This window comes from Neobacillus niacini (assembly GCF_019749295.1).
GTDB lineage: Bacteria > Bacillota > Bacilli > Bacillales > Cytobacillaceae > Neobacillus > Neobacillus niacini_D.
Window position 1 is genome coordinate 1 of sequence record NZ_JACWFG010000015.1, and the last position, 115,343, is coordinate 115,343.

Annotated in this window: 107 protein-coding genes, 4 pseudogenes and 1 riboswitch (1 of these 112 running past the window's edge); of the genes and pseudogenes, 82 read left to right on the plus strand and 29 right to left on the minus strand. The window is 38.2% G+C overall.

All coding sequences use genetic code 11. The features are described from left to right. Positions 1-311: pseudogene (locus H0184_RS19945) on the plus strand (hypothetical protein); the annotation flags it as partial. A gap of 83 nt (positions 312-394) precedes the next feature. Here H0184_RS19945 and H0184_RS19950 read toward each other — a convergent pair. The 4 genes and pseudogenes from H0184_RS19950 to H0184_RS19965 form a co-directional block, all read right to left on the minus strand. Continuing rightward, the gene (locus tag H0184_RS19950; protein ID WP_221827791.1) at positions 395-748 is read right to left on the minus strand and encodes a c-type cytochrome; all 354 of its coding nucleotides are present in this window, start codon (positions 746-748) and stop codon (positions 395-397) included. Between the two features lie 16 nt (positions 749-764). Beyond that, entirely contained in the window at positions 765-1,040 is a 276-nt protein-coding gene (locus H0184_RS19955) for a hypothetical protein (protein ID WP_221827792.1), read from the minus strand. A gap of 93 nt (positions 1,041-1,133) precedes the next feature. Beyond that, positions 1,134-1,346: a hypothetical protein gene (locus H0184_RS19960; protein ID WP_221827793.1), complete on the minus strand. Its 213-nt coding sequence runs from the start codon at positions 1,344-1,346 to the stop codon at positions 1,134-1,136. A 155-nt stretch (positions 1,347-1,501) separates the two neighbouring features. Continuing rightward, positions 1,502-2,654 (minus strand): annotated as a pseudogene (locus tag H0184_RS19965) (SLC13 family permease). A gap of 187 nt (positions 2,655-2,841) precedes the next feature. Here H0184_RS19965 and H0184_RS19970 point away from each other — a divergent pair. The 6 genes from H0184_RS19970 to H0184_RS19995 all read left to right on the plus strand — a co-directional run bounded on the left by H0184_RS19970 (position 2,842) and on the right by H0184_RS19995 (position 8,826). After that, entirely contained in the window at positions 2,842-3,345 is a 504-nt protein-coding gene (locus H0184_RS19970; RefSeq protein ID WP_221827794.1) for a DinB family protein, read from the plus strand. A 239-nt stretch (positions 3,346-3,584) separates the two neighbouring features. Next, complete coding sequence (locus H0184_RS19975; RefSeq protein ID WP_221827923.1) at positions 3,585-3,965, plus strand: hypothetical protein; 381 nt, start codon at positions 3,585-3,587, stop codon at positions 3,963-3,965. Beyond that, a complete protein-coding gene (locus H0184_RS19980) occupies positions 3,955-4,431 on the plus strand; it encodes an endolytic transglycosylase MltG (protein WP_221827795.1) in 477 nt (158 codons plus the stop codon). The genes H0184_RS19975 and H0184_RS19980 overlap by 11 nt, the downstream gene beginning before the upstream one ends. A gap of 126 nt (positions 4,432-4,557) precedes the next feature. Beyond that, positions 4,558-6,096: a DUF4145 domain-containing protein gene (locus H0184_RS19985; RefSeq protein WP_260631691.1), complete on the plus strand. Its 1,539-nt coding sequence runs from the start codon at positions 4,558-4,560 to the stop codon at positions 6,094-6,096. Positions 6,097-6,257: 161 nt separating this feature from the next. Beyond that, positions 6,258-7,604 carry a multi antimicrobial extrusion protein MatE gene (locus tag H0184_RS19990; RefSeq protein WP_260631692.1) on the plus strand — a complete coding sequence of 449 codons (1,347 nt, stop codon included), beginning with the start codon at positions 6,258-6,260 and terminating at the stop codon, positions 7,602-7,604. Between the two features lie 133 nt (positions 7,605-7,737). Continuing rightward, positions 7,738-8,826: a hypothetical protein gene (locus H0184_RS19995; protein WP_221827796.1), complete on the plus strand. Its 1,089-nt coding sequence runs from the start codon at positions 7,738-7,740 to the stop codon at positions 8,824-8,826. Positions 8,827-9,206: 380 nt separating this feature from the next. On the opposite strand, the gene H0184_RS20000 is transcribed toward H0184_RS19995, so the two are convergent. After that, positions 9,207-10,025 carry a S1C family serine protease gene (locus H0184_RS20000; protein WP_313771802.1) on the minus strand — a complete coding sequence of 273 codons (819 nt, stop codon included), beginning with the start codon at positions 10,023-10,025 and terminating at the stop codon, positions 9,207-9,209. Positions 10,026-10,138: 113 nt separating this feature from the next. Between H0184_RS20000 and H0184_RS20005 the strand changes: the two genes are divergently transcribed. Further along, complete coding sequence (locus tag H0184_RS20005) at positions 10,139-11,056, plus strand: ketopantoate reductase family protein (RefSeq protein WP_221827797.1); 918 nt, start codon at positions 10,139-10,141, stop codon at positions 11,054-11,056. A 343-nt stretch (positions 11,057-11,399) separates the two neighbouring features. After that, a complete protein-coding gene (locus H0184_RS20010; RefSeq protein WP_221827927.1) occupies positions 11,400-12,626 on the plus strand; it encodes an MFS transporter in 1,227 nt (408 codons plus the stop codon). A gap of 61 nt (positions 12,627-12,687) precedes the next feature. Here the strand turns inward: H0184_RS20010 and H0184_RS20015 are convergent, their stop codons facing one another. Together H0184_RS20015 and H0184_RS20020 are read right to left on the minus strand one after the other, a co-directional pair. Further along, positions 12,688-14,025, minus strand: a complete 1,338-nt coding sequence (locus H0184_RS20015) for an FAD-dependent oxidoreductase (RefSeq protein WP_221827798.1) — start codon at positions 14,023-14,025, stop codon at positions 12,688-12,690. A gap of 73 nt (positions 14,026-14,098) precedes the next feature. Next, complete coding sequence (locus tag H0184_RS20020) at positions 14,099-14,494, minus strand: hypothetical protein (protein WP_221827799.1); 396 nt, start codon at positions 14,492-14,494, stop codon at positions 14,099-14,101. A 224-nt stretch (positions 14,495-14,718) separates the two neighbouring features. Between H0184_RS20020 and desA the strand changes: the two genes are divergently transcribed. The 3 genes from desA (at position 14,719) to H0184_RS20035 (ending at position 16,933) form a co-directional block, all read left to right on the plus strand. After that, positions 14,719-15,753 carry a Delta(5) desaturase DesA gene (desA, locus tag H0184_RS20025; RefSeq protein ID WP_221827800.1) on the plus strand — a complete coding sequence of 345 codons (1,035 nt, stop codon included), beginning with the start codon at positions 14,719-14,721 and terminating at the stop codon, positions 15,751-15,753. A gap of 84 nt (positions 15,754-15,837) precedes the next feature. Next, positions 15,838-16,341, plus strand: a complete 504-nt coding sequence (locus tag H0184_RS20030; RefSeq protein ID WP_221827801.1) for a response regulator — start codon at positions 15,838-15,840, stop codon at positions 16,339-16,341. 91 nt (positions 16,342-16,432) lie between these two features. After that, positions 16,433-16,933, plus strand: a complete 501-nt coding sequence (locus H0184_RS20035) for a VOC family protein (protein ID WP_221827802.1) — start codon at positions 16,433-16,435, stop codon at positions 16,931-16,933. A gap of 1 nt (position 16,934) precedes the next feature. Here H0184_RS20035 and H0184_RS20040 read toward each other — a convergent pair whose 3' ends face one another. Continuing rightward, a complete protein-coding gene (locus H0184_RS20040) occupies positions 16,935-17,303 on the minus strand; it encodes an SET domain-containing protein (RefSeq protein WP_221827803.1) in 369 nt (122 codons plus the stop codon). A 97-nt stretch (positions 17,304-17,400) separates the two neighbouring features. Between H0184_RS20040 and H0184_RS20045 the strand changes: the two genes are divergently transcribed. Beyond that, positions 17,401-18,255, plus strand: a complete 855-nt coding sequence (locus H0184_RS20045; RefSeq protein WP_221827804.1) for a dimethylarginine dimethylaminohydrolase family protein — start codon at positions 17,401-17,403, stop codon at positions 18,253-18,255. 51 nt (positions 18,256-18,306) lie between these two features. On the opposite strand, the gene H0184_RS20050 is transcribed toward H0184_RS20045, so the two are convergent. From H0184_RS20050 to H0184_RS20060, 3 genes are all read right to left on the minus strand, one after another. Continuing rightward, positions 18,307-18,501 carry an alpha/beta-type small acid-soluble spore protein gene (locus H0184_RS20050; RefSeq protein ID WP_221827805.1) on the minus strand — a complete coding sequence of 65 codons (195 nt, stop codon included), beginning with the start codon at positions 18,499-18,501 and terminating at the stop codon, positions 18,307-18,309. A gap of 88 nt (positions 18,502-18,589) precedes the next feature. After that, complete coding sequence (locus H0184_RS20055; protein ID WP_221827806.1) at positions 18,590-19,717, minus strand: CAP domain-containing protein; 1,128 nt, start codon at positions 19,715-19,717, stop codon at positions 18,590-18,592. Positions 19,718-19,945: 228 nt separating this feature from the next. After that, complete coding sequence (locus H0184_RS20060; RefSeq protein WP_221827929.1) at positions 19,946-21,553, minus strand: ribonuclease J; 1,608 nt, start codon at positions 21,551-21,553, stop codon at positions 19,946-19,948. Positions 21,554-21,834: 281 nt separating this feature from the next. Between H0184_RS20060 and H0184_RS20065 the strand changes: the two genes are divergently transcribed. The 12 genes and pseudogenes from H0184_RS20065 (at position 21,835) to H0184_RS20120 (ending at position 35,750) form a co-directional block, all read left to right on the plus strand. Next, positions 21,835-22,041 carry a YezD family protein gene (locus H0184_RS20065; protein ID WP_396953610.1) on the plus strand — a complete coding sequence of 69 codons (207 nt, stop codon included), beginning with the start codon at positions 21,835-21,837 and terminating at the stop codon, positions 22,039-22,041. A gap of 123 nt (positions 22,042-22,164) precedes the next feature. Then, a pseudogene (locus tag H0184_RS20070) lies at positions 22,165-23,222 on the plus strand (sulfate ABC transporter substrate-binding protein). Between the two features lie 20 nt (positions 23,223-23,242). Next, positions 23,243-24,079, plus strand: coding sequence for a sulfate ABC transporter permease subunit CysT (gene cysT, locus H0184_RS20075; RefSeq protein WP_313771804.1), 837 nt, complete (start codon positions 23,243-23,245; stop codon positions 24,077-24,079). Positions 24,080-24,094: 15 nt separating this feature from the next. Then, positions 24,095-24,949 (plus strand): sulfate ABC transporter permease subunit CysW, encoded by an 855-nt coding sequence (gene cysW, locus H0184_RS20080; protein WP_221827807.1) that lies wholly within the window; start codon positions 24,095-24,097, stop codon positions 24,947-24,949. Positions 24,950-25,001: 52 nt separating this feature from the next. Next, entirely contained in the window at positions 25,002-26,075 is a 1,074-nt protein-coding gene (locus H0184_RS20085; RefSeq protein WP_221827808.1) for a sulfate/molybdate ABC transporter ATP-binding protein, read from the plus strand. A gap of 175 nt (positions 26,076-26,250) precedes the next feature. Next, on the plus strand, positions 26,251-27,444 hold the full coding sequence (locus tag H0184_RS20090) for a MalY/PatB family protein (RefSeq protein ID WP_221827809.1): 1,194 nt from the start codon (positions 26,251-26,253) through the stop codon (positions 27,442-27,444). 190 nt (positions 27,445-27,634) lie between these two features. Further along, positions 27,635-28,417 (plus strand): NAD-dependent protein deacylase, encoded by a 783-nt coding sequence (locus tag H0184_RS20095; RefSeq protein WP_221827810.1) that lies wholly within the window; start codon positions 27,635-27,637, stop codon positions 28,415-28,417. Positions 28,418-28,582: 165 nt separating this feature from the next. Beyond that, complete coding sequence (locus H0184_RS20100; RefSeq protein ID WP_221827811.1) at positions 28,583-29,899, plus strand: FAD-binding oxidoreductase; 1,317 nt, start codon at positions 28,583-28,585, stop codon at positions 29,897-29,899. A gap of 1 nt (position 29,900) precedes the next feature. Then, a complete protein-coding gene (locus tag H0184_RS20105; RefSeq protein ID WP_221827812.1) occupies positions 29,901-31,262 on the plus strand; it encodes a (Fe-S)-binding protein in 1,362 nt (453 codons plus the stop codon). Continuing rightward, positions 31,243-32,694 carry an FAD-linked oxidase C-terminal domain-containing protein gene (locus tag H0184_RS20110; protein WP_221827813.1) on the plus strand — a complete coding sequence of 484 codons (1,452 nt, stop codon included), beginning with the start codon at positions 31,243-31,245 and terminating at the stop codon, positions 32,692-32,694. The genes H0184_RS20105 and H0184_RS20110 overlap by 20 nt, the downstream gene beginning before the upstream one ends. Before the next feature lie 44 nt (positions 32,695-32,738). Then, the gene (locus H0184_RS20115) at positions 32,739-34,916 is read left to right on the plus strand and encodes a malate synthase G (protein ID WP_221827814.1); all 2,178 of its coding nucleotides are present in this window, start codon (positions 32,739-32,741) and stop codon (positions 34,914-34,916) included. 66 nt (positions 34,917-34,982) lie between these two features. Then, positions 34,983-35,750: an IclR family transcriptional regulator gene (locus H0184_RS20120; protein ID WP_221827815.1), complete on the plus strand. Its 768-nt coding sequence runs from the start codon at positions 34,983-34,985 to the stop codon at positions 35,748-35,750. Between the two features lie 40 nt (positions 35,751-35,790). On the opposite strand, the gene H0184_RS20125 is transcribed toward H0184_RS20120, so the two are convergent. Beyond that, positions 35,791-36,780 carry an NADPH:quinone oxidoreductase family protein gene (locus H0184_RS20125; protein WP_221827816.1) on the minus strand — a complete coding sequence of 330 codons (990 nt, stop codon included), beginning with the start codon at positions 36,778-36,780 and terminating at the stop codon, positions 35,791-35,793. Between the two features lie 238 nt (positions 36,781-37,018). On the opposite strand from H0184_RS20125, the gene H0184_RS20130 reads away from it, so the two are divergent. The 8 genes from H0184_RS20130 to H0184_RS20165 all read left to right on the plus strand — a co-directional run bounded on the left by H0184_RS20130 (position 37,019) and on the right by H0184_RS20165 (position 47,282). Further along, entirely contained in the window at positions 37,019-38,203 is a 1,185-nt protein-coding gene (locus H0184_RS20130) for an MFS transporter (protein WP_221827817.1), read from the plus strand. A gap of 124 nt (positions 38,204-38,327) precedes the next feature. Further along, a complete protein-coding gene (locus H0184_RS20135; protein ID WP_221827818.1) occupies positions 38,328-39,248 on the plus strand; it encodes a DUF1002 domain-containing protein in 921 nt (306 codons plus the stop codon). Positions 39,249-39,527: 279 nt separating this feature from the next. Continuing rightward, positions 39,528-40,670: a cell division protein FtsZ gene (ftsZ, locus tag H0184_RS20140; protein ID WP_221827819.1), complete on the plus strand. Its 1,143-nt coding sequence runs from the start codon at positions 39,528-39,530 to the stop codon at positions 40,668-40,670. A gap of 163 nt (positions 40,671-40,833) precedes the next feature. After that, positions 40,834-41,817 (plus strand): proline dehydrogenase family protein, encoded by a 984-nt coding sequence (locus H0184_RS20145; protein ID WP_221827820.1) that lies wholly within the window; start codon positions 40,834-40,836, stop codon positions 41,815-41,817. A 149-nt stretch (positions 41,818-41,966) separates the two neighbouring features. Continuing rightward, positions 41,967-42,959, plus strand: a complete 993-nt coding sequence (locus tag H0184_RS20150) for a TAXI family TRAP transporter solute-binding subunit (protein WP_221827821.1) — start codon at positions 41,967-41,969, stop codon at positions 42,957-42,959. Between the two features lie 78 nt (positions 42,960-43,037). Beyond that, positions 43,038-43,559, plus strand: coding sequence for a DUF1850 domain-containing protein (locus H0184_RS20155; RefSeq protein WP_221827822.1), 522 nt, complete (start codon positions 43,038-43,040; stop codon positions 43,557-43,559). Continuing rightward, positions 43,546-45,498, plus strand: coding sequence for a TRAP transporter permease (locus H0184_RS20160; protein ID WP_221827823.1), 1,953 nt, complete (start codon positions 43,546-43,548; stop codon positions 45,496-45,498). The genes H0184_RS20155 and H0184_RS20160 overlap by 14 nt, the downstream gene beginning before the upstream one ends. Before the next feature lie 254 nt (positions 45,499-45,752). Further along, entirely contained in the window at positions 45,753-47,282 is a 1,530-nt protein-coding gene (locus H0184_RS20165; protein ID WP_221827824.1) for a DHA2 family efflux MFS transporter permease subunit, read from the plus strand. 139 nt (positions 47,283-47,421) lie between these two features. On the opposite strand, the gene H0184_RS20170 is transcribed toward H0184_RS20165, so the two are convergent. Further along, the gene (locus tag H0184_RS20170) at positions 47,422-47,832 is read right to left on the minus strand and encodes a CHRD domain-containing protein (protein WP_221827936.1); all 411 of its coding nucleotides are present in this window, start codon (positions 47,830-47,832) and stop codon (positions 47,422-47,424) included. A 263-nt stretch (positions 47,833-48,095) separates the two neighbouring features. Here H0184_RS20170 and H0184_RS20175 point away from each other — a divergent pair, with 263 nt between their 5' ends. The 4 genes from H0184_RS20175 to H0184_RS20190 all read left to right on the plus strand — a co-directional run bounded on the left by H0184_RS20175 (position 48,096) and on the right by H0184_RS20190 (position 52,360). Next, on the plus strand, positions 48,096-49,223 hold the full coding sequence (locus tag H0184_RS20175) for an acyltransferase family protein (protein WP_221827825.1): 1,128 nt from the start codon (positions 48,096-48,098) through the stop codon (positions 49,221-49,223). Between the two features lie 203 nt (positions 49,224-49,426). After that, positions 49,427-49,990 (plus strand): DNA-3-methyladenine glycosylase I, encoded by a 564-nt coding sequence (locus tag H0184_RS20180; RefSeq protein ID WP_221827826.1) that lies wholly within the window; start codon positions 49,427-49,429, stop codon positions 49,988-49,990. 259 nt (positions 49,991-50,249) lie between these two features. Further along, positions 50,250-51,296, plus strand: a complete 1,047-nt coding sequence (locus tag H0184_RS20185; protein WP_221827827.1) for a VanW family protein — start codon at positions 50,250-50,252, stop codon at positions 51,294-51,296. A gap of 230 nt (positions 51,297-51,526) precedes the next feature. Then, positions 51,527-52,360: an SDR family oxidoreductase gene (locus H0184_RS20190; protein ID WP_221827938.1), complete on the plus strand. Its 834-nt coding sequence runs from the start codon at positions 51,527-51,529 to the stop codon at positions 52,358-52,360. A gap of 54 nt (positions 52,361-52,414) precedes the next feature. Here H0184_RS20190 and H0184_RS20195 read toward each other — a convergent pair whose 3' ends face one another. The 4 genes from H0184_RS20195 to rluF form a co-directional block, all read right to left on the minus strand. After that, positions 52,415-54,115 carry a YwaF family protein gene (locus H0184_RS20195; RefSeq protein ID WP_221827828.1) on the minus strand — a complete coding sequence of 567 codons (1,701 nt, stop codon included), beginning with the start codon at positions 54,113-54,115 and terminating at the stop codon, positions 52,415-52,417. Between the two features lie 189 nt (positions 54,116-54,304). After that, complete coding sequence (locus H0184_RS20200; protein WP_221827829.1) at positions 54,305-54,754, minus strand: YndM family protein; 450 nt, start codon at positions 54,752-54,754, stop codon at positions 54,305-54,307. Between the two features lie 152 nt (positions 54,755-54,906). After that, entirely contained in the window at positions 54,907-56,712 is a 1,806-nt protein-coding gene (gene pepF, locus H0184_RS20205; protein ID WP_221827830.1) for an oligoendopeptidase F, read from the minus strand. Positions 56,713-56,837: 125 nt separating this feature from the next. Then, positions 56,838-57,554, minus strand: coding sequence for a 23S rRNA pseudouridine(2604) synthase RluF (rluF, locus tag H0184_RS20210; protein WP_221827831.1), 717 nt, complete (start codon positions 57,552-57,554; stop codon positions 56,838-56,840). A gap of 192 nt (positions 57,555-57,746) precedes the next feature. On the opposite strand from rluF, the gene H0184_RS20215 reads away from it, so the two are divergent. Continuing rightward, positions 57,747-58,616 (plus strand): cation diffusion facilitator family transporter, encoded by an 870-nt coding sequence (locus H0184_RS20215; protein WP_221827832.1) that lies wholly within the window; start codon positions 57,747-57,749, stop codon positions 58,614-58,616. Between the two features lie 59 nt (positions 58,617-58,675). Here the strand turns inward: H0184_RS20215 and H0184_RS20220 are convergent, their stop codons facing one another. Both H0184_RS20220 and H0184_RS20225 read right to left on the minus strand, forming a co-directional pair. Next, entirely contained in the window at positions 58,676-59,041 is a 366-nt protein-coding gene (locus H0184_RS20220) for a hypothetical protein (RefSeq protein WP_221827833.1), read from the minus strand. 147 nt (positions 59,042-59,188) lie between these two features. Then, complete coding sequence (locus H0184_RS20225; protein WP_221827834.1) at positions 59,189-60,112, minus strand: TetR/AcrR family transcriptional regulator; 924 nt, start codon at positions 60,110-60,112, stop codon at positions 59,189-59,191. Positions 60,113-60,298: 186 nt separating this feature from the next. Between H0184_RS20225 and H0184_RS20230 the strand changes: the two genes are divergently transcribed. From H0184_RS20230 to H0184_RS20280, 11 genes are all read left to right on the plus strand, one after another. Then, the gene (locus tag H0184_RS20230; RefSeq protein ID WP_221827835.1) at positions 60,299-61,828 is read left to right on the plus strand and encodes a DHA2 family efflux MFS transporter permease subunit; all 1,530 of its coding nucleotides are present in this window, start codon (positions 60,299-60,301) and stop codon (positions 61,826-61,828) included. A 124-nt stretch (positions 61,829-61,952) separates the two neighbouring features. Beyond that, complete coding sequence (locus H0184_RS20235; RefSeq protein ID WP_221827836.1) at positions 61,953-62,426, plus strand: branched-chain amino acid aminotransferase; 474 nt, start codon at positions 61,953-61,955, stop codon at positions 62,424-62,426. Between the two features lie 187 nt (positions 62,427-62,613). Continuing rightward, positions 62,614-63,291, plus strand: coding sequence for an NAD-dependent epimerase/dehydratase family protein (locus H0184_RS20240; RefSeq protein ID WP_221827837.1), 678 nt, complete (start codon positions 62,614-62,616; stop codon positions 63,289-63,291). 515 nt (positions 63,292-63,806) lie between these two features. Then, complete coding sequence (locus tag H0184_RS20245; RefSeq protein ID WP_260631694.1) at positions 63,807-65,171, plus strand: NAD(P)-dependent oxidoreductase; 1,365 nt, start codon at positions 63,807-63,809, stop codon at positions 65,169-65,171. Between the two features lie 78 nt (positions 65,172-65,249). Continuing rightward, positions 65,250-66,536 carry an NAD-dependent dihydropyrimidine dehydrogenase subunit PreA gene (gene preA, locus H0184_RS20250; protein ID WP_221827838.1) on the plus strand — a complete coding sequence of 429 codons (1,287 nt, stop codon included), beginning with the start codon at positions 65,250-65,252 and terminating at the stop codon, positions 66,534-66,536. A 15-nt stretch (positions 66,537-66,551) separates the two neighbouring features. Next, complete coding sequence (gene hydA / locus H0184_RS20255; protein ID WP_221827839.1) at positions 66,552-67,970, plus strand: dihydropyrimidinase; 1,419 nt, start codon at positions 66,552-66,554, stop codon at positions 67,968-67,970. Positions 67,971-68,132: 162 nt separating this feature from the next. Further along, positions 68,133-69,602, plus strand: coding sequence for an NCS1 family transporter (locus tag H0184_RS20260; protein WP_221827840.1), 1,470 nt, complete (start codon positions 68,133-68,135; stop codon positions 69,600-69,602). A gap of 29 nt (positions 69,603-69,631) precedes the next feature. Next, positions 69,632-69,850 (plus strand): hypothetical protein, encoded by a 219-nt coding sequence (locus tag H0184_RS20265; protein WP_221827841.1) that lies wholly within the window; start codon positions 69,632-69,634, stop codon positions 69,848-69,850. Between the two features lie 81 nt (positions 69,851-69,931). After that, positions 69,932-71,197 carry a PucR family transcriptional regulator gene (locus tag H0184_RS20270; protein ID WP_221827842.1) on the plus strand — a complete coding sequence of 422 codons (1,266 nt, stop codon included), beginning with the start codon at positions 69,932-69,934 and terminating at the stop codon, positions 71,195-71,197. Positions 71,198-71,336: 139 nt separating this feature from the next. Next, positions 71,337-72,803, plus strand: coding sequence for a CoA-acylating methylmalonate-semialdehyde dehydrogenase (locus H0184_RS20275; RefSeq protein WP_221827843.1), 1,467 nt, complete (start codon positions 71,337-71,339; stop codon positions 72,801-72,803). Positions 72,804-72,820: 17 nt separating this feature from the next. Then, positions 72,821-74,176, plus strand: a complete 1,356-nt coding sequence (locus H0184_RS20280) for an aspartate aminotransferase family protein (RefSeq protein ID WP_221827844.1) — start codon at positions 72,821-72,823, stop codon at positions 74,174-74,176. A 122-nt stretch (positions 74,177-74,298) separates the two neighbouring features. Here the strand turns inward: H0184_RS20280 and H0184_RS27775 are convergent. Beyond that, positions 74,299-74,622: pseudogene (locus tag H0184_RS27775) on the minus strand (helix-turn-helix domain-containing protein); the annotation flags it as partial. A 356-nt stretch (positions 74,623-74,978) separates the two neighbouring features. Here H0184_RS27775 and H0184_RS20290 point away from each other — a divergent pair. The 7 genes from H0184_RS20290 (at position 74,979) to H0184_RS20320 (ending at position 83,210) form a co-directional block, all read left to right on the plus strand. After that, entirely contained in the window at positions 74,979-75,347 is a 369-nt protein-coding gene (locus H0184_RS20290) for a heterocycloanthracin/sonorensin family bacteriocin (protein WP_221827846.1), read from the plus strand. Positions 75,348-75,517: 170 nt separating this feature from the next. Further along, positions 75,518-77,440, plus strand: coding sequence for a putative thiazole-containing bacteriocin maturation protein (locus tag H0184_RS20295; RefSeq protein ID WP_221827847.1), 1,923 nt, complete (start codon positions 75,518-75,520; stop codon positions 77,438-77,440). Then, complete coding sequence (locus H0184_RS20300; RefSeq protein ID WP_221827848.1) at positions 77,437-79,383, plus strand: TOMM precursor leader peptide-binding protein; 1,947 nt, start codon at positions 77,437-77,439, stop codon at positions 79,381-79,383. The genes H0184_RS20295 and H0184_RS20300 overlap by 4 nt, the downstream gene beginning before the upstream one ends. Positions 79,384-79,407: 24 nt before the next feature. Then, positions 79,408-80,982 carry a SagB family peptide dehydrogenase gene (locus tag H0184_RS20305; protein ID WP_221827849.1) on the plus strand — a complete coding sequence of 525 codons (1,575 nt, stop codon included), beginning with the start codon at positions 79,408-79,410 and terminating at the stop codon, positions 80,980-80,982. 227 nt (positions 80,983-81,209) lie between these two features. Continuing rightward, the gene (locus tag H0184_RS20310) at positions 81,210-81,644 is read left to right on the plus strand and encodes a hypothetical protein (protein ID WP_221827850.1); all 435 of its coding nucleotides are present in this window, start codon (positions 81,210-81,212) and stop codon (positions 81,642-81,644) included. 84 nt (positions 81,645-81,728) lie between these two features. Continuing rightward, entirely contained in the window at positions 81,729-82,682 is a 954-nt protein-coding gene (locus H0184_RS20315; protein WP_221827851.1) for an MBL fold metallo-hydrolase, read from the plus strand. 240 nt (positions 82,683-82,922) lie between these two features. Further along, positions 82,923-83,210: a hypothetical protein gene (locus H0184_RS20320; RefSeq protein ID WP_221827852.1), complete on the plus strand. Its 288-nt coding sequence runs from the start codon at positions 82,923-82,925 to the stop codon at positions 83,208-83,210. A 97-nt stretch (positions 83,211-83,307) separates the two neighbouring features. Here H0184_RS20320 and H0184_RS20325 read toward each other — a convergent pair whose 3' ends face one another. Beyond that, a complete protein-coding gene (locus H0184_RS20325; RefSeq protein ID WP_221827853.1) occupies positions 83,308-83,856 on the minus strand; it encodes a MerR family transcriptional regulator in 549 nt (182 codons plus the stop codon). 293 nt (positions 83,857-84,149) lie between these two features. Here H0184_RS20325 and H0184_RS20330 point away from each other — a divergent pair, with 293 nt between their 5' ends. After that, positions 84,150-87,320 (plus strand): ATP-binding cassette domain-containing protein, encoded by a 3,171-nt coding sequence (locus H0184_RS20330; RefSeq protein ID WP_221827854.1) that lies wholly within the window; start codon positions 84,150-84,152, stop codon positions 87,318-87,320. A 346-nt stretch (positions 87,321-87,666) separates the two neighbouring features. Here the strand turns inward: H0184_RS20330 and H0184_RS20335 are convergent, their stop codons facing one another. Next, complete coding sequence (locus tag H0184_RS20335; RefSeq protein ID WP_221827855.1) at positions 87,667-87,831, minus strand: hypothetical protein; 165 nt, start codon at positions 87,829-87,831, stop codon at positions 87,667-87,669. Between the two features lie 541 nt (positions 87,832-88,372). Here H0184_RS20335 and ftsZ (H0184_RS20340) point away from each other — a divergent pair. Beyond that, complete coding sequence (gene ftsZ / locus H0184_RS20340; RefSeq protein WP_221827856.1) at positions 88,373-89,542, plus strand: cell division protein FtsZ; 1,170 nt, start codon at positions 88,373-88,375, stop codon at positions 89,540-89,542. A 348-nt stretch (positions 89,543-89,890) separates the two neighbouring features. Here the strand turns inward: ftsZ (H0184_RS20340) and H0184_RS20345 are convergent, their stop codons facing one another. Next, entirely contained in the window at positions 89,891-90,130 is a 240-nt protein-coding gene (locus tag H0184_RS20345) for a hypothetical protein (protein WP_221827857.1), read from the minus strand. A gap of 280 nt (positions 90,131-90,410) precedes the next feature. Here H0184_RS20345 and H0184_RS20350 point away from each other — a divergent pair, with 280 nt between their 5' ends. Both H0184_RS20350 and H0184_RS28120 read left to right on the plus strand, forming a co-directional pair. Beyond that, a complete protein-coding gene (locus H0184_RS20350) occupies positions 90,411-91,313 on the plus strand; it encodes a TIGR01777 family oxidoreductase (RefSeq protein WP_221827858.1) in 903 nt (300 codons plus the stop codon). Positions 91,314-91,384: 71 nt separating this feature from the next. Continuing rightward, entirely contained in the window at positions 91,385-91,531 is a 147-nt protein-coding gene (locus H0184_RS28120; protein WP_221827859.1) for a putative holin-like toxin, read from the plus strand. 220 nt (positions 91,532-91,751) lie between these two features. Here the strand turns inward: H0184_RS28120 and H0184_RS20360 are convergent, their stop codons facing one another. After that, a complete protein-coding gene (locus H0184_RS20360) occupies positions 91,752-92,135 on the minus strand; it encodes a helix-turn-helix domain-containing protein (protein WP_221827860.1) in 384 nt (127 codons plus the stop codon). Between the two features lie 70 nt (positions 92,136-92,205). On the opposite strand from H0184_RS20360, the gene H0184_RS20365 reads away from it, so the two are divergent. Both H0184_RS20365 and H0184_RS20370 read left to right on the plus strand, forming a co-directional pair. Then, complete coding sequence (locus H0184_RS20365; protein WP_221827861.1) at positions 92,206-92,385, plus strand: hypothetical protein; 180 nt, start codon at positions 92,206-92,208, stop codon at positions 92,383-92,385. Then, entirely contained in the window at positions 92,358-92,654 is a 297-nt protein-coding gene (locus H0184_RS20370) for a hypothetical protein (protein WP_221827862.1), read from the plus strand. Before H0184_RS20365 ends, H0184_RS20370 begins: the two co-directional genes overlap by 28 nt. 69 nt (positions 92,655-92,723) lie before the next feature. On the opposite strand, the gene H0184_RS20375 is transcribed toward H0184_RS20370, so the two are convergent. Then, entirely contained in the window at positions 92,724-93,449 is a 726-nt protein-coding gene (locus tag H0184_RS20375; protein ID WP_221827863.1) for a hypothetical protein, read from the minus strand. Between the two features lie 538 nt (positions 93,450-93,987). On the opposite strand from H0184_RS20375, the gene H0184_RS20380 reads away from it, so the two are divergent. The 8 genes from H0184_RS20380 (at position 93,988) to H0184_RS20410 (ending at position 101,428) form a co-directional block, all read left to right on the plus strand. Beyond that, the gene (locus H0184_RS20380; protein ID WP_221827864.1) at positions 93,988-95,067 is read left to right on the plus strand and encodes an NAD(P)H-dependent flavin oxidoreductase; all 1,080 of its coding nucleotides are present in this window, start codon (positions 93,988-93,990) and stop codon (positions 95,065-95,067) included. Positions 95,068-95,261: 194 nt separating this feature from the next. Then, a riboswitch (purine riboswitch) is annotated at positions 95,262-95,364 on the plus strand. A 173-nt stretch (positions 95,365-95,537) separates the two neighbouring features. Next, on the plus strand, positions 95,538-96,410 hold the full coding sequence (locus tag H0184_RS20385; protein ID WP_221827865.1) for a 5'-methylthioadenosine/S-adenosylhomocysteine nucleosidase: 873 nt from the start codon (positions 95,538-95,540) through the stop codon (positions 96,408-96,410). 110 nt (positions 96,411-96,520) lie between these two features. Then, positions 96,521-97,744, plus strand: coding sequence for a translocation protein TolB (locus H0184_RS20390; protein ID WP_221827866.1), 1,224 nt, complete (start codon positions 96,521-96,523; stop codon positions 97,742-97,744). Positions 97,745-97,824: 80 nt separating this feature from the next. Next, entirely contained in the window at positions 97,825-97,956 is a 132-nt protein-coding gene (locus tag H0184_RS27785) for a hypothetical protein (RefSeq protein ID WP_260631695.1), read from the plus strand. Positions 97,957-98,162: 206 nt separating this feature from the next. After that, positions 98,163-99,227: an undecaprenyldiphospho-muramoylpentapeptide beta-N-acetylglucosaminyltransferase gene (locus H0184_RS20395; protein ID WP_221827867.1), complete on the plus strand. Its 1,065-nt coding sequence runs from the start codon at positions 98,163-98,165 to the stop codon at positions 99,225-99,227. A 182-nt stretch (positions 99,228-99,409) separates the two neighbouring features. Further along, positions 99,410-99,988, plus strand: coding sequence for a copper resistance CopC family protein (locus H0184_RS20400; protein WP_221827868.1), 579 nt, complete (start codon positions 99,410-99,412; stop codon positions 99,986-99,988). A 37-nt stretch (positions 99,989-100,025) separates the two neighbouring features. Further along, entirely contained in the window at positions 100,026-100,658 is a 633-nt protein-coding gene (locus H0184_RS20405; protein ID WP_221827942.1) for a YcnI family copper-binding membrane protein, read from the plus strand. Between the two features lie 185 nt (positions 100,659-100,843). After that, positions 100,844-101,428: a cupin domain-containing protein gene (locus H0184_RS20410; RefSeq protein ID WP_221827869.1), complete on the plus strand. Its 585-nt coding sequence runs from the start codon at positions 100,844-100,846 to the stop codon at positions 101,426-101,428. Between the two features lie 19 nt (positions 101,429-101,447). Here H0184_RS20410 and H0184_RS20415 read toward each other — a convergent pair whose 3' ends face one another. Then, positions 101,448-101,660 (minus strand): hypothetical protein, encoded by a 213-nt coding sequence (locus H0184_RS20415; RefSeq protein WP_221827870.1) that lies wholly within the window; start codon positions 101,658-101,660, stop codon positions 101,448-101,450. A gap of 179 nt (positions 101,661-101,839) precedes the next feature. Between H0184_RS20415 and H0184_RS20420 the strand changes: the two genes are divergently transcribed. Continuing rightward, complete coding sequence (locus H0184_RS20420; RefSeq protein WP_221827871.1) at positions 101,840-102,133, plus strand: RNA polymerase alpha subunit C-terminal domain-containing protein; 294 nt, start codon at positions 101,840-101,842, stop codon at positions 102,131-102,133. A 107-nt stretch (positions 102,134-102,240) separates the two neighbouring features. On the opposite strand, the gene H0184_RS20425 is transcribed toward H0184_RS20420, so the two are convergent. After that, a complete protein-coding gene (locus tag H0184_RS20425) occupies positions 102,241-102,753 on the minus strand; it encodes a GNAT family N-acetyltransferase (RefSeq protein WP_221827872.1) in 513 nt (170 codons plus the stop codon). Between the two features lie 65 nt (positions 102,754-102,818). Then, on the minus strand, positions 102,819-103,796 hold the full coding sequence (locus H0184_RS20430) for an NAD(P)-dependent alcohol dehydrogenase (protein WP_221827873.1): 978 nt from the start codon (positions 103,794-103,796) through the stop codon (positions 102,819-102,821). 161 nt (positions 103,797-103,957) lie between these two features. On the opposite strand from H0184_RS20430, the gene H0184_RS20435 reads away from it, so the two are divergent. The 7 genes from H0184_RS20435 to H0184_RS20465 all read left to right on the plus strand — a co-directional run bounded on the left by H0184_RS20435 (position 103,958) and on the right by H0184_RS20465 (position 109,795). Continuing rightward, entirely contained in the window at positions 103,958-104,365 is a 408-nt protein-coding gene (locus H0184_RS20435; protein ID WP_221827874.1) for a RidA family protein, read from the plus strand. 50 nt (positions 104,366-104,415) lie between these two features. Beyond that, positions 104,416-104,865, plus strand: coding sequence for a GNAT family N-acetyltransferase (locus H0184_RS20440; protein ID WP_221827875.1), 450 nt, complete (start codon positions 104,416-104,418; stop codon positions 104,863-104,865). Between the two features lie 154 nt (positions 104,866-105,019). Then, positions 105,020-105,169 carry a hypothetical protein gene (locus H0184_RS20445; protein WP_221827876.1) on the plus strand — a complete coding sequence of 50 codons (150 nt, stop codon included), beginning with the start codon at positions 105,020-105,022 and terminating at the stop codon, positions 105,167-105,169. Positions 105,170-105,336: 167 nt separating this feature from the next. Continuing rightward, positions 105,337-105,579, plus strand: coding sequence for a hypothetical protein (locus H0184_RS20450; RefSeq protein WP_221827877.1), 243 nt, complete (start codon positions 105,337-105,339; stop codon positions 105,577-105,579). A gap of 807 nt (positions 105,580-106,386) precedes the next feature. Next, on the plus strand, positions 106,387-107,283 hold the full coding sequence (locus H0184_RS20455) for an AAA family ATPase (RefSeq protein ID WP_396953611.1): 897 nt from the start codon (positions 106,387-106,389) through the stop codon (positions 107,281-107,283). Then, positions 107,283-108,482, plus strand: coding sequence for a DUF58 domain-containing protein (locus H0184_RS20460; protein WP_221827879.1), 1,200 nt, complete (start codon positions 107,283-107,285; stop codon positions 108,480-108,482). Before H0184_RS20455 ends, H0184_RS20460 begins: the two co-directional genes overlap by 1 nt. Next, on the plus strand, positions 108,479-109,795 hold the full coding sequence (locus tag H0184_RS20465) for a coiled-coil domain-containing protein (protein ID WP_221827880.1): 1,317 nt from the start codon (positions 108,479-108,481) through the stop codon (positions 109,793-109,795). Before H0184_RS20460 ends, H0184_RS20465 begins: the two co-directional genes overlap by 4 nt. 1 nt (position 109,796) lies before the next feature. Here the strand turns inward: H0184_RS20465 and H0184_RS20470 are convergent, their stop codons facing one another. Continuing rightward, positions 109,797-110,213 (minus strand): ribosomal maturation YjgA family protein, encoded by a 417-nt coding sequence (locus H0184_RS20470; RefSeq protein WP_221827881.1) that lies wholly within the window; start codon positions 110,211-110,213, stop codon positions 109,797-109,799. A gap of 101 nt (positions 110,214-110,314) precedes the next feature. On the opposite strand from H0184_RS20470, the gene H0184_RS20475 reads away from it, so the two are divergent. The 4 genes from H0184_RS20475 to H0184_RS20490 all read left to right on the plus strand — a co-directional run. Continuing rightward, complete coding sequence (locus tag H0184_RS20475) at positions 110,315-110,830, plus strand: GNAT family N-acetyltransferase (protein ID WP_221827945.1); 516 nt, start codon at positions 110,315-110,317, stop codon at positions 110,828-110,830. A gap of 175 nt (positions 110,831-111,005) precedes the next feature. Next, the gene (locus tag H0184_RS20480; protein ID WP_221827882.1) at positions 111,006-112,493 is read left to right on the plus strand and encodes a TIGR02677 family protein; all 1,488 of its coding nucleotides are present in this window, start codon (positions 111,006-111,008) and stop codon (positions 112,491-112,493) included. A gap of 4 nt (positions 112,494-112,497) precedes the next feature. Further along, entirely contained in the window at positions 112,498-113,658 is a 1,161-nt protein-coding gene (locus H0184_RS20485; RefSeq protein WP_221827883.1) for a TIGR02678 family protein, read from the plus strand. Next, positions 113,655-115,343 carry the start of a TIGR02680 family protein gene (locus tag H0184_RS20490; RefSeq protein ID WP_313771805.1) on the plus strand. The gene runs 2,424 nt beyond the window's last position, so 1,689 of the gene's 4,113 nt are visible here — the first part of the coding sequence; its start codon is at positions 113,655-113,657; the stop codon falls past the right edge of the window. Before H0184_RS20485 ends, H0184_RS20490 begins: the two co-directional genes overlap by 4 nt.

A 115,343-nucleotide genomic window follows, 5' to 3' on the forward strand; every position in this document is an offset into this window, starting at 1 on the left:
AATTAAATAATCATACAAAGAGACTTGAAGAAGGACAAAAAGTACTAAATAATCATACAGAGAGACTTGAAGAAGGACAAAAGGAATTAAATAATCATACAAAAAGACTTGAAGAAGGACAAAAAGTACTAAATAATCATACAGAGAGACTTGAAGAAGGACAAAAAGTATTAATTACTGGGCAACATCTTTTAACGACTCGAATGGAAAATGTAGAAAGAAGTCAAGATGAATTAAAAGATTTGATTAAGCATACTACAACCTTAATGACAGAAAATTTCACCTACATTAGAAAGGACATGAAATATTGATTGCTATTCATGACAAAACCCTATCTTTTTTTAAGATAGGGTTTTATTTTGACGATAATATTGAGATGGGCTAAACCAACACATTACTTTTTCTGTGCTAACCATTCTGCAACAATCTTTGCTTCTTCTGGGGTAATAACCCCGCCGGGCATGGCACCTTTCCCATTATTAATAATATTTTCGATATCGTTTTGGGCATACTTTGAACCAATTTTATTTAAATTAGGACCTGCGCCACCTTTTAGATTTTCACCATGACAGGTCATACAAGCAGTACTTGCGATTTCTTCGGCTTTTTGAGCAGAGACTGTTTCTCCCTCTGTAGTTTCACCACCCGCTTTTGCTGTATGTTCGGTTCCTTCGTAATAAAAGAGTAAAAATACAAGAAGTCCCGCCAATAGAATATTGAGTCCAGTAGTAGCCCATAATTTTTTCATGTCAAATCCTCCATGGTTATTTATGAAATATCTCTAGAAGAGAAGACCAATTGAATGCGATTGTCCAGATGAGGCTGTTAAGGATTAAACCAGTAATAAGCATATCCCAGTTGTGTTTTTTATTTTCCCAGCAAGCAAGAATAATCGCTATTCCTATTGGTATCCCAATAAAGGGCAGCCAGGGAAAAGTCTCAAAGGTTTTGAATAAATAAATGGCTACACAAGCTGTTAACAAAATTGATAATAAAAGCTCGCTTAACATGGATATTTCTGTTTTTATATGACTGGTCATGATATTCCCTCCTGCCATAATCTTTTTACATCAAAGGCTTATACCGTACCCCTTTTTTTATTAAAATCAAGAACAAGTCCATCATCATGCTTGCTAAGGGGTTTCATCATGAAGGAATCGTTTGTTATCTTGGTTTTTAAAGTCATTATTGCTTTCATTTTCATTCGGATTACCGTCATTTCGAACAGGACGGAAATTAACATCATTTTCTTGATTTAAGGAATCTCTTTTTTCTGCAGTGTTACATCCTGTTAAAAAACCTATTGAAAGGAAAAAAAGTATGATTAGCTTCCATATGGTTCTCATATGATTACTCCTCGCATCATTTTGTTGGGAATATTTTTACTATGCACGTACTAGTATTTATTAGTCGAAAATTGATCATGTAAATATTTACAATAAAAAAACCATTTGCATTCCTACCGGAAAGTAAATGGTCTAATAATTAAAAAAAGGAAGGATTAGAATATATTAAGGATTTTTAAAATTACATATGGGAACAAGGTAAAAAAAACTAAAAAAGAAAAGTTATATAAGCTGAACTTTAGTAAATATTTTTTACCATCGGTTGGATAGGATTGGATATACAATTTATAGGAAATCACACTTGCCATCGAAGCAATAATGGTACCAAGTCCACCGATATTAACCCCCAATAATAAAGGTTTCCAATTGGTTGTGAATTCTGCCAAAAGGATAGAGGCAGGGACATTGCTGATAAATTGACTTATTAGAATCGAGTAGAAATAGACGGAATCAGCGTCCTTTAAACTTTCACTTACTATCGTATGCACGGTGTTAGTGTTCGAGATATTTCCTACAAAGATGAAAAAACAAATAAAAGTTAATAGCAGGAAATAATCAATATTTAACAATAGCTTACAATCTTTAATGGCAGCTGTCATTAAAGTAATGATTAACGCAGCCTGGTAAGGAATGACGCCGAAAATAGATGCAATGATAACGATTAAAACGATGCCCCAAACCATTGCACTCTTTGGATCGTTAAATCTGTACCGGAGAAATTTCTACCTTCAATTCCTTTTTAGCCAATCTGTGGATGAAGATATATATCGAAATGATACCAAGAACAGCGAGTAAAAGAACGGTCATGAAAAAGGGCTTCGGTGTTAGTCCATAAAATGAATATATAAACAGATTTTGCGGATTTCCCATGGGCGTTAGACTGCTGCCGATATTTGCAGCTATCGTTTGCAGGATTATCGTTTCCATCATGGGCATTTTCATTTTTCTGCTTATCACGAGGGTCAGGGGTACAAATGTAAGTAATGCCACATCGTTTGTAAGTATCATCGAGCTAAAAAAACATAACAGTATGAGAATCGCTGATACCGATTTACTATTATTGCATTTATTTAAAATTGAAATCGCGATTTTATCTAATACTTTTAGTTCCTCGAAAGCCTTGATAGCAAGCATTAGATTAAACAAACTAATCAATACGGGGAAATTTAGATACTCTAATTTAGGAGAATAAGATATACAGCTTCCAGCTGCTAGAACAAGAGAGATGGTAAAAACCATGTCCTTTTTTAGAAAGCTAAAATCAAGCTTCGTTCTTTTTTTATGTTGAACTAATACAGTTTCTTTCACAAGACACCACCGATAATCTATGTTTACTAGACTTATTTTACAACGTTAAGATTCTATCATGGTGAAAGCGATTTGGAAATAATAAATTACCTCATTTATTGTTTTTGTGGGAAATTTTGTATTACGCGTAAAAATGGTATATTATGCTACTGTAGTCAAAAAAACAAATGGTAATGGAGGAAATACAATGTATACAGCTATCTCTCATTTTATTAATGAATGGAATCAAGAAGCAGCTTCTACCCAAAAGGTATTGGATACCTTAACAGATGAGTCATTACAGCAAAGAGTTTCGCCGGAAGACCGCACATTAGGGGAAATTGCCTGGCATATTGTTGCGAGTACACCTGGTATGTTAATGGAGTTTGGTGTTACAGTAAAAAATTCATTAAACGAAGCTGATCTTCCATCCTCTGCTAGGGAAATAGCTGAGACCTTCCGGAGTGTAAGTGCAGAAACCAGTGAAGCTATAAGTGAACAGTGGAATGATCAATCGCTAAGTGAAACGAAAAATGTATTTGGAATGGATCTGCCAAGAGCTGTAATGCTTAATATGCTTAACAAGCATATCATTCATCACCGTGGACAGATGACCGTTCTTATGCGTCAAGCTGGATTAAAGGTACCGGGTGTGTATGGACCTTCACGAGAAGAATGGAGTCAAATGGGGATGGATGCAAACTCTTTATAGAGAAAAGAACTTTATATGTTAAAGCCGTTATACACAATTGTGTTTGCGGCTTTTCTTTTTAGGTAAATATTTAATTTTTACCAAAAAACATGCAATTTAGGGCTCGATATGATTACCTGCATTTTGACAAATTTCTCAGACTTTTGATGTATTTTGTAGAATAAAATCGAAATTTATTTATTTTGGATGTATAATAGATTCTTGTGTTGTTCTATTAAAAAGAAGGAGGTTGTATTTTGATGGAATGGACTTTACTCGGATTGTTTCTGCTCTCCGCATTATTGCTCGTATTTTCAATTGTTAAGTCAGTTCGTGATTCAAAAGTAGAAAAAAAGCAAATTGATTTAGTACACGTATCGATGATGAAAGAAATCAATAGTATTCAAGACTCAATCCGCGATATTGAGCTTGATATAGAAGTGGTAACAAAAGAAGCTGGGATTCAACTTTCTGCAGAAGAGAAGCTTTTTATGCGTGAAGTAATAGACTTATATAGACGTAACTACTCGATTGAAAGCATCGCTGAGAAAAAAGAAGTACCAGTAACTGAAATTGAACAGCTGCTAACACCTTACCTGAAAATAAAGGATGAAGGGGGACAAGTTGCCAATGCGAATTAATTTATTGAGCAGCTTTGCAGCAGGAATACTCCTAGCGACAACCATTTGTGGTGTTGTTTATCTTACAGATGATACCACTGTTGAAAAAGCAACAGCAAAATCTTCCGATAAAGTTCAGCTGACTGCGTCACAGATGAAGGAAAAACTTGAATCTGATGGATATGTCGTACAAACGAAGGAAGAACTTGAAAAGACTTTGCAAGCAGCAAAGAATACTGAAAAAAAGCCTGCTGATTCAAAAGAACAAGAAAAGGCTGTAACCCAAGTCGTAGTTAATGTTGCGGATGGGATGACCAGTATCGACGTCGCAAACGTACTATTTCAAGCAAAATTAATCCCGGACGCTTTCAAATTCACTCAGGATATTGAAGCTAGGGGGCTGCAAAACGCTTTACGACCAGGTTCATTTACAGTCAATAGCGAGATGTCATACGACCAAATCATTGGAACTATTTTTACAAATTAAATTTAGACAATCATTAAGCCGTTCTCAATTTGAGACGGCTTTTTTAATAGATAAATATACTAGTATATTCCAAAAATGCATCTGTATGATAAAATTATTCTATTAATAAGTCGAAGGAGCATAAAAATGGAAAAGCAATCCTACTTCTATCAATTTATTGAGCCAATATCCAAAGAACTGGCTCTAGTTGCAAGAGAACTAGAAAATAGTATTTTTTCGAGCCCAAGAACCATGCTGACACATGCTCGTGTCTTCGTGGAAAATATCTTGCAGCAGGTTATTCAAGTGGAGAAATTGCCTAATGATCCACGTGCTAATTTAAAGGATCAACTTGATATGCTTAGCGATAAAGGATATTTACTTAAAGAAATTCAAGATGCCCTGCATTTAATTAGGCAAAGTGGAAATCAAGCTGCCCATGATTCGCGAATGTTCCGTTTTTCTGAGGCCCTGTTATCCTGGGAGGCATTATACAAAATCGTTAAATGGTATGTAGAGGTTTATGGCCCAGTAGATATCACCGTTCCGGTTTATCAAGATCCATCACCTTTGATGGAAAAAAGATATGATATGTCTGAGCTGGAAATCAGACTTAAGTCACTCGAAGAGCTTCTTTCTAATTCTGTTCAAAAGCTAACCACTGAATCAGCACTTACAGAAACAGCGGTTAGTGTTGAAACCCATCCAGAAATAAACGAGGAAGTAAATCCAGGGTTCACTTCTATTCGAACACTAACGTTTAATGGCAGACAACTAGAGATTCCATACTTCCTGCGGGATGCTTTCTTACTTCCACAAAGATTTGAAAAGTCCGAAACGTTCCTAATTAGATTAGGAGCAGAGCAGCAAGCTCGGATTATGAGTGAGCTCCCAAGTAATCTGGCGGGACTTCACAAACATGTAAAACGCTATAGTGAAAAAAATGATGAAATACTGTTTGAAGAGTTAAGAACGTTAATTGAGGAAGAAAAAATTAGAAGGAAACTTTCGCTCGAACGGCCAGGGGAATTGTTTTTCTTTTATAAGGATGACCATATTGTCGTTACAGAGGAGCTATCAAAGGTTGTGCTGACATCTTCAGAATTCACAGGAATTCCGAGCTTATTAAGACAATTAAATGAGGATCAAATTGAATGTGTTGGACAGCTTCCAAAGGAGCTTGTAATTCTGGCAAAATACGAAAATGTTGGTATTGGAACTGTTGAAAAGCTTTTTGAACAGCTGAAGAAAAAAACTTATGAAAAAGCCGTCATAACAGAGATTGAGGACTCTAATAAAACAAGTTATAAAAAGTGGGAATCTTTGTATATTAATGTGAAGATTGGAAGAGGCAACACGGTTATTCGTGGTGAAAGTGTACCTGCGCTTTGGAAAGAAGGTTTAAATTGGATTGAGGATCACCACCTTCCTCTTCATCAACTGGTAGAAGAAGGTGTTATCCTTGGTGCTACGGATAATGGTAAACGCTTTGCAGTAGCGCTAGAACCTTTTCACAAGGATAAGAGGCCATTTACCCAAATGCATACCTATCAATCTAAACTCACCGAGACCACCTATTACCTTGAAACCAAAATTAATCCTAAGTCCGGACTTGAAACACTAGCAAAGCTGCTTACTCGTTTAGGAGTAGAAGTTAAGATTCCATTATTAGAAGAAAATTTATAATCATCGATAACACTGACATTCTAAAAAAGAGTGTCAGTGTTTTTTAATATTTCTAAAAATTGAGTATACCAATGAAACGATAAGAGTTATAATAAATTGGAATAAATTTAGAGTATCGAAATAAATTTAATAAGATATTCTAACTAAAAGGTGTGGAGAGAATGAAAAAAACAGTAGAAGATGTGAATATGAAATCCTTGTTCATCTTCTTTATTCCTTTAGGATTATCTGCAAGTCTTGTGACAATTTCCCATATTATTATCAATAGTACGTTAGTTAGAGCGGAAAATTCGGAATTTATTTTAGCCAGTTATGCGATTGCCATGAGCTTGTTTGTCATTACGGAACGGCTGGGAAATTTACTTCGGCAAACTTGTTCTTCATTAGTGAGAGATAAAGCTTCGTATAAATTAATGTCACATTTTGCCTTTTACCTAATAGTTTGTTTAATGCTGGTTGCAATTTCCGTTGCCTATACACCTGCTGGAGATTTTATTTTTGCAAAAATTTTCGGTGCTAAAGCGAATATGGTGGATGATATTAAGCGTATTTATCAAGTACTGATATTCGTTACGATCTTTTCTGCACTCCGTTGTTTAGCACAGGGAGTTATTATTTATAACCGGCAAACGAAGTGGTTAACAATAGGGATGGTCATTAGGCTTGCTGCCATGTATATGTTATCGTTATATTTCATTCACAGTGGGCATATTACAGGAACATCAGGTGCGATTATATTCTTAATAGGCATGATGATTGAATGTTTAATCAGCTTCATTGAAGCGAGGAGCCTGGTTCATAAAATGCCCGTGAAGCACGAGCTGTATATAGAATCTAAGAAAACTATATTAAAGTTTTATAGTCCACTAATGTTTTCTTCTGTTATTGTCGTAATGATTGGTCCTGCGATCAATATATCTTTAGGTAAAACCGTAAACATTGAGCTGGCGATTGCGAGTTACGCGATAGCCCTTAGTGTCACTCAGTTGATATTAAGCTTCTTTACCTATATCCATCAAATTGTTATTAATTTTTATGGAAACCATAATGCCATTGTAAAAAAGTTTTTACTCGTGATGGGTTTTGTCCCTTTTATTTTAGTGGGGATTTTATCCTTTACCCCGCTGGGAGGTCTATTTTTGGAGCATGTGATTGGGGTAAACGGCAGGCTGTTGGATGCAAGTTTACAAGTACTCAAAGTTACGATGTTGATGGCACTTGTGTTTCCATTTATAGATTTTTTTAATGGTTTATTAATGGTATATAAACGAACAAAGGTAACGATCTTTTCTCAGTCTGCCAATTTTGTTGTTACATTGATAGCGTTAATCATTGGTGTGAATTTTGCTGCACAGTGGAATGGCACCATTGGAGCAATGGGGCTTTCATTTGGATTTTTAGCTGAGTTAATCGTCTTAGGCGTTTTTGTCCATGCCATAGAACGTAAAGAAGGTAAGGCTAGCATGTTTCAGATAAGAGGATTATTGAAAGTTGGAAAAAAATCATAAAGTCATAAAGCCGCCAAATTTTTGGTGGTTTTGTTTTATTAACCTATTATTTTTTTGAAGTGTGATTATGTCTAATTCAATGAGGAGTTCTTTACATAGTATAGTAGGAATTCATTATTGGTGGTGACAAAATTTGCTTACGATATACCAGCCTGAAAAAGTTAACATAAATGGAAATGTACGCTTGCAGGCAAAGTTTGAAGTTTCCGGATTAGAAGATGTACTTTGGTATGAGAGTGATGAGAAATTCGGACACTTTTTTGTAACGGAACAGGTAGACGCCTTTTTAGTCGGGCTGCTTTGGCTGGGGCTTAGAAAAGGGGAAAATATTAAGGTTAATGGACCATTATCTGCAAAATTGTTTTATAGTTTAAACCATCATCTAATCCCACTCATTGCCCAAATCTATAAGTACAAGCAGATTAAAGTGCTCTGTGACCAACTTGTTTCAACACCTTTGCCTAATGAGGGTGCAGTTGGTACCGGGTTATCATGTGGCATAGATTCATTGAGTACAGTCTTTGAACACCAAGGGGCGGACATTCCGGAACAATATAAAATTACCCATTTTACCTTTTTTAATACGGGCTCAAACGAAATGATGGGAAGTAAGGAGTGGCAAGCGAAAATCTTCTCGGAAAGGGCGGAGTGGTCAAAAGCGTGCGCTAAAGAGTTGGGGAAGGAACTAATTGTTGTAAACAGTAATATTAATGATGTTTTAAAGATGAGCTTCGTAAGAACGCATACGCTCCGAAATATCTCAGCGCTGCTGGCAATGCAGAAGCTTTTTCATGTCTACTACTACTCTTCAGGCTTTCAAACACTGAATGCTAAATTCAGTCAGGATTCTGCCTCCTATGATGTGATAAGTCTGCCCTTATTGTCAACAGAAAGTGTGACCTTTTATTCGGCAGGAAGTAATTATAGCCGGGTGCAAAAGACACAAATCGTTTCGGAATTTGACCTCTCGTACAAGTATTTAAATGTTTGTCTCTTTAAAATTAAGAATTGCGGACGATGTCTGAAATGTAAAAGAACCCTATTGACCTTGGATGTCCTTGGTGCTATGGAAAAATATAAAGATATCTTTAATTTAAAAGCATTTAACAGAATAAAAGACTCGTATGTAAAAGAGGTTATAGAGTCGAGAAGAAGGAATATCTGGTATAGAGAAATATATACGGAAATGGAGAAGAGAAACTACCTTGATAATGGGTCATGAGGCCATTAATTTAGATAGGCTGAGAGTTTGGGCTTCATGGACGCTTTATGAGGCTCATTTTGTATGGAAGGCTGAGAGTTTGGGCTCCATAAACGCTTCATGAGTCTCATTTTTAACGAAAGGCTGAGAGTTTGGGCGTCATGAACGCTTTATGAGGCTCATCTTTAGCGAAAGGTTGCGAGTTTGGGTGTCATGAACGCTTCATGAGTCTCATTTATAACGAAAGGCTGAGAGTTTGGGCGTCATGAACGCTTCATGAGTCTCATTTATAACAAAAGGCTGAGAGTTTGGTTTGGGCTTCATGGGCCAGTATTTTCGGTACGATACAAAAAACAGACCTCATGCACACTTCATGAGGTCTATTTTCTCTATCTGACTAATTATTTTGTTAAATGATCTACGATTTCCCTAATGTGGTATGAAGGAATTGCAACTCCAACTATTTCTTTCGATTCTGTTTGGGGATTTTGCAAAGTGGCAAATATCACTCCAACGACTTCTCCATTTTGATTCAGTATGGGACTGCCGCTGTTCCCCTTATAAATAGGTGCTTCAATCATCATAACCGGCACATCCCAGTCTGTTAAAAGAGCTTTTCCGATGATTGTACCTTGATTGGCTATTTGGGTAAAAGCTAACGGATTTCCGATAAAGATGATTTCCTCGCCAACCCGCTTTTCCCAATCATGTTCTAATGCAAGTGGAAGAAAAGGGATGTTTTCGGCATCAATTTCTACAATTGCAACATCTATTTCAGGATGTTTCGCAATTACCTTGCCAACATAGGACCCGTCAGATTTAAAATGGACATTTACTCTGTTTGTATGTTCTACAACATGTTCATTGGTGACAATTAATCCATTAGGAGAGACCGTAAAGCCCGTTCCTTTCACTCCATCCCATTCAATTGTTACCACAGATTTTTTGAATTCTTTTACTTCAGGCTGCTTTGATAATGTATTTGACACTTTAACAAAGTTGATCGCTGGGAGGTTGAAAATGTTAATCCACACTTCTAAACCGCTTATCAAAAGCGCGAACACGAGGAGTGAACTAACAATTTTAACGAAGAACTTTTTTCGCTTTTTCTTTTGTAGCTTTTCTTTTTCCCATTCCTGCTTATCTTCCGGATTAAAAAAAGTCTCCCAGTCGATTTCGTCTTCTGAATGTTGTTTTGGACCGATATTTTCGTTATCCACGTTTATCCCTCATTACACATTTTCTATATCTCTATTATATCGAAAAACGAATCATTATTAATCAATCAAAATTTCATGATAAATTTTAATAAAAAGGTGAGAGGACTTACAAGATGGAAATTAATAAAGTATCGATTATCGGATTAGGAGCATTAGGGATATTATTTGGGAACCATTTTGCTAAGAGAATGCCAACGGAAGATGTAAGAATTATTGCCGACACTAAGCGTATTGATAAATATAAAAAAGAACATGTCTATTGTAATGGTAACCCTTGTAACTTCCACTATGTAAGTTCTGAAGAACCCTGTGAACCAGCAGATTTACTGATATTCACTGTAAAATATGAAGGATTACATGATGCTGTCCAAGCTGTTCACCGTCACGTAGGAAAGGATACGATTATCCTATCCGCGCTAAATGGGATTACGAGTGAGGGGATTATTGGACAAGTTTATGGGTTTGATAAGATTCTTTATACTGTGGCCCAAGGGATGGATGCGGTAAAAGTAGGAAATAAACTTACATACGACCATTTGGGAATGCTTTGCTTTGGCGATCAAAAGCCTGGAATGATTTCTGACAAAGTTAAGACTGTTGCTGCTTTTTTTGATAAAATTGATTTTCCCTATGAGATAGACACTGATATGAATAAGCGGCTATGGGGAAAATTCATGTTGAATGTTGGAGTCAATCAAACTGTTGCTGTTTATAAAAGCAATTATGGTGAAGTTCAGCGGGATGGCGAAGCGAGGGAAACCATGATTGCTGCGATGAGAGAGGTAATTAGCTTATCTGAATACGAGAGAGCTAATCTAACAGAGGCAGACCTGAACTATTGGTTAAGCGTATTAGCCACCTTAAGCCCAGAAGGGAAACCTTCCATGGCGCAGGATTTGGAAGCGCGGCGTTATAGTGAGGTGGCTTTGTTTGCAGGAGCAGTATTGGAAATGGGTACAAGGCATCAAGTCCCAACCCCTATAAATAAAAAACTATATGATATCATTAAATCCATAGAAAGTACTTATTGAAAACATACTTTGAAATAGTAATCGATTATGTTAAACTAAACCTAACTTATTAGAAATGGAGGTTTTTCCTTTGACAGCGTCTATGAGACTACGAATCCCTGCTTTGAACTGTTAATTGAATAGGTTCAAGGACTTTGCGTTTGCAAAGTAACGGGAGTGGTCTGTCTATTTTTAGGGAAACCTTTATTTTACGGTGTTGTAAAACAAGAGGGGACGATTCTGCCCTCTTTTTTGCTGTCTTTTTTTAGATGTAATTTTAGTTTCTATAAAAATGTCCTTGACCACATATAAAACAAAAAATAATTTATAGGACGTGAATTCTATGGAAACACCTAAGCATGAAATGAATCATTGGAAACGAAATACGATTCTCTTTTTGGGGAGTCAAACCATATCGCTTTTTGGATCAGCCTTGGTTCAGTATGCAATTATGTGGTATATCACCTTGAACACTCAATCGGGTGTCATGATGACGATCTCCATCATATGCGGCTTTGTACCAACCTTTTTTCTTTCGCCATTTGCAGGAGTATGGGCCGATCGCTACAACCGAAAAATACTGATTATCCTATCAGATTCTTTGATAGCCATTTCAACATTAATACTGGCTATCTTGTTTTTTATGGGGTATGAGGCACTTTGGTTGTTATTCCTTATGTCAGCTATCAGGGCAATTGGAACAGGCATTCAAGGACCAGCGGTTGGAGCTATTCTTCCACAGCTTGTTCCAGCGGATAAACTGACGAAGGTGAACGGAACAAATGGAAGTATCCAAGCATTAATTATGCTTGTTGCACCGATGGTCAGCGCAGCACTGTTGACAATGGCTACGATGGAAGCTATTTTCTTTATTGATGTCATCACTGCCGCAATCGCCGTTTGTATCTTGCTGATATTTTTAAAAATACCTGTTCATGCAAAAGCTGCAGAAAAGCAAACAACCAGCTATTTAACTGACTTGAAACAGGGATTTACCTATATTCAAAACCATGATTTTGTTAAAAAGTTTTTTGTGTTTTTTGCATTTTTCTTTGTATTAGCTGCACCGGTGGCATTCCTAACTCCGCTGCAGGTTACACGCAGTTTCGGTGATGATGTCTGGAGGTTAACTGCCATCGAAATTACCTTTTCAGTCGGTATGATGCTAGGTGGCGGGTTTATGGCATCATGGGGTGGATTTAAAAACAAGATTCATACCATGACACTTGCTGCACTCATTATGGGAGCCTGTACCTTCGCACTTGGGATTGTCCCTAATTTTTGGGTATATATCGTTTTCATGGGAATCGTTGGTATTGCAATGCCGATTTTTAACACCCCATCCACAGTTCTCTTACAAGAAAAAGTGGAAGGAGATTATTTAGGAAGAGTTTTTGGTGTTCTAGGAATGATTTCAACCTCTATGATGCCGCTGGGAATGCTCATATTCGGACCAATCGCGGACATTATTGATATAGAATGGCTGCTGATAGGGACTGGGATACTAATGTTTATTCAAGGATTCTTCTTAGTTGGAAGTAAGGTTCTCCTTAAAGCAGGTGAACCAGTTGTAAAAGAAAGTACCAATTAAATAGTACGATATACAAAAAAACCGTTCTCTGACCAGGGAGAACGGCTTTTTTGGGTTATTGTTATTTAGATTTACGGGATTTTGAAAAAGCAAATATCAATACACTCTTAATGATACTTGGCTTCATTAATGATGTTATAGGTCGAACTAAATTCATCACTTTAACAAACGAGTCGTAAATTTCTTGATTATCAGATGATAGAAGAAAAATGTTTTTTGCATACCATTGCTGTACAGAAAGTCCAAATGGCTTTTTCCCTTTTGTGGCAGGATATCGGAAATCTTCTGTAATAACCATATTCCAAATAGGGCCAATGATATTCGCAGCCTTTTTGTGAAATGCGTATGGCACTTTATGTAGTTCACCATTATGTTTTTGCAACAGTTTTTGTAGTGCAAGAGACTCTAATATAGAAATACTCATTCCTTGGCCAAATACGGGATCAATTCTGCAGAGCGTATCACCTATCAGTATTATTCCATTCGGTAAACTTTCTAATTTATCAAATCGCCGCCAAACAATCTGGGGAATACGATAGATGGATGTTTTGGTAAGAGGAGTACCATTTTCTATTTCTTGATGTATATCTAATTTTGGAAGTTTCTTTGCTAGTTCAACAAAGCCAGTATCATTTTTTAAAACCTCTATATCATTAATAGAATTATGGTATCCCATCAATGTGACTATATAACGATTTCCCTCTACCTTTGAGATGGTTCCGCCCATTTTTTCATGTGGCGGGTTAGGATACACCATCTTAATCTTCCAGTCTCTATCTTGATCAGATAGTTTATATTGTTTACTAATATAACTCAGATTGATTTCCATTATTTCATCAGGGACCAGAGTTCCTCGTTTTTTTAACCAACTTGAAGTTAGACTGCTAACTCCACTGGCATCAACCACTAAATCAGCTTGCATTGATCCTTCTTTTAGTTGTACACCGATGATTTGATCTTCTGCTGCATTATACAGTAAATTCTCAACAACTTGATTGTACTTAAATACAACATTAGGAATTCTATTAATAAATTGTTCGATATGCCATTCTAAATGCGGACGTGTCTGTAATGTGGTGCTGTATCCGCCGTCATAACGAACCTTCCATTCACCATGGTGAAACCATGCGAGTTCAATGGTGGAGTTGATGTTTTCAGCCCCGCCACTATAAAAATTCTCTGTTATTCCAGGAAATAATTTTTCAAGACCATATTCACCTGCATGGAGTAGGGCATGTAAATGTTCGCCTTGAGGTGCACCTTTTCTCGGCAAAGGTCCTGCTGGTTCATGGTCCCGCTCAAGTATGACCACTTCCTTATAATGATCTGATAATACTCTTGCTGCTAACTTTCCTGAAATACCTCCACCTATAACGATTGCTTTATTCTTAAAAGACACGAATGTACCCACCTGCCATAAAATTATAATAAAAAGAACAATAGAAAAAGCAACCCCAAAGGGTTACTTAGGTTTACGCGCCTAGTTTTTCTGAAATGTATGATGAGTTGGTTTCATCCCAGTGAAAAATACCTTCTTGGAGTTGTATAGTTGTATCGAAAGGACGTGGAATCGGTGAACTGCCAAGCTGCTCCTTTAATTGTTCTCTTAATTGTAGAAGTTCATTTCTCGAGGCAATTCGAATCACTTGTTTTAAGGAAACCTCATTTAGACTAATATTTTTACTATTACAGACGCTATCCTGAAAAGGCTTGTTAAACTGGATCATCATTTGTAAATCATTTAGGCAGGCAACTCCGAAAACATCTTTTATGATGTCATCATATTTAAGTTGATAGCCAGTTGCAAATTTAATAATATTCTTTTCGGGATTTTCTAAAATATAAATTGTATCAATTTGATTTTTCATTTATTAGCACCCTTTTGCTCTAAACAGCAGTCTAATCCCTTACACCACTGCGTTAGTTGATTAAAACATTATTATTTTATTATAACACAGATTCGAAATTTTGGTGCAAGGGACAACCTGTATGTGACATTTGTCATACTCTGCATATGACACCTGGTACTTACTGTAATGATTTTATTTCCCTATACTTGATTTAACGACACAAACCGAAGGGAATTAAAAAAATGTCAGTACAACAAAATACGAAGAATTTACGAAAACAAGTTGCTCCTTTTGAAAAATCAACAACCAAAGAAAGTGTATGGCAAATCATAAACACGGTTGGACCGTTTATCCTATTATGGTTTCTTGCTTATCAAAGTTTAGCTGTTTCTTATTGGTTAGCATTAGTACCAATTATACTTGCAGCAGGATTTCTAGTACGAATTTTCATCATATTTCACGATTGTACCCATCATTCATTTTTTAAAAACAGAAGTGCAAATCGTGCAGTGGGTACTGCAATGGGCGTTTTAACATTATTCCCGTTTGACCAGTGGGGACACGAACATTCCGTCCATCATGCAACGAGTGGTAACTTGGATAAGCGTGGTACAGGGGATATTTGGACACTGACAGTTGATGAATATTTGGCAGCACCGCTTAAATTACGTATAGCGTATCGTTTTTATCGCAATCCTCTTGTTATGTTTGGATTAGGACCTATCTATGTATTTATGCTTAAGAATCGTTTCAATAGAAAAGGTGCGCGTAAGAAGGAAAAAATGAACACATATTTAACAAATGTAATTCTTGTTGCTTTGGTAGCATTGTTTTGCTTGACCATTGGCTGGCAGTCATTTCTACTAATTCAAGGAACCATTTTCATGATCTCAGGTTCAGCAGGTATTTGGCTGTTTTATGTGCAGCATACTTTTGAGGATTCTTACTTTGAAGAAGATAAAGATTGGGAATATGTGAAAGCAGCTGTAGAAGGAAGTTCTTTTTATAAACTTCCAAAACTTCTGCAATTTTTAACAGGTAATATTGGCTTCCACCATGTTCACCATTTAAGCCCAAGGGTTCCGAATTATAAACTGGAAGAGGCTCATAAAGAGACCACTCCTTTACAAAATGTTCCAACTATTTCACTTGCAACCAGCTTAAAGTCCCTTCGTTTCCGTTTATGGGATGAAAAAGCTAAGAACTTCGTTGCTTTTAAGGACGTTAAAGCGTTAGCTAAAAAACGTATTTCAGTTCAAGCAAAACCAGAAGTTTAAGATCACACGAACATGGCTGACTCTCCTTGTCGAAAAGGAGGGTCTCTGCATGACTAGCAGCTGCCTCGATAAGGAGAGATAAAAATGATTCAAGTTGTAATTGCAGAAGATCAGGAGCTGCTTTTAGAGGCCATGGGGAATCTGCTTAATTTAGAAGATGATATCGAAGTTGTTGGTACTGCAGTCAATGGGGAAGAGGCCATCATGCTTGTAGACCAATTACAGCCGGACGTCTGCATCATGGATATAGAAATGCCTGAAAAGAGTGGACTAGAGGCGGCAGAGTCTTTGCAGCTGACTGACTGTAAAGTAATTATTCTCACTACCTTTGCCAGACCTGGATATTTTCAACGTGCATTGAGAGCGGATGTAAGTGGATATCTCCTCAAAGACAATCCGAGTGAGGAGTTAGCTTTTTCTATTCGGAGCATCATGGATGGAAAGAAAATATATTCTGAAGAACTCATGGACGAAGACATGAGTGAAGCTGATTCACTTTCGCAAACCTCCTCTGAAAGTATCAATAAAGGAAGAGTTAAAAATTATCTATCATCTATAATGGATAAAATAAAGTTGCCGACAGGCTGAAAAAGCATCCACACAACGGATGCTTTTTGTGTTTTTATCAGGGAATGGTATGATTTTTATAGTAGTTCTTTAAAGGAAGGCAGGTAAAAAGATGAATACAAAAATACAAAAAATCACAACGAATTTATGGTTTGATCAACAAGCTGAGGAAGCCGCAAAGTTTTATACTTCTATATTTAAGGATTCTAAAATGGAAAGGATTACACGATACGGAGCTGAGAGGCATGAAATAAATGGTATCTCCGAAGGTGCTGTCATGACTGTAGAATTTGAGTTGGAAGGACAGAGATTCGTGGCTTTAAACGGTGGTCCGCAATACCAATTCACTCCGGCCATTTCTTTTATTGTCCATTGTGAAACACAGGATGAAATAGATTATTATTGGGATAAACTATCAGAAGGCGGAGACGAAAAGGCACAGGTATGTGGCTGGCTTAAAGATAAATACAATATTTCCTGGCAGATTATTCCGGTAAACTTAACACAAATGGTAAGTGACCCTAACCCGGATCATTCAGAACGGGTAATGAAAGCCATGCTCCAAATGAAAAAAATGGATATCAGAGCATTAGAGCAAGCCTGCGAAGGGTAAATTAATAAACATCGAACCACATAGGTTCAGTGTCCTGTGGGTCTCCATTATAATTGATTAAAATTTCATCGCCGGTTTTTATATCGGTATAAGCAAAGATGTCGATGGTCTGGTTTTTTAAATTGAGTTTATATAGGGCATTTGGGGTGAAGGAATGGTTAAACAGGGAACCATAACCTAACGCTAACGCACACTCCTCGTAATCCTCACCCCACCAGAACACATATTCAATCATGATGGTTTTTTTCAAATACTTATACTCATCCTTAGGGGAAACAATCACGGGTGCCTCGTGGATAAGTTCGCCTTTCTTGATGTCTTGGGTTGCAAATATCCCTCTGCCATACTTTGATTTCTTCACTTCAAACATAAAGTTATCACCACCATTTTTGAATAAGTAAATTTAGTATTAATCTATGATAGAATGGGGAAATTTGTTTTAGGTAATCTATTTGGGAGGTAACGAAATGAGTGAAACACCAGAGATTAATCATAAAACATACTGTGCCAATGAGTATGATGTATTGAAGCGTGTGATTCTTTGTGCTCCACAATATATGACCATTCGTGAAGTCATCAATGAAACACAAAAGGAATTTGAGGATGAAGGAATACATATCAAAACAGCACTCGCACAACATCGTGAATTCGTCAGGACCCTAGAAGCACATGGGGTCGAGGTAATTTTATTACCTTATCATAAAAAATACCCGGAACAGGTATTTACTAGAGATATTGGCTTTACACTAGGGCAAACCATTTTTGTTGCGAAGATGGCACATGATGTTCGTATTGGGGAAGAAGATGTATTAAAACGATGGTTAGAGGATGAAGAAATGTCTTATTATAGTTTGGCTGAGGATAGGATTGAAGGTGGAGATGTAGTCATTGATGGAAAAACCATTTATGTTGGTCTAAGTAACCGAACCCATCCAGAAGCAGTTGAACATTTGCAAGGTTTGCTTAATCAGTACGAAGTAAAACCTATCCCATTTAAGGCGAAATATCTCCATTTGGATTGTGTTTTTAATGTCATATCATCGGATGCAGCCCTGATTTATCCGCCAGCACTGACCAAGGAAGACATAGCCCTTTTTTCCTCGCGCTATGAATTAATTGAAGTAACAGAGGAAGAACAATTTACATTAGGAACAAATGTATTAAATATCGGCAACAAGAAAATTTTAAGCTTGCCTGTAAATAAACAAGTAAACAGACAGCTGCGTAACAGAGGTTTTGAAGTGATTGAAGTGGACATAACAGAAATTATTAAATCAGGCGGATCCTTCCGTTGCTGTACACTTCCTATATTGAGAGGATAAGAAAAAGGCTGCCCGAGTAATCGGACAGCCTCCCTTTTTGAAATCATTAGGTTATTGACCTTGTTGATTTCGTAAGGCTTGTTCAGCGTAGGCGACAAGACGTTTTGTCATTTCGCCTCCAACGGAACCGTTTGCTCGTGCGGTCGTATCAGCACCAAGTTGAACTCCAAACTCGCTGGCGATTTCTTCTTTCATTTGATTCAGGACGTTTTCTGAACCAGGAACCACTAGTTTGTTTCTAGCCATGATACATCACTCCCGACGAAGTTTTTTTGAGCAATGTAGAATTGCTCGTATATAATTTGCCCTCTTTTAATATCCTGATTCGTTTATGCTAATTAGCGTAATAATTCTGCGTATAATAAGGCTGTGATTTTTCATTAAAAGCGACACCAACCCCTAAGTACTCATAATCCTGACGTAAAATATTTTCCCGATGTCCCAGCGAATTCATTAAACCTTCATGAGCAAAAATACTGCTTAACTGCCCATATGCTAGATTCTCTCCTGCTGTGTGGAAGGCAACTTTATCCTCTTTCATGCGATCAAAAGGTGACTGGCCTTCCAAATTCTTGTGGTCAAAATAATCATTCACCGCCATATCTGAACTATGGTCTCGAGCGGTTTCTCTCACGTGGTCATCCCACGTTAATATAGGGAGCTGATGATTGACACGAGCAGCATTGGTGATATCAAACATTTGATATTCGAAGCCCTCTTTTAGAGTGGGTGTGGCTTCTGTGTAAAAATCCTTCTTGCTTTCTTCTAATGCTTTACTAATGATTTGAATACCCGTTACAGAGTTATTCTCGTGTTTATCATAAAAAATAGTCACATACGCATCATCCAGTAAAAATAGATCATTGTCATTATTCTCTTGTAACTGATAAATGACCATTCCCTTTTGGATTTTCGTAATCGGTTCGCCGAGAATGCTTCGAACATTGTCTTTTGAGGTACTGCCAATTTTTATTCCATTGGTAGAAGCTAATAAATCTTGATTCGTATATAAACCGGCAGCTTTGTTATCTTCATCGTACATCACCATGAAAAAGTCATGATAGTTCTCATGGTAAGCATGCCAGCTTATACCATATTCATTAGCTGAAATCCGCTTTGCTGCTCCTAAGTTATGTTCTATATCGTTTTTATCGTTTCCAAGCTCGACATTATGAATGGAAAAGGTTTGTTCTGTTGGTGGTGTTAACTCCACTTTTTCCTTTGGCACATCATTGGATTTTTCTTGAGTCTGCTGCATTTCATCTAGTTGAAAGCCAAGCTGTTTTAATATTTGCCCGATATCCTCATATAAGACGCTAATCGTTTCTGGTACTTCGAGATTTTCTTTTAGTGACGACACGAAATCAGCTTGAATCGCGGAATTATCCAGCTGTTTTACAATAAAAGGCCAAGAGATATATATCAAGAATAAAATAGCAATTAATCTTAGAAAACGAAACATATTTTTCCTCCAATTCTATTAGGAGTATTGCCAATTTCGCTTAACTGTAAAATAAATTAGCACTGAAATCAAGATAAATTTTCGTTCTTCTAATTATATTTTCGATAAAAGGAAAATATCTGGGTTATTTGATTCCGGGTTAAATGAAAAATATCTAAGATATCTGCTTTGTGGCAAAATTGAAATGTCAGGCACTAAAATAGATGCCTGACATTGCTCATACCGTAATTATATTTCAAGGATAATTGGTAAAATCATCGGCTTTCTCTTTGTATGCTTGAACAAATACTGTCCGACTGATTTTTTAATGTTTTGTTTCATAACATTCCACTGGCGAATATTGTCTGCTTCCAATTCAAGAATAACTTTCTTAACAAGGCGGTTGATTTCTCTTATGAGATCCTCTGATTCCCTTACATAAACAAATCCACGTGTAATGGTATCAGGACCTTGGATAATTTTTCGGTCGGATTTACTAATGGTTAATACGACAACCAGCATACCATCTTCCGAGAGCTGCCTGCGGTCACGTAAGACAATTTCCCCGACATCCCCAACGCTAATGCCATCTACATAGGTGTCACCAGCTGGAATATTTCTTGTCTGCCGAGCAACTGAGTTTTGTATATCAACTACATCTCCATTTTTGATAATAAAGGTATTCCCTTTTTCAATACCAACCGATTCTGCTAACTGCTTGTGATGATGAAGCATTCTATATTCTCCATGGATCGGAATAAAGTAGGTTGGCTTCATGAGCGTGAGCATGAGTTTTAAGTCTTCCTGGTACCCGTGACCAGAAACATGCATACCGGTTGAACTGCCGGAACCATAAATGACTTTCGCCCCAAGTTGAAATAAGTTGTCAATAATACGGGAAACATCCTTTTCATTTCCCGGGATAGGTGATGCTGCTAAAATAACGGTGTCACCAGGATAAATCGTGGCATCGCGATAATTCCCTGTTGATAAGCGGGCAAGAGCCGCATTAGGTTCTCCCTGACTTCCAGTACACAGAATTACGACTTTATCCGGAGGAAACTGTTCGATTTCATTTGCAGAGATGAGCATTCCTTCTGGAACATTTAAATACCCGCGTTCAAGTGCAACATCAACCACGTTCACCATACTGCGACCAAGTAATGCAAGCTTTCGATTTGTCTTTATAGCTGCTTCAACGACTTGTTGAACGCGGTTAACGTTTGATGCAAAAGTGGAGAGAATGATCTTTCCCTCTGCCTTCATAAAAGCCTCCACTAAATGTTCAGCGACCATTTTCTCAGAGGGAGATAAACCTTTCCGCTCAGCATTGGTACTTTCAGAAATTAATGCAATTACTCCTTGTTGACCTATTTGAGCCATTTTATGAATATCGCTATATTGATCATTTGAGGGTGTTAAATCGAATTTAAAGTCACCGGTATGAACAACATTTCCTTCAGGTGTATGAAAAACAATGCCAAGACAATCAGGAATACTATGACTCACTTTGAAAAAGGAACAACTAATTTCTCCAAACTCTAGAATGGACTCTGATTGTATGGGTACTAACTCAGTATCACGAAGAAGGCGATGCTCTTCTAACTTTAATTCAATCAGACCTAAGGTAAAACGGGTAGCATATATAGGTACATTTAATCTTTTTAGAAAGAAAGGAATTCCACCGATGTGATCCTCATGACCATGTGTCACAATCATTGCACGGATCCTATCTTGATTTTCCTCTAAATAAGACATATCAGGGATAATCAGGTCAATTCCCATTAAACTTTCGTCAGGAAATTTACCACCGCAATCAATGACCAAGATATCGTCTCCATATTCAATGACATACATATTCTTACCAATTTCATTGATTCCGCCTAAAGCGAAAAAGGATAACTGTTTCGTTTGCACGTTTTATTCCTCCTGAAAACATTAGATGAATTTAGTATTCCCCTGAAAAAGGTGAGTATGTTAAAGGCAGGAATTTTAGGTTCGAAAAACATTTCGAAATTTTTAAAAAAATGTATTGATTTTTGAGAAAATAACATTTATGATTTGATTTATAGTAATCCTATATAGATAGTCGGAATTAGAGTATTGGGAACATTACAAAGTAAGAAGGAGGGATTTAGTTGACGATAAAAGGGCGTCTGGATCAACAAGTGATGGAGAAAATAGCTAGTTTATTGGAAGGCTTGGAGTTTGGCACGGTACAAATAACCGTTCATGATTCACAAATTACGCAAATTGATCGCTTAGAAAAGCATCGCCTCCCTTTACAAAGTAAATCGAGTGTAACGTCACTCACAAAAAAAACCAAAAGCAGGCCAGAAAAATGAATAATTGCCGATCGGACACCCGAAGGCCCTTTAGTATCTTTACATGTGTGCTATGTACACGTATTGACTAATGGGGCTTTTTTTATTGGAAAAAGCCTACAAAAATATAGAGGAGTCATTAAAATGATAAAAAAAACATGGTTAACGCTATTTTCCTTAACATTACTATTATGGGCGGCCGGGTGCTCGAATCAGAGTGCAACAAGTGAGAGTGAGACACAATCAGCTGGAACACAAGAAACAGAAAAAAAAGATATTGAGCTATTAAATGTATCGTATGATCCTACAAGAGAATTTTATGAAGAATTTAACAAAAGCTTTGCAGCCTATTGGGAAAAAGAAAAAGGACAAAAAGTGACCATTAACCAATCACATGGAGGTTCTGGTAAACAGGCACGTTCTGTTATTGATGGTCTTGAAGCGGATATTGTGACGTTGGCATTAGCCTATGACATTGATGTAATTGCTGAAGCGGGAAAGCTGCCGGAGAAATGGCAAGAAGAACTAGATAACAACAGCTCACCTTACACATCAACGATTGTATTTCTTGTTAGAAAAGGCAACCCAAAGCTATTAAAGACTGGGATGATCTCGTGAAATCAGATGTTTCCGTAATCACTCCAAATCCTAAAACCTCAGGGGGTGCGAGATGGAATTACCTTGCAGCCTGGGGATATGCCTTAGAACAAAATAACGGGGACGAAGCAAAGGCAAAAGAGTTTGTAACCAAACTGTTTAAAAATGTACCTGTTCTAGATTCCGGTGCACGCGGCTCGACAACAACATTTGTTGAAAGAGGAATTGGGGATGTACTAATTGCATGGGAAAATGAAGCATTCTTAGCCTTGAATGAGTTAGGTAAGGATGAATTTGAAATTGTCGTTCCTTCCATCAGTATTCTTGCAGAACCTCCTGTTACAGTTGTCGATGAAAATGCTAAAAAACATGAAACAGAAGAAGTGGCGAAAGCATATTTAGATTATCTGTACACAGACGAAGGGCAGGAAATTGCAGCTAAAAACTATTACCGCCCACGTTCTGAAGAGGCAGCCAAAAAGTACGCCAAACAGTTCCCTGAAATTAGACTATTTACCATCGATGAAGTTTTTGATGGATGGAAAAATGCGCAAAAGACACATTTTGATGATGGTGGAGTTTTTGATGAGATATACAAACCGTAAAGTTAAAGGAGAGTTTCAACGTGGCTGATAAAAGAAAGCGACATCGTGTTTTGCCGGGTTTTGGTCTATCTATGGGGTACACACTGATTTATCTAAGCCTAATCATTTTGATTCCGATTGCAGTCCTATTTTTAAAAGCATCGACAATCAGCCTTGCAGAATTTTGGGACACCGTAACCGAGGCAAGAGTCGTTGCTTCCTATAAATTAACTATCTATACATCCTTCATAGCAGCCTTTGTTAATGCCATTTTTGGGACACTTATCGCATGGGTTTTAGTACGATATGATTTTTATGGAAAACGAATAATTGACGCGCTCGTTGATTTACCCTTCGCACTTCCAACCGCGGTAGCAGGAATCGCGCTTACGACGATTTATGCTCCAAATGGTTGGATAGGGCAGTACTTTGAATCCATCGGGATAAAGGTAGCTTATACACCACTGGGTATTATGATTGCATTAACGTTTATCGGACTTCCCTTTGTCGTTCGGTCTGTTCAGCCAGTATTGCAAGATTTGGATCAGCAATATGAGGAGGCTGCAGCAACCCTTGGGGCCAATCCTCTGCAGATTTTTGCGAAAATTATCTTTCCAGCCATATTCCCAGCTACCTTAACAGGCTTTGCCCTTGCGTTTGCAAGGGCTCTGGGCGAATATGGTTCCGTTGTGTTCATATCAGGGAATATGCCAATGAAAACAGAAATTGTTCCATTGCTAATTATTACGAAACTAGAACAATTCAATTATGCCGGCGCAGCAGCAATTGCCGTTGTAATGCTCGTATTTTCATTCGTTTTATTATTCTTGATTAATTTCTGGCAATGGAAAACAACAAAAAAATATCAAGTAAGCTAGAGGAGTCAGGGAAATATGATAGTTCGAGATACAACCCTTCATGCTAAAAATGTAAAAACCACCTTCCAGCCTGGATTGTTAACAAAATGGCTGCTGATTACGGTTGCCATAGGCTTCTTAGGAATATTTATTGTAGTACCTTTAATTGCTGTTTTCTCAGAAGCTTTGAATAAAGGAGTTCAGTTATATTTTGCAGCTTTAACAGAGCCTGATGCCGTTTCTGCAATTAAATTAACATTAATTACAGCTGCAATAACGATTCCTGTAAACACGATTTTCGGGGTGTTTGCAGCCTGGGCTATTGCCAAATTTGAGTTCAAGGGTAAAAATATTTTAATTACGTTAATTGATATACCATTTGCTGTTTCACCGGTTATAGCAGGACTTGTTTTTGTTCTATTGTTCGGCTCACAAGGATTATTTGGACCATTTCTCGAGGCAAATAATATTAAGATTATTTTTGGAATACCTGGAATTATTCTAGCAACTATTTTTGTTACCTTCCCGTTTGTAGTCAGAGAATTGCTGCCCATCATGCAGGAACAAGGAACCGAGGAAGAGCAGGCAGCGATTACGCTTGGTGCAAACGGCTGGCAAATGTTTTTTCGCGTAACATTACCTAACATTAAATGGGGCTTACTATATGGTGTCATTCTTTGTAATGCTCGTGCCATGGGTGAATTCGGTGCGGTTTCAGTTGTTTCCGGACACATTAGAGGATTAACCAATACTATTCCTCTCCATGTTGAAATCTTGTATAACGAATACAATTTTACCGCAGCTTTTGCTGTTGCTTCCTTATTGGCTATGCTGGCTTTACTGACATTAATTTTAAAAAGCTTTGTAGAGTGGAAAACAAAAAAACACTAAAAAAGCATTGTCAAAGGTATATTTATTTGTCTTTCATTGGGGGATTGTTGAAATGGGGATTACGATAAAGGACGTGTCAAAGGCTTTTGGAACCTTTCAAGCCGTCAAAAATGTTAGTCTTGAAATACCAACAGGGGATTTTGTAGCTTTATTAGGACCATCGGGTTCAGGTAAAACGACGCTCCTGCGGCTTATTGCCGGTTTAGAGGGATTGGATTCAGGAGGAATCTACTTCGATGACATTGATAACACCTACAAAAGTATTAAAGAACGAAATGTAGGGTTTGTTTTCCAAAATTATGCTTTGTTCAAGCATATGACTATTTTTGAAAATATTGCTTTTGGTTTAAAGGTAAGACCACGAAAAACACGTCCTTCTAAAAATGAAATTACCGAAAAAGTAAATGAATTATTAAAGCTCGTTCAATTAGACCATCTAGCAAAACGTTATCCATCACAGCTTTCAGGAGGACAAAGACAGCGCATTGCGTTAGCAAGGGCTCTTGCTGTAGAACCTGAAGTTTTACTTCTTGACGAACCATTTGGTGCGCTCGATGCAAAGGTTCGTCAGGAACTTCGCCATTGGTTAAGAGAAATTCATCAAAAGCTCAACATCACTACAGTATTTGTTACTCATGACCAGGAAGAGGCACTAGAGATGGCTGATACCGTAGTCGTAATGAACTTTGGAGAAATTGAACAAATTGGCTCACCTGAGGAGGTTTATCAAAAACCTGAGAGCGCATTCGTTTATAGTTTTTTAGGAAGAGTTAACGAATTTCGGGATTCTGAAGTAGCAAGTGAGTCTGATAAGATTAGTTATATAAGGCCACATGAAATTGTTCTCCGTAAAATTTTACAAGGGGACAGCATCGTATCAGAGGTATCACACATCCATGTTATTGGATCAACCGTAAGGATTGAGTTAAGACGCTATGATACGAATGATTTATTTGAAGCAGAAATGAGTATCGATCAGTATCAAAAAATGGGCCAAGTAAAAAAAGGAGATATCCTTTATGCCGAATTTAAAAATATCGTTGTATTTGATAAAAACTCGGAAAATAAATTAAATCATTCAGGAAAAAGTGGTATTAGAAATTCATTGAAAAGCAAATTAATATAGAAGGAAAAGTGCTAGGAAATCCTGGCACTTATTTATTTTTCTGACATTATCAAGAATCGTTATGATTGAAATATACCTATATTAAGCATAAATTAATAGGTAGAAGCTTTTTCTACATGAAAATGATCAACGAACGTAAATGGTACATTAAATAACAACTGGAAGGGCTGATTACATGAAATATAACTTTGATGAGATTGTAAATCGGAGAGGGACCTACTCCATAAAATGGGATGGAGGAGAGCTGATTAAAAAAATGGGTCTGACGGATCGATATGATGAAAATACAATCCCATTATTTACTGCGGACATGGATCTACCAGTACCTCAACCTTTAATAGACGCCTTACATAAAACCGTTGATCATCGTATTTTTGGTTATTCTGTATTTCCTGATGAGTATTTTGAAGCCGTACAACACTGGTTTAAAAAGAGACATAATTGGGAGTTCCAGAAGGAAGAGATCGTTTATAGTCCAGGGACAGTTCATGCGCTAAATGTTGCGGTCCGCGCATTCACACAGCCGGAAGACGGAGTGATTATCCAACGGCCTGTATATCCTCCTTTTACTTCCTCCATAAAAGCTAATGGAAGAACGCTGTTAAATAATGCACTTATCGCGGATGCAGAAGGTTATTATTCCATCGATTTCGAAGATTTCGAAGCTAAGGCAAAAGATGTAAAAACAAAAATGTTTATCTTATGTAATCCACACAATCCAACTGGAAGAGTGTTTAACGAAGAAGAACTTAGAAAATTGGCAGAAATCTGTGTGGAAAATAATGTACTGATTGTAGCGGATGAAATTCATGGAGACATCATTCGACAGGGTCAAACTTTTACCCCAATCGCAAAAGTAGTTCCAGAGTATAAAGATCATATCATAACGTTTACAGCGATTAATAAAACCTTTAATTTGGCTGGACTTCACTGCACGAATGTCATAATTACGAATCCAGAATTGAGAAAAACCTATTTTGGTGTAATGGGCATGCATTTACCATCACCCTTTACCGTTTCGGCTCTTCTATCGGTTTATCATGATGGAGAAGATTGGCTTGAGCAGCTGAATGAATATATCGATGGAACGATGGAATGGGCTGTGGAGTTTTTAGCGGAAAAGATGCCAAAAGTGAAGGTCAGAATACCAGAGGGAACCTATATTATGTGGATGGACTTTAGTGCTTATGGAATTTCACCTGACGAAGTCCATGAGCGGATTTATAACAAAGCAAATGTCTTATTAGAAGATGGAAAAATGTTCGGAGAAGAAGGCTTGCACCATCAACGTATCTGTATTCCATCCCCAAGACCAATGATTAAAGAGGCATTTGAAAGAATCGCTAGAGAATTTGAAGATTTAAAATAGGTAATTAATTGTATAGATGATAGAGCTAGCGAAGAAAACTGCCGAATGGTAAGACATACTGGCGGATAACGAAAAATACTGGCGAATTAGCTGTAATACTAACATGTAGCAAAGTGCTAGCAGTAAGTTAGCAGTGGTTACATCTATTGCTACGACTAAAATAGGTACTATGTTTCATAGGAGAGATGATATGGAGAGCAGCATGCTTCAAACCTGCACAATGCTAATTGAAAACGCGAAGAATATTGTCGTCCTCACGGGTGCAGGTATTAGTACGGAATCGGGAATTAAGGATTTTCGTTCGCAAACAGGTATTTATCAGATGGCACCTGAATATATCCTGTCGCTAGATAATTTTTATCAAAATCCCAAGGGATTTTATCAGTTTGCTGTTGAGAATCTTTACCACCCAGAAGCACCTCCAAATAAAGGTCATCAGGTTTTAGCTCATTGGGAAAAGGTTGGAAAGGTAAGCCATATAATCACACAAAATATCGATGGTCTTCATCAGAAAGCAGGTTCCGAAAAGGTAATTGAATTTCATGGGACCATTAAAACAGCTAGCTGTCAAAATTGCTCCAAAGCCTATACGACCGAGGAAATGATCGTTAGACTAAACACCATGGACGATTTTTATATATGCAGCCATTGCAAAACTCGTACTGAAAAAGAACGATACATTAAACCGGACGTCGTCCTATTTGGAGATGCTGGTGATTGGTTTAGCATCGATGGCTTCAATAAAATTATTAACATTATTAATCAAGCTGATTGCCTACTGGTATTAGGAACAAGTTTAAAGGTTACTCCATTCTCCACATTCCCGCAATATAGGAAAGAAGGGACGCCTCTAATTATTATTAATATGGGAGATTCTCCGTATGACAGGACAAAGGACTCCTATGTTATTCATGGTTCGATTGGAGAAACCTTAAGTAAACTAAATAGTAGTATTTATCCACCAGTTGATTAATGGTGGATTTTTTTTGTAGTCAGCTTTATTGGAAACCGTTTAAATTTTCTAAATAGATTGACAATTAAAATATGGGTAAATAAAATGAAAGAGAAAATGATGAAAGCCTATTTTGTAAATTAAAAAAAACGTTGTTTGTTATTGCGAAACAATGGGGGTGAAGGAATGATTATTGACGGAAGTCTATCTGACTTAAAAGCTGTCTTTAAAGGAATTAAGCTAATAGAAGAGGACCCGCATCATCCTCTTGGGAATTCCGGAAGAGTGACGATACTTCCAAAAACAGAACAAGAAATCTCATCTATATTAGAGTATGCCAATACCCATAAACACACTGTTATTATTGCAGGAGGCGGGACAAAAAGAGGGTTTGGAGGGCTATTAGAAATAGCAGACATTCAATTATCGTTGGCACAATATACTGGAATTGTTGAGCATGATCCTGGTGATATGACATTGACCATCAAATCTGGTACACCCTTCCAAGTAATACAAAACCATTTAGCGCCATACAATCAAAAAATCCCACTTGACCCTTTCTTTCCTGAGGCGGCCACAATTGGTGGAATTATTTCTGCAAACGATAGCGGGCCGAAAAGGTTAGGGTATGGGGCAGCGAGAGATAATGTTATTGGCCTCAGAATGGTCTACCCTGATGGGTCACTGATTCGTTCAGGTGGAAAAGTGGTGAAAAATGTTGCTGGATATGATATGAATAAGCTATTTATTGGTGCAATGGGCACCCTTGGTGTTATTTCAGAAGTGACCTTAAAACTGCGTCCCATTGCAAAATATGAATCTATTCTTCTCATTTCCTTTCCTAATAGCAGTCTAGAAGTAATTTCAGCTTCTGCTGTCAAGGTGCTAGATTCTTTGGTCGAACCCATCAGCCTCGAGATTATAACCCCCGCCTTAGCTGGGAAATTGACAAACACTAATCAATATACATTGCTTATTTCGTTTGAAGATGTAAAGAGCTCAGTACACTACCAAGAAGACGTTATCAGGCACATGATGCCTGAGAAAACCACCATTAAGTCCCTATCAGAACATGAAGCAAATTCCTTCTGGAATACTTTTTATCACCATCAACCCCATGTATATACAAATGTAAGCGCTACAGAGGCAGTACTTAAAATTGGTGTCATCAACTTAGATGTTATCAAGTTATTACAAGAAGCAGAGCTGATTGGCGATTCCTGTCATGTTTCCATTGAAGCACATGGAGGCTTAGGGACTGGAATCTGTCAAATGGCGATCAAGGGTGCATCTGCTGATGTCCTATCAGCTATTCGACTCGTAAGAGAAACAGCTGTGCAGCTCGGAGGGTATGCCATCATAAAGCACCTTCCTTTCTCCCTCCGCAAGGAAGCTAATGTTTGGGGGAATAAAACGGCGTCTCAGTTTCTCTTTGAAGGAATAAAACAAAAAATTGATCAAAATGGAATATTGAATCCAAATCGTTTTGTTGGGGGGATCTAACGTGAGTGTAAAAGAAACAGTTTTAAAACAAGACCCGCCTTGTACCTCCACATTAGGAAACTATCTTTGGCGTGATCCCCCACAGGAAAGTAAGTGGGCTGATTGTGTGCATTGTGGTATGTGTTTGGAATCATGTCCTACATATGAACAAACAGGTGAAGAGCAGCAATCGCCGCGTGGACGTGTGTACCTCATCAAAGCAGTCGCAGAAGGAAAGTTGTTCGTGGATGAACATTTTGCAGATCCTGTTTTTTCCTGCTTAGATTGCCGAGCCTGTACGACTGCATGCCCTGTTGATGTAGATGTTGGCGGACTTATTGAAGAAGCAAGAGGGCAAATCAGACAAAGTATGCCTCTAAAAGGCTGGAAGAAAACTGTGAATAGGTTTTTCCTCCATGGTGTTTTCCCTCATCATAATCGCTTAAACTCAATTGGAACTTTATTAAGATTTTACCAAAAAAGTGGCTTGCAAAAAGTAGTTCGTAAGACAAAGCTTATTAATATTATGCCAAAGCACTTAAGGGAAATGGAATCTATTATGCCAGAAGTTAAGAGCTGTGTGCACAAAAAATATGATTCTGTCATAAAAGCTAATGGCGAAACAAAGCATGAAGTATCCTTATTAACCGGTTGTGTGATGGATGTTTTCTTTAGTGATATTAACGAATCTACAATCACTGTTCTCACAAGAAATGGGAATGATGTGTGCATTCCGAGAAATCAAACCTGCTGTGGTGCACTGCATGTACATGCAGGTGACAGAGAAATGGGGAGAAAGCTCGCAAAGCAGAATATTGAAGCGTTTGAAAATGCGGAAACAGTAATCGTCAATGCAGCGGGATGCGGGTGTATGATGAAGGAATATACAGAACTATTCCGTGACGACCCGGAATGGAAAAAAAGAGCGGAAAGCTTCGAAGAAAAGGTCGTGGATATCTCTAAATACTTACATGACACGGGATATGAAAAGCCAAAGGCAATGTTAAAAACACGAATCACTTATCACGACGCCTGTCATTTAGCACATGGGCAAGGGGTAAGACAGGAGCCGCGTGACATACTGCTTGATATTCCGGGGGTAGAAATGGTTCATATGCCCAAAGCAGACAGTTGCTGCGGCAGTGCTGGAATCTATAATCTTACTCATCCTGAAATGGCAGACGCAGTCCTCAAAAGTAAAATGGAAAATGTTCCAGACGATGTTGAAATGATTTCCATGGGAAACCCAGGATGTATGATGCAAATGGCTTTAGGTGTGCAAAAATACGGTAGAAATCAGAAAATTGTTCATACGGTTCAACTGCTTGACTGGGCCTATCAAAAAGAAGAAAGGGGTTCTAGCCATGGCAGTCCTAAAGATTAATACAACTGACAAGCATATTATCAATCTAGCAAATATCGTTGATGGTCCACGCACCATTTTGTATAAAAAGGCAGATTTGCTCGCATATGATTGCGATGGTTTTACGATTCATAAGCACTTGCCCAAGGCTGTAGTCTTTCCGAAGAGTACAGAGGAAGTTTCAAAACTTGTAAAATATTGCTCTGATAATGGGCTCCCTTTTCTTGCTCGCGGCGCAGGAACAGGGCTAAGCGGCGGAGCAATTCCTATTAATGGTGAAGTCATCATCAGCATGGTTCGAATGAAAAAACTCATCAGTATTGATCTAGCAAACAGAAGAGCGGTGGTTGAACCTGGCTTTGTTAATCTGAAACTAACAAACTCGATTTCTGATAAAGGCTATTATTATGCTCCAGATCCATCGAGTCAATATTGCTGCACAATCGGAGGAAATGTTGCAGAAAATGCCGGAGGGGCACATTGCCTGAAATACGGTGTTACCACGAACCATATACTTGGCCTGGAAGTGGTGCTCCCGAATGGAGAAATTGTTGAGATTGGAAGGAATGGAGTTTTAGACGAACCTGGATACGACTTACTCGGCCTCATTACTGGTTCAGAAGGAACGCTGGGAATTGTTACAAAGATTACTGTTCGTATCTTAAAAAATCCAGAAGGAAAACAAACCGTACTTGCATATTTCGATAAGGTCGAGGATGGAAGCCAAGCGGTTTCCGATATTATCTCGGCCGGAATTGTTCCTGCCGCACTCGAAATGATGGATAAAATAGCGATTGAAGCTGTGGAGGCGGCTGCATTCCCTGTCGGTCATCCAAAGGATATTGAAGCAGTACTATTAATTGAGGTGGATGGAATTGCGGCAGGAATTGAAGAACAAGTCAATCAAATCTTAGAGGTTTGCAGGAAGAGGAATGTCCGTGAGGTTCGAGCTGCCAAGGATGAGGCAGAAAGAGAGCGATGGTGGGCCAATCGTAAAACAGGCTTTGGCGCGATGGGCGCCATTTCTCCAGATTATTTAGTACAGGATGGGGTCATTCCTAGAAGCAAGCTGCCGGAGGTACTTAGTAAAATTTCTCAGATTAGTAAAGTATCAGGTTTGCGGATTGCGAACATTTTTCATGCGGGAGACGGGAACCTCCATCCACTCGTCCTCTTCGATGCCAGGAAGCCAGGAGAAATTGATAAAGCGTTAGAAGCTGGCAGCGCTTGCTTAAAGGCTTGTGCAGACGTTGGGGGAACCATCACTGGTGAACATGGGGTGGGCATTGAGAAACGTGAAGAAATGCGTTTTGTATTCAAAGACGAGGAAATACGGGCACAAACTAATATACGTGAAGTATTTAATCCTAACAATCTCTTAAATGCAGGAAAACTGTTTCCGACACCAGGGCGATGTGTGGAAATAAAAAAAGAATTGAAATCACTCTCTTAAGAACGCGGTTTCGTGATAATAAACCATTGGTACAGGAGGATAATATGAGTATGTATGTGAAGGTTGGAAATTTACAGATAGCGAGAGAACTAGCTGAATTTATTAATTCTGAAGCTTTGCCAGGCAGCCAAGTGGAACAGGAGACATTTTGGGCAGGTTTTGAAAAAATCATTACTGAATTGACACCGAGAAATAAGGAATTACTGGAAAAAAGAACTGAACTTCAAAGGAAAATTCATACTTGGCACCGGGAAAATAAACAATTTAATTTTGATAGATACAAAGCTTTTTTAGAGGAAATTGGCTACCTGCTGCCAGAATCAGAAGATTTCAAGATTTCTACTGAAGGAGCAGATGATGAAATTGCTCGTAAAGCAGGTCCTCAATTGGTTGTGCCTGTTGATAATGCCCGCTATGCGATTAATGCAGCCAATGCCCGCTGGGGTAGTTTGTACGATGCGCTATACGGTACCGATGTGATTAGTGATGAAGGGGGAGCTCAAAATCAAGGTGGCTACAACCCAGTACGTGGAGAAAAAGTGATTGCATTTGCAAGGGAATTTCTAAACGATACTGTTCCTTTACAGGATGGTTCACATGAGGAGGCTGTAGAATATTCCATAGTCCAAGGAAGTTTAGTGGTAACTTTGAGAAATGGTAAACAAACACGTTTGAAAATCGAAAAGAAATTTGCAGGTTATCAAGGCTCACCACAACAGCCTTCTGCCATTCTGTTGAAAAATAATGATAATTATTTTGAAATTCAAATTGACCGCAGCCATCCAATTGGAAAAACTGACGCTGCTGGTGTTAAAGATATTCTCCTTGAGTCCGCACTTACTTCGATTATGGATTGCGAAGATTCTGTAGCAGCGGTAGATGCACAGGATAAAGTCAAGGTTTATCGAAATTGGTTAGGCTTAAATAAAGGCAATCTATCTGCAACTTTTACAAAAGGAAATAAAACCTTAACTCGGACTCTTAATCCTGATCGCAGCTATGTGTCGCCTAATGGCAGTGAATTCACCTTGGCTGGGCGGGCGTTAATGCTTGTTCGTAATGTCGGGCATCTTATGACGAACAATGCCATCCTTGACAGTGCTGGTAATGAAGTTCAGGAGGGAATCATCGACGCTGTTGTTACCTCTTTATGTGCCAAGCATTCTATTATTGGCAATACCACTTTTAAAAATTCAGAAACAGGCTCTATCTATATCGTAAAACCAAAAATGCATGGTCCAGAGGAAGCCGCATTTGCAAATGAGCTTTTTAACCGGACTGAGAATTTACTTGGTTTGGCTAGTAATACATTGAAAATTGGCGTTATGGATGAAGAACGTCGGACGTCTTTAAATCTAAAAGCCTGTATCAAGGAAGTGAAGGACCGTGTTGTTTTCATTAACACAGGATTCCTTGACCGCACAGGTGATGAAATGCACACCTCTATGGAGGCAGGTGCCATGATACGTAAAAATGATATGAAATCTACCGTTTGGCTGCAAAGCTATGAAAAATCGAATGTCAATAATGGTCTATCTACTGGATTCCAAGGGCGCGCGCAAATTGGTAAAGGTATGTGGGCGATGCCTGATTTAATGAAAAATATGCTCGAGCAAAAATTAGGTCATGTTTTGGCTGGAGGAAATACAGCATGGGTGCCGTCGCCAACGGCTGCAACCCTTCACGCATTACACTACCATCGAGTAAATGTGAAGGATGTACAAAATAACCTTCTAAAAAGCATTTCTAATTTAAGGGATGAAATACTACAAATTCCAGTGGCTGAAAATACGAATTGGAATTCAGATGAAATCCAAGCAGAGCTAGATAACAATGCACAGGGAATACTTGGTTATGTGGTTAGGTGGATAGATCAAGGTATAGGCTGCTCAAAGGTTCCGGATATCAATAATGTTGGGCTGATGGAAGACCGAGCTACTCTTCGTATTTCCAGTCAGCATGTTGCTAACTGGCTGCACCATGGAATATGTACGATGGAACAAGTAATTGAAACGATGAAGCGAATGGCAAAGGTAGTGGATAAACAAAATGCGGGTGATGCTGCATACAGACCAATGGCAGCCGACTTCAATCAATCTGTAGCCTTCCAGGCTGCTTGTGATTTAGTGTTTAAGGGCTACGACCAGCCAAATGGTTATACCGAACCCATCCTGCACAGCCGCCGACTTGAAGCCAAAGCAAAATACTCAATCAAATCCTAAAAATCCTGTCAGGCAATAAAAATTAAGAATGCCCTGACAAAGTTCTGCTTAAAGAGGTGGTTTAGTTTGCAAAGAGAAAATGTGGTGAAGTCTGTAAGCAGAGCACTGGATATTATCGCACTCGTAGGAATGAAAAAAGGCGGACTGGGTGTTACGGAGATTGCTGACCAAATCGATATCAATAAAAGCTCCGTATTCCGAACACTGTCCACCCTCGTTCAATATGGTTATATCGAACAAGTTCATGATAAAGGAAAGTATAAGCTTGGCTACAAATTTCTGGACATAAGCTCGAAGCTGTTAGAATCAATCGATATTAGGACTGAAGCAAAACCATTTCTTCAGGAACTTGAAAATAAGACAAATGAAGTTATACATTTAGTTGTCTATGATCAGGGAGAAGTGGTTTATATTGAAAAACTAGAAGGAACTGAAACTTTGAGAACTCATTCAAGGGTAGGAAAAAGGGCTCAAATGCATTGCACCTCCGTTGGGAAAGCAATACTGGCAAATTTACCTGAAAATGATGTTCTTGAGATTCTTGAACGAAAAGGAATGCCTGCGCATACAGATTATACAATTACAGAAAAAGAAGCCCTCCTTCAGGAACTAAAACAAATAAGAGTAAGGGGTTATTCCTTGGATTTAGAAGAAAATGAGTACGGGATAACCTGTATTGCTGCACCGGTTTTTGATCATCTTGGAAATGCAGCCGCAGCAGTGAGTATCTCAGGTCCAACTACAAGGATGACCAAGGATAGATTAAACCAGCTTGGACCAATTATGATTCAAACAAGCCAGAAGCTGTCAGCAAGACTAGGATATGTAAGATAAAAAGCCGCAAAACATACTACTTGTTTTTGCGGCTTTTCCCTTATATTTTTACGATAAATCTTCCTTTTGCCTGCCCTTGTAGTATGATAGGAAGAGTCTGAGGCAGCTCTTCTAAACTTATTTCTTTAGAGATTGACTCTAGTCCTTCTGGTTTGAAATCAGTTGCCATTCGCTCCCAAAGGGGCCTGCGCACTTCCATTGGACAGTAGACGGAATCAATCCCTAGAAGATTAATGCCGCGAAGGATGAATGGAAATACCGTTGTAGGTACGTTTCCACCACCCGTTAATCCACTAACTGCAACCGAACCGTTGTACTGAATTTTACTTAAGATAGCCGCTAAGAATTCTCCGCCAACTGGATCAACGGCACCTGCCCAAAGCTGTTTATCTAAAGCTTTTGCTTTTCCATTATAAACTTCTTCCCTCGAAACCACCTCGTTTGCACCGAGCTTATGTAAGTAATCATGTTCACTACTTTTCCCGGTACTTGCCACGACATCGTAGCCTCGTTTTGCTAGAATGGCAAGGGCAAGACTGCCTACTCCTCCGGTGGCTCCAGAAACAAGCACCTTCCCTTTTTCAGGAGTGAGCCCATTTTCTTCTAATCTCTGAACAGAAAGAGCTGCTGTAAATCCAGCGGTCCCATATATCATCGCCTCTTTTAAAGAGAGGTTTTTTGGTAAAGGGACAATCCAATCAGCGGGGATTCTAGCATATTCACTGTAACCGCCATAATGAGAAACCCCAATTTCGTAGCTAGTAGCAATGACTTGATCACCCTCTGTGTAGCGGGGGTCTTCTGAAGAAACTACCACTCCTGCTAAGTCAATCCCGGGTATAAATGGATAGGAACGAACGATTTTACCATCAGGCAGACTGGCTAGCCCATCTTTATAGTTTATACCTGAGTACGCCACCTTGATTAGTACCTCTCCGGCTGGCAAATCCTGAAAAGAAACCTGTTTGACCCCTATCGAAAAGTCAGTGTCAGACTTATCAACTACTAATGCCTTAAAATCCTCACTCATCCTTTAGAACCTCCTTTTAATAAAAAATTTTCCATTTTTATCATACTACATTATAGTAAAAGTATAGAACTCAAACATCGTGTACTAATTTCAATAATTTGAACTAAAATAGAAACAGGTAAGAGGAATAGGAGTTGATTTTATGTATTTAGTGAGACCCCCTTGTTAATCTAATAAGACCATCCGTCCGCCCCCTTATGGATTTCTGTTTTTTAGAAAATAAAGGGAGGATGGAACGATGATGGCAAAAAACGTTAATAAGCTTTATTTGATCATATTTTTTCATAACCTTATTCCTGCTTACGTAATCGAAAGATTGTTTTGGGAGCAGCGAGGTATGACGGTGCTGCTGGTAGTTCTCTGCGAAATCATTTATGCTGTAAGTATTGTTATCTTTGAAATACCTACTGGTGTTTTTGCTGATAAGTACGGCAGAAAACCACTGTTAGTGATTGGTGCTGTTCTATCAGTGTTTGAATTTATCACCCTGCTATTTGCCTATGACTTTTGGTCATTTGCCTTGGTAGTCTTCCTGGCAGGTATTTCAAGCGCCTGCACAAGCGGTGCTTTCAATGCTCTACTTTATGACTCACTGGCTGCAGTCAATAAACAAAGTTCGTTTGAAAAAATGGTTGGGAGAATGAATTCGCTCGACTTAATTGGTGCGATGATTGCTGCACTTTCAGGAAGTGTACTGGCAAAATATTATGGATTCGAGCTTAACTATATTCTTTCAGCTTTAGGTATGTTCATAGCGTTCGTGTTCACAATCCTATTGAAGGAACCCCCTAGAACAACGCCGGAGGTAAGACAGAATACGAAACTGAATAGCTTTATATCTTATATAAAGAAATCACTATTATTCTATAAATCTAATCCTAAGCTAGTTACTATTCTAATAAATGCGATGGGTATTGGAGCATGCATTACTTATTTAGATGAGTTTTGGCAGCTTTATTTAGATGAGGCTGGGTTTTCTGTCCTTTTTTTCGGAGTATTTTCAGCGTGTATATCGCTCGCTAGGATACCAGGAAACATACTAGCAGCCTCACTGCTTACTTATTTTAAAACTGAAAGTATTATTCATTTTATACTAGCTCTGACCACAGTTTGTTTTTTTGCGACAGCTATTTTTCCTGGTCTGTTTGGGCTGCTCACCATCATTATCATTTTTATAGGTAGTGGAGTGATTGATCCTGTAGTAACGGGTTTTCTTCACCATCATGGAAGCTCAAATATACGAGCGACTATTGAATCCTTTCAATCCTTGATTGAAAGTGTAATTACTTTTTCGGTGGGCATAGGCTTTGGGATGATCTCATCACATTTTTCAGTCATTTCAGGTTTTTTCTTTTTAGGTGTAATCTCCTGTTTATTCTTCTTTATTTTCTTAAGAAGAATTCAGAGCTTTGCAAAGGACTAGAAGCCATCCTGCGGGATGGTTTCCTATTTTAATCATTCCCTAACGACAAATTTGAAACTAATTTGCATCAGCTACCGTCTGTTTTAGTGTGAACAGCCTAGAACCATGAGAAGGAGAGATATTAATGAAAGTTTTTTACAAGGGAATTACGTTTGCCATTCTTTTTGCCATAATCCTAACTGCAAGTAGTACAAGCAAGGTTTTTGCCGATACTAATGGTAATAATGAAGACAGTATCAATGAAAAGTTTGGGCTGCCAATTGTGGTATATGGTGAGGCATTATCTGCAGCTCAAAAGGATGAAGTCAGAAAGCTTTTAAACGTAACCGACACTAGTAAGGTTAAAGAAATCACTGTTTCTGGAGAAGATCTGGTTACCTATATTAAAGGGGATCGCCATTCTAATATGTATTCATCCGCTAAAATTACGAGAAAGGATTCAGGTGAAGGTCTTATTATTAATCAGGTTACCCCTGAAAATATCACAGAGGTTACCGATGAAATGTATGCCAACGCTCTGCTAACGGCTGGAATTCAAGATGCTGTTGTAGATGTTGCTTCTCCGGTGAAAGTCAGCGGACACTCGGCATTAGTAGGAATCTATAAAGCTTATGATGCAGGAGACGGTGCCGGATTAAATAAAGACCGTACAGAAGTTGCAAATGAGGAGTTAAATCTGGCAACGGACTTAGCAAAAAAAGAAGGGCTCGACCAAGATAAAGTTAGTGAGCTGCTAACGGAAATTAAAAAGGAAATTGCTAATCAAAATCCAGCAACAAAAGAAGAACTTGCTGCGATTATTGATGAAAAGTTAAAAACTTTAGAAATCAAGTTAAGTGCCGAAGACCGTCAGCTATTAATAGATTTGTTTGAAAAAATGAGGGACCTAAATATTAATTTTGATAATGTTAAATCACAGCTGGAAAATCTCACTCAAGATATCCAGCAGCGAATTGAAGAAGCAGTAGGGGATAAGAACTTTCTGCAAAAGGTAGCAGATTTCTTTAAAGAATTAATAGATAGTATTAAAAGCATATTCTCGTAAATTTGGGCTCAGTCTATGAACTGAGCTTTTCTCTTGCAAAAAATTTAATATTAAAATTAGTAGGAATGACCTCAGGACTATATAAAAATCCCCAGTTTTTTGTTAAAATAGAATTTAAGTAAAAAAAGGTTCGACAAAAATCACAAAAATATGCTTTAGTTAGATTATAATTTATTATATTGTTATATTAATCTACTATAGCTTCAGATTAAAAATACTCATTAGAATTATTAGAATAATGAGGCAATGAATTTTTGCAGGAGCAGGAGGAAATCATTCATGTGGGATTTTGAAATGGACATAGATCAAGTAGCAAGAATAAAAGTAATCGGTGTTGGCGGCGGCGGTAATAACGCAGTTAACCGGATGATTGAAGACGGTGTTCAAGGTGTAGAATTTATTGCCGTTAATACTGATGCCCAGGCTCTTAAACTCTCAAAAGCAGAGATAAAAATGCAAATTGGAGCAACCTTAACAAGAGGGTTAGGAGCAGGTGCAAATCCTGAGGTTGGCAGAAATGCAGTTGAAGAAAGCAGAAAGCAGATACAAGAAGTACTAAAAGGCGCTGATATGGTCTTTGTTACCGCTGGTATGGGCGGTGGTACTGGTACTGGAGCTGCACCTGCCATTGCACAAATCTCCCGCGAACTTGGAGCCTTAACCATTGGAGTCGTGACACGTCCTTTTGGATTTGAAGGCCGAAAACGTGCAACAAATGCAGCGGCTGGGATTGATTTAATGCGTGAAGCAGTAGACACATTAATCATTGTTCCAAACGACCGCTTACTCCAAATCGTTGATAAGAAAACACCGATGATCCAAGCTTTCCGTGAGGCAGATAACGTGCTCAGACAGGGTGTACAAGGTATTTCTGACTTAATTGCAGTTCCTGGTCTAATTAACCTTGACTTCGCTGACGTGAAAACGATTATGTCTAATCAAGGGACAGCCTTGATGGGAATTGGCTTAGCAAAAGGTAAAGACCGTGCCGTTGAGGCGGCAAAGAAAGCAATTTCTAGTCCATTACTTGAAACTTCCATTGATGGAGCCCAAGGTGTATTAATGAACATTACAGGAGGCAGCAATTTAAGTTTATATGAAGTTCAAGAGGCTGCTGATATCGTTTCATCCGCTGCAGACAAGGAATTAAATATGATTTTTGGATCGATCATTAATGAAAACTATAAAGATGAAATTATGATCACCGTTATTGCTACTGGCTTTTCTGAATCACTTTTATCATCAGGAAAAAGCACTTCAGGTCCATCAAGAGATGTTAATTCTAGACCACAGTCTCAAGGGTTTTCAAGACGGGAGCAAAGCGTTCAAGAAGTACCTGCACAAAGTCATGAAAAACCTAGACAACAGTCAGAAGATGCACTGGATATCCCAACTTTCTTGCGTAATAGAAACAGAAGATAATATAAAATACAAAGGCTGCTGAGGTATTTTCGGCAGCCTTTTTGTGTCAAGTAAATAACTTTTAGAAATTTGACTTGTTTATCAAAACTTTAAGGTGAATTTAAAACATTTATGCTAAAATAATAGTGCAATAGTGAAATAACAACAGCAAGGAGCAATCGCTATGTTGAAAGATATTTTTATGGGCTTATCTCAAAATCAATTCCTAAATAGTGCAGCTAAAAAATATGGCTTAAAAATGGGTGCACAAAGTGTTGTTGCAGGTACCAATATTAATGAAGTTATAAAAAGTATTAAAGAGTTAAACGCACATGGTATCTCTTGTACAGTAGATAACCTAGGTGAGTTTGTTTTTAAAGAAAAGGAAGCCAATGCTGCTAAGGAACAAATTCTTAATGTCATTGAAGCTATTTATGAACATAAAGTTGATGCACATATATCATTAAAACCTACTCAATTAGGTTTGGATATAGAATACAGCTTTTGCTTAAGCAACCTAAGAGAAATCGTTGATAAAGCCAGCAATTATGGGATCTTTGTAAATATTGACATGGAAGACACTAGCCACTTACAGCCTACTTTTGATCTTTTGGATGATTTGTCTAAGGAATATGATAACGTTGGGACTGTTATTCAAGCTTATTTGCTGCGTGCTGATGAATACCTTGAAAAATATAAGAACTACCGATTAAGGATTGTAAAAGGGGCTTATAAGGAGCCGATTGAATGCGCTTACCAAGATAAAAAGGATATAGATGCAAATTTTATTAAATTAATAGAGTGGCATTTACTAAACGGGAAATTCACTTCTATTGCCACGCATGATCACAACATTATTAACCATGTGAAGGAATTTGTAAGAAAGCATAACATTCCGAATGAGAAATTTGAAATCCAAATGTTATACGGTTTTAGGAAAGATCTCCAATTAAAATTGGCGAGTGAAGGCTATAATTTCTGTACCTATGTACCATTTGGAACAGACTGGTATGGATACTTCATGAGACGGCTTGCTGAAAGACCTCAGAACTTAAACCTAGTCGCAAAGCAAGTGTTTAACAAAAAAACGAACACCATCCTTGGTGTTGCTGCAGGGGCATTCTTGTTAGGGAGAATGACGAAATCTACTAAAAAGAAACGCAGATAAATAGTATTCTAACCTTCTCTTATGGGAAGGTTTTCTTTTTTTTTTTGTTATAGGTCTAAAGAACTAATATAATTAAAATTGACAAGTTTACAACTATTAATTAATAAGTATTGAGTGATGGATGTATTTACAAAAAAGGGGGAAATTTTATGAAAAAGAAAAAGTTCTATCTTTCTATGGTCTTTCTCTTAACGCTATCTATGATTCTCGCAGCATGCGGGAACAAAGAAGAGGGAGTTGAAAAGCCTGCAAATGATAAAGAAGAAAAACCAGAATTTATTAGTATATTAACAGGTGGTACAGGTGGAACTTACTACCCGTTAGGCGGCTCCTTTGCAGAGATTATTAAAGATGAAACAGGAATTGACACGAATGCGGAAACAAGCGGTGCTTCTGCTGAGAACATGACCACAATTAAAAATGGCGATGCTGAAGTTGCTTTTTCCCAGACAGACATTGCTTCGTACGCTGTGGACGGAAAATTAATGTTTGAAAATAATAAAGTTGACAATGTAAAGGCGATTGCTACGTTATATCCAGAAACCATTCAAATAGTTACTACAAAGGAATCTGGGATTTCTACAGTTGAAGATTTAAAAGGTAAAAAGGTTTCCGTAGGTGCACCAGGGTCTGGAACAGTAGCAAATGCTGAGCAAATTCTAGAAGTCCACGGAATGACATTTGATGATATCGAGAAACAAGATTTATCATTCGATGAATCCACACAAGGAATTCAGGATGGTACGATTGATGCTGCGTTTGTCACAGCGGGTACACCTACAGGGGCGGTTGAAAGTCTTGGGGCAACAGAGGATGTAGTAATTGTTCCTATTGAACAAGACAAAATCGATAGCCTTATCGAAAAGTATCCATTCTATGTAAAGGAAGAGATACCTTCAGGCACATATGGATTGGAGGCTGCGGTTACAACCGTTGCCGTTCAAGCGATGTTAGTAGCTAGCAGTGATCTTTCGGAGGCTGTTGTTTATGACATTACCAAGGCCATCTTTGAAAATCTTGATAAAGTGACACATGCAAAAGGAAAATTAATCAAGGTTGAAAATGCGTTAAATGGTGTGGGAATTGATGTCCATCCTGGTGCACAGAAATACTTTGATGAAAAAGGCGTCAAAGCAGAATAAATAAAAACAATTACGTTAATTTTTGGCCGGCTGAGGTTGATTGAGTCGGCTTCCTTTTCTATTGAATAGGAGGGGGCAATGCGTAAACTTCAAATTTTCCTAAGTCTATCCATCTTTATTATGGCTTTTATTTTCTTGGCATTTATACCACAACACCCAGCGATAGTCTTCCAACCGAACTATACCAAAGAAAAACTTGCCTACATTCAGGTAAAAGATGAAAAAACCTTTCAAATTAAATATACCCACTCCATTCATTTATCGGATGTAGTTGAAAGCTATAAAATTACTCCCAGTCAAAAACTCCAACAATATGAACTGATGTATGAGGACTTTGCTATTGGGATGCCTTCCAATGCTGAAGAGGGAGAAACTTTTCAGCAGATAAATGGCAGTTACTATATCAAAAATATGAAACGGATTTTCCCTTTCTTTCATATACGAATCGGACAGGTTATTGCCAATCATAGACTGATTTATAACAACAAGGAATTCCCTTTATCACGAACGTTTGAACCAGGTACATCTCTAAAAGTGGAAATACGTAAATTGAACTATTTTGATCTATGGAAAGGAGTGAATATCCTTGAGTCAATATGATTCAGCCTTGTCTGAAGCAAAACAGCAGGAGCTTTTGGAAAAATATGATCCGGAGGCAGGAACAAGAAAACTGGCAGGAGCTGCGGGCTGGATTGTTTTTGGAGGCTTACTTGCTTTTTCTTTATTCCATTTATATACAGGTATATTTGGAATGTTAACTGCACAGCTCCAACGCTCTATTCATTTGGGATTTGCACTTGCCCTTATATTTTTATTATTTCCAGCACAAAGGAAGAACAGAGGAAAAGAATATAAGGTGGCTTGGTATGATATCATCTTGGCTTGTATTTCTGTTCTTGTAGGTGCCTATTGGCCGGTTATGATTGATGAATTGGTTTTAAGAACCGGAAATATTACTAGTTTTGACTTTTTTGTGGGGCTTGCGGCTATTTTACTGGTATTAGAGGCAACCCGCAGGACGGTTGGGCTGCCAATCACCATCATTGCAATTGTTTTTATGGGCTATGCAGTATTTGGACCGTATATGCCGAGTGTTATCGCGCATAGAGGTCTAGAATTAGACCGACTCGTGCAGACGATGTTTTATACAACAGAAGGAATCCTAGGTACACCGATTGGTGTATCCTCCACTTTTATTTTTCTCTTCTTACTATTTGGATCTTTCCTAATCAAAACAGGGGTTGGGGAATATTTTAACGACCTTTCCATTGCTATTGCCGGAAGGAGTGTCGGCGGTCCTGCAAAGGTGGCTGTTTTTTCAAGTGCGTTGCAGGGGACGATTAGCGGCAGTTCGGTTGCAAATGTAGTGACATCTGGTGCCTTTACGATACCGATGATGAAAAATCTTGGTTATAAAAAGGAGTTTGCTGGTGCAGTTGAAGCGTCTTCTTCTACTGGAGGACAGTTAATGCCGCCAATTATGGGAGCAGCAGCTTTCTTAATGGTTGAATTCATCGGGGGAATCAGTTACTGGGAGATAGCCAAAGCTGCAGCTATTCCTGCATTTCTATATTTTGCAGGTATTTGGATTATGACACATTTTGAAGCAAAGCGGATTGGTCTTCGCGGGTTAACAAAAGAAGAAATGCCAAACAGGAGAGAAGTTCTTGGAAAACTCTATTTATTACTCCCTATTATTGCCATAGTTCTTTTGTTAAGTTCAGGAATGAGTGTCATTCGTGCTGCACTTTGGTCAATTGTCATAACAGTTGTTGTAAGTGCGATAAAGAAAAATACAAGAATTGGTTTTAAAGGAATCATTGATGCCTTGGTAGACGGGGCCAGATCGGCATTAGGTGTTGCGGCCGCTTGTGCGGCTGCAGGTATCATTGTTGGCGTTGTTACAAAAACAGGGCTGGGATTGAAAATGGCAAATGGGCTGCTCGATTTTGCAGGAGGAGCATTACTGCCGACCTTATTCTTGACCATGATTGCTTCCTTAATATTAGGGATGGGATCTCCAACGACGGCTAATTATGTCATTACCTCTACAATTGCAGCACCGGCAATCATTTTATTAGGAGTTCCGGATTTATCAGCTCACTTGTTTGTGTTTTATTTTGGAATTGTGGCCGATATAACTCCTCCAGTGGCTCTTGCAGCATTTGCCGCCGCAGCTATATCTGGAGGGGAGCCATTTCGAACCGGTGTGGAATCAACAAAACTCGCGATTTCCGCCTTTATCATCCCGTATATGTTTGTTTTGTCGCCAGAATTGCTGATGATTGATACCACTTGGACGTATTTGATATGGGTGGTGTTTACCGCTTTAACGGGTATGATTGCCATTAGTGCAGGGGTTATAGGGTTTTGGATGCGAAAGTTGAACTGGATTGAGAGGATTGTTTCTCTTGGAGCAGGATTATGTTTAATCTATCCGGAAAACATATCTGATATCGTCGGGTTAGTATTGTTTGCTTTTTTACTTGCCTTGCAATATTTATATAAACGGGATCGTATTCCAAAAGTTCAAAATTGAATATTGAAATATTCGGGACTTCATATTTGTGAAGTCTCGAATTTATTTATTAAGATTTTCTTACATAACGATTGAATTGACAAAGTTACCATTTTTACTAAAAAGGGGAGATACGTTAATGGCAATAATAATTGCTTTTTATAACTTATGTACATACTAAATAAAAAGGAAATTACCTATTTGAATCAAGTATTGATTAATGGGTTCTTAGTTGTAACTATGCTTTCTAGACTTCATCAGGGGGAGACGTACGAATGGAACAATCCATAAATAAGACTGAAAGGCCGCCATATGGTATTATCGCTGTAATAATGATTGGGGCATTTATTGCATTTCTTAATAATACTTTATTAAATGTAGCATTACCTTCTATTATGAAGGATTTAAATGTTGATACAGCTACGGTTCAGTGGCTGACTACCGGATTTATGCTTGTCAACGGGATTATGATTCCGACTACAGCCTTTCTAATCCAAAAATATACAGTCCGGCGATTATTCTTAGTCGCTATGGGGCTATTTACAGCGGGTACCATTATCGCAGGCATTGCACACCACTTTCCTTTGTTATTAACAGCTAGAATGGTACAGGCTTCTGGATCTGCCATTATGATGCCGCTTTTAATGAACGTCATGTTAGTTAGTTTTCCGATTGAGAAAAGAGGAGCCGCAATGGGTGTATTCGGGCTCATTCTTATGTTTGCACCAGCAATTGGTCCAACTTTGTCTGGCTGGATTATTGAACACTATGATTGGAGAATGTTATTCCATTTTGTTACACCAATTGCAGCGATTATTCTTTTTATAGGCTTTTTGAAACTAAAAGATAAAAAAGAGAAAGTGGATCTCAAGCTAGATTTCTTTTCGCTATTGCTGTCAAGTATCGGTTTTGGTGGTTTGCTGTATGGATTTAGTTCCGCTGGAAGTAAAGGATGGGACAGCCCGCAGGTTTATTTAACCATTATCATTGGGGTTGTTTCGTTGGTTTGGTTTATCTTACGCCAATTGAAGCAAGAGCGGCCAATGCTGAATTTTAGGGTTTTTAAATATAACATGTTTGCTCTTTCATCGGCTATTTCGATGATAGTAAATATTGCCATGTTTTCAGGTTTCCTGCTTCTCCCTATCTATGTTCAAACCATACGCGGGATTTCTCCATTGGATGCAGGATTGATGTTATTGCCAGGAGCCCTCGTGAATGCTTTCATGTCACCCGTTACCGGAAGATTATTTGACAAATTTGGCGGTCGTATATTAGCTATTACAGGTTTGTTCATAACGACCGTTACTACCTATTTATTCAGCATGTTATCGTTTGAAACGACCTACATGTATATGGTTTTTTTACATGCTATTCGTATGTTTGGAATGTCAATGGTATTTATGCCTGTGTCGACTAATGGATTGAATCAATTGCCGCCGCGTTTTTATCCCCATGGTACGGCGATGAACAATACCATGCAGCAGGTATCAGCTGCTATCGGTACAGGGTTATTGATTACTCTTATGTCTAATCGGTCAGCAGCGTATGGAAAGGAACTTACTGAATCTGCCATGCAAAAAATGACCGTGCCGCCAACAGAAGCAGCAATCGCGGAAATGCAACAACAAATTGCTTTGGAAGCCATGTTAGAAGGAATTAACTTTACCTTCTTTATATCAGCCATCATTATTGGCGCAGCCTTGGTTCTAGCTTTCTTTATTAAACGAGCTAAACCTGAAGAAGAAAAACTGGATGAGACTCCTTTTAGTAAGCAAGTAGTAAACAAATTAGCCAAGACTTAACGGACTAGAACGTCATATGCTGCTGGCACTGTAAAAGAGAACAATATCCTAACATCTGTTACCTTGCCGAATAATATTAGATTAATATAAAATACGAACAGCCATCTTTTGATGGCTGTTTGCTATTATTCCTGTTTTATTAGCAATGGTTGTTAAACTGTTTGATTTGTCCGCGGATTTCTCCGTCAGGATTTTGGACAGTATGGGCATTGACATATGTTTTACCATCTCTCATAAGTTCTATTAAATCTGAGAGTGATTGTCCCATTAGGGGACCAACAAGATCATCTGCTGTAATGATTCCTTCAACGACTCCTTTATTTACACTTATACCAGGGTCAGCTGGACCAAATAGAAAGACGACAACAGGACCGTTTACACCTCTTCTCCCTAAATGAATATGAGCCTGAGTAAAATTATCAAGATTATTTACAGTTAGGCGATATCCAATCCTTCTTTCATCTCTGCTAACTTTAAATTTTGCAAACCCAAAAGCATCTGTTCGAACCGGTGGAACCTCTTCTGAACCTTCTAATATCGCAAAAAACAGTTGATTATTTTCCATATATATCCTCCAGAAAAACATAATTTATGTATCATATTTTTTAGAGGATTAATTGCTTGTACGAATGTCCTAAGGTATTGAAACCATTGCCTCTACATAAAAATTTTTTTCGCTTTCTTTATTTTAGATTTAAATAGGACTGGTAATTTAGCATAGATTCCATATTTCGACATTTTATTTTATATCTATGTAGTAAAATAGTACCGGTTCTTAAGTGTTTTCTATTATTAAGGAGAAAAAAACTATAAATGAAAAGACAATATGATTTAGATTGGATTCGTGTTTTAGCTACAATAGCCGTTTTTATTTACCATTGTTTTATGTTTTTTAATCCATGGGCCTGGCATGTTAAGAATAATGAGACTGACCCGACTTTCATCACGGCCATTTCTTTATTTATGAGTGGCTGGTTGATGCCAATTTTTTTCGCAGTATCGGGAATCAATTCGTACTACGCTCTACAGAAGAGAACGGGGAGCCAATATATTAAAGAGAGGCTTGCACGACTAGGGATTCCCCTATTATTTGGGGTCATGATACTAACTCCTCCTCAAATCTATATGGAGCGGGTCAGTCATGGGCAGTTTTCCGGATCGTTTTTTGACTGGTATCCTCACTATTTTGATGGAGTTTATCTCGATATAGGTGGGTCAGGAAACTTTGCATTTGTTGGTTTGCATTTATGGTATCTTTTGGTTCTATTGGTCTTTAGCACCATTACGCTGCCTCTTTTTCTAAAATGGAAACCTACTAGTTCAAAGGAGTTAAAACCATTACAGCTTTTTTCTATATTTATTCCGTTAATGTTCCTCATCATTCTTGTGGATGTGGTAAACCTTGGAGGCTGGGATATTAGTATTTATCTAATCATTTTTCTATATGGATATTTTTTCTTCTCAAAAGCTTCCTTTAAGTCTTTGGTTCAAAAACTGCTGCCTATTACGTTGGCACTATCCGTTCTTACCACTGTATTTTTTGTGTATGAATTCATGACAGGAATGCATGCAGCGGGTAATAGACTATCATTCCTCCTAGCTTGTGTTAAAGCTCTAAACTGCTGGAGCTGGCTGCTAGTTATTTTTGCCTTGGCTAACAAAAAGCTATCTTTTTCAAATAAATTGCTACAGTATGGGAACCAAGCATCTATGCCCTTTTATGTACTCCATCAGCCGGTAATTGTTACATTAGGTTTTATAATTGCAGATGTTGATTGGTCAATTCCAGTAAAACTTGTCTTTCTTCTAACGATAGCCTTCATAATTATTATAGGTATTTACCATTTTATGATTTCAAGAATTTCATTTATTAGAATTCTATTTGGGATGAAGGGCATAAGGGAAGAACGGATGTATCACAAACCAAATGTTAAGATTTAGAGAACATTTCTTTAATTGATTGTAAGGGGTGTATCCGGGGAAGCCAATTTAGCATGCGCAGCGGAAAATATCTGCCGAGTGTTAAAATCATAATTAAATGAAATCAGTCATCCTACGATGGCTGTTTTTTTGTTAAATATTGATTAATATGGTGGAAAAAGATAAGTTTGATTAATAAGAGAAAATATGGAGGTAATTATGAAATGAAAAGATGCGGTTGGGTGAATTCAGATCCACTTTATATTGAATATCATGATCATGAGTGGGGTGTGCCAGTGTATGATGATATATTGTTATTTGAGTATTTGAACTTGGAAGGAGCCCAAGCAGGCTTAAACTGGTACACAATATTGAAAAAAAGAGAAAATTATCGGAAGGCATTTGATCATTTTGATCCCGCTATCATCATTTCCTATGATGAAAAGAAAATGACAGAACTTTTGCAGAATGAAGGAATCGTTAGAAATAAACTAAAGATAAATGCAGTCATTACGAATGCGAGAGCCTTTTTGAAAGTAGTTGAGGAGTTCGGATCATTCAGTAAGTATATTTGGTCTTTTGTAGAAGGCAAACCGATAAAGAATCATTATAAAGATATATCAGAGGTTCCAGCTACAACGAATACTAGTGATGTGTTAAGTAAGGATTTGAAAAAGCGCGGTTTTAAGTTTGTCGGGCCAACGATTTGTTATGCCTTTATGCAGGCGACAGGGATGGTAAATGATCACGTTGAATCCTGTTTTTGTTACAATCGTCCTTCGGTATAAAGTACCTAAACTCGTTTGATGTCATTTTCATCGATTTGAAATTCCTGTGAGATTTTTCGTTAATTTCTTGAAACCATTTTGGATAATAACCGTCAAATAAGTATATCCAATTTAAGGAATTAATCGCAGGGATTTTGCAGGAATTATGTGACAAAAGGTGGAATAGATTAAGAGAATGAGAGCGGAATTCTCTTTCTGAATATTCGGAAGTGTTCGTTTGGGCTAAACGAGATTTTGGAGACAGAGGAGACGAAGGTAAATGTCTATACGGACCTGGGTGATTTCATTCATACTAATTGGCAGTTTAATAGGGTTGACTGGGTGTGCGGAGAAAACAAATGGCGAGGAAGCAGAGCTTGAGAACAAAGTAACAGAACTTGAAAAGAAACTTGAAGAACAAAAAGCCGCAGAAGAAGCTGCAAGGAAGGCTGCGGAAGAAGCGGAAGCAAAAAGAAAAGCAGAAGAAGAGGCTAAAAAGCCAAAAGTGGTAAATGTAATTGACCCTGGTACAAAAAACATTGTTAGATCCCTGATACCAGTGGATATGGGTTTTGGAACTGATAATGAAAAATATAAGCAGGAGCTCGAGCAATGGGCTAAGGAAATAGCAAGGGGAACAGAAACGACACCTGGTTACGACTCAAAGATGATACTTGATAAAATTGACGCAAATGGGCAGGTTATCAAAGGTAAACCGAGAGTTGTCCTTGAAGAGGCAGAACTTGTTACGAAAGTAATGGAAGCCTCGGCCAAGGGCGGGGATGTATTTCTACCAATTTATGTAACAGAGAGCGGCTATAAGCCTGAAGATGCAGCTCATTTGTCTGAAGTAGTGGTTGCAGCTTATACAACCAAATTTAATCCTAGTGTAACAGGGAGAAATAAAAATATTGAGCTATCAGCACTGGCAATCGATAATGTCATTGTTGGTACAGGAGATATTTTCTCCTTTAATCATACGGTCGGACCGAGTGACGAAGCACATGGTTACCAGCCAGCACAAGAAATAGTAAATAAGCAATTGGTGATGGGAATTGGCGGTGGTATTTGTCAAACATCCTCTACCTTGTTTAATGCTATTGATCAACTAGCTGTTGAATATGTGGAATGGCACCATCATTCTCTGACAGTGGGGTATGTACCTGCAGGGCGTGATGCAACAGTTTCATTTGGCGGAAAAGACTTTCAATTTAAAAATACGGCAGGTGTGCCGTTATTGATTAAAGCCATTTATAATCCGAATGGTACTTTAACCGTTGAGATGAGAACTTCAGCGGCTTATCAAGCCTTACTTCAAAAGCGTTAAATGTAGAGCAGAAAAGACGTGTGATTTGATCTTCCCACACGTCTTTTCTGCTTTCTTAATAATTCCAGTGTTAATCATCCCGCAAAAGGAAAAATAGAATACGAAATTATGTGAATTAACATGCACCGTCTTTTTATGGATGGTGCTTTTTGTATGGAATTTTTCTCTTTCTAGGTCCTAAACTATTATACGAACTGCTGGCCTTGGCAAAAAAGGTCACTGTTCCACGAATGGGTAGTGGGGAAAAGGGGAATATAAGGTCAAAAAGGGGGTTCGAAGCATTGGAAATATTACAAGGACAAGTAGCATTCATCACTGGTGCAGGTTCAGGAATTGGCCGCGCTGCAGCACTTAAGTTAGCTGAAAATGGGGCAAAAGTGGCATTAGTTGATTTGCACCCTGAAAACTGCAAAGAGGTTAAACAGTTGATTGAGGAAAATGGGAGCGAAGCTCTTATAGTGGAAGCAAATGTATCTTCTGTAGAGGATATGAAAAAAAGTTATAAGCTTGTAATAGAGAAATGGGGAGGACTTGATATTGTATTTGCTAACGCTGGAATTAATGGTGTAGTCGCCCCCATTGAAGACCTTTCACCTGACGATTGGGACCTAACCATTTCTAATAATTTGCGGAGTACATTTTTAACCATTAAATATGCTATACCTTACATGAAAGAAAAAGGCGGAAGCGTGATTATCACGAGTTCCATTAATGGAAATCGTAAATATAGAGGTTTTGGAATGTCAGCCTACAGTACTTCAAAAATTGGCCAAATGGGATTTGGAAAAATGGCAGCTCTTGAATTAGCCAAGTATCACATACGGGTAAATATTATTTGTCCAGGTGCCATCGAAACACATATCGGGGAAAATACATGGAAAGAAAAAGAAGAGATAAAGGAAATTGAGATACCCATTATCTATCCTGAAGGAAGTCAACCCCTTGAACACCAGGCAGGTAAGCCTGAACAAGTCGCTGAACTCGTGTTATTTTTGGCTTCCAAACAATCCAATCATATTACAGGAACAGAAATTTACATTGATGGTGCTGAGTCACTTTTATGATATTTCGGACAAGAAAAAACACGATAATCTTCTCGTTCATCGTGTTTTTCTATTTTATTCTAAGCCCTCAATCGTAAGTTCTTTAGCAGGGAGGAAGTCTTCATCTGTATCCAAATAGGTGACATTTACATTGTCTCCTTCTTTTAGATAAATGATCAATGGTTCCTTTTCTGAGGATAGGATATAGCTTTTCTTATTGTCTAATAGGAATGAAACAACCGTGAAATCACCAGTTTTCTCCTTGTACACACGGAGAACGGTTCCGGTTATTTGTTTTTCATCCGCCTTCGAACTGCCATCCACTGACCCTCCGCCTCGTTGGAGTGCGGTTTTATATTGCTTTAGTGCTTCGTTTGGAGTAACCCCAAATACTGAAATTTCAGGATTTGCTGCTGATACGATAAAGTAATTCTGTAAAAATCCATTCGAATCAAGTACAGGTGTCAGCCAGCTTGCTTCTCCATAGAAATTATAGATGACAGGCATTTCACCATGCCATTTCTTTTCAATAAATTTCTTTTCGATTATTTGTAGAGCACCTTGTGAGTCCATGTAGGATTCTTCAGGGTTCCCAGTATAATAAGTTGCTTCACCAGTCCGTGAGTTAGTTAACGAGTACCCTAGCATGGAATCGACACCTTCTTTAGGACTTGTAAAATCAGTGAAATAATACATAACTCCGTTTTGGTCGAAAATTGGACTCACATTGGCCTCCGTACCTTCATCAGAAGGCAGTTTCACATCGGATTTTCCGAAGAGACTATTCCAAAACCCATGAATATAATTTCCGAAATAGCTATTTTGCAAGCTTACAATCTCAGGTGATACTGCACCATCAATGAATTCAGGAACTTCTGCCAGGGTATAAGACTTTGTAGCCCCATTTTTCGAATCTACTACCACAACACCTTTAACATCAAAACCATTACGTGCTGAAATAAATCCTCCGTATGAACGGATGTAGTAGGCTTTCCCATCGTCAGCAATCTCTAATTGAACATCGCCGTGGAAAATATGTTTTGGAAACTGCATACGAATGTGTCGTTCAATATCTTTGTTAAAGAAAGAAGAAGGGGTATAAATCATTTCTGACTTGATGAATTTTGGGTTGGCAGAAGAATCAGTTGCACTCAAAGTAAAGTAACCAGGTGTTTCTTTTCCTTTCCACCATTTGAAAAATCCAGAGAATTCAACAGGTGCGATATATACATAATCGCCATTTACCTTTTGAATTTGAAGATTCCCCAATTCATAATAGCTCGTATTTGGAACTTGACCAAAAGCTTTTTTCATTTTATTACGGGCAAACTCTGGTGGAACACTGGCAGGTGTTTCTTTCTCGTCAAAGGTCTTAATCTCAACTTGTTGATCCATTTGTGCAATTTCATACTTTTCTTCCGCATTAAAAAGAAAAGCTGTGAGAAAGTAAATTCCAAGGACCAGACTTGCTGCAAAGAGGAGTGCCTTCACTTTCCTTTCCATTCCAGTAGAAATGAGTGCACCTAATGCAGTAATAACAATAGCATGAACCCATAAAGAAGAGAGATTTCGATCAAAATTCGTAAAATAATAGTAAGCAAAAACAGTAGGAATCAATATAACCAATAAAGCGATAATAGCTCCCGGAATTAACCTTCCAGCTCCGTTAGAACTCTTCTTATTCGTATCGTTAGCCTTATCATCCCTATAAATCGGTATAAGAATAAGAGTAGACACAATAGCAACAATCAAAGAAAACAAAAATATATTCCCCATATCCAATTCCCCTTTATCATAAAACTTTTAACTAAGTCTATTTATATACGAGCAAATAGGAAGAAAGTTTCAATAATAATTATTATTTGGTGACAGGCACCACTCGTGTACAACTGTACGTCTGGAGTGGACAGTCTGAATTCCGGAAATAAAAAGGCACCATTCTTGGCGAATGGTGCGTCTTGGATGTTATTCGTTGTTGTCTGTGTCTGTTCTTACGTCTGGTCTTACGGGTGTAAGTTCTTCTGATGCTTCTGTTTGGTACTGCAAGGTTGTTGTTTGCTGTCTGCCTCTGTCAGGAAGTATATTTCTTGCGAGATATTTATGGAACATGTATTCAAATAATGCGACACCAAGTGCGGCAATTAGAGACATGGAGAAATGATTGTCTCCATAGGTTAGGTTTTCACTCATTAACCAAATAATGAGAAACGCTAATCCAAAGTCTGCAAGGGTTGCTACGGTATTATTTGTCCTTGGTAAGATTAGCAGATCTCCAATAATATAGGCTGCCACTCCAAGTACTAGTGAGATAAGTAAGATATTGCTAAATGCCATGTCAAAGAATAAACCTAGAATAATCGACAAAAGGACAAGACTTGAAACAAATTTAATGGCTATTGCTTTTATGTGTTTCATTTTATCCACCTCCTTTGAAAATTATTGTGTATAATTTTTTTATTATTATACATTCCAGTCTTGTTTCTAGATTTACATCAAGGCATTGAATAAAAAAGTGCCAGGCGCCGCTCAAAAAATGAGAGGGGACCTGGCACTTTTTTATTACTATATTATTTTTCCAATTCATCAATTAATGAACCGACGTAAGCTACAGCTGTACGGACCGGTTCAGGTGTCGACATATCTACACCTGCATGCTTTAATAGCTCAAGCGGTTTCATGGTTCCGCCGGCACGAAGTACTTCTAACCAGCGGTCAACAGCAGGCTGGCCTTCTTCCTGAATCAATTGTGCCACTGCAGTCGAGGCTGTCAATCCAGCAGAATAGGTGTATGGATATAAACCCATGTAATAATGAGGCTGACGCATCCAGGTTAAGCTTGCACCTTCGTCAATTTCCACTGTATCACCCCAGAATTCTGAAAGCACCGCTCTAGTCACTTCTGATAACGTATTAGCAGTGAGTGCATTTCCGCTTTCTGCTAATGCATAGACTCTGCGTTGGTATTCAGCTTCTAACAAATGGGTGACAAAGTTATGATAATATGTTCCAAGCAGCTGAAGGACCACCCAGCGCCTCATTTGTTTGTCTTTGTTATTAGCTAAAAGGTACTGTCCTAATAAAAGCTCATTCATGGTGGATGGAGCTTCAATGAAATACATAGATGGACGAACATTCATGATTCTTTGATTTTTATTCGCCAAGTAAAAATGACCTGCATGCCCGAATTCATGTGCCAGGGTAAAACAGCCGCGCATATTGTCCTGCCAAGTAACCAAAATGTAAGGGTGCGCTCCATATGGGCTTGAACAGAAGGCCCCAGTGGATTTCCCTATATTATCAGCAAGATCTACCCATCGCTCTTTAAAGCCCTTTTCGATTATTTCACTGTACTCTGGTCCCATTACCTTTAATGATTCCAAAATAAGGTTACTTGCCTCTTCATAGGTTGTCTCTGGATTAAAGTCAGGGTCTAAGGGTGCTTTCAAATCGCAAAACCTCATGACATCAAGACCTAAAGCCTTTTTCTTAAGCTTAGCAAAGCGGCGCATGTGTGGTGCCAGCTCTTTAAAAATAATATTTATTTGGTTATTGTACATTTCCAATGTTACCTGATGTGGTTCTAGCAGCATTTCTTCTACTGACTGATAGTTTCTTAAACGAGAAAGAGTAACTTGTTTTTTTACTTCAGCAGAATAGGCTGCTGCAATTGTGTTTTTATATTGTTTGAGAGTCGAAACAAAAGAGTCATAAGCTGCTCGGCGTGATTCTGTATCAGCAGAAAACTCGTAGCGGTTTTCAAATAGTGCAAAGGATACAGGTAATTCATTACCCGCACTATCAGCGATAGGGGCAAAGTTCATGTCTGCTAATTTAGCCATGTTATAAATGGTATAAGGTGCACCATGGACTTCAGCCAAAGAGGCTAATACTTCTTCCGTTTCTGGGGAAAGCCGATGTTTTTTCGTTTCAAGCAGCTCGTGCAAATCTTTTTTGAATGGTTGAAGTCCTGTATTCTCTTGAAGGTATTTTTCTAAGGTACCATCTTCAAGTGCGAGGATTTCAGAATGAATGAATGATAATGCAGTTGTCATTCTTGTTCTTAGAGCGGCTAATTTGGCTGAATTAGCCTGATTGACAGGATCTGTCCCATCAGCTGATTGCTTCAAGCTGACATATGTTGCTGCTTTTACCATTTTCATCAATAGTTGCTCTTGAGCGAGTAAGCAATCTAATAAAGCATTAGAACTAGTATGTAACGTACCTTTAAAATCTTTCATCTTGGCAGCAACGCTTTCAATCACTGCAAGTTCTGCTTCCCATGCTTGAACTGACAAAAATAAATCATCCAGATTCCAAGTTAATTCCTCTGGAACCTCTGAGCGGGAAAGTCTTTTTTCAACGGTCTTTTCCATCTAGTATCTCCTCCTAAAAAATCCTTCGCTATACTAAGTAATATCATATATTATTTGAATATTAAATCAACAATAAATAAACAAAAAAGGATGAGTTGAAACGGTAAGGTTTCGACTCATCCTTTTTACCACTGCCTTGGTTCATAATTTAAGTCACTAAATAATTGATTCTTTTCTTTCTTCGTTAAATCTCTCCATTGTCCAACAGGCAGGTTTCCTAATTGGATATTCATAATCCGAATTCGCTGGAGACGAACAACCGAATAACCAAGTGCTGAACACATACGTCGTATCTGTCGATTTAATCCTTGTGTCAAAATAATCTTAAAAACAAACTTTGAAAGCTGTTCTACCTTACATGGAAGTGTTTTTGTATCTAAGATGTGTACACCCTCTGACATCTTCTTTAAAAACTCAGAAGTTATCGGCCTATCCACTGTAACTATATATTCTTTTTCATGCTTATTCTCTGCACGAAGTATTTCATTAACAATATCTCCATCATTCGTAAGGAGGATTAACCCATCTGAATCTTTATCTAGTCTTCCAATATTAAAAATACGCAGTGGGTGATTGACTAAATCAATGATGTTGCCTTTGATATGTTTTTCAGTAGTACTTGTGATTCCGACCGGTTTATTTAAAGCTATGTAGACATATTCTTTGGCTACCCTTATGGTTTCACCATTTACTCGGACCACATCACCTGGCTCAACTTGACTGCCAACCTTTGCTAACTTCCCGTTTATGGTGACTCTGCCTTCTTCTATCCATTTATCTGCACCGCGCCTTGAGGTTTTTCCAGACTCGGAAATAAATTTATTTAATCTCAGGTTAAACACATCCTTAATTTCATTGAATATGTTCTTAGAATACTTAACTACTAACATAATTTCAAGGTTAAGTTGTTTACCTAAACCAACATTTTTTCATGCCTGTTATAAATTTCAAAGAAGGGAAAAAGGTTTCTCTAGACCCACTAGTTACTTTTGTTCAATAATATAAATAGGGAAAAGAAGTGGGTGATTTATTTGATGGAAGAACAAGGTTTTTTGGATTTGAAAAGAGGAGAGCGCGGAGCTATTATAAGCATTATTGCCTATTTAATTTTGTCCGTGCTGAAACTAGCCGTTGGATATATAGGGAATTCAGAGGCACTAAAAGCAGATGGCTTGAATAATGTAACCGATATTGTAGCTTCAGTTGCTGTTTTAATTGGACTTAAATTATCGCAAAGACCTGCAGATGATGACCATCCCTACGGACACTGGAAAGCAGAAACTGTAGCATCCATGGTTGCATCTTTTATCATGATGGCAGTGGGATTAAAAGTTGCATATGACGCTATTTTTAGTATTTTTTATGCACAAAAGGAATCTCCGGACGTAATCTCCGCCTGGACGGGTCTATTTTGTGCTTTCGTTATGTACTTTGTTTATCGATATAATAAAAAACTGGCCACAGAAATTAACAGCCAATCAGTTATGGCTGCGGCAAAGGATAATCTCTCGGATGCCTGGGTAAGTGTGGGTACGTTCATTGGGATTATTGGTGCACAGTTTGGTCTGCCATGGCTGGACCCTTTAGCAGCTGTAATAGTAGGATTCCTCATATGTAAAACTGCCTGGGACATTTTTAAAGAAGCTTCGCTCTATTTAACGGATGGATTTGACGAAAAGCAAATTGATATTTATAAAGATACCATCAATAAATGTAATGGAGTTAAAGGGGTCAAAGAAATTAAAGCGAGGAATTACGGTAACAACATAGTTGTTGACGTGGTCATACTCGTTAATTCTACATTGGATGTAAAAAAGGCTCATGATATCGCCACTAAAGTTGAAGAGGATTTAATCAGATTACATAAGGTATATGACGTCCATGTACATATTGAACCTAAATAAGACCATACTTAAAACAAAAAGGAATGGAGGTATACTATCCCATTCCTTTTTTGTCACTTCTAGTAATTTTTTCTGCGAATTTTATATTCTAGCATATTATTGCCATCCCAGCCTCTAGAGATAATGTAATTACCACTAATCGTCTCCTGAATTTTTATATGGCTAGGTGTTGAGCGATCTATTTTTACTTTAGGGCTATCATGAGTTAAATCTTCTTCTTCTTCTTCTTCTTCTTTTGGCCTTAATGGGCTTAATTCCGGAGTTTGTTCCTTAGTATCTTCGATTTCTGTCATTTTAGGACCTGTTTCAATATCTATGCTAAGAAAATTTCTATGCTTTGACCTATGACCCCAAAATTTAAAAGAATCAAAAATTGATCTTTTTTCCTCCGGGATATGAGTCTTGTCTGCTGTGAAATTTCCCATTATTTGCACCTCCTGCAGCAAGCAGTATCAACTGCTCCTCCTCAAAATAGTAAAACAATACAATGTTTATACTAATTTACGTAAAACTACCTAGAAATGCATGGGCAAACGCTCAGTCTTAAAAATTCCATAATGAGAATGTCTAATTTAGTGTTCATCTTCTCCATTTTCCTCCAATTGTTGAAAAAAGGCAGTGATGATCTGAGTAAGCTGAAGAAGCTCTTTTTTCCAGATATCTAAAGGGTTATTTTGCAGTGTTTGAAGGGCGCTTTCGATAAGGAATTTCCTGGGTGCTCTAGTATGCATGATTTCTTCTTGGATAAACTCTAGCAGCTCAATATATTTTTCTTGGTCGTATTTATCGTGAAAGTGCTTTGTGATGCAATTTCTCATTAAATTAATAATTTTATAAAATTGGCTAATCCATTCATGATTATTTTTCTGAGGACCCGGCAGCCATTTTTCTAAAAGCTCTTGAGGGTGCAATTGTTCATCAGCTTCGGCTACTTCTTCCACCAATTTAACTAGACGATTCACACTAAATCTGACTACATTACTAATTTTCTCATTAGAATCAGTAGCCAAGCGATTATATTGGAGGTTATTCTGCAGGAGTCCTTGAAACATAATTGCACAATCTAATAAGTATGGTTTATTTTTTTCACCGAATATATCAATAAACCTGCTAAACATCCAGCGAAGAGAACGCAGCCGTGTGATACGGATATAGTGTTTCAGGTCTGCATCATTTGTTGACATTACTTCCTCATAAAGTGCAACAAACTTATTTTTTTTATTAGAAATCATTTGCAATTCTAATTGTTTAATAAAGACCTCGATATCTGATGGGTTTTTCCCAATTAATAAATCATTTCTTTCCTTTTGGAGTTTTTTAAAATTTGCTTTATAAATTGCAATTAATAACTCACTCTTTGATGAAAAATATTTGTAAAAGGTTCCTTTTGAAATACCGCTATAGTCTAAAATGTCCTGAATCGATGTAGCTTGAAAACCTTTTTCAATAAATAATTGGTGAGCCTTATTGATAACGTGCTGCTTACGTTCGTTCATTCTTATCACCTATAATCCGAATTATACTACCTGTATAAAAATATACTACATGATATAGGTGTTCATTACAAACCCCATAAATTAAGGTTTTTTTGATTGCAAAAAAAGAACTGTCGGTATATTATTAATAAAGCATGAAACAGGGGTATAAAAAAGTGTACAAGTGGTTTATAGGGGGTATAAACAATGGAAAATAAAAAAACGGAAACAAAACGTCCCCCATACGGGATTATCTCAATCCTGATGATTGGGGCTTTTATTGCATTTTTAAATAACACATTACTTAATATTGCACTTCCTTCCATAATGGCGGATCTTGAAGTTGATGCTTCTACTGTGCAATGGCTGACGACAGGGTTTATGTTAGTAAATGGAGTACTTATACCGACTACAGCGTTTTTGATTCAAAAATATTCTGTTCGAAAACTTTTCTTGGTTGCAATGGGCTTATTTACGGCGGGAACTATACTTGCAGGATTTGCACATGCTTTCCCGGTATTATTAGCTGGCAGAATGACGCAGGCATCAGGTTCTGCGATTATGATGCCTCTTTTAATGAATGTTATGCTTGTAAGTTTCCCTATTGAAAAAAGAGGAGCAGCAATGGGGATTTTTGGGTTAGTATTAATGGGGGCACCGGCAATTGGACCAACATTATCTGGCTGGTTAATTGAACATTATGACTGGAGAATGTTATTCCACTTTGTAACTCCAATTGCAGTGATTGTTCTATTAATTGGTTTCTTCTTATTAAAGGATAAAAAAGAAAAAGTAAATATTCAACTTGATTTCGTATCTGTATTACTTACAAGCGTTGGTTTTGGCGGTTTACTTTATGGGTTCAGTTCAGCAGGAAAGCAAGGCTGGGACAGTCCACAGGTTTATTTAACGATTGCGATCGGAGCTATCTCATTACTTCTTTCCATCCTGCGTCAACTAAAACAAGATAAGCCTATGCTTAATTATAAGATATTCAAGTATCCGATGTTTGCTTTATCATCAGTTATCTCTATGGTCATAACAATGGCCATGTTTTCAGGGATGCTCTTGCTGCCGATTTATGTGCAAACGGTCCGAGGCATAACTCCTTTTGATGCAGGTCTAATGATGCTTCCAGGAGCACTCATTATGGCACTAATGTCACCTATTACAGGTAAACTATTCGACAAATTTGGTGGACGCGCTTTAGCGGTAGTTGGTTTAGTCATTACCGTGATTACGAGTTACCTTTTTAGTCAATTGACACTTGAGACAACGTATACTCAATTACTGCTATTATTTTCCGTCCGTATGTTCGGGATGTCAATGGTGATGATGCCTGTTTCCACGAATGGATTGAATCAATTACCTGCACGTTTTTATCCGCATGGTACTGCCATGAACAACACACTTCAGCAAGTATCTGGGGCTATTGGTACTGCTCTTTTGGTAACCGTGATGTCAAACAGGGCAGAATCAAAGGCAAAAGAACTTGGTGAAGCCGCGATGTCTAAATTAACTGAACAGCCAACTCCAGAAACTTTAGCTCAAATGGAGCAGCAAATCATGATGAGTGCCACATTAGACGGAATCAACTTTGCGTTTTTCGTATCTGTCTTTATTGCTGCCGTAGCGCTTGTCCTTGCATTATTTATGAAACGGGCGAAACAAGCTGAAGATGATGTTGAAGGAAACCCAGCGGGGAAAAAAGTAGTAAATAAACTTGTGGAAAACTAGTTTGAATTACTAATGTCTAAACTCTTTGAGAGTTTAGACTTTTTTTCTTATTGAATGAAAGTTGCTTTTTAATTAAAAATCATTCTATAGTAAAAGTGGAATTGCTATTTCAGGAGGAAATCAAATGGAAAACAAATTGAACTCAAATTTTATTGATGCGTATATTGAACGGTGCAGCAAAGAAACAGAAACGATGATCGCAAATGAGTCATCAAATTTTTTAAACCAGCCCCTTACCTATCTAAAAGAGAATAAAAATGAATTTATTTATGTGGAATCTACCTTTTTTGAACAAATTGGTGTTGAGGGTGTGTCACTAGAGCTGGATGATGTTTTTGGTACATATGATGTCATGTTAGGTTTAAAGCTTCAAAAGAAGTTTGAGAAAGTGTTAAAGGAACAGCTTAATACTTCCTTACAAGGTGATGAAGCTAAATTTGATTTAATGTTTAGTCATGATGATGGGCTTTGGGATCTGAATTTTGCTTTTAACTATGTAGAGGGGTTTAATGAGAACATGTCGTTGAATGAGGCATTTAAGTTAATACACCAATTCTTATCACAATTAGTTGAAAGTATTAAAAAACCAACCAGCTGAAAAAAGCTGGTTGGTTTTCTTAACTTATTTCACCTTAAATCTAAGTACTGTTTTTAATTTTGCAGTATCTGTCTTTCTTGGATCACTTATGTATATTTCTCTATGCCTAATTTTAAGTTGACCCTATAGTGCATGGTATAATTGCTTCAAGAGATTGTTTAAAGTTGAGAGGGGCATGCTTAATATTATGGATCTAACTAAAAAAACGGCACTTGTACTCGGGGCTACAGGTCTAATAGGGACAGAATTAGTCAAAAAAATTAGTGAAAATGGGGAGTATCAAAGAGTACATTTGTTGGTCCGCAGACCAATTGAAGTTGAATCTGATTTTTGTGAAGTACATATCGTTGACTTCGATGAACTGAATAAATATCATGATTTATTTCAAGTAACAGATGTATTCTGTTGTTTAGGCACAACCATAAAAGTTGCTAAGACTAAAGAGGCTTTTCGTAAAGTAGATTACGAATACCCTGTTGAGGCTGCAAAACTAGCAAAGGAAAATGGTGCTGAAAAGTTCCTAATTGTAAGTTCAATGGGGGCAGATCCTGAGTCATTATTCTTTTACAGTCGAGTAAAAGGAGATGTAGAAGTAACACTAAAAAGCTTAGACCTGCCATCGCTTCATATTTTCAGACCTTCTTTATTATTAGGGAAGCGTGAGGAATTCCGATTGGGAGAGAAGATTGCAGAAAAAGCTAGCGGTGTGATAAACAAGCTAATGATAGGTCCACTGCTTCCTTACCGAGGAATACATGCAAGGAAGGTTGCTGCAGCAATGGCAGTAATGGCTCAATCCAATAAAAAAGGAAATCATGTCTATCTCTCACATGAAATTGATTCAATGGCTGGGTACACGGATTGAAAGAAGCTTTAAATAATTGAAAAGGATTCGAATAAGTGTGCTATTGGTACACTTTTTTTTGATTCGGCAAAAAAGTGTATGATTGTCGAGAATTTATTTGGAAGAAAATCTTTCCTTATTTGATAGTCTGCAAGTAGATTTACTTTATTTTTACCTTAGAAACATTGGTTTTTAGTTCATATTAATATCCATTTAACCATGTAATAGATTAAATAGGGTTTCGATGTATTTTTACAAAATTTTTTGCCTGTCTGTGATAAATTGGTAAAAGACTAAGAATTGTACAAGAATAAAACTCATTTAATTACTACTAAACTCATCGATATTCCCTTCAAACCATCATCAAGTCAATAAGGTCCGCATACATGTTTTATAGAATCTATTTCACATATTGGTAAGTAGAATACGCCTATCGTTTTACAGGCTGTATAATGTATTGAATTTTTGTGCCCTGTAAAATAAAACAAGATGCAGAATTTTCAGTAAAATAACTTTAGATAAAGGAGGGTTTTTTATTGGAAAAAATACAGCGGGTCAGCTATACCAATCTAGAACGAAACTTTCAAGAAGTAGAACGTCCTCTTACAAATCAAGAAGCGCGGGAAGAATCGAATCGCTGCCTTTATTGCTATGATGCTCCTTGTATTAAGGCATGCCCAACAGGCATTGATATTCCTACATTTATTAAAAAAATTGCTTCAGGAAATATGCTGGGATCTGCGAAAACAATCATGTCTGCCAATCCCGTTGGCGCAAGCTGCGCTAGAGTGTGTCCAACAGAGGAGCTGTGTGAAGGGGCGTGTGTGTTAAATCATTCTACTAAACCCATTATGATTGGAATGCTGCAGAGACATTCAACAGATTGGGCAATTAAAAATGAACAAACTCTATTCGAGCCAGGAACAACAAATGGTAAATCTGTTGCCATCGTCGGTGGAGGACCTGCAGGACTTTCAGCTGCCAGGGAGCTGGCAAGATTAGGGTATGAAGTAACGATATTTGAAGCGGCAGATAAAGCTGGGGGATTAAATACCTACGGAATTGTCTCATTCCGTCTTCCACAGTCAATCTCGTATTGGGAAGTGGAACAGGTTGAAAGGCTCAATGTAACCATTAAAACCAATACAAGAGTTGGTAAGGATGTGTCTGTAGAGGATTTACTAAAGGGGTTTGATTGTATTGTCTTAGCAGCTGGTATGGCTCATGTTCCTCATTTAGGTATCGAAGGAGAAGAGCTTGAGGGAGTATATGATGCTATTGAGTTTGTAAAAAGTACAAAAAGCGGAAGCTTAACAAAGGATTTTGTCGGAAAGCGTGCCGTTGTCATTGGTGCAGGAAATACCGCGATTGATGGTGCAACCTGTTCCGTACGGTTAGGTGCGGAAAATGTAAAAATCTTATATCGTCGTAGTGAAGAAGAAATGACTGCCTATGATTTTGAATATGAATTTGCGAAACAAGACGGCGTAGAATTTCGCTGGTTAACTGCACCTAAAAGAATTATTGGAAATGAACATGGGAAGGTAACAGGGATTGAATGTATCAAGATGAATTTAGGAGATGCCGGCCAAGATGGCCGGAGGAGACCTATACCCATTGAAGGATCTGAATATGTCTTACCAGTAGATGCAGTTATCAAAGCAATCGGACAAACAAGGCATTTAGAACTAATCGAACAATTTGGACTACAACATGATGACGGAGTGGTACAAGTTAATAAAGAAACCTATCAAACTTCTAATCCTAACATTTATGCATGTGGTGATGTAGTTTTTGGCAAGGGTAAAGGTGACGCGATGGTAGTTACTGCAGCACAACAAGGAAAACTAGCTGCCTACAGCATTCATAGGCAATTTACCACAGTCAGTACAGGAAGGTAATCTGTGTGTAATAGAATATAAGTGTGTAAGCGTTTTCTATTATTAGAGGATGTTTTATTATTAAGGGGTGAATTTGAGATGGCTGATTTACGTATTAATCTTGCAGGAATAAAATCTCCTAACCCATTTTGGCTTGCTTCAGCACCTCCTACCAATTCAGGTTATCAGGTACAGAGAGCCTTTGATGCTGGGTGGGGCGGAGCAGTATGGAAGACACTAGGCGACCCGATTTTGAATGTATCTTCTAGGTTTGCTGCCATCGGTTTTAACGGACAACGTGTGGCAGGGTTCAATAATATTGAATTAATCACCGACCGGCCGTTAGATGTAAATCTAAAAGAAATATATGAAACAAAAAAAAGATTCCCTAATCACGCAATTATTGCATCATTAATGGTGGAACCTAAACAAGAAAAATGGCACGAAATTGTTAAGCGAGTGGAGGATGTAGGAGTGGATGGTCTCGAGTTAAACTTTGGCTGTCCGCACGGTATGGCGGAACGCGGGATGGGTTCTGCATCCGGTCAAGTACCCTCGCTTGTAGAACGTCAAACTTATTGGGTAAAGGAAGCAGCAAAAACACCTGTTATTGTCAAATTAACTCCAAACATTACGGATATAACCGCAACTGCGGAAGCAGCATGTAATGGCGGAGCAGACGCTATCAGTATGATAAACACAATTAATAGTTTAATGGGAGTAGACCTTGATTCCTGGAATACGATTCCACATGTTGCAGGGAAGGGAGCACATGGCGGCTATTGTGGTCCTGCTGTAAAACCGATTGCACTTAACATGGTGGCAGAGTGTGCAAGACATGCCCATATTAATGTCCCAATATCGGGAATCGGGGGGATCTCGAACTGGCAGGATGCCGTTGAATTCATGCTAATGGGGGCAACCGGTGTGCAAATTTGTACGGCTGCCATGCACCACGGCTTCCGTATTGTGGAAGATATGATAGATGGACTCAATCATTATTTAGATGCAAAGGGTATAAAATCCGTCAGCGAAATTATTGGAAAGTCGGTTCCGAGGTATTCGGATTGGGGAAACTTAGATCTTAACTACAATATCGTTGCAAAAATCAATAATGATGTTTGTATCAACTGTAACAAATGCCATATTGCCTGCGAGGATACCTCTCATCAATGTATTGATATGTTAACAGACGAAAACGGATTGAGTTATTTAAAAGTTAGGGAAGAGGATTGTGTTGGATGTAATCTATGTTCCATTGTCTGTCCAGTAGATGGAGCTATTGATATGGTAGAAGCCCATCGCGAACTTCCTCCGATGACCTGGAATGAAAGACAGAAAGTCTTGAGTCTTACAACAGAATGTAAGATTGATAGCAACAAATAAGAAGGGAGAAATGGTATGAAGAAACTGATAAAAAACGGAACGATTGTAACAGCTGCAGATACCTTTGCAGCAGAAATATTAATAGAAGATGGAAAAATATCTCAGATTGGCAGCAATCTTGCTTTACATGGGGCAGAAATAATTGATGCAAAAGGATGCCTTGTATTCCCTGGGGGCATTGATCCTCATACCCATTTAGATATGCCATTTGGTGGAACTGTGACGAAGGATGATTTCGAAACAGGAACTATAGCTGCTGCTTTCGGGGGGACAACAACGGTTATTGATTTTTGCTTAACCAATAAAGGTGAACCGTTAAAAAATGCCATTCAAACCTGGCACGCGAAATCGAAAGAAAAAGCGGTGATTGACTATGGTTTCCATTTAATGATTGCGGAAATCAATGAAAATGTCTTAAACGAACTTCCCTATGTGATTAATGAAGAAGGGATTACCTCTTTCAAGGTGTTTATGGCCTACAAAAATGTTTTCCAAGCCGATGATGAAACACTATTCAGAACGTTAATTTCAGCAAAAGAACATGGAGCACTTGTCATGGTACACGCAGAAAATGGGGATGTCATTGATTATTTAACGAAAAAGGCAATTGCTGAAGGAAACAAAGACCCAATCTATCACGCGTTAACTAGACCGCCAGAATTAGAGGGGGAGGCAACAGGAAGAGCGGCAAAATTGACAGGATTGGCAAACTCGCAATTATATGTAGTCCACGTATCTTGTGCGGATGCAGTAGAAAAAATTGCCGAAGCCAGAAGCAAGGGCTTTAATGTTTGGGGTGAAACCTGTCCACAATATTTAGTTTTAGATCAAAGTTATTTAGAGAGACCGAATTTCGAAGGAGCAAAATATGTTTGGTCACCGCCACTAAGAGAAAAATGGAATCAAGAGGTTCTCTGGAACGCGTTAAAAAGCGGTCAACTGCAAACGCTGGGTTCTGATCAATGCTCCTTTGATTTTAAAGGTCAGAAGGATCTAGGAAAAGATGATTTTACTAAAATACCAAATGGCGGACCAATCATTGAAGACCGTCTTTCCATTCTATTCTCTGAGGGGGTGAGAAAGGGACGCATAAGTTTAAACCAATTTGTTGATCTTACTTCCACTCGAGCCGCAAAATTATTTGGCTTGTATCCGAAAAAAGGCAGTATTGCAGTGGGGGCAGATGCTGATATTGTCATATTTGATCCCCAGGCAGAGCGCATTATTTCGGCTGAAACACATCATATGGCGGTTGATTACAATGCCTTTGAAGGAATGAAGGTCACGGGTGAGCCAGTTTCTGTTTTATCCCGAGGTGAATTTGTCGTACGTGATAAACAATTTGTTGGCAAGCCAGGTTCTGGTCAGTATTTAAAGAGAGCCAAATACAATGGGTATACACCACTAAACCAAAACGAAACCTTATCTATTTAACAGTATGAGATAGAATACTATTTTCTCCATTCATTGTTGAACGACTCCTGCAATTGCTTGCTTTTCGCAGGCAATTGCACTTTAAAACCTCTGCCTGATAGTCGGTGTTTGAATTTACATGTTTAAATTCTTGTCATTTTAAACCGAAAGAGGAGTGTTCATATGAAGAAAAGCCACTTAAAGTCTTCTGATTTATTACCCATTCAACAAAAAGACAGGAAACTCACAAAGTTAGGTTATTCGTTTATGTGGGTAGGGATGGTCGTTGTTCTTGCTACCTTTGCCATTGGCGGGGCAGGGATCCAAAGCCTATCTTTACCGCTAGTTATTCTAGCAACCATTATTGGCTCACTCGCGATTGGATTTTTTATATCTCTAATTGGAGACATAGGTATAGAGCACGGCCTATCATTTCCTGTATACATGAGGGCACCATTTGGGACGATTGGAACCCATATTCCTTCGATTACAAGAGGAGTTACTGCTTCTGCATGGTTTGGAATCAATACCTATTTTGGTGCGACAGCGATGAATGGCATATTAAATATTTTATCTGGTTTTGATAATTGGTTTGTTTGCTTCATCATATTTGCTATTTTCCAATTGATTAATACAGCCTTAGGGATTAAATCGATTGAAAGGTTTGCGGATCTAGCGGCACCAATTATTATCTTAATCTCTATTTGGATGTATTCCTCTTTATCTGACCAAGCTCAGGCTGCCGGAAGAGATGCTTGGAGCTGGGTAGAATCACCCGTTACAGGCGGTGCGGCATTTACCGCTTTTATGGTGGTGATTTTTAGTAACATGGGTTTCTGGGCAACATTGAGTGCTGATATACCTTCGATTTCTCGCTTCATGAAAGCTCCAGTAAATGAAAAGAACTGGTTTAAAAGAAATAAAAGTTCCTTAATTGGAAATCTAGTCGCCATGCCTATCACACAAACCTTTATGATTATTATTGGCGCTGTAGCATATGTTGCTGTATTAAATGCAGACCCAGTGGTGGCCCTGCAAAAATCGGCAAGCGGTATAGTCCTTGCTGTATTGCTCCTGATGATTGTCTTGGCACAATGGTCTACGAACACAGCGGCAAATGTTGTCCCGGCTGCAACAATCTTCTCTAATGTAGGTGGTCCAAAGTTTCCATTTTGGGCAGGTGTTATCACTGCAGGAATTGTAGGTACCATCGTGCAGCCGTGGGAGTTATTCGGTGTTATCATTCCGATTCTTCTAATTGTTGGAGGCGTACTGTCTGCTATCGTCGGTATTCTTTTTGCAGATTATTATTTAATACGTAAACGACGAGTGAATGTCCCGGAATTATACGAAGACCATGGTCAATTTAGATATTGGGGCGGGGTGAATGCAGCCGGCTTTATTGCCTGGATTATTGGCGGTTATATCTCCTATTTATTACCCGCATATGGATTTTTAGTAGGTTTCTTACTTGGGGCAGGAATATACTACGTCCTTGCGAAATACTGGTGGTTTAAGAAATATCAACAAGCGGAACTCGAAGATCCGAGCGATGCAAAATATCTTGGAATCTCAGTTGGGCGGGATTGGGTCATAGAAGAAGAGTATGAGTCAGTACTTGAAGAAGCACCTGCCAGCCTAAAATTCGATTAATGAAAATTTCTGATACGTAGGAGGAAATAATGTCTGATTATCAACAATATCTTAATGAAAGAGATAAGCTTGATTTTTTCATTCAGAAGGGTTTTCGAATTAATGCTGTCCATGAACATTTAGATGGTGCGTCTGTAGAGTTTTACCACCCTGCTAGTAAGGAAAAAGAAATACTGCTGATTGGAACAGCTAATGCAAGAAAGTATTTTTCTAGTTTACTTATCAAACAAAACTTAGGAATAAAGTGAGTTTAGCAGTAAAAGAGGATTGGTAGCTTATACCAATCCTTTTTTGAAAAATTATTGTTCATTTCGTGAGGAGTAATCATAATGAAGGAGCATTTACCATTAATGGTTTCCGATATTTTATCTCGGAAGCATTTTGAGCAAGCAATCATACTTGCTGGGGAAGAAGGTCTTAATCGGATTGTAAAATGGGTTCATGTTGTAGAAGTCACCAATATTGGAAATCTCTTAAACGGGGATGAATTGATACTATCAACTGGAGTTGCATGGAAAGAAGATGAGGGGCTGTTCATATCCATTCTCAACCAATTGGTTGAAAACCAAGCAGCGGGTCTCTGTATTGAAATGGGGACCTATTTGGCAGAGATTCCAGCGGAAGTAATTGTAATTGCAAATAAGAATAAATTTCCGATCATTATTTTTCAGAAAGAAGTTCCGTTTGTAGAAATAACACAGGATATTCATACCTTTATTATTAATAACCAACATAGGAAAATTAGTGACTTAAGAGAATTATATGCGCAAGAAAAGAAGAGAGTAGAAGAAATTGAATGGCTTCAAAGCTGGATAGAGGGAGAACACCCCTTGGATGAAATAAACGAGTACCTTCTACATCACGATAGTAAGCCAAATTCATCAGAGGCTCTGGTGTTAGTAGCTAAAGTTCATTGTATAAAAGAAAAGTGCAGTCAAGATGGTACCTATCTAAAGTTATTATATCGCTCTGTTTTTGAACAAAATGGATTTGTCTTATTTTCGGTTGAAAAAAGAAATGAATTAATCCTTATTCTATTAAATAATCGGCCAAATAAAAATGTAAAGGAGCGAGTAAAAAAAGCCATTCTATCTATAAAAGATTCCGAGTTTATTAGAAAGAAGGGTACTACCAAACTATATATGGCAGCAGGAAAAGTTGTTGAAAGACTAACGGATATTCATAAAAGCTTTCAAAGTGCAAAAGAAACTCTTAGGATTCAGCAGGAAATGTCGAAAGAAGAGACCTATTTTTATGAAGATTTACACTTATATCGGCTCATTTCTCATATGAGTAAGCATATGGATTTACAGGACCTGGTTGTAGAATATCTTCAGCCTGTAATTCATTACGATCGGAAATATAATGGCAAGCTGTTAGAAACATTAAAAGTATATTTAGAGTGTAACGGATCTAAGCAAGAAACAGCCAACAAACTTTTTATCGTCAGGCAAACTTTATATCACCGTCTCCAAAAGCTGGAGAATTTGCTGGGGGAAGATTTTATGAATCATGAAAAACGGATAGCATTAGAGTTCATGCTTCTTGTGAAGGATTATTTATCCCCTCAGTTCTTGGAAAGAAAAAGTATCTGATGGAATTTCATTTACGAAGTGTTCATTTTGTGGAAGAAATAGGTTGGTTCTTCTTACAGTCTGTCTAATGAACAACTTTCTCATTTACGAGATAATTATTTTAAAAGTTTTCATATATATTAACGGTGGAGGGGAATACATGAACGTGACGAGTAAAGATACGACCGTACTAAAGAATTATATTAATGGTGCATGGGTAAGCTCTAGCAGCAATACTACTCTTGATGTTCCAAATCCTGCAACAAATGAATTACTAACAAAGGTTCCTATTTCTACAAATGAGGATGTTAATGCAGCTGTACTAGCTGCAAAAGAAGCGTTCTCTAAGTGGAAGAAGGTTCCCGTACCAAAACGAGCAAGAATACTCTTTAAATATCACAGTCTATTAACTGACAACCATGAAGAGTTAGCACGACTGATTGTCAAAGAAAATGGCAAGGCATACAAAGAAGCTTACGGGGAAGTACAGCGTGGAATTGAGTGTGTAGAATTTGCATCAGGAGCACCAACCTTAATGATGGGTGAAACCTTATCCGGTATTGCAGAAGAGATTGATTCCGAAATGTTCCGCTATCCACTAGGAGTAGTTGGGGGGATTACTCCTTTTAACTTTCCAATGATGGTGCCGCTTTGGATGTTCCCATTAGCCATTGCCTGCGGAAATACCTTTGTGTTAAAGCCATCTGAACGAACACCGATTTTGGCGAATAGACTAGCAGAGTTGTTCACAGAAGCTGGCGCCCCTCCGGGTGTATTAAATGTGGTCCATGGAGCTCATGATGTTGTAAACGGTTTACTTAATCATGAAGATATTGCGGCGATCTCTTTTGTCGGTTCACAGCCGGTAGCGAAGTATGTATATGAAAAAGCAGCAGCGAATGGAAAACGAGTTCAGGCTCTCTCGGGTGCAAAGAATCATCATATTGTTATGCCTGATGCGGATATGGATAAGGCGGTCCAGCATATCATCAGCTCAACGTTTGGCAGTGCAGGGCAACGCTGTATGGCATGTAGTGCTGTTGTTGTTGTAGGTGACAATGAGCCTTTCGTGAAAGGTTTAAAGAAAAAAGCAGATGAGTTAATTATTGGAAATGGAATGGATGACGAGGTGTTATTAACACCAGTAATCCGAAAGGAACATCGAGAAAAGGTTCTAGGATATATTGAAAAAGGGATAGAAGAAGGTGCAGACTTAATTCGTGATGGACGTACGCAAATGGGTGAATATTCGGAGGGTAATTTTCTTGGGCCCACTATTTTCGATCATGTAACTCCTGACATGACGATTGCCAAGGATGAAATATTTGCTCCGGTATTAAGTCTGCTCCGTGCAAGTAATTTAGATGAAGGATTAGAGTATATACGTAAATCAAGATATGGAAATGGTGCCACGATTTACACGAATAATGCAAAAGCAATTCGGCAGTTCCGTGAAGAGGCTGACGCCGGTATGCTGGGGATTAATGTTGGAGTTCCAGCAACGATGGCATTCTTCCCATTCTCAGGCTGGAAAGCTTCCTTCTATGGTGATCTGCATGTGAATGGTAAAGACGGCTTAAACTTTTATACGCGTAAAAAAATGATTACATCACGGTTTGAAGCATAGAAAAGGAGGGGCTGATATTGGTTCAAACAGGTCGTCCACAACAGGAATTACTTGCCCAAGATGATAAATATTTATGGCATTCGATGAAACCTTATAATCCCCAAGCAACTATTGTAGCTGCGAAGGCAGAGGGGTCTTGGATAACCGATGCAGATGGTAAGCGTTATTTAGACGCAATGGCAGGTTTATGGTGTGTGAATGTAGGTTATGGAAGAACAGAGCTTGCCGATGCTGCGTATGAACAACTTAAGGAAATGGCGTATTTCCCCTTAACTCAAAGCCATATTCCTGCTATCAAGCTGGCTGAAAAACTAAATAGTATGTTGGGTGATGACTATGTCATATTCTTCTCAAACAGCGGCTCAGAGGCGAACGAAACAGCCTTTAAAATCGTCCGTCAATATCATCAGCAGCGAGGAGAATTTAATCGTTATAAGATAGTATCCCGCTACCGTGGTTATCATGGAAATTCTTTTGGAGCTCTGGCTGCTACAGGTCAAGCACAAAGAAAGTATAAATATGAGCCTTTAGCACCCGGTTTCATTCATATTTCTCCACCAGATTCCTATCGGGACGATACGAATGTAAAAGATCCAAAAGAGCTTTCTTCGGTAAAAGAAATAGATCGAACGATGACGTGGGAATTGAGTGAAACGATAGCAGCCATGATTATGGAGCCGATTATTACGGGTGGTGGAATCTTAGTTCCACCTGAAGGCTATATGAAGGCAGCAAAAGAGGTTTGTGAAAAACATGGTGCTCTTTTAATTGTAGACGAAGTCATTTGTGGGTTTGGGCGTACGGGCAAACCTTTCGGCTTTATGAATTATGATGTAAAACCCGATATTATCACCATGGCCAAGGGAATTACTAGTGCCTATTTGCCACTATCCGCAACGGCTGTACGGAAAGAAATTTATGAAGCGTTTAAGGGAAGCGAAGAATATGATTATTTCCGGCATGTTAACACCTTTGGAGGAAATCCAGCGGCCTGTGCCCTAGCGTTAAAAAATCTAGAGATAATGGAAAAAGAAAACTTATTTGACCGTTCCCGAGACCTTGGGAAACAGGTAGTAAGTGAGTTAAATAATCTTCTTCAAAATCATCCATTTGTCGGTGATGTCCGCGGTAAAGGTCTATTAATTGGGATTGAGTTAGTTAAGGATAAGAAAACAAAGGAACCATTAGAAGTTGCTCTAGTTAATCAAGTAATTGCTTCATGTAAGCAGGAGGGGGTATTGATCGGTAAAAACGGTGCAACTGTGGCAGGGTACAATAATGTATTGACACTATCTCCGCCGTTAAATATAGAGCTGAAAGATATACAATTTATTATCAAAACTGTTAGTGATTCTATCAATAAAGTCAAATAAGAATAAAGAGGTCCTAAGTGTTGGTGGACTGACCCGTTGAAATGAGACTTAGAAAAAACAGCTATGCAGCCTGTCCCCGATACTCCAGTGGGGACAGGTAGTTTAATTTTGCCTTCAACTTGTACAACGACTTGCGGCTCCAACTCCTTTCGATTTCCTGGTACTTTTTTGAGATTTCCAATTGAGTTTCTAATTGTTTATTTTTTAATTTCAATTGGTCTAACTCACTTAGTTCCTCTGTCCCTTTACCATAGGTATATTGTTTTCCTACTTGTTGAGAAAACCGGTAGGTTTTGCCCCGTTCTAAACCATTTCATCCATGTCTTAATTTGAGACTTATGTTTAATACCCAGCTGCTCCATAATTTCTTTGTTCGACTTTCCGGCTTGCTTCAACTTAATTACTTCCCACTTAATTTCTTCTGGGTAATGTACTCTTGTGCCCATATAAAAACACCCCCTGAATCATATTGTAATAATATGATTCAGGGGGTGTTTTTTCCTTGTCTCATTTATCTGGGTCTCTTCACTTACTTGCACAGGGGGATTTTTTTTCTTAGATTTTTCCGCAATTTTCAAAGTTCAAATTTTTCATGTGCAGTCTAATTTTGATGAGAACATTTTTTTCTCATCCCTGAAGGTATTTTGAAGCTATTAAAATAGGCTTTTGTATCAGTAGCAATACCCACCCATTGTTCATATTTTGTGGGGAAGGTAATGCAGTGTATTTACCTATTTATAAGTTTGTTCTTTGCCCATTTCAAGTAGCTGCGGCCCTTTATATATATAAGGAGGTAATAAAAATGAATGATTTCCAAAGTCAACTCCAGGGGTTAAGTCTTGGAGACTTCCAAGCGACACAGGCAGTTCCTTTTGACCCAAGCATGTACTATACTGATCCAAATCGATTTGGTGGTTTTGGCGGTATCGGTGGTATCGGTGGTATTGGTGGTATCGGTGGTATTGGTGGTATTGGCGGTATTGGTCGATGTTTTAGTTGCTTTAGTTGTTTTAACTGCTTTAATTGTTTCAACTGCTTTAATTGTCATAATTGCGGAGGTCATCGCTGTGGAGGTCACAATTGTGGTGGCGGTCATCGTTGCGGAGGACATAATTGTGGAGGCGGTCATCGTTGTGGCGGCGGTGGAGGCCACCGTTGCGGCGGTAGATAGATTTCGACTTTTCAAAAAAACTCAACTTTTAAATGGACAGAAGAAGAGCCCCTGCAATTTTTGTAGGGGCTCTTCTCTTATAACAATTAACATAAGGGACAAATTGCGGTACATAGGATGATAGTGATGATAAATATAAATGAAGAAAGCTTTGGCTAAGGAGGAGCGAAATGACAAATATGAACCCTTCTATGCGTCTGAAGGTGAAAAGGGACACGTTTTTTCTCCCTGATCCAAACAGCGGTGTGTATTTTCGGAACAACGTAAGCTCATTTCGTATGGAAGGCAGTATGATCGATCAATGGGTTGAAAAGCTGATTCCAATGTTTAACGGCGAGTACACCTTGGAGTATATAACAAACGGATTGCCTATTCCATACCGAGATAGAGTATTTGAAATAGCAGAAGCACTCTATCGAAATGGGTTTGTACGAGATGTAAGCCAAGACCGTTCGCATTTATTGAAGGAACAGGTTCTTAAAAAGTATGCTTCACAAATTGAATTTGTGGATAATTTGCTTGATTCAGGTGGGTTCCGTTTTCAGACCTATCGTCAAGCGAAAGTATTAGCAGTAGGCTCTGGTCCTTTTTTTGTGTCGTTGGCTGCGTCATTACTTGATTCCGGATTGCCCAACTTCCAAATGCTGATCACTGACAGTGATCAGACCAATAGACAGCGGTTGATGGAACTCGTGGCACATGCCCATAAAACAGACTCTGATGTGGAGATTGAGGAGGTCACTTTAAAAAATGAGGGGGAAAATTATTGGGAGGAAATAGTGAAGCCGTTTGATTATATATTATATGTTTCAGAAAAGGGTAATGTAGAGGAACTCCAACTTCTACATAGGGTTAGCAAGGAAGAGAAGAAAGTGTTTCTTCCTGCTATCTGTATAGAGCAGGCAGGTTTAGCGGGGCCGATTGTGCATCCGGACTCAGAAGTGTGCTGGGAGTCCGCATGGCGTCGTATCCACCAATCCGCTCTCGTTAAAAACCAGGAAATTCCAACTCCCTCTGCTACACCCGTTGCAATGCTGGCAAATGTTATCGTATTTGAGCTGTTCAAAGAAGTTACGGGCGTGTCCGAAAGGGTACAAAAAAACCAATTCTTTCTTCTAGATTTAGAAACGTTAGAAGGAAACTGGCATTCGTTCATCCCTCATCCACTGGTGACTGGACAAACATCATCTAAATTGGTTGAAGATATAGATATGCGACTAGCACAAGGAACGGAAAGAGGAGATAACGGTAAATTACTTCTATCCTTTAACCAATTGACATCTAGGGTAACGGGAATTTTTCACAATTGGGAGGAGGGTGATTTAAAGCAGCTTCCGTTAGCTCAGTGCCGAGTTCAGCCAGTTAACCCATTGGCATATAAGCCAGCTGACCTATTGGATGATATCGTCTGTACAGGTCTGACACATGAGGACGCAAGAAGGGAAGCGGGGTTGTCCGGTATCGAAAGGTATGTAACACAACTAGCCGGATCGCTCGACCTGCCTCGGGAAATTGTGGTGGGAGCAGGTGAAACATTCGCGGAAGGTGTTTGCCGGGGATTACAAAGATTATTGGATGAGGAGTTACTAAAACAAAGCCTTGAAGAGGAGTATACCGTCGTCCCAGTGCAGTTAAGTACGGTAAAAGATAAATGCTGTCAGTTTTACTTGCAGTCACTGACGACTTCTTTACGGGGAGCTCCAACTATAGGCATTGGCGAGGAAGTCTCTGGGTTCCCGGTTGTATGGGTTGGTACCAATAACGGATGGTATGGCAGTGTAGATTTGAATATCACACTGGCTTTAAGAAATGCGCTGCAGCAGGCCATTTTCAATGTGCAAAATGAAGAAGCATTCGTTATGGTACGATCCTTGGAGGTTTCGTCCATGACTCTCGATAAAAAAGTGCCGCTAAGTGTTGAAATTCCTGCGTGTGAAGAGAGAATAAAACCCGAGAACTTGCTGGCAGCTATGGAAATCTTGGAAGGGAACGGGAAGCAGTTGTTTGTATATGAACTAGAACTAGAACCTTTTTTGAAAGAGGGCTTGGCAGGGATCTTTGGAGTATTGGTTCAAGAGGAGGGATTAACGTGAGCGCTGTCATGTTGGTTGTAGGAGAAGGGCTGCTGGCAGACCACATGTGTAAGGACCTTTCATCTCAATATTTGGTATTTCGCCAAACCGATTTCGGGGCCATCGTACCGGGAAGTATTGACTTGGCATTAGTTTTACATGATGCATGGAATCCCGCTGTTCATCAAAAAGCTGAAGAGGTGTTTCAACGAACCAATACACCTTGGCTGAGAGGTTTTGTTTCTTTTGGAGAAGGTGTAATAGGACCTCTTGTTCGCCCGGGTACGCCCGGGTGTTCTCAATGTGCAGATATGAGGCGTATTATGACAGGACACGACCGAAAAGAGATGTGGGCAATACAAAAGAGGCTTGAGTTAGAAGGAGGAATGCGGCAGGATCCTTTGGCCGCACGTACGAGTCTTTTTCACTTGGGGCACCTAGTACTGGCGGAGGTCCAAAGATTTATCAGAGGTGATCAGTCACAATCTGAAGAAAAGGTATGTTTTATCAATTTGAAAACATTGAATAGTTCCTGGCATAGGTTTCTGCCTGTCCCCTTGTGTCAGGTTTGTAGACCATTACCTGATGATACACCTGAGATGGCTCGAATTTCTCTGAAGAAAAGTCCGAAGGTTACCAGCGACAGTTATCGCAGCCGTTCGTTAGAAGACCTGAATGAGGTTCTCGCTAATGATTATCTTGATCAACGCACTGGTCTTTTGACTGATAAAATGGTTAACCTCGTGCACACATTTGCTGATGTAAGTGTCAATCTGCCTTTATTCGAGGGGGACGAACGAACAGCAGGCCGTACAAACTCTTTCGCGGTTAGTGAATTAACGGCCATTTTAGAAGGGTTGGAGCGGTACTGTGGACTTGAGCCTCGCGGAAAACGGACCGTGGTTCACGACAGTTATAATCATTTGAAAAATCAAGCACTTAATCCGACCGAGGTTGGTGTGCACGCAAAAGAACAGTATGAGAGACCTGGTTTTCCATTTGAAGAATTTGATCCAGATCGCCCAATTGACTGGGTTTGGGGATATTCGTTTTTGCAAGATCGTCCGATTCTGGTTCCAGAGCTGCTTGCCTATTATAGTTTGGGCTGTGGATCACGAGGATTTGTCTATGAAACTTCCAATGGATGTGCCTTGGGAGGAAGTCTAGAAGAAGCTATTTTCTACGGTATTTTGGAAGTGGTCGAACGTGATTCGTTCCTTATGACTTGGTACGCTCAGATGTCCCTCCCGCGTCTGGACCCGGAATCCATTGAAGACCAGGAGCTTCAGTTAATGATAGAACGGATGCGTGCAGTTGCTGAATATGATCTATATTTGTATAACTCTACGCTGGAGCATGGAATTCCAAGTATTTTAGCCATAGCAAAAAACAGAAAAGAGAAAGGGATGAATCTTATCTGCGCGGCAGGATCTCATTTGGACCCAGTACGGGCAGTAAAAACGGCGGTTCACGAATTAGCTGGTATGATGCTGTCTTTGGATGAGAAATTAGAGGCGAACCAGGAAGAATATGTAAGAATGCTGCATAATTCTACCTTGGTGCAACAAATGGATGATCATGGAATGCTTTACGGTTTGCCGCAAGCAGAAGAGCGCCTGCAGTTTTTGCTGGACGATCATCGTCCATTGCGATCATTTAACGAGGAATTCAAGTGGCAGGCAACACATTTAGATCTTACCGATGATCTGCAGGATATTATTCAAGTGTTTCGTAAATTAAGTCTCGATGTCATTGTGGTTGACCAGACGACACCGGAAACGGGGCGAAACGGACTATATTGTGTAAAAGTGCTAATTCCGGGAATGCTGCCAATGACATTCGGACATCACCTTACCCGCGTAACTGGGCTGGATAGGGTATTCAAGGTCCCTATGGAACTTGGATATACGAAAGAACCGCTGACACCTGAACAGCTTAATCCGCATCCGCATCCCTTTCCATAAGCGCATCACTAGGAGGACCTGAGTATGATTCTAGAGGAGTTTCTGCACAACTTGCATTTTGACATTGATAAGGCAAGCATAGCTAATTGGGAAGTGGATTGGGAGGATAAACCACTTCCTTATAAACTATATCGCGGATTGCCTGTGTTCCCATTATCCCTAGAAGTACCACTGACACCTGAAGACCTGAAGAGACCCCTTATGCCAGACCTGCGTCAAATCGGTCATTTTCTTTGGTATGTTTACGGCCTTACTCAAGTTAGCCAATCTGTCTTAAGTTTGGATGCTACAGACCATTCAGACGTCATGGATTTGTACAGACGGTTTGCTCCTTCAGGTGGAGCGCTGTATCCAAATGAATTATACGTTTATTTAAAAATCGAGAATTTGCCAATAGGGGTATATCATTATGATGTGGCACACCATCGCTTAGTATTGCTGCGAGAAGGAAATTTTGATTCCTATATTGCCAGGGCTCTTGGTAATCGTTGTGACATTTCAGCATGTTTTGGGACGGTTTTTGTATCGACGATGTTTTGGAAAAACTTTTTTAAATACAATAACTTTTCCTACCGTCTGCAGGGATTGGATGCAGGTGTGTTGATGGGACAGTTGTTGGAAGTATCGAAAGTGTTTGGCTTCGAAACGGGGGTATACTTCCAATTTCTTGATCGGGCCATAAATCATTTGCTTGGGCTGTCTGAAAGCGAGGAGACCGTCTATTCGATCATCCCTCTATCGGTAGAACCTACCATATGGTCAGCTAATGGGAGCGAAAGAGACAGGATCGTTTCTGCAGCAGAGATATGCCAAGAATTGACACAGATTCAACCAGACCACTACGTCCGGTCACAGAAAATTAAAGAGTATCCGATGTTAACGAAGGTAAATGAAGCGTCCATGCTGGATTCTACAACTTTGTTTACCGTAATCGAGGCAAAGGAGAATAGTAGTTGTGAGGGTCAAACAGTAGCTCTGCCATTTGCCGAGAGGTTGTCCTATGATTTGGGTTCTGTTTGTCGAAAGCGATTTTCTCCAGATATGGATTTCACTTTAGGAAAGGTAAGTCAAATTGAATTGGCAAACCTGTTACATGAGGCAATGGAGTCCTTTCTATATCGAAATGATTTGGTTGCTGCGCATGAGAGGCATGAGCCACGTGTCTCACTTAATGTCTGTTTATATAATGTTGAAGGAATTCCTAATGGTGCTTACCACTATGACAGCACTGCTCATGCATTACATCAGGTTCAACCAGGGGATCATCGACTCCTGCTGCAATCTGGTATGTCGTTAAATAATGTGAATTTGCTCCAAGTGCCACTGTGCATACATGTTACAGGAGATAAGGATTACTATAAAAACGCACTCGGATACAGAGGCTACCGCATCCAACAAATGGAGGCAGGAATGCTGCTGCAGCGATTACTTTTATTGGCAGCAGCCAGTGGAATGGGGGGGCATCCGCTCCTTGGGTATGATTCCAACCTGTGTGATGAACTTTACAAGTTGGCCCCGCAAGAAAAAACCAGCTTAATCCAAATTCCAATCGGTCCCTACCGAAACCGCCCATGGTTAATGGGAGGAATGCGTAGTTAATAGCTTTACTAGATTAAAGGAGGGTGATTTTACTATTACTCTCCTTTTGTCTGCTTGCATAGGAATTAATCCCCATGTTATCAATAATTGAGTAGGTACCTAGATTTGTTTTATTATATGTCTATTTAAAAATTTTTTTATTGCTTTAAAGTTGTAACAATTATTTGTAATATGAGAGTTAAGGAGAAATTACAGAATCCGATATACATAAGGGAAGTGAATGTAATATGTTTAAAATTTGGAATATTGAGAAGATTATTGAAGATACACTAGAAATGCACCATTTAGATATTAACTATGAAATTAATAATAAACTCCCTGTACCCATGAGTTATAACGTATCGACAACCACGATAAAATTTAATTACCTTCAAGTTAACGGGTATATAAGTAAAATTAGAATAAAAGAGACAGATGAAAACCTTGTAAAAATTATGCTTTACCATGTGATAGGATATTACATAGATTTTAAGAAAAACAAACATGATTTAAGAACGCTCAAGTATGGTGAGGACGACGAAATCGCAATGCTTAAAACAACCATAGAAACGAATGCTTGGGAATATGGGCGAACATTGGTCCCTGAGCCACTTTTACAGTCTTATGATCAGGTGCGCGAATTAGATAAAGAATTAATAAACGGTCGATTAACAAACATATAATGCTACATTTTTCCTTACGGTTAAGAGATAGCTAGAGGGTTTTAGAATATTGATAACATACAAGTACGGAGGAGGTTCTTATGGATGGACCATTTCCCACCCCTTATTAAAATCTCAGAGGACATTTATCAGCTGGTTGTTCGGTATCCGTTTGGAATGTTTGAAATGAATAGTTTTCTATTTAAAGGAGAAAACGGATTTACAATAGTGGATACAGGCAGTGAATCGAAAGAATCAATCGAACTTTGGGAGAAAACAGTATCATCGGGAATGAAAATTGAAAAATTAGTATTAACACATGCCCATCCAGATCATATTGGTCTTGCCGGATGGTTTCAGGAAACTCACCACGTTCCGGTCTTTATATCAAGTTTAGGCTATAAAGAAATCAATAATAGACGGAAAAATGAGAGGCCAAATTGGATTCACAGCTTTTTAAAGTCACACGGTAGTCCTGAAATTCATCCAAACTTGGGGAATTCAGAAGCCGCGGCCTTTGAATTTGAACCGGATGGATTATTTGAAAACCAGCAAAGTATTATGCTAGGAAACGAGACCTATGAAACCATTTGGACTCCTGGTCATTCATTCGATCATTTCTGTTTTTATAATCAGAATCAGCAGGTGATGTTGACAGGAGATCATGTTTTAGCTGGACTTTCTCCAATTGTAGCTCTTTGGTCAGAGAAGGACGAGAATCCAATAAAGGATAATTATGCTTCTCTTGAAAAATTAAAAGCTTATTCTACCAAACTAGCTCTCCCAGGTCATGGTGAACTCATTTACGACCTGAACGATCGGATAGAAGAAATGATAAAGAGTCACACCTTTCGCTTACACCAAATCTTAGATTTTGTTGGAGAAAGTGAAAAAACATCGTGGCAAGTTTGTCAGGAAATCTATGGTGCATTAGGATTCCCGAAATTTTTTGCACCATTAATGGCAACTATTGCCCGGCTTGTGTACCTTGAAAAGAGCGGTGAGGTCCAAAGTGAGATGAAAAACGGAAAGTGGCATTATAAATCTATCAAGTTGTAATCTGTGGGACATTAACTTGATAAAAAAAACAAGTTCCTAAGCTTGATGCAAGGGGACTTGTTTATTTTTAAAATTCCTATATTATTACCTGTAACCATTAGAAACAGCCTCTGTTCTGGTGGTAGTTTGAAAAAGTAACTGTATGTTGACAAAGAATAAGACACATACTTACCATATGGTTATTAATGTATTTTTTGCATATATTATAGTGTTTTTTGAAAGAATCAGGAGGAATACATAATGCGTAATGAAGAATATGAAGTATTGCTGAGAAAAACAGTTGAGGTTGCTCCGGAATGGATGATAAATGATATTCAGGATATTCTGAATAAAGATGGTTCACATGCTGGGGTTAGTTATGTCATTTCTCAACTTCACGAACGATATACGTTCAGCCTCAAACATATATTGTCGGCTATCAACTTTTCAGATGAATGGGCAAAGGTTTCAAGAGAACGCCTTAGTTTTATTGATAATAATATCGATGTTATTGTTGCTTTGTATCATGATATGAAAGCCAAACGGTGAAAAACGTCTAACCATATAAAATTTCTATAAAAAGGAACTGCTGCAGTTCCTTTTTCTTATGCTCTAGCAAATATTTGTGTAACTTATGCCAACCTTATTACCAGAATTTCCACCATTTCTGTTGTCGGGTTGCTGCAATTTGATTTCGTGTTTCTTCAAACATCCTATTACTGCCTTCTAGTAGTTCCTCAGTATGTTCTACTTTTTTCAGAATTTGATTTATTTTTTCTTCTAAGTAGGCCTCCCGAACAGCTTTTTCCTTCAAGAGTTTAATTAAATCTTGGTTGATTTGCTCTAAATGTTCCATACGCTCTAACAATTCATCACCATTACGATCGTGTGCAACTCTATGATCAGACTCAGATTGGTCCGTTTCTTCCTCCACGGGAGATACTTGGATATTTTCTTCAGAAATCCACGTCATGACGGCTTGTGCTGAAAGTTCCAATGTCATTCCCTCTTGCTTAATGAATTCAATGAGTTTACGGAGAGTGATAAGATCATGATCAGCATAGCTTCTGTGGCCTCTATGATTTCGTTGAATGAGATAGCCATGACCTTCTAGGAGAGTCGCATATTTGCGTAATGTATTACTATCCATTCCAAGTCGTTCTTGTACTTCCCCTGGTGAATATATTTTCGTCATCCCATTACACCTCCGCTATAACATGTCTATATAAACTCATTATATACAAGAGATTTTTAAGAATTTGTCGAACCAACAGAATCTCACACATTTGTAATTAGACTGTTAACTGCTTGAGACATCTAGTAATAAATTAATCATACAAAAACTCTGAAACACTGAGCTAAGGCTTTTAAAGAGAAGAAAACAGTTTATTAAATAAAAGAATGTAAACGTTTTTACTATCATTAACGTATTAACTAATAGGTATGCTATTATAAATAAATGAAATTGAGAGAATGGAGATGGTGCTATTGAAAATTAATTCATTAATCGCCAACAATATCAACAAAATAGATGCCTTCATACCTGTAGATAAATCATTAGGAATTGCGGGTTTATCTGGGTCTGGTAAAACAACCTTTTGTCAAACAATTGGGGAAGAAGCCAAGAAGCGTCTGGTTTCCTTATTGCCGAAGGCTGAGTATCAATATCTATTTTCCAACATCATGGAAACGAACTTCAGTGCCATCAAGATGGAAGACATGCCATTAGTGCTTTTTCTCGGAAAATCATCCATTTCCTCCAATCCACGATCCACCATTGGAACACATACTGGCGTTTTTAAGGAGATTCGTGAAACACTTGCAGAAAAATTTCATCTTTCTCCAGAAGTATTTTCATTTAATAATGCATTAGGCTGGTGTCCTGATTGTAAAGGACGCGGAACAACCAAAAATGTCGAATGCCCCAAGTGTAAGGGCAGGCGTTTTAGTCAAGAAGTAGAGCAATATATGCTTGAATTATTCGATCAACCACATAGTATTTCCGATATCAACAACTTAAGCGTTGAATCTATTCTATCATTAGCAGAAGATTTAAATATCAGCGAAGGAAAAATACATATTCTCAAAAATATTGCCAATATGAATATTGGTTACTTAACCTTAAATCGGATTATGGGCACGTTGTCAGGGGGGGAAATAACTCGCCTGTACCTGGCAGAATTCATGGCTGCAAGTGAAAATACGGTTATTATTATCGATGAAATCTCCGTAGGCCTTGATCATCACACATTACTCAAGATCTTAGAACAGATTAGAAAATTGGGTTTTAAGAATCAAATTTGGCTTATTGATCATTCTGACACGGTGCTAGATGCGACGGATAATCAAGTGTTCTTTGGACCTGGGAGCGGTAAATATGGCGGGAAAATAGTAGAAGAATCACCGCGTCCACAACCAATTCTATGGGAACGAAATCCATCAAAGCCGACAGAGTTTTACCAATTTAAAGACCTGTACTGCCGTAATATTCAAATCAAGGAAATTCAGATCCCTAAAAACAGACTTGTTACCTTTACGGGTGAATCAGGAAGTGGTAAATCTACACTGGTTAATGAGTGTATCGCTAAAGATTTCGTGAAACGGTATCCAAAAGACAAATTGGTAATCGTGGGACAGGATCGAAACCAATCGATTACCAGTCGATCAACACTTGCAACCTTTCTTGATATTAAAAGAAAACTAACAAAATACAGTGAAGAGATTGGTGATATTTTTCAAAGGTCCATTGAAGATATCATTCATGAGCTGCCAAATGAAGACATAGCTCATAAACGATTGAGCCTTTTAATAAAACTCGGTCTCGGCTATTTAACATTAGAAAGAAAGACTCAAACTCTATCAACGGGTGAATTTCAATGTGTTCACTTGGTTTCTGAGCTGTTTGCAAACATTAGGAATCCACATACACTGTTTATTTTTGACGAGCCTTCAAAAGGTTTATCACAAAATATCTTAAACCAGTTCATCGATAGTGTTCGTGTCATTCTTGAGGATGAATCAGTATCCATCATGATGATTGAACACAATGCTTATATGCTAGAAAGCTCTGATTTTATCGTAGATTTTGGACCGAGGCAGATAGAACCGGTTCAGTACCTAAATGTCTTAAGTCATGAAGATTATTATCGTCAAAAAAACAGTGAAGATCATGCCGCTCCTGTACAAATATCGTCGAAGCTTACTCTGCAAAACGGCATTCACTATGTAGAAGAAAATCAAATTGCCACTTTTAAAAATGCCGAAAACGTCTATAAGGGCGGTATCTTAAAAAGCTTATCATCCATGGCTCGATTGATATATGGTGAGTACGAATCGGATACGATTGCTCCTGTCATTGCGATTGACCTTGAAAGACATTTGTATAGTCAATATAGTTTTCTTTATGAAATTGGCGGTTTGATTAACCATATTATAGCTAGTAATCCAACCAATAAAGACACTAGAAGCTTTGATTTTTACCATCAAGATAATCATTGCCCTTGCTGTTCTGGCCGTCGGATAATTGATAGGTTTGACTTTGATGTTGTCATCCAAGATAAAAGTGTTCCTTTCTGGGATGGATTACTGCATCCAGACGTAATGGAGGTATTAAAATGGTACCAATATCCAAAGATACAATTCTTATTTGATGAGATCAAGAATGAACTTGGTCAGGATATCAGTAAAAGCTATAACGAGATGACTGAAGCAGAAAAGCATACTTTTTTATATGGGTATTGGGAAAAGTCATTTTATGATAAAGCCGGAAAGGCTTCGCGTACGTGGGAAGGCTTTAATCTTATTCTTAGTCGTTACATGTTTATCTCTAAATCGATTATTAAGGAGCAGATGAAGGAATCGAAAGAATTGATTACCTGTCCCGTCTGTCAAGGAACCGTGCTAAACCATCATAAGAAACTGAAATTTGGCGATAATGATATTCGCGAGATTATTCACATGCCACTGAATAAGGTCATCGAAACAGCAGGGGAATTACCAGAACTTGAAAAAATAAAGTCGATTGTTGGCGGGGAAATGGTGCTCACGGAAGATGTCTCATTACTTCCTAGGGAAACACAAGTTGCTTTAAAATTGCTTGAACTAGAACTATCCAGTTTCGTCGGCTATGAAGTGGTTTTACAAAATGCCTTACCATTTTGGGATCAAATAAAAAACAATATCGAAGCCATTAGCAGCAAGAATCTAGTGACCATTTGTGATTTTCCCAATATTACCGAAACACGTGAAATGATTATTGATAAATATTTCACCAATGGAAAATACAAAAAGCTCACGTATGTCTATGAAGCGTTCGGTTACAAAAAGATTGTTACTCAAATTAATAAAATTAAAGCAGCTCATAAATGTCCATTCTGTAATGGGAAAAAGGTCATTTCTGAAGATAATCTTCATGATGGAGTTCATAAACTTTCTGTTCCATGTGTAAGTTGTCACGCCAGCGGCATTAATGATGAAGGCCGTAAGGAAATCGTCGAAGGAATTGATGTCCAAACCTGGCTTACTGGAACCGTAAGAGATGTTGTTGCTGAAAATCTACGAACCGAAGAGGTTGCAGACATTCCTATTTTCAATCGGATTCGCGAGTTGAATAAACGCGATATGAAGGCCGTTTATCAAGCACTTGAGCAAAATAATTAAATGGTAGAAATAACGCATTTGCAATACATAATTGCAAGTGCGTTATTTTGGTAAAGTACTTATCGATTCAAACAAGCGATGAGAGCCCGTAACTTTAAAAAAGTGAAGATGCGGTCACTCATAAGAGTTATGAGAACCCGTAATCTTATAAAAAGGGTAGAAGCGTCACTCATAAGAGTTATGAGAACCCGTAATCTTATAAAAAGGGTAGAGGCGGTCACTCATAAGAGCGATGAGAGCCCGTAATCTAATAAAAAGTGAAGATGCGGTCACTCATAAGAGCGATGAGAGCCCGTAATCTTATAAAAAAGGTAGAAGCGGTCACTCAACACCTAAGAACACTCCTTCATAACTCTGATGAAGGTTCATTTTTTTCAATATCCGTATAATAGATGATTTCAGAGAGAATTTTACATCCATCCACTTTATCGTACTTCTCCCAAGCCTCGTCTTTATTTTCATACTCAAACATTTTGATGCTGTCTGCTGAATAAAGTGTCAAAATCCACACATTCTCATCTCCCTTAGTAAGGTTTATGGTAAGGATTCCTAATTACTTTACAAATAGATCAAAACCGATGGAAATAAGCCAGCCGACAGCAAGAGTAACCGTGAGATATGTACCGATATAAAGTAATAGTTCCGCCATGCTTCCTCCTTCACTTCATATGTCTATTCCACAAAGATAAAGTCATTATAACAATGGATAATTAAAAAAATGTCGAACCAAGGGAGGTTAATCTATTTGTAAATAGAATGTTAACTTCCATTAATAATAGAAATATTTAGTAAACAATCAGGACCATACTCCCCCAATAAGGAAAATTTTGACTGTATTTTCTGTAAAGTTAGTGTGTGCTTTATCCCATATTACAGCCCTTAATAATAGGTAACACTTAACTAGACAATGATTTTAATGTTCCGTAGACTAAACACTATATCATTTTTTCTACTAATTACTTGGGGGTATTACTATCTAGCCTCCTAATCTACTAACCAAAATAAATAAATAATGAAGGTTGTAGTATTTTTGAAAATAGGGAGGAATAATCATGTTGGAATTTGACACAAGTATGGATCAATTAGCGACGATTAAAGTAGTCGGTGTAGGCGGCGGGGGAAACAATGCTGTAAACCGAATGATTGAGGATGGAGTAGAAGGAGTAGAGTTTATTGCTGTAAACACGGATTCACAAGCAATTAATCAATCGAGAGCAGCCATTAGAATGCAAATTGGTGCCTCGTTAACTAGAGGGTTAGGTGCAGGTGCCAATCCGGAAATAGGCCAAAAAGCTGTCGAGGAAAGTAAGAATCAAATCGAAGAAGTGTTAAAAGGAGCAGACATGGTATTCGTTACAGCAGGAATGGGAGGAGGTACTGGAACCGGAGCAGCACCGGCAATCGCTAGAATTGCACGAAAGCTTGGTGCCTTGACCATTGGAGTGGTAACGCGCCCTTTCAAATTTGAAGGTCATAAGCGTGCAAAAAATGCAGAAAGTGGAATTAGTGAAATGAGGGAAGCAGTAGACACCCTAATCATTATTCCAAACGATCGTTTATTGGAAATTGTCGATAAAAAAACCCCTATGATCGAAGCTTTTCGTGAAGCAGACAATGTCCTCCGGCAGGGTGTACAAGGGATATCAGATCTAATTGCGGTACCTGGATTAATCAACCTTGATTTCGCAGATGTGAAAACGGTCATGTCTCATAAAGGAACTGCCCTAATGGGGATTGGGATCGCGAATGGCAGCAATCGTGCGGCTGAAGCAGCGGAGAAAGCTTTAAACAGTCCGTTATTGGAAACGTCAATCAATGGGGCACATGGGGTAATCATGAACATAACCGGCGGTAACAATTTAAGTCTTTTTGAAGTACAGGAGGCCGCCGAAATCGTGGCTGCAGCTTCTAACGAGGAATTAAATATGATCTTTGGTTCGGTCATTAATGAAAACTTAACAGATGAGATTATAGTAACCGTCATAGCTACTGGATTTACCGAGCAAGGTGAAACTAAAGTACATACGCAATCCCAGCCGCCAGAGGAGGAAGTTACCTCTCCTTATCAAAGGGAACAGCGACTTCACTATCAAGAACCGGAACCAATCATTCATTTTGAAGAGGTTTTGGATTATGGCACGAACTCAAGGGATTTAGAGGAGTCAGATGATGATATTCCAACCTTTTTGCGTAATCGAAAAAAGCGCTTACGTTCATTTTAAGTGAATAGGGATAAAAGATATTCCCTTAATGAATAAATGAGGGTTAAGTGAAAGATCCTTGGCGAATCGCTCCCTTGGAATGCGAGATAGATGGGTCTAGGGAACAATACCTGGGGTATCGTTCCCCCGGATGGCAAAAAGATGGATAAAGGGAACAATACCCGGAGAATTGTTACCTTGGAAGGCTAAAGAGATAGATTAAGGGAACAATTCTCGGAAAATACTTCCCTTAAAGGGAACAGTCGGAGTGTAAAGGGAACGATACATTTTAAATTTCAATTTAACAATCGATAAATTCGTTCATACAAAAACAGGCAGCCATTCACTGCCTGTTTTTACTTTTTCTATCTACGCCATTGGCAGGCTCTTAAATTTTGTAAGTGTCTCAACATACTCTTCTTGACTATCAATAAGCTTATACACTCTTGCTTCATCAAAATGGACAATCTTCCAAGACCGCAGCTCGCCATCTCGATACCCCCTAGCTAAGACCTTTTCCAATGATTTCCTTGTAGCTCCTTGGTAATAGGTTTTTCCAATAAAGGTCCCTTTAAAATACTTGTGAATCATAAAAGTTTCGAACATCATTCCAGCCCCCTAATCTTCTATTTAATAAATCCAATTAAAGAGTATAGTAGTTAATAAAATCGTTGAATATTAAAAGATATTTGCAACATCACTATGTTGTTTACAAGAGGTATAGTAGCATGGATAAGAAGGAGAGTCTGTGGATTTTTTGTGAATTATTTCACGATGTGTAAACTGTAATATCCAAAGCTAGGAATATAAAAGAATTCAGTATAAACGTAGATGAAATGGTATAATTTTCTAATATATAAACTGTCAGTAACACAAGAGGGGGAGTAAAATGAGGATTGTTATAGCGGGAGGTTCAGGTTTTATCGGTAGAAAATTAACTGAATTATTACATGCACAAGGCCATTCTGTCGTCATTTTAACAAGGGAAGCGAAAAAATCAGACGGGAACATAGCTTATGTACAGTGGCTTTCTGAAGGATCGTCGCCAGAAAAGGATATAGGTTATGCAGATGCCTTTATTAATTTAGCTGGTGTTTCCATCAACGAAGGCAGATGGAGTAGGATGCATCAGAAACAAATCTATGATAGTAGAATGACCGCAACAGATGAGTTACTAAGAATCATTTCCTTACTTCCTGAAAAGCCTGCTGTCCTTGTTAATGCCAGTGCGATTGGCATTTATCCCGCCTCAGAAACATCTATCTATACGGAAAATTCTACGGAAAGAGCTAATGACTTTTTAGGAAAAACGGTAAGCGACTGGGAAAACAAAGCGAAACAAGTGGAAGAACAGTCCGTTCGTGCAGTCTTCATGAGATTTGGTGTTGTGCTCGGTAATGAAGGTGGGGCTCTGCCTCTTATGGCACTGCCTTATCGTTTATTTGTTGGCGGAAAAGTAGGTTCCGGTGAACAATGGGTATCCTGGGTGCATGTCACGGATGTTGTCCGCGCTATTCTCTATGTGCTCAATAATGATACTTTGCGAGGACCAGTAAATGTTACATCACCCTCACCACTCCAAATGAACGATTTCGGTAAGACCATTGGAGCGGTATTGCATCGTCCCCATTGGATGCCAGTCCCTTCATTGGCAATGAAAATGGTCCTTGGGCAAAAAAGTGCCCTCGTTTTGGAAGGGCAGCATGTAGTGCCTCAAGTGTTGCAACAAGTAGGGTTTGAATTCATGTTCCCAACACTTCATTCGGCTTTAGAGGATTTATTCTTACGTTAATAGGAATAGATAATTTTGTTAAGAAAAATAGAATGTATGTTCTTATATCGTGTTGTTTATGATATACTAAAATGGCAATAGAAGGTTGTCTTAAGGGGTGGTCGGCATACTCCCATGGAGGGGGGTGGTGCTGTTTGACCGTTTTTGAAACATTTATGATCATGTTTGGTTTTGCTAGTTTAGTCATTGCGATACTGACATTTAATCAAAAAAAATAACCCACCCTCGAGTTAGCTCAGCTCAGGTGGATTACTAGTCCGTATAATACAGCCGTTCCTTTTGGGAAAACCGACTATTGCAGGACCGACATGTTGCAGCATGTTCGGTCTTTTTATTTTATGTTTATGCTTACCTATATTATAACGAAAAATAGGAAAAAAGAAACATAAATGAGGGATAATTAATAAGTAAAAAATCGGTAAGCGTTTACATTTATTTTTAAGAGATAATGCCTTTTCTTAGTAGTTCACCAACTGCATGGGAACGATTATGGGCACCAAGCTTTTTAATCGCTGATTTCACATATTGTTTTACCGTTAATTCACTTATTTCCATTGCAGCTGCCATTTCCTTCATGCTTTCACCCCAAGAAATCTTTCGCATTACCTCTAATTCTCTTTTACTTAAGTTTGATGTTTGGTCTAGGGAATTGGTCTGCTCCATATACTTCCCGATGATTCTCCCATAATCTGTTAAAGAGGTAAGAACTCGTTCATCGATAACAGCGGCTTCGGAAAATTCTGTCGTACAAATATAGCAAATTGAAGAAATTACGGAGAAGGGGATCCGTACGTCTGAAGGAGAATATGAGCTCGACGCCATTGTGTTTGCTACCGGCTTTGATGGTATGACAGGTCCATTGTTAAAAATGGATATTCGTGGGAGGGATGGTGTGTCATTTAAGGAAAAGTGGAATGGGGGAGAAGATACTCGAACCTACCTTGGTGTTGCCAATGCTGGTTTCCCTAATTTCTTCATGATTACCGGTCCTGAAAGTCCTTCGGTTTTCAGTAATATGCCGGCATCTATTGAGCAGCATGTGGAATGGTCTCCGATTGCATCGAATACATGATTGCGAATAACATGGAAACAGTGGAAGCAAATGTTGAAGCCGAAGAAGCATGGAGCAAGCATTGCCGAGAAGTGGCAGAAGCCACATTATTCACGAAAACGGAATCATGGTACACCGGGGCCAACATCCCTGGTAAGACTCGGAGATTCTTAATCTATTTAGGAGGTGCCGGTGCCTACCGTCAGAAATGTACAGAAATTGCTGAGAATGGGTATGAAGAATTTACCTTTGAAAAGTCACCTGCACCTATTCAGGGTAGTGTAAAATAACTAGTTTACACCAAATGTCCCTAGACATCCGTCTAGGGACATTTGGTATGGAACCCCGAAATTTATCCTTTATTGAGAAATTCCACCTTCATAAATAAACTCAAAATATCGATTAACACTGTTACCTGATTCATTTGCAGCCGTAATTCTGTATGCGCGATAATTTGGAGTAGATTCATCAAAATGAATGCTCTTTTCAAATAAACTTGGTAACTGTTCAGTTATCACCTCGTCTGTAAAAATAATGCTATCTGCATCCGAACACCCTTGGAACGTAACATCATGTTCTCCCGTAGGAAGGTGCGTCACAAGCTCGATTGGACTTTCAATGGTTAGTTTTGGAAGCGAAGTGTCGGGCGCTTCCTTAAACGTTAGTCCTTTTAGAATAAAATGATAAGTTAATAGGGACGGGTCTTCCGGTGATTCTGCAGGATTTGACGTAATCACCAACATATAATCTCCTGCTGGCAATACAGCTCCATTTCCATACATGGCAGACCAGTTTTTATCAGTAATGATATAATCGGATCCCACTGTATCAGGTCCCCAACTGATGTCAATGGTTCCTTTCTTTGCAGTTGAAAATAAGTAATAATGTGTTTCCAAATCACGATAAATCTTGCCTTTATATTCAACTGTCATTTTGACTTTTTCCTTTTGTTTCTTCTCTGATTTCATCTGTGCTGCTGATACAGTCTTATCATCCGGCATTGGAGAAAACATTCTAGGTGTGAAAAACAGCAGAAACACCAAAAAACTGATCAGAAAATAATGAAAACCTTTCGATTGAAACATAACAATCATCCTTTCTTGATGACAATTAAAATGATTGTGCTGCGATCGGTGCTTGATTGTATGCTGCAACTATTTTCTCTATAAAGTAGACGATATCATGTGAGTATGGTTACATTGTTTTTCTAAGAAGTTGAGTGGTATTTTGAATTTCAGGAGCCTATTTTTACGAAAAGTTTCATGGGAGATGTTTAATCCCTTTTTATTGTCCTGGTCCTACAAAACTAATAAGATGGTTATATACAAACCTAAACAATCATTACAATCATTGTTAGAAAAGGAGTCGGTTTCGTGTTGTGGGATAAACCTAAGTGTATGGTTTGCGAGAAGGAAATAAAGGGAGATGATATGGTTTTTGTAAAAATGAAATACCCTAAGCGAAAAGGTTTTACAGAAATCAAAGCGTATTTACTAAACGAAGGAAAATTTGTTTGTGAAGACTGTGTTACACTTAAAAAATAGGAAGTTAACGGATCGATTGGCAAATACATATTCCTACTAGAGTCAAATCTATGAAAATATAGTCAACGAGGTGTATTCATTGTTTACTAATAAACTGACAGGACTTTTAAAAATTGAGCACCCCATTATCCAAGCTCCCATGGCGGGAGGTATCACGACTTCAAAATTAGTTGCAGAGGTTTCAAATGCTGGAGGTCTTGGAATGATTGGGGCAGGCTATATGACTCCCGCTCAGATTCGAGACCAAATTAAGGAAATTAAGCAGCTAACAAAAAAGCCATTTGGCATTAATTTATTTGTTCCTAACGATTTTTCTTATACAGAAAACGAAGTAAACAAGGCCAATCAGCTATTACAGCCCATTCGAAATCACCTGCAAATACACCATGACCACACAATAGATCTCCCAACAAGTGATCAAATTATTAAAACATTTAATGAACAAATCAAAGTTGTCATCGAAGAAAGAATTCCAGTTTGCTCCTTTACATTTGGTATTCCTTCTGAAGAAGTCATTGCTGACTTAAGAAGGAATGATGTTATTCTGATTGGAACAGCTACAACTGTAGAGGAAGCCATTGAAGTTGAAAAATCAGGAATGGATATGGTTGTGGTGCAGGGCAGTGAAGCAGGAGGACATAGAGGGAACTTTATTTCTGAAAGTCATAATAGTTTAATAGGCTTAATGTCATTGATTCCACAAATTGTCGATCATGTCAGCATTCCCGTTATTGCTGCTGGAGGTATTATGGACGGGCGAGGATTAACGGCTTCTCTCTGCTTGGGTGCAATGGGTGTCCAAATGGGTACTGCTTTCTTAACATGTATCGAAAGCGGTGCACAACAGAAGTACAAGGAAGCGATCCTGCATGCTAGCGAGGACCAGACAGTCTTAACCCGAACATTTTCCGGCAAATGGGCAAGAGGGATTAAGAATAAGTTTATTGTAGAAATGGAGAAATATGAAGATGTATTACCTGAATTCCCTGTTCAAAACACACTTACTCAACCGATAAGAAAGGCATCTTCTTCTCAACAAAACGCAGACTATCTATCACTTTGGTCCGGTCAAAGTCCTAGATTAGCAAAAACACAAAGTGTTAGAGTGCTATTTAATACGATTTTAACTGAAGCTAAAAACATCCAGAATAACTTATAGAAATTGAAGCAATTCTTCCATACCGAAGAATTGCTTTTTTTATAGAATGATATGTTTTTTTTTGCGATAAAAGGAAAAAATAGCTATTAATACGTTACTTTTTTCCTAAAACACGAACATTCAAACAAAAACACTATAATAATATTCACCTTTTTGTTGACCACCTTTTATAAGTTTGTTATATTAACAAAGTAATAATCATAGATAACGATACTCGTATATACTCGGTAATATGGTCTGAGTGTTTCTACCTGGTTCCCAATAATGAACTAGACTACGAGTTAAAGTAATATGGTCCAGACTTTCTGTCTGATGCCATGAGATAATTTAGTGATTTTTGCTTCATTATTTTATACTTTAACTTTCGATAGTCTAGGGTGGCAGGAATGTTCCTGTACGTTCTAGACTTTTTCCCTTTGGGACCATTTAGGGGAGAGTGTACACAACTAGAAAAAGGGGAGAGATTATTGATGAAAAACAAAATGTTTAAGAAAATTGTTTCAGTCACAGCTATTTCCACTATGTTATTGGTGGCAGGTTGTAATTCCACTGATTTAAAAGAAACAAAAGCAAAGAGTGCCGAGAGAACGATTATTATTCAAGGTCCAATGCCCATTGAAGCAGAATATTTTGCCGATAAATTAGAAAAAGTGAAAATCGAAAAATCAGGAAACTTTGTTTTCTATAAAGGGACGCTTAACGATTACCCTGTCATTGTAACGAAAACAGGGAAGGGAATGGAAAATGCAGCAGCTGCTACAGCATTGGCGATTGAAAAATATGACCCGATCGCGATCATCAATCAAGGTACTTCCGGCGGTCATGATCCGAATCTAAATGTATTTGATATTGTACTAGGGGAAAGAACGACAAATATCGGTTCATTAAAAACAGAGAATATGGATGAAGGCCAAGGAACTGATCCCACTACATGGATCCCAATGGATTTAATGGCATCAGAAGGAAGCGGTTCTGACGCGAGTGCGAACAAAGTCCGTTACTATGAGGGAGATAAGGAATTACTTGCCGCAGCCAATGCAGTTAAAGACACGTACACGAAGGGGAAAGTTGTCGAAGGTACAATTGGTTCAGCAGACTTTTGGAATAGTGAAGTAGATAGAATTAAATGGATTCACGAGGTTTATGGTACCTCTGTAGAAGAAATGGAAGGTGCCTCAGTTGCACAAATTGCTGATGCTTATGATGTAGCATTCTTAGGGATTCGAATTCTATCAAATAATAAAACAAATGGCGGCACTTACGATCCGGGTACAGCGGAAGCGAATCAAAAATACGTTTATGAAGTTGTAAAAGAATATATTTCAATGAAAAAAAGTAAATAAGCAGACAAAGAAAATGCGTTTCTACATTAGTAGAAACGTATTTTTTTGGTTAGGTTTAAGGAAGAATTCCTATCTTTAAACTGGATATCCTATGAGCAGGAGGGATAATCATGGCATATCGGGTTTTATTACTAGTCATCTTCATATGTTTTCAGTTCTCAACAACAATGGTCAGTGCAGAAGTACCACTCTCTGCAGCCTTTATTCGCGACCACCAGCTTTGGATTAAACAAGGAGAAGATGAACTACAAGTGACAAAAGGACAATATGTGTATTCTCCGAAATGGTCCTATGATGGTCGTTTCATCGCTTATATTGATAGTGCTGAACAAGGAGAGAAATCGCAATTATTCATTTATGATACAAAAGCAAAGGAAAGCTACAAGCCTTATGTAAGTATACAAACATCTAACTTTAAATGGTCACCAGTAAAAAATCAACTAGCCTATACTTCAGGCGGAGTATTGAATGTTACGAAAACCAAGGAGGGCAGACCGCTGGGTTTTGAAAATGTCTCTTTAGGTGTTAGTGATTTTGACTGGTTCCCAAATGGAAGAGAATTTATTGTTTCCTCACACGCAAATTTGCTGCCTACAGGATGGGGTCCTGTTCAGTTATTTAGGATTCCAGTGGATGCAAATCTTAATGGTAATAAAATGAGAGATTTCTACACGATTCAAAACAATACGTCTGATTTGTTTGGTATTTCTGCAGATTATTTTAAGTGGAGTTTTGATGGAAAATGGGTTAGTTTTTTAGCTACACCTACAGCATCCTGGTCAAACGATAGTAATACATTATGTGTTCTAACGTCTGAGGGAGAGCGATTTCATAAAATAGGAAATATGCTGGGCTATAAAGACTGGATGAAGTGGGCGCCATCAGCTAATCAACTTGCTTATATTTCCGGAGAAGGCAGATTTTTCGTAGACAATAAGATGTCAAAGATAGCTGAAATGCCAAGTGCTGTTCAACAAAGGGAATATACACCTAAAGGATTTGTAGACCTTGATTTAGAGTGGTTTTCCCCTGACAAGGTAATCGTAGCTCGTGCAAAAGAGAACAAGGAGTGGAAGGAGGGACCTGTTCCAACTATGTTTACCGCTCTTTATGCGATAAATATTAAATCGGAGGAACAGCAGCAGGTTACTTTTCCAAAAATGAACGAGTTCGATGTTGACCCCCAGGTAGTTGAATCCCACCTTATATGGTTTCGAAAAGAAGAGAAGGAAGATATGGGGAATGTATGGATAAAGGATTCATTAACAAGTCAAGAGAATATATGGCTTAAGGACGTTGATTCAGCACCCATTTTTCAAAGAAATAGTGAATAATTTTAAATTGATGCACAAATTATGTGAATAATCATATAGTAGCTTCTGTGAGAATTTTTTTTGGAAGGAAGTTTGTACAGATGAAAGACATCCAATTAACAACTAAAAATGATGGCAACCATGGAGGAAACGGTTATAAAATTATCGAGATAAACGTAAGTGATCCATCTGAAAATACTTTTGCCGTAGTGACTCCTATAAAAATGAAATAAGAGATCTATGTTTTAATATACGGGAATGGATTAACTGATAGTAAATTAATACGAATTGTATTATCAACCGAACGAGGCTGCCAGCATGGTGGTCTTTTTCTATGGTATATATCGTATAGGTAGTTTAGAAGAAATGATGAATTTACCCCTTAAAACAACGTATAATGAATACAACAAAATTTCTGAATAACCCTATAGGAGGATTTATGTCGAAAAAGAAAATTGTCTTTACAGGTGGTGGATCGGCAGGGCATGTAACGCCAAATCTGGCCATTATTAATGAGTTGAGTAAGGATTGGGAGATCTTTTATATTGGTTCTAAAAAAGGGATTGAAAAGGAATTAATACAAAAAATAAACATTCCTTATTATGGGATAAGCAGTGGGAAGCTTAGAAGATATATTGATTTTGAAAATTTTATTGATATGTTTAGAGTGATAAAAGGTTGTTTTGAAGCAAGAAGGATTCTTAGAAAAATAAAACCTACTTTACTTTTCTCTAAAGGAGGGTTTGTGTCAGTTCCTGTCATCTTAGCTGCTAAGTCCTTACGTATCCCTATTTTTATACATGAAAGTGACATGACACCAGGATTAGCTAATAAAATTTCTCAAAGATTTGCAACAAGGATTTTCACCTCATTTGAAGAAACAAAAGCATTCTTTCCCGAACTGATAACAACTGCTATCGGTTCTCCGATTCGAAAGGAGATTTTAAGCGGTTCCGCAGAAAAAGGAAGAGCGTTTCTAGGATTCGATAAAAAACGTCCAATTATAACGATTATGGGTGGAAGTTTAGGTGCTAGAAAAATAAATGAAGTAGTCCGAGAATCGTTGAAAGAACTAACTGAACATTTCCAGGTTGTTCATTTATGCGGAAAAAATAATAGAGATGATTCTTTAGCTAATTATCCTGGGTATAGACAATTTGAATATGTACATGATGAGTTATCAGATATATTGGCTGCTACTGAGATGGTTATTACGAGGGGCGGTTCAAATGCAATCTTTGAATTTCTAGCTCTAAATATTCCTATGCTTATTATTCCATTAGGTTTAGATCAAAGTCGAGGAGACCAGATTTTAAATGCACGGGCATTTCAAGATAAGGGATACTCCCTAACTCTTGAAGAAGAGAAGCTTACTAGTAAAACCTTGATGGAATATGTAGATAACGTCCACTCTAACAGTAATAAGTTCAAGAAGAATATGAAAGATTCTAAGAAGGGTGAAGCCATTCAATTACTGATATCTGAAATAAATAAGGTGAACTAATTACTGAAGAGTCCGATAATGGACTTAATCCTCGTTGTAATTGTGACAACTTTATGAAATTGTGTCCTAGCATTAATAAACACATAAATATAGTGTTAATATGAGTAAGTTGGTGTGGGTTTTAACACAATTAACGAATGAAAAATTAGACCTACATGAGTCAGGTTGAAAGGAGTCATATCTTGAAAAAAATCATCTTAATTTTGTTTTGTACTTTGATACTGTTACCTTCATTTGTTCATGCACACACAAGTTTATCCTCTTCCAATCCAGCAGAAGGACAAGTGGTAAAAGAGGATCTTGAACAAATTATCCTTACTTTTGGTACCCCGATTGAGGTATTAAGCACCATGGATTTGGTGAAGGATGGAAATGTCATCCCATTAGAGGACATCAAAGTTGAAAATAAGCAATTACTTGGGACAATTGCAAAGCCATTAGAAAATGGATCATACATAATTCAATGGAAAATTGTTGGGGAAGATGGTCATCCGATAAAAGGTGAAATCAATTTTGTAGTTGAGATGGCTCAAAATGGGCCAGAACCTACACCAGATACACCTGAGGAAACTGAAGCAAATAAAGAAGATAAAAATGAAAAAAATCAAATTGAACCCATGAAGGATGAACAAAATATCGCTTCTGATACATCAGAAGAAAATGATGAACAAAATAATAACAGTATGTTAATTACAGTTTTTATTATTTTAATCGTTATATTTGGTATTGTTCTTTTGATGTTCACTCGGAAGAAGCGATAGGTAAATAGTGGAAGGGAAGATTTCTAAATTGAAAAAAATGATAAGTTCATTGGTATTAATGCTCGCTGCATTTTCCGTTTTTGCTGGGATTGCAAGTGCTCATGTAACGGTACTGCCTAAGGAAACAACTCAGGGAAGCTATGAAGTATTCACCGTTAGAGTTCCATCTGAGAATGAATCAGTATCGACTACGCAAGTAAAAGTCGTAATTTCACCAGATGTAAATATCACTCGATTTGAACCAAAGCCAGGCTGGAAATATGAGCTAGAAAGAGATGGTTCAGATAAGATAACAAGTGTAACATGGATTGCAGAAGGTAGCGGCCTAGCACCTACAGAGTTCGGGCATTTTAACATGCAAGGAAAAGTAGCTGACGGTGCAACTGAAATTGTTTGGAAGGCTTACCAGATTTACCAGGATGGAAGCGTAGTAGAGTGGTTGGGTGCACAAGATGCAGAAAAACCTGCTTCAGTGACCATTGTTAATCCAAAACCAGCTGACGGTTCTGACGAACACCATAGTCCTGTTACACAAGAGGAAGACAAAAAGGAGCAAACCCACGAAGAAGTGAAAGAAACAACTAGCCCTTCGAATGCTCCACTGTATGTATCGATTGCAGCTCTAATTGCAGGGTTGTTAGCTCTTGTTATTTCACTTAAAAAAGCATAATTTTATCCTTAAAAGACAAGAAGTTTGATGTTCTTGTCTTTTTTCTTTAGAGGAGCAAAATAAAGCCTTATTATATTGACTAAAAAATCATAAATCTGTTAAAAAAATAGTAAAATCAAAAATTATAACATTTCATTAATAGGTGAATAGGATATCGTGATGAAAATTTGAAAGGAATGATCAAAATGTACTATGTACCTTATTCATATCCCTATCCATATTCCAATCCCTATTACTACAATGTCCCAACGTATAATGTCTATAGACACCCTATTTATGGGGGATATCAAAATGAGTTAGATTATGCAAACCAATACGGATACTGGCAATCCTTTAATACAGCAAGAAACATTGACATAAAAGATTATGGAAAAGAACCATTTGTCGTAAATATTGACGATGCTACACAGCAAAACAATACATTTCGTACAGCCTTATGGACAGGGGAGCATTTGCAGGTCACGTTAATGAGTATTAATGTTGGGGAAGACATTGGTTTAGAAAATCATCCAAATACGGATCAATTCTTACGTGTGGAAGCGGGGGAAGGAATCGTTCAAATGGGTGACACACAAGATAATTTAACTTTCCAAGCACAAGTTTCGGATGATTTTGCCATTATGATACCTGCTGGGAAATGGCATAATGTAACCAATACAGGAAATACCCCTCTGAAACTATATTCCATTTATGCACCGGCTGAACATCCATTTGGTACGGTTCATAGGACCAAAGCAGAAGCAATGGCTGCTGAAGGAAATCATGATTAAACCAAAAAGATGCATCCGATTATTCGGATGCATACTTAATTATTCCATGTAAATAAACGGAGTATTCTCGCTGAACACATTCTCTTACCTTAATTTTTCCTTCACTTTCTAACTCTCCAACCCAACCTTCAATCTTTTTTTCATCCTCTTTTGAAGCTTTAGGAATCTCAGTTGAAAACAAATTACTTCGACTAGCATTACGCAGATTTTTTAATAAACCTATTTTATTCATTGGGCCAACCCCTTTAACTAGTATTTCGACATTAAGTACGTTTTCTCCTTTGAATTCAGCTCAATATCTTAATTTATCTAAATTCTAATTTTCATAGAAAGTTGAGTTTATTTCAATTTTGAAAAAATTACTCTAAAATTAAGTAAGGAAATAACCTTCAACCAAAAAGGAGTGTTGGAATGCAAGCCTCTGATAAAAATTTGAAAATCTGCAAAAAAGGGCACAAATTTTACAAAAGCAGTGATTGTCCAAGCTGTCCGACATGTGAGTCAGAACGAAAACCTGAAAGTGGGTTCCTTACAGTGCTCTCAGCACCTGCAAGACGTGCATTGGAACACAATGGAGTCACCTCTTTACAGAAGCTATCAACGTGTAGTGAAAAGGAGATATTAAAATTTCATGGAATGGGACCGGCTTCCTTACCCAAACTCAGGTTAGCTTTGGAGGAAGAAGGACTATCTTTCAGAGACTAATCATGGTATTAGGCGTTTGTTACTTATCAAAATTTTGAATGTTGGCTATAAAAGGGGACATAATCGTAAACCCCAAAGCACAAGCTTTGGGGTGGACTGCTGCTATATCATTCTTCTACTGGATTTTTGGGTCCGTTAAGGTTTAATTGATAAAAAGCCAGGTCAAGCCATTTATTAAATTTATAGCCTGCTGCCTTAATCGTTCCTGAATGTTCAAAGCCAACATTCTTGTGCATGGCAATACTTTTTTCATTTGCTGCGTCGATTCCGGCAATTAATGTCCTATACTCCCTTTCATTGGCAATCGCAATGATTTCTTTCAATAAGGAAGTGGCAATCCCTTTTCGCTGATAATTTGGATCTACATAAATGGAATGCTCAATCGAATATTTGTAGGCTGGCCATGGCCTGAAGGGGCCGAATGTGGCAAATCCAACGGCCTTATGATCCAGTTCATACACAATTACAGGATAACCTTCTTCCATTTTTTGTTTGTACCAAATCTGTCTGCTTTCAAGGGTTTGAGCCTTATACGTATAAACAGCAGTCGTATTTAGGACTGCATCGTTATAGATATTTAATATATTCTGTAAATCCTCTTCATTTGCAAATCTTATCACATCTTGCACCCCTAAATTTGAGTATGGGCTAAATTATATCAGTGATAAGAGAATTTGAAAATATTTTATATTCCTCCTACTTTAATAACCACTTTTCCTTGTGCATGCCCTTGTTCAAAGTACCTGAACGCTTCTGAAAGATCACTCAACTTATATTTTCTATCGATAACTGGTTTTACTTTCCCAGATTCAACAAGTTCCTTTAAAGCGTTCAAATCCTTTTGATTTTGTCTTTGTAAAAAAGTGCCCACTTTTTTATTTGAGGTTTTTGCTATCCAAGGACCCTGGAGCATTGCTTGGAACATTTGAGACTCAGAACCGCCGATGTGAACAAAAGTGCCATTAGGAGCTAATGTACGCTTATAATCTGAAATCGATTGATGTCCATTAACCCCAACAATAAGATCATATTTCTGATTGTTATTCGTAAAACTTTCCTTGGTATAATCAATGGAATAATCTGCTCCTAATGATTGTAATATCTCTAAATTTCTCGTACTGCACACACCTGTTACCTGTGCTCCAAATGATTTCGCAATTTGAACGGCAAATGTACCCACACCGCCAGAAGCTCCATTAATCAATACTTTTTGTCCAGGTTGAATGTTGCCTTTATCTCGTAATCCTTGTAAGGCTGTGGCACCAGCCATTGGCACGGCAGCGGCTTCCTCATAGGAAAGATTGGAAGGTTTTAAAGCTAAAGCATGAGCAGGAACACAAACATATTCGGCAAATCCGCCCCAACCACAACTTGATAGGTCCCCAAAAACTTCATCGCCAATCTGAAACTGGGTAACATCCTTACCCACAGCTTCCACCTGTCCTGCAATGTCACCACCTGGTATAGAGTATTTTGGTTTTAGCAGACCAAAAGCGAAGCGAGCTAAGAAAGGCTTTCCTTTTAATAGAACTAGGTTTCCATAATTCAAGGATGCAGCATGAACTCTAACCAATACTTGGTTATCGTTAGGAATAGGATTTTCAACTTCTGTTAATTCAAGGACATCAGGTGGACCATATTTTTTAGTAATGATTGCCTTCATTTTTGCCCTCCTAAAATAAAACACCTAATATTGAAGATATTCTGACCGGAGAAAATTCAATACTTGAATTATATTATTATTTCGAGTTTTCTTTAAAACTTGATATAATCGTTAAAGAATAGTAAGCAAAAAAAGTCCAAAGACAAAAGGATGGGAATACAATGGATAAAAAAATATCACTCATTCATTCTACAAAGTTAGCTCAAGTTGATTATGCCTATGCTAGCCGCGTGCCTGCTGGGTTGGATTTATTATTTTTAGCGGGAGCATGTCCCTTAACGAATGAAGGAGTCGTTCCTGAATCTAGTGATTATGAGCTTCAGGCAAACCTTTGTGTGGAGAATTTGAAAGAGGCATTGAAAGAATGCGGCGCCACGTTGAAGGATGTAGTCTATACTAGAGTTCTCGTAGCCACTCAAAACCAGGCTGATTTGGTGACCGCTTGGGAAACAATAAGAAAAGAGTTTGGCGCCCATGATGTCCCAAGTACATTATCAGGGGTTACAGTATTGGGATATCGTAATCAATTAGTAGAACTTGAGGCAGTCGCTGCTGTAGAGAATAAATAATTGAAGGGGAACATGTTGGCGTTCCCCAACTAAATTGAGGAGATATTGATATGCAGAAAAACAAAATCATCATTACTGAATATGACCCAAAGTATGCCGAACAAATCGTGCAAATGTGGAGAGAGAGCAAAGAAAGTGCTATTGGTCAGAAAGAAATTCACAGTTTTGAAAATCACGTAAACTTCCTAAATACTATCTTGGCTAAACAATTTCAAATTGAATTAGTATTAATGGATTATAAAGTTGTAGGAATGATTGCGTATAATGACAGCGAGATAAGCCAGTTATATATTGATAATGATTACCAAGAAATTGGCCTAGGGAAAACATTACTAGATAAGGCAAAACGCAATTCAAAGGGAAGATTGACTTTATATACGTTTGAAGTTAACAAGATTGCCCAACGATTCTATGAAAAACATGGATTTAAAGTGATTGGCAGAGGGCATGAAAATGAAGAGAATCTAGCAGATATTTTATACGAATGGGAATCCAATTAATTCACTATCGCATGCCATTGTAACTCCCACTATTTTCTAATTATTCACTATTATTTTCCTATTCCGCCTATTATGGAAGCGCTTTTATGTGAAGCTGTTCACATGTATAATATGAGTGTAAGCAGTTCATTAACCGTAACTGGAGGAAATCAAGATGCTGACAGAATTATTTCTTGAATTCAAAAACTGGTGGTTTGGCGAGTCAATGTATAATGAAGAGATAGAAGAGTTTGAGCGGATTGAATCCAAGCATACAAGAGTTCATCATGATGAAGATATATTTGAAATGATACGAGTACATTAAATTACATTACATTCCAAAGAAGACATCTAATTTAGAAGTCTTCTTTTTTTATTCTGAGATTGATAAAATTCATAATCTGTTTGATTTTAGAAGGATTGTAGTCCATATATCTATGTTATTGTTAATTTACTAAGTACTATAATCTATACATCCTTGGAGGTTACAATATGAGCTGTGGTTGTTCATCACATATTAAAGATGGAAAAGATATCGTTGATCATGTTAAAAGCAAAGGGAAAGAGAAACTAGCACCAACAGTGGCGCATGAGATTCACTGTGAGTGTGGTGAAATCTTTTCATTAGAAACAGTCATTATGAATTGCCCAAAATGCGAAATGACATATGCCGTAACACCTTGCGGATCTAGTGATAGTAATAACATCAAGCTTGCAGGCATAAAATACGCTTAAGAAAATGAAGTTAAGGTTGCTGCGGCAGCCTATTTTTTTGCGCACATATCTAATAGAAAGGAAGATATACTTTATAAAAGGGTTCTATCTAATTTTATCGAAGTATAATAGTTATGATCCATATGTAAGGAGGAAACCTTATGACAAAACCACTGTTAAAGGGGATGGTAGGTGTCTTTATTCCGGTAAAAGATCCTAGCCTTTCGTAGAAGTAGGTCCTATTGGAGGAGACGGCAATACTAGTTTTTTACCTTTTATAATCCAGATGGAAACCCGTTAGGCGTATGTCAATAAGCTATGGATGAATCCAATGTGGCGGACTCTATACATGAGTTCGCTTTCTTATTCTTATGGCTCTATTAAAACTGAATGATGATTGCACTATGTTGGGAAAATAAGCGGAGAATTACCGTTTAAATTGGGAAATAATCATATTTTCTAAAAACAGACGGAGTTTTTCCGCTTATTGTATCTATTTCCTTATAATTTGTCTTAATTAGAGCAGTTAAGCGGAATATCTCCGCTTATATCTGCTCTTAGGTTCCTTTATAAACAATAGACGGAAATTCTCCGTCTATGAATTCTCAACCCTACACGAAAATCAACAATGAATAATAACAGAGCCATTCTTAAAGAAAAAATAGTTGATGTATTTAAATATTTTCAAAATTAAAAGAATAGATTATAGTAAAATATAACTGTTTATTTTTTTACAATAAAAATGAATGTTCATTCAAACATTATGAAGGTAGCAGGTGAGGAACGTTGGATTATATAAATAGGGTAAAGTCAGAAATTTCAAAGGTTATGGTGGGTATGGATCGGGAGGTTGAACTTCTTACTATATCTCTCCTATTTAATGGACATATATTGCTAGAAAGTGTACCGGGTACTGGTAAAACCATGCTTGCTAAATCATTTGCCAGCAGTATTAATGGAATCTTCTCAAGAATTCAATTTACCCCAGACGTTCTGCCGAGTGATGTAACGGGAATTCAATTTTTCAACCCTAAAATAAAGGAGTTTGAACTTCGAACCGGTCCTATCGTTGCCAATATTGTGCTTGCAGATGAGATTAATCGTGCTACACCAAGGACACAATCCAGTTTACTTGAAGTCATGGAGGAGAGACAAGTGACGATTGATGGAATCAGTGTCAAAGTTGATGACCCATTTATGGTTATTGCTACCCAGAATCCGGTTGAAGCACAGCAAGGAACCTTCTCACTTCCAGTCGCCCAAATGGACCGTTTCTTTATGAAATTGTCGATGGAATATCCCAGCCTTGAAAGTGAAAAAGAAATATTAAAGCAAGCACGAGGGATTGGGGGCAGTCTTAAAACCAATGCTGTTTTAACTCATGAAGAAATTAAAAAAGTGAAGGCGCTGGTTCAACAAATCAAAATCAATGATACAGTTGAATCCTATTTGCTCCATATCGTAAGAGAGACCAGACAGCATCCTGAAATTGATTTAGGTGTAAGTCCACGGGGTGCGTTGGCGTTGATGAAAGCAGCACAAGGCCAAGCTTTTTTAGAAAAAAGAGAATATGTGATTCCTGAAGACATCAAAAAGATGGTCCCCTATGTGTTAGGTCATAGAATTATATTATCAACCGAAGCCTCGTTTACAAGGTCTCCTGAACGTGTACTTAGGGAAGTATTGGAAGCAGTCCCTGTACCTGTAGAGTTGGGTACGTATTGATGATGCAATGGAAAAAATATAGTGTTGAGAACAACTATCTGCCAATAACAGGAGCGTTTGCATTCTTTATATGCATTGCTTCTTTTTTCTTCCAATCCTGGCTGGCTTTTTTTGTTGGCGTCTTTATTGTTATGCTTCTTTCCTTCAATCATCTATATAAGTTAAAGGTGGGAGAGGGGTTACTATTTGATAATAAGAAAGTAAGAGAGAAGTATTTTCCAGGTGAGGAGGGTGAATGGGTACTCGATTTCCATAATAAAGGTGTTCCCATTATGAAGGCGAGGTTGAGTGTTTCCTTTCATGATTCTGTAACACCACATGATCAACTTGCCAATAAGAAGTCTTCCATCTATGAGGTTACCGTCCCATTTTCAATCAGCTATAAGCAAAAAATGAGTGTGACTATCCCATTTACAGCTGAAAAGAGAGGGACCTCCAGAATAAGTAAAATAGAGTTAATGATTCCACACTTCTTTGGTTTAGGTGAAACTATATTAGAGAAAAATTTCCATTCGATGCAAGAAGCACTTGTTTATCCGAAAACATTGAACGTACACAATAAACAATCACTACTTACCAGCAAGCAAGGCGAATCACCTGTTTCACTCTCTCTTTTTGAGGACACACTTTCACCTGTAGGAACACGAGAATACCACTATAGTGACAGTTTTAATAGAATTCATTGGAAGGCAAGTGCGCGCAGACAATCGCTGCAAACGAAGCTCTATGATAAAGTGACAGAAAATGGGTGGAATATTGCGATCAATATTGGCGATGACTCTTTTATAACCGATCATCTCGAAGAAATTTTAAGTGGAGTTGCTGATCTTGCCTATTTCTATGTAAAACAGAATATCCCATTCTCCGTTTGTATTAATATTCGTCACGCAGGTACTACACCTTTTTACTATATAATGCCAGGGACTGGCAAAGAGCATTTACAAAAGGTTCTGGAAGCCATCGCTCTTATTGATGTGCATACCTCTGTTTATCCTTTTGAAAAAATGCTCGCCTACTATGCAAGTCATTTAGAATCGCAGCCGTTTTTTCTGCTAGCTGGTCAATACGCTCCTGAAAAAAGGGATATATTGAGGAAGATTGCCGAAAAAGGTACAAGTATTTACGAACTCATGGTAAATGAACAAAGTGCTTCCATTGTAAAGAAATCATTTTCCCCAAAAAGGGGGATGATTTCATGAAAAGTAATGTTTTGTATATGGTTTATTATAAAACCATTGAAATTTTTTTAGCTAGCCTTGTCATCGCTTTTTATTTTACATTTCAAGGACAAGAAATACCTTTCCTATTTTTTCTTGTGTTGGCCATTCCGTCAACCTATCTATTTATTTTCCTGATGCATACCTACCAGGAGAAGAGCAGATTGTTATATTTTGTCATTGTCTTACCATTGTTGATAGTTAGCGGTTTATTGGTTGATTTACCAATTATGTTTGTTATCGTATTATCGATATTGATCTATTGGAGAACGACTGTCATGAATAGCGAATATGATAGTGTGCAAACAGGACCTTGCTTGTTTTTGACTGTATTCTTAGGCTTCACCCTACTCATTTTCGCTTATATGCAGGATTATCCTGACCAAAATACTTTGTTGATTATGTTAACACTTACCCTTGCTTTTATTATTATTGGAGGATTCTTGATTAACTGGCTTTCAGTGACGGGGAACAAAGTGCTAAAAAGTCTCCTGCTAAAAAATTTCCTTTGGTTATTGGGTATAATGGTTACAATAAGTCTGCTGCTAGCTGCCTTGAAGGATGTCTTTAAATGGGTGGTTGTAACAATCCTAAAAATCGCTGTATTTGCAGCATCCTTTTTTATGTCTCCCTTGTTTAATTGGGCTGGAAATTATGAGTTGACTGGAGAACTGAATCCATTCTCTCAAAATCAAAATGAACAGACTCCAGATAATTCTGAGAATACTGGTTTCATTCAAGATCAATCTACATTGGCTGCAAAGTTGGATATGGATTTTACTTTCTTGTACATTGCAGGGTTCATGATACTTTGTATTTTATTATTTATTTTTCTTTACAAAAAATTCCAGGGAAGTACAGAGGTTTTAAATTCTACTGAACATGGTTTTTACACTACATCATCTTTTGATGAAGAAGAAAAGAGAACGAGTTCTTCCAAGAATAAAAAGATTGGAGAACAGCCTTCCTATCGCGTCCGAAAAGAAATTTACCGCCTCGAAAAACTAGCGGAAAAGCTGCAGCTAAGAAGAAATTCATCTGAAACGATTGGGGAATGGTTCAGGAGAGTAGGTGTGAATGAGGACGAGTTAATCCAATCTGTCTACGAAAGAGTTCGATACGGAAATCAAATTGAATCCGATGAAGAGTATAAATTACTTTTAAAAAATATAGATAAAAAGAAAACAGAGCTAAAACAGATTCATAAAGTGCTTTTAGAGGAGGGTAAAATCGAATCTGCCTCCCGTGTTAAAAATATTATGAAGAAGTTTAAATCCAGAACAGAAGAACATTGAATTATTTGTTCTTCTGTTTTTTTATGCTTACTAAACAATCTAAGCTATAGGCAATGACAATTCCTGTTGAATATCGAATTAAATCCACATGAAGAAAACCTTTGCCTAATATCAATGCTCCCACCAGCGTTCCCCGAATCTGATTCATCCAATTTGCTTGATACAGCTGACTGAATTCGATACCGAAGCTGAACAGAAAACTAAGAAGGAAGGCAGTTATCATACTTTTATTCACCAATAAGAAACGAAATCCAAAGTAGACCATCATTGCCCATAGAGCATCACCCGCATTTTCTGCAAAAAAGGAGAATAATAAATGGCTGTATTTTCTAGAGGCTAGTCCCAGCAAAATAGTGAGAACAACAGCTCCAAAATACATTTTCCTCAGTTGATTTTTAGATTCATAATTAAAAATCATTGGCAACTCCTATTTTCCAAAGTATAATCTTCATTATATTAACACTATTTTTGAGTAAACAAGCACTATATACTATTTGAATGAATCTACCCATTTTTCTAATGGAGGTGTTTAGAGTGTTGAACATTGAAGAACTTGAATCTATTGAGGCTTATATAGTCCCACTCTCTGAACTTTTAGTAAAGGTGGTAGATGATGGAGCCTCAATTGGCTTTTTACCCCCTATGAAGCTACCAGATGCGAAACATTATTGGCAAACTGTATTAAATCCCAATGTTATTTTATATGTTGCTAAAATAGATAATGAGATCGTTGGTACCATCCAACTTCATTTATGTACCAAGCAGAATGGACTTCATCGAGCTGAAATTGCAAAATTGATGACAAGCCCTAATGCTAGACGTAAAGGGGTTGCGCGTTTCTTAATGAACACAGCGGAAGAAAGAGCGATTAAGGAAGGAAGGAATTTACTCGTACTTGATACAAGAGAAGGGGACCCATCCAATCTTCTATATCAATCACTTGGCTATATTCAGGCTGGGAAAGTCCCTAACTTTGCCCTTTCTGGTGAAGGAAAACTTGAAACTACTGTTATTTATTACAATATTTTACATTAATTATAAATGGAATTCTTATAAGAAGATTTTGATCCTTGGATAAAAAACTATCCAAGGATCATTTTGTTTAGTCGGGAAAGAAGCATATATTCTATAATAGTATATTTTTTACATTTTAATGCTAAAATCAATAATATACAATAGTTATACTAGACAAATATAAGGATGATGACCTTTGGATTCAACGATGAAAAAAATAGTTGAGACAAGCTATCTAACAGCTGATTCTGCTGCACACTATCGTACTATTCTACGATATTTCTATCACCAACACGAAAGAATGAGAGATTTTATTGCACCAGAAGAGTTATTGGAATACATGCGTTCCATTCCTACATTCGCTGATTACCAAGAGGAACAGCTTCATCAACAACTAGCACAGTTAGTAAAATGGAATAATCTAATAGCAAGACAAGACATGACCAATGCGAAAACGATAGAAGAATATAAGAAAAAACGATTCCGCTATCAATGCACACCCTATACAGTTGAAATTGAGAGAATGATTGTTAATCTGGAAAAATTAGGTGATTCATTCCAAGGGTCGCTGGAACGTTCCCAGTTTGATCGGCTGTACCAAGCGTTAACCACCCTTCAAAATGAACTGAATCATGACTTAAACAAATCAACAGAAGAATATATACGGATTTGGGAAGATGTTTTTCGCTATTTCCAAACAATACGTACGAGTACTGCCGATTATATTGCCTATATAAATAGCGAACAAACTGATCAACGTATGCAGACGGAAGCATTTCTAGTCTATAAGAATCAGTTTACAACTTATCTACGAGATTTTATCGTATCCTTGCAAAAAACATCTTTGCAAATCAAACATTTATTAACGGAATTAACTTCTGAACGATTGAGCAAGTATTTTCAAAAATTAATCGAGCATCGCGGATCCATTCCCCGTCTTGAAGATGTGTCATCTTCCGTTGTTGACTGGCTTACTGAATATGAGGAGTATTGGTTCTCCTTACGGCAGTGGTTTTTAGGCTCAGCTGTCCAGCAAAGTGAACTTGAGATTCTTCAATGGCAAACAAACGAAATGATTCGTAGAATGACAAGATACGTGCAGCGAATAGGTGAAAGACAACAGCATTTTCGTAGTCGAAAAAAAGACTACCTGCAATTGTCCAAATGGTTTGAGGAATGCAGGGATAATGAAGAAGCACATAAACTATCCGCTGTAGTATTTGGTTCCATGACCATTCAACATCTCCAGCTGGAAGAAGCTACTACTGAAAATCTGCACGTTGATACATGGGATGAGGCGCCAACAGAACTAACTATCAAACCAAGAACGGTGCGCTACCGTGAAAAAACAAAGCCAGGTTCTTTTAACTCAAATGAGCAAAAGAAAAAAGAACAGCGGGAGCAATATTTAAGAGAACGAGAACATGAGAAAAAATTAATAGAAAAGTATATGAACCAAGGCAGAATTACGATCTCTACTTTATCATCAGTTGAACCGTTCATCCGGAAGGTTTTATTAAGCTGGATAGGAAAATCCATGGCGAGCAAAAATCGTGTTGTAAAAACCGATTACGGGCTACATGTAAAGGTCATGATTGTTGAAGAACACACCGTCCTATTAAAAGCGGAAGATGGAGATTTATTCATGCCGGACGCTACATTCGTGTTTGAAGAACAGAGGTGATTAAATGGAACAAATACAACTATTCGATGAAAAAGCGATCCAGGGGATGGACATATTGTTTCATCATTATTGGATTTTGCGGGCTGAACAACCTGAATGGTATCAATTGATCCGTGAAAGAGAAAAAGTACTGCGCAGGTATATGGATGAAAAGTTTGGCTTGCGTCTAATCGTCCACCAACATTTTATTAAACTAGAAAAAATACCGGTGGAGCCTGAGGCATGGATGGGAATTCAAGATTTTCATGAACCGATGGACTATGCGATTTTTTGCTGCGCGTTGTCATTTTTAGAGGGGAAAGCGGTAGAGGAACAGTTCCTGCTCTCAGACCTATGTCAGGAGATTCAAGCTGATTATCCAGGAGATTTTCCACTTGATTGGACATTGTATACCCACAGGAAATCATTAGTTCGGGCTGTGAAAGTGTTAATGGAATTTCAGCTAATTAAAACAATTGATGGGGATATTGGACGTTTTGACCAAAATGCAGATTCTGAGGTTTTGTATGAAGCTACCACTTATAGCCGTTACTTCATGAGAACCTATCCTGAAGATTTCTCCAGTTATCACCATTGGAGTGAATTACTGAAAGAAGATTGGAAATTGACTCAAGAGGATGAACGACGGAAAAGGGTATACCGTAAACTATTCTTTTCACCTGGATTACACAGAAAAGATCAGCAAGATCCTGACTTTCTCTATATACGAAACTATCGCAACCGCTTAGCAGAAGATATTGAAAAGCATAGTGATTACAAGCTTCATGTCTATAAAAATACTGCTTTTTTATCGATAGCAGAGCCAAAGCAATATCAACAAGTTTTTCCTAATTCCAAGGCATCAACAGATATCATTCTTCAGCTATCAAAATATCTTCATGGGCAGCCTGAGCGATTTAAAGCGAATGAAAATGGGGAAATGCTGATGACAGAAGGAGAATTTGAACAAGTAATCGATGATTTGCGCGAGCAATATGGGTTAGGATGGGCAAAGTATTTTCGGGATATGAGTACGAGTGGAATTCGACTAGAGCTGCTTCGTGCCATGAAAGATTGGATGATGGTGGAAGTGGATAAGGATACTTTTATTATTCGTATAAAATCGTTAATCGGAGTCATGACGGGTGAATATCCTGGCGATTTTCAAACAGGAGGAAATGAATGATGACAGAGTCAAATTGGGTGATGAATCGGGCAGGGTTATTAAATTTCTGGTATTACGATGATGAAATTTTTCATTTTTCAGATGGAAAACTTCTTCTAAGGGGGACAAATGGCTCGGGAAAATCGGTTACGATGCAGAGCTTTCTGCCGGTGTTACTAGATGGAAAAAAGTCTCCTGATCGCCTTGATCCATTTGGATCAAAAGCTCGTAGAATGGAAGATTATCTGCTTGGGGAAAAAGAGGTAGTCGATCGTGATGAGCGAACGGGTTATCTTTTTATTGAATACAAAAAAGCAGGAGTAGATCGCTATATTACAACTGGAATTGGTATGCAGGCGAAGAGAAATAAAGGGATCAAATCCTGGTATTTTATCCTTACCGATAATCGAAGAATACAACATGATTTTGAATTAGCACATTCCCAGTTGGGAGACCGAGTTCCTTTTTCTGCAAAAGAGTTGGAAAATCGCATTGGTGATGGAGGATATGTCGTTCATTCACAGCGAGAATACATGGAGCTCGTCAATAAATATATTTTTGGCTTTCAATCAAGTGAAGCTTATGAAGATTTGATCAAGTTGCTCATCCAATTACGGAGTCCTAAACTCTCCAAGGATTTTAAACCAACTGTTATTTATGAAATATTGGAATCGGCCTTGCCACCCTTGACCGACGATGAACTAAGACATCTTTCGGATACGATTGAAAGTATGGATCAAACTCAGCAGCAGCTTGAACAGTTAGAGCGAGAATTTGCATCTAGTAATAGACTGGTCAATCAATACCATTCTTACAATGAATTTATTTTGGCTGAACGTACTGCGAAGTGGCAGAATGCCTTAAAAAGATATACGGAGGCTGACCATTTAGTAAAAGGATTAACTGCTGAAGAAGAGGCATTGGTCCTGGAGATTCAACAGCATGAAAGACAGAAGCAGGACTATTTCCAGCAAAAGGAAGTGGCCATAGAGGACAGAAAGCGACTTGAAAAACACGAGGTCTGGAGTCTTGAAGAGGAAAAGAGAAAGAAAATTGACAACACAAAGAAATTAATTGGTGAAATTAGCTCATTACAACAAAAATGGGATACCAAAAATGGTAAGTACAAACTTCTATGGCAGGAACGTGAGCAAAATCAAGACGAGATTAGCCAGCATGAAAGTGATATGGAAGACTTGCGTGAGGAGCTTCAATTTGATGCGGAAGAAGCAGCTTTCTCTCAGCATGAGGTAAATGTCCATGATTTCGAACGACATCAGAACGAAGAGTTTGATTTTTCGGTATGGATCCAGGAAATTGGAGCTCATGAACTATTACTAGCCCGTTTAAAAAGTTTAGCTGATGAGGAATGTCGCCTGTTAGAAGAACATAACCGTTTGCAGCGGCAATCCTCTGATAAAAAGAAAGAAGTAGATGAATTAAGAAAGAATCTTGATCATTTAGGAGCATGGTTTACAGAAGAAAAGCAAAAGTTGGAACATCTAGTTTTCACTTGGATCGAACAGCATCCAAAGCTTATTTTTTCAAATGAAAGTCTCCAAGAAATCGCTCGATCAATTGAAGGATTGTACGAAGAGAATCGTTACGACCAGGTGCGTGAATCCCTCGTTGCAGCCATTAATGAATACATTACGGATATACGGACGAAGAAAAACTTAATGGAAAGCTCTATCGAAGGTAAAAAA

Coding starts and splice junctions, on each gene's coding strand:
- H0184_RS20270 (WP_221827842.1), top strand. CDS start 69,932: ATGAAGGAGCATTTACCATTAATGGTTTCCGATATTTTATCTCGGAAG.
- hydA (WP_221827839.1), top strand. CDS start 66,552: ATGAAGAAACTGATAAAAAACGGAACGATTGTAACAGCTGCAGATACC.
- preA (WP_221827838.1), top strand. CDS start 65,250: ATGGCTGATTTACGTATTAATCTTGCAGGAATAAAATCTCCTAACCCA.
- pepF (WP_221827830.1), bottom strand. CDS start 56,712: ATGGAAAAGACCGTTGAAAAAAGACTTTCCCGCTCAGAGGTTCCAGAG.
- H0184_RS20110 (WP_221827813.1), top strand. CDS start 31,243: ATGGCAGTCCTAAAGATTAATACAACTGACAAGCATATTATCAATCTA.
- H0184_RS20215 (WP_221827832.1), top strand. CDS start 57,747: ATGGAAGAACAAGGTTTTTTGGATTTGAAAAGAGGAGAGCGCGGAGCT.
- H0184_RS20200 (WP_221827829.1), bottom strand. CDS start 54,754: ATGAAACACATAAAAGCAATAGCCATTAAATTTGTTTCAAGTCTTGTC.
- H0184_RS27785 (WP_260631695.1), top strand. CDS start 97,825: ATGAAAGACATCCAATTAACAACTAAAAATGATGGCAACCATGGAGGA.
- H0184_RS19990 (WP_260631692.1), top strand. CDS start 6,258: ATGAAAAAAACAGTAGAAGATGTGAATATGAAATCCTTGTTCATCTTC.
- H0184_RS20050 (WP_221827805.1), bottom strand. CDS start 18,501: ATGGCTAGAAACAAACTAGTGGTTCCTGGTTCAGAAAACGTCCTGAAT.
- H0184_RS20100 (WP_221827811.1), top strand. CDS start 28,583: ATGATTATTGACGGAAGTCTATCTGACTTAAAAGCTGTCTTTAAAGGA.
- H0184_RS20345 (WP_221827857.1), bottom strand. CDS start 90,130: ATGATGTTCGAAACTTTTATGATTCACAAGTATTTTAAAGGGACCTTT.
- H0184_RS20455 (WP_396953611.1), top strand. CDS start 106,387: ATGGTGGGTATGGATCGGGAGGTTGAACTTCTTACTATATCTCTCCTA.
- H0184_RS20390 (WP_221827866.1), top strand. CDS start 96,521: ATGGCATATCGGGTTTTATTACTAGTCATCTTCATATGTTTTCAGTTC.
- H0184_RS20040 (WP_221827803.1), bottom strand. CDS start 17,303: ATGTTTGAAGTGAAGAAATCAAAGTATGGCAGAGGGATATTTGCAACC.
- H0184_RS28120 (WP_221827859.1), top strand. CDS start 91,385: ATGGCAATAGAAGGTTGTCTTAAGGGGTGGTCGGCATACTCCCATGGA.
- H0184_RS20005 (WP_221827797.1), top strand. CDS start 10,139: ATGGAAATTAATAAAGTATCGATTATCGGATTAGGAGCATTAGGGATA.
- H0184_RS20090 (WP_221827809.1), top strand. CDS start 26,251: ATGAAATATAACTTTGATGAGATTGTAAATCGGAGAGGGACCTACTCC.
- H0184_RS19980 (WP_221827795.1), top strand. CDS start 3,955: ATGCGAATTAATTTATTGAGCAGCTTTGCAGCAGGAATACTCCTAGCG.
- H0184_RS20460 (WP_221827879.1), top strand. CDS start 107,283: ATGATGCAATGGAAAAAATATAGTGTTGAGAACAACTATCTGCCAATA.
- H0184_RS19985 (WP_260631691.1), top strand. CDS start 4,558: ATGGAAAAGCAATCCTACTTCTATCAATTTATTGAGCCAATATCCAAA.
- H0184_RS20290 (WP_221827846.1), top strand. CDS start 74,979: ATGAATGATTTCCAAAGTCAACTCCAGGGGTTAAGTCTTGGAGACTTC.
- H0184_RS20440 (WP_221827875.1), top strand. CDS start 104,416: ATGCAGAAAAACAAAATCATCATTACTGAATATGACCCAAAGTATGCC.
- H0184_RS20325 (WP_221827853.1), bottom strand. CDS start 83,856: ATGACGAAAATATATTCACCAGGGGAAGTACAAGAACGACTTGGAATG.
- H0184_RS20045 (WP_221827804.1), top strand. CDS start 17,401: ATGAGTGAAACACCAGAGATTAATCATAAAACATACTGTGCCAATGAG.
- H0184_RS19960 (WP_221827793.1), bottom strand. CDS start 1,346: ATGAGAACCATATGGAAGCTAATCATACTTTTTTTCCTTTCAATAGGT.
- H0184_RS20310 (WP_221827850.1), top strand. CDS start 81,210: ATGTTTAAAATTTGGAATATTGAGAAGATTATTGAAGATACACTAGAA.
- H0184_RS20260 (WP_221827840.1), top strand. CDS start 68,133: ATGAAGAAAAGCCACTTAAAGTCTTCTGATTTATTACCCATTCAACAA.
- H0184_RS20445 (WP_221827876.1), top strand. CDS start 105,020: ATGCTGACAGAATTATTTCTTGAATTCAAAAACTGGTGGTTTGGCGAG.
- H0184_RS20150 (WP_221827821.1), top strand. CDS start 41,967: ATGAAAAAGAAAAAGTTCTATCTTTCTATGGTCTTTCTCTTAACGCTA.
- H0184_RS20030 (WP_221827801.1), top strand. CDS start 15,838: ATGATTCAAGTTGTAATTGCAGAAGATCAGGAGCTGCTTTTAGAGGCC.
- H0184_RS20430 (WP_221827873.1), bottom strand. CDS start 103,796: ATGAAGGCAATCATTACTAAAAAATATGGTCCACCTGATGTCCTTGAA.
- H0184_RS20230 (WP_221827835.1), top strand. CDS start 60,299: ATGGAAAATAAAAAAACGGAAACAAAACGTCCCCCATACGGGATTATC.
- H0184_RS20370 (WP_221827862.1), top strand. CDS start 92,358: ATGGTCTCCGATTGCATCGAATACATGATTGCGAATAACATGGAAACA.
- H0184_RS20350 (WP_221827858.1), top strand. CDS start 90,411: ATGAGGATTGTTATAGCGGGAGGTTCAGGTTTTATCGGTAGAAAATTA.
- H0184_RS20185 (WP_221827827.1), top strand. CDS start 50,250: ATGTCTATACGGACCTGGGTGATTTCATTCATACTAATTGGCAGTTTA.
- H0184_RS20175 (WP_221827825.1), top strand. CDS start 48,096: ATGAAAAGACAATATGATTTAGATTGGATTCGTGTTTTAGCTACAATA.
- H0184_RS20485 (WP_221827883.1), top strand. CDS start 112,498: ATGGAACAAATACAACTATTCGATGAAAAAGCGATCCAGGGGATGGAC.
- H0184_RS20190 (WP_221827938.1), top strand. CDS start 51,527: ATGGGTAGTGGGGAAAAGGGGAATATAAGGTCAAAAAGGGGGTTCGAA.
- H0184_RS20010 (WP_221827927.1), top strand. CDS start 11,400: ATGAATCATTGGAAACGAAATACGATTCTCTTTTTGGGGAGTCAAACC.
- H0184_RS20450 (WP_221827877.1), top strand. CDS start 105,337: ATGAGCTGTGGTTGTTCATCACATATTAAAGATGGAAAAGATATCGTT.
- H0184_RS19970 (WP_221827794.1), top strand. CDS start 2,842: ATGTATACAGCTATCTCTCATTTTATTAATGAATGGAATCAAGAAGCA.
- H0184_RS20395 (WP_221827867.1), top strand. CDS start 98,163: ATGTCGAAAAAGAAAATTGTCTTTACAGGTGGTGGATCGGCAGGGCAT.
- H0184_RS20375 (WP_221827863.1), bottom strand. CDS start 93,449: ATGTTTCAATCGAAAGGTTTTCATTATTTTCTGATCAGTTTTTTGGTG.
- H0184_RS20415 (WP_221827870.1), bottom strand. CDS start 101,660: ATGAATAAAATAGGTTTATTAAAAAATCTGCGTAATGCTAGTCGAAGT.
- H0184_RS20405 (WP_221827942.1), top strand. CDS start 100,026: ATGATAAGTTCATTGGTATTAATGCTCGCTGCATTTTCCGTTTTTGCT.
- H0184_RS20035 (WP_221827802.1), top strand. CDS start 16,433: ATGAATACAAAAATACAAAAAATCACAACGAATTTATGGTTTGATCAA.
- H0184_RS20385 (WP_221827865.1), top strand. CDS start 95,538: ATGAAAAACAAAATGTTTAAGAAAATTGTTTCAGTCACAGCTATTTCC.
- H0184_RS20020 (WP_221827799.1), bottom strand. CDS start 14,494: ATGAAAAATCAAATTGATACAATTTATATTTTAGAAAATCCCGAAAAG.
- H0184_RS20315 (WP_221827851.1), top strand. CDS start 81,729: ATGGACCATTTCCCACCCCTTATTAAAATCTCAGAGGACATTTATCAG.
- ftsZ (WP_221827856.1), top strand. CDS start 88,373: ATGTTGGAATTTGACACAAGTATGGATCAATTAGCGACGATTAAAGTA.
- H0184_RS20275 (WP_221827843.1), top strand. CDS start 71,337: ATGAACGTGACGAGTAAAGATACGACCGTACTAAAGAATTATATTAAT.
- H0184_RS20180 (WP_221827826.1), top strand. CDS start 49,427: ATGAAAAGATGCGGTTGGGTGAATTCAGATCCACTTTATATTGAATAT.
- H0184_RS20165 (WP_221827824.1), top strand. CDS start 45,753: ATGGAACAATCCATAAATAAGACTGAAAGGCCGCCATATGGTATTATC.
- H0184_RS20305 (WP_221827849.1), top strand. CDS start 79,408: ATGATTCTAGAGGAGTTTCTGCACAACTTGCATTTTGACATTGATAAG.
- H0184_RS20420 (WP_221827871.1), top strand. CDS start 101,840: ATGCAAGCCTCTGATAAAAATTTGAAAATCTGCAAAAAAGGGCACAAA.
- H0184_RS20360 (WP_221827860.1), bottom strand. CDS start 92,135: ATGGCGTCGAGCTCATATTCTCCTTCAGACGTACGGATCCCCTTCTCC.
- H0184_RS20410 (WP_221827869.1), top strand. CDS start 100,844: ATGTACTATGTACCTTATTCATATCCCTATCCATATTCCAATCCCTAT.
- H0184_RS20135 (WP_221827818.1), top strand. CDS start 38,328: ATGAAAGTTTTTTACAAGGGAATTACGTTTGCCATTCTTTTTGCCATA.
- H0184_RS20060 (WP_221827929.1), bottom strand. CDS start 21,553: ATGTATGTCATTGAATATGGAGACGATATCTTGGTCATTGATTGCGGT.
- H0184_RS20295 (WP_221827847.1), top strand. CDS start 75,518: ATGACAAATATGAACCCTTCTATGCGTCTGAAGGTGAAAAGGGACACG.
- H0184_RS20475 (WP_221827945.1), top strand. CDS start 110,315: ATGGAGGTGTTTAGAGTGTTGAACATTGAAGAACTTGAATCTATTGAG.
- H0184_RS20320 (WP_221827852.1), top strand. CDS start 82,923: ATGCGTAATGAAGAATATGAAGTATTGCTGAGAAAAACAGTTGAGGTT.
- H0184_RS20155 (WP_221827822.1), top strand. CDS start 43,038: ATGCGTAAACTTCAAATTTTCCTAAGTCTATCCATCTTTATTATGGCT.
- H0184_RS20145 (WP_221827820.1), top strand. CDS start 40,834: ATGTTGAAAGATATTTTTATGGGCTTATCTCAAAATCAATTCCTAAAT.
- H0184_RS20265 (WP_221827841.1), top strand. CDS start 69,632: ATGTCTGATTATCAACAATATCTTAATGAAAGAGATAAGCTTGATTTT.
- H0184_RS20225 (WP_221827834.1), bottom strand. CDS start 60,112: ATGAACGAACGTAAGCAGCACGTTATCAATAAGGCTCACCAATTATTT.
- H0184_RS20195 (WP_221827828.1), bottom strand. CDS start 54,115: ATGGGGAATATATTTTTGTTTTCTTTGATTGTTGCTATTGTGTCTACT.
- H0184_RS20055 (WP_221827806.1), bottom strand. CDS start 19,717: ATGTTTCGTTTTCTAAGATTAATTGCTATTTTATTCTTGATATATATC.
- H0184_RS20465 (WP_221827880.1), top strand. CDS start 108,479: ATGAAAAGTAATGTTTTGTATATGGTTTATTATAAAACCATTGAAATT.
- H0184_RS20085 (WP_221827808.1), top strand. CDS start 25,002: ATGGGGATTACGATAAAGGACGTGTCAAAGGCTTTTGGAACCTTTCAA.
- H0184_RS20095 (WP_221827810.1), top strand. CDS start 27,635: ATGGAGAGCAGCATGCTTCAAACCTGCACAATGCTAATTGAAAACGCG.
- ftsZ (WP_221827819.1), top strand. CDS start 39,528: ATGTGGGATTTTGAAATGGACATAGATCAAGTAGCAAGAATAAAAGTA.
- cysW (WP_221827807.1), top strand. CDS start 24,095: ATGATAGTTCGAGATACAACCCTTCATGCTAAAAATGTAAAAACCACC.
- H0184_RS20470 (WP_221827881.1), bottom strand. CDS start 110,213: ATGATTTTTAATTATGAATCTAAAAATCAACTGAGGAAAATGTATTTT.
- H0184_RS20220 (WP_221827833.1), bottom strand. CDS start 59,041: ATGGGAAATTTCACAGCAGACAAGACTCATATCCCGGAGGAAAAAAGA.
- H0184_RS20240 (WP_221827837.1), top strand. CDS start 62,614: ATGGATCTAACTAAAAAAACGGCACTTGTACTCGGGGCTACAGGTCTA.
- H0184_RS19955 (WP_221827792.1), bottom strand. CDS start 1,040: ATGACCAGTCATATAAAAACAGAAATATCCATGTTAAGCGAGCTTTTA.
- H0184_RS20235 (WP_221827836.1), top strand. CDS start 61,953: ATGGAAAACAAATTGAACTCAAATTTTATTGATGCGTATATTGAACGG.
- H0184_RS19950 (WP_221827791.1), bottom strand. CDS start 748: ATGAAAAAATTATGGGCTACTACTGGACTCAATATTCTATTGGCGGGA.
- H0184_RS20130 (WP_221827817.1), top strand. CDS start 37,019: ATGATGGCAAAAAACGTTAATAAGCTTTATTTGATCATATTTTTTCAT.
- H0184_RS19975 (WP_221827923.1), top strand. CDS start 3,585: ATGGAATGGACTTTACTCGGATTGTTTCTGCTCTCCGCATTATTGCTC.
- desA (WP_221827800.1), top strand. CDS start 14,719: ATGTCAGTACAACAAAATACGAAGAATTTACGAAAACAAGTTGCTCCT.
- H0184_RS20115 (WP_221827814.1), top strand. CDS start 32,739: ATGAGTATGTATGTGAAGGTTGGAAATTTACAGATAGCGAGAGAACTA.
- H0184_RS20435 (WP_221827874.1), top strand. CDS start 103,958: ATGGATAAAAAAATATCACTCATTCATTCTACAAAGTTAGCTCAAGTT.
- H0184_RS20125 (WP_221827816.1), bottom strand. CDS start 36,780: ATGAGTGAGGATTTTAAGGCATTAGTAGTTGATAAGTCTGACACTGAC.